The organism is Blastococcus jejuensis, from assembly GCF_039534705.1.
GTDB classification, from domain to species: Bacteria; Actinomycetota; Actinomycetes; order Mycobacteriales; family Geodermatophilaceae; genus Blastococcus_B; species Blastococcus_B jejuensis.
On record NZ_BAAAVV010000014.1, the window covers coordinates 1 to 89,616 of the forward strand.

Consider the following 89,616-nt stretch of genomic DNA (forward strand, 5'->3'; position numbering starts at 1 on the left):
GCTCTTGCGGGCCACCGCGATCACGTCACGACGGAACTCCGCCGGATACGGCTTGGGCACGATGCTGATCCTTCCAGCGAGGCCGCAGCCTCACAGGCAAGGAGTCAACTGAACTGGGGGCAGTCCCGTCAAACCGGGCTTAACGCCGCGGAAGCGTCTAAGCCGTCCTTCTGGGCAGCCGTGGCCGACACCGGCAGCGTGGGCCTGCAGCTCACCCCTGATCCCGATGCTGACGGCACCGTGTTTATGACGCTGGCTGGTGAGCAGTTCGCCGGACTGTTCCCCGAGGCACTGGATGCCAGCCGCTGGGACAGCATCGACGAGGACGACCTCCGCGCCCAGATCGGGAAGATCGATCAGGACATCGCTTTCCTTCGCGGTGCGGACTTCAGCGCTCTAACTGCGGCCGGCGAGTTCGAACTCACAGTGAAGATCCCGATCAAACCCGCACCCGTCGGCGAGACCACTACGGGGGCCGACGCCACTGATGTCTTCGAGACGGTCGATCAGACATTTCGTCAACTGGTCGACCGCACGATGAAGTCAGATCTGGCGCGAGATCTGGTCAGACGTGGTTATCTCGACCGGAACTTCGCGCTCTACGCCGCGCAGTTCTACGGCGACTTCACCGGGGTGGACGTGGCGACGTTCATCGTGCAGAGCGTGCAGACAAACACGATGGACATCGACTACAGATTCGAGAGTTCGGGCGCGATCGAGAATCTCCTGTCCGAGACGAGCGAAGACTTCACTCACTCGGTCAGCGCGTACAACGTTGCTGTCGTCGACTTCCTCCTCGAGCACCGGCGCGACCTGGCAGACAACGTCGTTGCCCGGATGGTTTCAAGCTTCGACGACCAGGCACGCGAGTTCCTTGCGGCGTACCTCTCCGCCGGAAAACAGCGATCGCTTCTGGCGGCGCAGCTGAGCGCTCGCGGGTGGCGCAAGATCTTCACCTATCTGGCCCAAGACGAGGACGTTCCTGACGACGCTCGCGTGGGTCTTTTTGATGCTGCGCTGAGCGGTGCGGGGACGCAGGGCTACGACCTCGGGTCGGATGCGGCCGAGTTCATCAGCGAGCACTACAAGGAGATGCCTACGTTCACGTCAGCGCAGGACGACGCACGGGTTCAAACGGTCGTCGCTCTCGTCGAGCGCGCTGACATCCTCGTCGCGGATCTCTCAACAGTTCACGAGACCCTCCGCGCGCAGCTAGTGGCCCAAAGCCTCTACCAGCTGACCGCACCCAACCTGTACGCGGCGCTGGGTGCGCCGCGCACGATTAGCCTCGACCAGGTCCGTGAAAATGATGTGGTCTACGAGTACTGCCTCGCCAACCCGGGTCGATACCTAGCCGCGGTCACGGGCGACGGCAACACCGAGCACACAGTCGAGACGGCCGACACGCTGCGAGCAGTGCTGGCGGACGTCGCCGGCACGTGGTCCGACGAACACATGGACGAGCTCGTCTCTGCCGCCGCACCTGGCAGTGCCCTGGACAGGATCGCGGCTGTCCCGTCGTCGACTTGGTCGGCTCTGGCCGCCGCACGGCTTTTCCGCGCGTCGATCTTCAACATGGAGGCGTATCGGGCTGAGGTTGGCGCAATCGACGAACAACTTGCCCAACTGCTGCTCGCTGCCGGCGCGATCGAAGTTGAACCGGACAATGAAGTCCTCGAGGGCGACGAAGCTGTACCGGACCACAAGGTCGCTGCTGCTGTCGCCATCCTGAATGCCAGCGACACGATCCCGGCTGCGCGGGACCGGGTCTCGCTCGTCCGTTCCCTCGACATCGACGGCCCGCTTCCGGCTGCGCAGCTGCAGCCCGAGGGCGGAGAGCTCCTCACCCTCCTCATCACAAACGGGATCGTCGAGGACGACGCTGAAACGTTCAGTCAGTTTCACGCCGCTGGCTGGAGCGCCTTGGAGCCGGCCATCGTCGCGTCCGAGTACTTCAAAGGCTCAGTCGCCCCAGAGTTGGTCGACGGGATGGTCGCGCAGATTTTCGACAGCCCGAGGGTTCGCGACAAGGTCGGCGCCCAGATCGTCGGCCGGCTGGGCGAGTTCGTGCCAGGCGACGACGCTGCCGCCCTTACTGCGGCGGCCAGTTTCGCGGTCGCCCAAGGAGTCACACTGCCTGTCCACGAGATCCTCCGCGTGGCGGCAACGGGTCCCGAGGCGCGCGACGTCACGCTCCGCTTGCTTCAAATGGCGTCGCCGACGCCGGCGGACATTGTTGCCACGCTAGTTGAGCTCGGCGAGCCATATAGGAATCTGTCGACGCGTGAACAGACGGAGTTTGAGGTGCCATTTGACGACGCTCACCGTGCGGTCTTCGAACAATTAGAACAGGCAGGGCTGTGCAAAACGTCGAAGAAGCGGTTGCAGGACCGACTCCTTGTGAAGTTGTTGTGACTGGCGTCATCAACGTTAGCTGATCGGTCCGGGCCTGGGCGCGGGTCGGGTGCCTCGCGATTATGCTGCCGCCAACAGCAGGCATGACGATCTCCGACGCGGATCAGAGAGACGTCGCCCCATGTAGAAAATTTGATGTCAGCCTGGCCGGTATTCCCAGGCGGCGAAGAGAGGGCTGTCCGAGCCAATTTCGGCGTCCTGAGGGAATTCCAGTCGAGTCCGGCACTCCTCATGGACTGGCACCGGCCCCCATTCCCACGTCTTGGGCGCGGCGTCCTTCCGGGCGGTGCCTTCGTAGCGAACACCCTTACGGCCTGGACGGATCGGCTGCTGACATACGTGGCAGGTGACGGCCATGAGGACGGTCTACACCCCGACGGCCCTGCGGACGAAGCCCTGTCCGCGGCGCCTTGATGGAGAGACGCGCGTGTCCTCAAGCGGCCCACTAAGGGACACGAGGAAGCCCGATACGTCCGAGGCTACTTCCCGGCCGGTCAAAGAGTTCGACTGTCGCTGGCCCGACACCGTTCCAGGCGACGACGAAGGAACCGAGGGGCGCCTCGAGCGGCTGCCGGACAGGCCCGTCCACGTCGGTCACCTCGACCCAGGCCGCCGCGTCGCCGGCTACTCCGATCGCCCAGTGCGCCTCCAGGCCATCATGCGAGCTGACGTGGAAGTGGTGGAGCGTCCAGGCACGGGCGTGCATCTCAGGACGCCGGAGTAGCGGCGTCTCGGTGGTCCACCAGTTGGTGCCTCCGCTGCTGAGGCTCTCCCGCCAGCCACCGGGGACACGTCGGTAGCCGGTCGCGTCCAAGTGGACCGTGAGCTCGCCGTCGTCTTCGTCCGGACCTGAATTGATGACGGACAACAGCGCGCCCCACTGCGGCCCGATCCAACGCGCGATGACGACCGCCTCGCCCTCGGCAAGGTTACGCGGCGGCGGGGACAGGAGCGGTTGGTCCAACAGCCGGAAGCTCAGCGTCTCGAACAACTCCTCCACAACTTGATCATGGGCGTGGCCGACGCGGATAGCGAGCAGTTCCTCGACCGAAACCGCTCGCAGTCAGGGGGGCCGGGGATTGTCGGTACCTGCGCCTAACGTGCATCCCGGTCCTTTTCAACGAGCGAATCGAGGTGCGCGCGTGTCCCGAGTCATCCAGGGCTCTGTCAAGGAGGCCCTTAACGTCGAGACATCCCTCACGGTCCAGGGCTCCGTTGAGGCTGGCGGTACCGTCCGCGGCACGCTCGTCGTCCAGGGCGCCACTGGAGGAGACTTCGCCATCGAGGCTGGCGGCTCTATCACTGTGCAGGGAGCCGCCTCCGGGAGGTTTGCGATCGCCGAGGGCGGTTTTCTGCTCATCGCTGGTGTTTGGGCCGGAGAGGTGACCCAGCACGACGGTCGCGTCTTCATGGCAGTCGGGACGGTAGTGGCCGATGAGGCCGGAGTGCTCGAGCCCGACGGCTCGCTGCGACGGCATCCGCACGGCGGCGACGTGCACGTCAATACGGACGCAAGCAGCTACCTGGAATTCGGCGACGATGGGCTCTTCTACGCTCTCGACAGGCCCGAAAAATAGATCGCTGGACGTTGAGCTGCGGCGGGATGGCTCATGACGTCGGACGCTTGAGCTGTCCAAACGCCGACCAGGGCAGACATTGGGACGCCTCGATCTGTCTGTGAGCGGTTGGCTAGGAAAGCCTTCACTCTGACGGCATGTGGGCAGGTGTCAGAGCTATTCGGTAAGCAAGAGCCATGACCACTGGGGAAGTCGTCCAGATCATCGCAGTCAGCGTCACCGCCATTGGCGTCTTGGCGGCTCTGGCGATCGCGGTCTACGGCAACAGAGCTGCAGATCGGCGTGCAGCGGCGGACCGCGCGGCAGCGGATCGACGCGCCGAGGCCGACCGGGCGTCGGGGCAGCAGGCAGACCAGCACCGCCTCGAAATCGAGCTGCTCTTGCGCCTCGCGGCCAACCTGACTCGCGGCGGTGCGCAGGATCCGCAGGAGGTAGCACGTCTAGGTGCTGAGGCGCGGGCCTTGATTGCGGCGCTGGGTCCCGATCGGGTGCCGATGTCTTACGCGGAGTACGCCGAGTCGACTGACGAATTGCTAACCGCAATGGCGGACACATCGAAGCCGCTTTGGCTCCGGCAGTCCATCGAAGCCCTCCTGCAACTACAGCGTCTAGCCACCGAACACCGCGCTACGACCTGAAGTCCGGCGCGCGAGACTCCTGGAGCGCGAGACGTGGTGATCAAGGCACGTCCCACGCGCGGCCTGCGGCGACCGCTGGTTGTGCGCTCATCGAGCCCGGGACTATGGGCGGATCTAGCTTCCGAGGACCAATGCCCCTAAGCGACCAACCATGGGGCGACCTGCCGCAATGGTCCGGTCCATGCGTCGCCGTCTTCGAGCCGTGTCATTCGGCGATGAGACGCGACAGGCGGCGCAGGCGTTCCCGACCAGTGTCCGTAATCCAGCGATTGCCATCCTCCCCTGTGATCAATAGGGGAGGATCCATGGAGTAGTAGCCCGCAGTGCCTCGGGGATCCATGCCTGCCTTCTTCGCGATCTGACGCGCCTCATCCCGCGTAACTCCCCGGCCGGCACGATCATTTACTCCAGCGAATTCTGAGAGCACCACGTACATGCTCTCGGGACTGCCTGCCGTCGGTACCTCGTACGATTCCATCCCCTCGACTAAGTCGTCGCTGAGCCTTTCGACCTGCGCCTCTCTAACTGCTTCCTCCGACACCGGTGCAGAGAGAACCCTCGGAGCTAGGTGCAGCAATCCGCTGACATCCGTGAGATAGAAGTCGACCCCCGCTTCCTCGCGCATTTCCCGCATCATGGCAGGGAGCGCGCCGACGGTGATGTTCTTGACCTTGTACAGCCAGTCCTCTTTTCGTTCCTCGGACACGAGAAGGACGGCCAGTCCTCGGCGCTTCGCCTCGTCCATAACCTGCCGCCAAAGTAGGAAGTCGCCGGACGCGTCAGCCTTGTTCTCGAAGTCCGCCCAACCTGGCGGGACGAGTTTCCTCCCACGCTCTATTGCCTGCTTTCGAAGTCCCGCCTCGAGTTCTGCCGGGTAGCAGGGGCCCACTTTTCCGTTGAGCAGTGCCTCTACCAGGGGCAGGACTGGATCCGAGGAAGACGACGGATTGTCGGCCCAGGTACGGTCCGCCAGCGCTTCCGTCAGCATCTTCTCGACCTGCTCGCTAGCGGAGGCCAGTCCACTAAGCACCGCCTCGAACTGCTCGGTTGGGACTCCCGTGCGGCGCATAAGCCCGAGCAGGTTGTCACTGAGTTCTTTGAGTCGCTTCTTGGCTTGGCTCGCGCCGGTGTTGAGTTCCTCCCGCGTGTCGAGCGCGACCTTGAGGCGATTGCGGGCGAACTCCAGGGCCGCCTGATGAGGCACGAAGAGGCGCTCGCCGATCCTTTGGAGCACGCCGATCAAATCTCCCCGCGCCACCGCGCCGAAGCGGTAGAGGTTCAGCAGGACATTCGCGTCGAGTGCCACGAGCCCTTGGGCCAACGCTTCGCTCTTGCCGTCCGCTGGCGGCGGCCTCCATGCGCCCAGGTCGTCGAACAACCCCCCGAGGCTGCGGCCAGGCTTTTCCGACTCATGCACAGTCAGTGTGTATCGCACATCGCGTGGCCGAGCGTGCCGGTTGGTCAACACGTTGACCGCAATGGCTGCAGACATCTGCTCTATGCGCGTGTTGGCGTCCTGCTCCGCACTGGCTGCGCCTCCCCGGGCCCGTCGCCGGAGCCCGCCACAGAGCCCGGGAGACGTGCGCAGCTGCGTCATGCCCGTCCCTGAAGCCGCCCTCAGGGACAGTCGTCGTCTCACGGCGGGGCGTCGTCGGCACGCCGTCCAGTCCGCACAGAGTCCGCAACTTGTCCGCAAACGGTCAACAGCAACCAATGCGGACCAATTGAAAAAGTGCAGGTCAGCCCGCCAATTCGAAGTCGACCAACGACTGCCGACACCCCCTCGACAATCCCCGGCGTACAGGCCGACTCGTCCGTCGCCCGCCGCTGAACTCCGCTATGGGTCGGCGGACGGCGTCAGTCCGCACGGAGTCCGCAGCTCCGACAACCATCGAGTCGGACGGCGGCCTTCCGGTCGTCGTCTGAGAGCGCACGCCCGGTCGGGGCTCTCTGGTCTCGTCCGTCGGACTCTCACCACAGCGGAGACACTCACCGCCTGCTCCGGCCACACTGGCCGCATGGAGCACGACGTCCTGCTGCGGATCGCGGAGCTGCTGAAGGAGCGGAATGAGATCGACCTCCAGATCGCCGAGGTCATCGACCGACCCATGACCTCGGGCCACCTGGGGGAGTGGGTCGCCGCCCAGATCTTCGACATCAAGCTCGAGTCGTCAGCGTCCGAGACTGCCATCGACGGTCGGTTCTGTTCTGCCCCTCTGAAGGGGCGAACAGTGAACGTGAAGTGGTACCTGCAGCGGGAAGGCCTGCTGGACATGACGGCGTCCGAGGATCTGGACGACTACCTCGTGATGACCGGCCCAGTCGGCGCGGCTGCGAGCTCTCGTGGTCGGACGCGGCCTTGGCGCATCGACGCTGTCTACCTGTTCGACGCTCGGACGTTGCGGGACGACCTACTCGCACGCGGAAGGCTGGTTGGCACGGCGTCGAGCGTTCGGAACCGGCATTGGACCGAGGCCGAGATCTATCCGGAGCCCACGAACCGGCGGCTGCTCCTGACCGACGAGCAGGTGGAAGCGCTGAGTTTGTTCAGCGCCGGCTGATTTCGACCCTCGCAGCGGGAGCTACGCCGCTCCAGACCACAAGAGGACAAACGACCGTCGGCCGGCCATGCCGTGGGCCACGCCAGCGCCGGAGCCAGTGCACGACGACCGAGCCCCCAACGTGCCACCCCTTGGGGCGGTGCGTCGCGTCTGGACCGGCGCGGCGCGCTAAAGACCGCGCTCCCCGGTGCGAGGCTGCGACCGTGCGAAGAGTCACCGCTCGGTCACTGCTCGCTGTCACCGCCGTGCTCGCCGGCTGCAGCGGCTCGCATCGGTACCGGAAGGAGCGCGAGCAATGAATCGCCTGCGCTCGTGGCTGCTGCCGGTGGCCACCCTGGTTGCTGGACTCCTGATCGGGTGGCTCGTCGCCGTCGCCCTCCAGGACCCGACGGCGTCAGACGAGTACCGCGCTGTACAGATCCGCGCCGAGGACGCCGAAGCGCGCGCTGGTGAGTACCAGCGGGCCAGGGACGTCTACGCCCAGAGGGCCGGGGATCTTGCCGAGCGCGAAGCCGAGATTGCCGCTCGCGAGCAGGCTGTCACCGCCGAAGAACAACGGATTGCAGTGTCCACCATCGGCGTAGGCATCTGGACGGTCGGAGTCGATGTGGAGCCGGGGACCTACCGGACCGACGAGCCGGTCGCGGCCCGGTGCTACTGGGGCATCTACCGGTCCGGCACCAACGGCAGCGACATCGAGGCGAACGACAACGTCGAAGGCGGGTTCCCGACCGTCACCCTCTCCGAGGGGCAGGACTTCGAGAACCGTGGGTGCCCCGACTTCGTCAAGCAGTAGCCAAGACCGGGGATCGGGGGCACAGGATGGCGACAAGCACGGGGAGCCGACGGGAATCGTTGGGTAGCGCCTTCCCGGCTCGAGCCGCCAGCCAGGGGCGGTTGCGCTGGTCAGCCGCCCCCTGCTGGACAGAACCCGGCATACAGGCCGACTCGTCCGTCGTCCGCCGCTGACCCGCGGTCATGGGGTCCGCGGGCCCCTACGATCCGGGCGGTGGGTTCCTCGCCGACTGTTCGCCCGGCTCGGGTCGGGGACGTCGCGCAGATGGCGCGGGTGAACGTGCGGTGCTGGCAGGAGACCTATCGGGGACTCGTGTCGGACGCGGTACTCGACGCCCCGGGCTTCCTGGCTGCCCGGGAGCGGTTCTGGACCGCCGCGCTGACCGACGAGCGGTATCGCGAGAACCGCTCGGCTGTCGCCGAGCGGGATGGCGAGCTCGTGGGGATCGCCATGTCAGGCCCGCCCCTGGACGCCGGGGTGGCGTGGGCGCGGCAGCTGTACGTGCTCTACGTCCATGCGGCCGACCACGGCACGGGTGCTGGGCCGGCGCTGCTGGACGCGGTCGTCGATCCGGCGGAGTCGGTGGCGTTGTGGGTGGCCGACCCGAACCCACGTGCGCAGGCGTTCTACCGCAAGCACGGCTTCGTCGCCGACGGGACGGCCCAGGTCGAGGGCGGGGTGCGGGAGATCCGCATGGTCCGCGGCGTGCGGACCACTCGGTGATCCGCTCGGTTGGCCACGCCAGCGCGGCCGCCGCTCAATCGCGCAGGTGCGCGTTGAGCCGTGCGGCCTGCCGCGTGAGGTGGTCGCGTTCCGGGAGGTTGGGCGCCGAGCGGGCGGCCTCGGCGTAGAGCCGGGCCGCGGTCCGCGGGTTCCCGTCGCGCTCGTGCAGGTACGCCGCGACGGCGGTGTGGCGGGGCAGGCTGGCGTCGAGCCCCGCCAGGGCGGCCAGGCCGGCCCGCGGACCGTCGGCCTCGCCGACCGCGACGGCCCGGTTCAGGCGGGCCACCGGGCTGTCGGTGAGGCGCACCAGCTCGTCGTACCACTCGACGATCTGCACCCAGTCGGTCTCCTCGGCCGTCCGGGCGTCGGCGTGGAGGGCGGCGATGGCGGCCTGGGCCTGGAACTCGCCCAGGCGGTCGCGGGCCAGAGCGGTCTGGAGCACGTCGACGCCCTCGGCGATCAGCCGGGTGTCCCACAGGGTGCGGTCCTGCTCGGCGAGCGGCACGAGGCTGCCGTCGGCGCGGGTCCGGGCGGGACGCCGCGCGTGGTGCAGCAGCATGAGGGCGAGCAGGCCCGCCACCTCCTCGTGATCGATCCGCGCCGCAAGCTGGCGAGCGAGCCGGATCGCCTCGGCGGCGAGGTCGACGTCGCCGGAGTAGCCCTCGTTGAAGACGAGGTAGAGCACGCGCAGCACCGTGGCGACGTCGCCGGGCTGGTCGAACCGGACGCCCGACACGGTCCGCTTGGCCCGGCTGATGCGCTGGGCCATGGTCGCCTCGGGCACGAGGTAGGCCTGGGCGATCTGCCGGGTGGTCAGGCCGCCGACCGCGCGCAGGGTGAGAGCGACCGCCGACGCCGGGGTCAGGGACGGGTGCGCGCACAGGAAGTACAGCTGGAGCGTGTCGTCCACTTCCACGCCTGCCCCCGGCGTCGGCTCGTCGTCGACGCGCACCTCGCGCCGCCGTCGGGAGGTGTCGGCACGGGCCGCGTCGAGGAACCGGCGCCAAGCGACGGCGACCAGCCAGCCCTTCGGGTCCCGCGGAGGGTCCTCCGGCCACACGCGCACGGCCTCGACCAGTGCGTCCTGCACGGCGTCCTCGGCCGCCGCGAAGTCGACTCCGCGGCGGCCGAGGACCCCGATCACGGTGGGGATGAGGGTCCGCAGCTGGGCCTCATCCACCGTGACACTCGGAGATGGTCGGCGCCTCGCCCAGGAACGGACGGACCTCGAGCCACTCGTGGATCGGCTTCCCGCCCGCTCCCGGTGCGGCGGACAGCTCGCCGGCCAGCTCGACCGCCCGCTCCCGGCTGTCGACGTCGATGACCATCCAGCCGGCGATCAGGTCCTTGGTCTCGGCGAACGGGCCGTCGGTGACCGGCGGGCGCCCCTCGCCGTCGGAGCGGACCCACATCCCGTCGGGGGACAGCGCCTGCCCGTCGACGAACTCACCGGTCTCCCCGAGCCGCGTGGCGAAGTCGTTCATGTACTGGATGTGGTCGGAGATCTCCTCCGGCGTCCACCGGTCCATCGGCACGTCGTTGACCGCCGCCGGGGCGCCCCGGTAGTGCTTGAGCAGCAGGTACTTGGCCATCGTGTTCTCCCTGGTGAGGTACGGCCCTCGGTGGCCGTGTTCACGTCGGGGACGGAGCCGCGCGCGGGTTCTCGACATCCCGACCGCGACATCTTCCGACGAATCTGTCAGTCGACCAGCAGTGAGCACCAGGAATCGGTCAGCAGCCCCAGCGCCTGCTCGCGGTCGACGTCCCATCCGTGCCGGAACCACGCGGAGACGGCGTCCCTGACGGGCGGCTCCTCGGGACCTGGTCAGGTGACGACGGCGACCGGCCGAGTCCAGCGCCTGCCTGACGGGCGCCGGGGCCGACAGCGATACGCTCGCCGGCCGGCGGTGATGGCCGCCCTGTTGGTTCGCTCACACCCCGTCAGGGAGTGAGCTCCGGGGAGGCCCGCCCGCTGTGACCTACACCTTCACCTACCAGGCGCTGCCGATGCGCGTCGTGGTCGGCCCCGGCACGATCGCGCAGCTCCCCGACGAGGTCGCCGCGCTGGGGCTGTCGCGCGTTCTGGTGCTCTGCTCCCCGGAGCAGCGGGACACCGGCGAACTCGTCGCCGCGGCGCTGGGGGAGCGGGCGGTCGGGGTGCTCGCGGAGGCGCGGATGCACGTGCCGGTCGAGGTGGCCGCCCGCGCCCGCGACCTCGCGCTGGAACTGGGCGCCGACGGTTGCGTCGCCGTCGGCGGCGGCTCGGCCGTGGGCCTGGGCAAGGCGATCGCCCTCGAGCACGGGCTGCCGGTGATCGCCGTCCCCACGACCTACGCGGGCTCGGAGATGACGCCGGTGTGGGGGCTGACCGAGGGCGGCCAGAAGCGCACCGGGCGCGACCCGCGGGTGCTGCCGCGCAGTGTCGTCTACGACCCGGAGCTGACGCTCAGCCTGCCGCCGGACCTCTCGGCCACCAGCGGCATGAACGCGATCGCGCACGCCGTCGAGGGCCTCTACGCCCCCGACGCGACGCCGATCGTCTCGCTGATGGCGGAGGAGGGCGCCCGGGCCCTTGCGGCGTCGCTCCCGCGCGTGGTCGCCGACGGCACCGATCTCGACGCGCGCAGCGAGGCGCAGTACGGCGCCTGGCTGTGCGGGGCGGTGCTCGGTGCGACGACGATGTCGCTGCACCACAAGCTCTGCCACACGCTCGGAGGCACGCTGGACCTCCCGCACGCCGCGACGCACACCGTCGTCCTGCCGCATGCGCTGGCCTACAACGCCCCCGCCGTCCCGGCGGCCGTCGCGGCGCTCTCGCGGGCACTCGGCGGTGCGGCCGATCCGGCCCGGGCCCTGTGGGAGCTGGCCGGGCGGCTCGGTGCCCCGCGCTCGCTGCGCGAGCTCGGCATGGCCGAGCAGGACGTCCCCCGGATCGCCGGCCTCGCGGTCGCGAACCCGTACGCCAACCCCGCGCCGGTCACGCGGGACGGGGTCGAGCGGTTGCTGCGGACCGCGTGGGCCGGGCAGCCGCCGGGCGGGACGTGACCCTCCCGCCCGCGGGAATGGGCCAGGATGGCCGCATGACCGATCCCTCCCAGCACGGACCCGCGGCCGCGATGGTCGTGCCCGCCTTCTACGTGAAGCAGCGCATCACGGTGATGGTGAACCGGTACGAGATCCGGGCCGTCGCCCCCGACGGCAGCGAGGGGCACCTGCTGGCCTTCGCCGAGCAGAAGCGGATGAAGCTCAAGGAGGAGATCATCTTCTTCGCCGACGAGTCCAAGAGCCGCCCGGTGTTCTCGTTCAAGGCCCGGCAGCGCCTCGACGTCCACGCGGAGCACGACGTCTACGACGAGCAGGGCCGCGTCCTCGGCACGTTCAGCAAGCAGTTCGGGGCCAGCCTGCTGCGCTCCACCTGGAACCTGTCGGCGCCGGGGCTGAACGCGGTCGGGAAGGAACGGCGGCCGGTCATCGCGATCCTGCGCCGGATCTGGGACTTCATCCCCTACATCGGCGATGTCTGGGTGCCGTTCGTCTTCCACTTCGACTTCGTCGACGACGTCTCGGGCCAGGTCGTGCTGGTCAGCGAGCGGCAGAAGGCGATCCGCGACCGGTACACGGTGACCGTTCCCGACCCCCGCCTGGACTTCCGCGTCGCCGCCAGCATGGCCGTCGCCCTGGACGCCCTGCAGAGCCGCTGACCGGCTCCCGAGCCAGAGAGCCTCAGGGCGCGAAGATCAGGCCCCACTCGCCGGGGCCGGCATTGTTGGCGTTGCGCAGGTACCAGGTGGTGTCTCGGACGACGCCGGGGGTGGTGTTCCCGTTGAGGCCGTCCCAGTCGCCGGTGACGACGTCATCGCTGGCCCGCCCGTAGCCGAACCCGATCTCGCCGGGCCCGGTGGTGTTGCTGTTGCGCAGGTACCAGGTGCTCTCGCGGACGATGCCGGGCGTGGTGTCGCCGTCGCCGTCCCAGTCGCCGGTGATGACCCGGTCGCTGGCCCTCCCGTAGGCGAAGCCGATCTCGCCGGGCCCGGTGGTGTTGCTGTTGCGCAGGTACCAGACGTTGCCGCGCACGAGCCCGGGGGTGGTGTCGCCGTCGCCGTCCCAGTCGCCGGTGACGACCCGGTCGCTGGACCAGCCGTAGCCGAACCCGATCTCGCCCGGCCCCGAAGTGTTGCTGTTGCGCAGGTACCAGACGTTGCCACGCACGATGCCCGGCGTGGTGGTGCCGTTGCCGTCCCAGTCGCCGGTGACGACCCGGTCACCGGCCCGGCCGTAGCCCAGCACGATGTCGGCCGGCCCGGTCGAGTTGCTGTTGCGCAGGTACCAGACGTTGCCGCGCACGAGCCCGGGCGTGGTGGTGCCGTTGCCGTCCCAGTCGCCGGTGATCCGCCGCTCGACCGGGGCGGGCGGGGCGGCCGTCCGGCCGGCCAGATCGACGAAGGTGTACCCGCGGTCGCGGTAGAACTCGATGATCGTCGGCAGCGCGGCCACCGTGGCGGGCATGGCGCGCGGCTGGTTGTGCAGCAGCACGACCGGGTGCGTCTGGCTGCCGCCGCCCTGGGCGAGCGAGATGATCCGGTTCACCCAGTACGCGTCGCCGGACCCCGCGGCCTTCCAGTCCTCGGTGTCGACCGACCAGTTGAAGACGGCCATGTTGCGCGCCTGGGCCAGGTTGAGGGTCGTGGCGTTGGTCGTCCCGTAGGGCGGTCGGAAGAAGCACGGGTACCGGCCGGTGACGCTGGCCTGCTGGGCGCTCGCGTTGTCCATCTCGGCGGCCTGCGTCGCGGCCGTCTCCCGCGACATGTCCGGGTGCGACCAGGTGTGGTTGGCCAGGAGCACGCCCTGGTCGTAGGCCGCCCGGACCAGCGCGGGACGCACCGTCTCGTTGACCCCGATGTTGAAGAACGTCGCCGTGACGTTGTACTGGCGCAGGATCGCCAGGATCGCCTCGGTGCTCGCCCCCGGGCCGTCGTCGAAGGTGAGCGCGACCGTCCGGCCCGATCCGGGCGCAGTGCGCTGCACGCCGTAGGGGGCGGCGGGGCAGTCGGAGATCGCGGCGGCCGCGGACAGCGGTGGGTCGACCGTCGCGGGATCCACGGCGAGCACCTCCGACGGGGGCCAGGGTCCCTCCTCCAACGGGTTCGGGGGCGGGCCCGGGTCCGGCGCGGCCTGGGCCGGGGTGCCGAGCAGGGACGTCGCGACGACGACCAGTCCGACGAGCAGGATCCGCCCCGCGTGCGGTCGCCTCATGTCCCCACCCTCTCGGTCGCGCGCGATGCGATTGCCCTCACGGTCGGCGCCGGAAGCGAGAGCGGACAGGGCCGTTCGTCATGCCGGCCGAGCCGACCGGCCCCGAGCCGGCGTCCGCCGAGTGGGTGCTCGGCACGGCGTGACGGCGGCACCTACGAGGCCAGGTCGAGCGACAGGCCGGCGTTGATCAGGCTGCCCGGGATCGGGCCGAAGCCCAGCAGGTCGGCGGCGAGGTTGCCCGCCTCGGCGTTGCGCACCGGTGGGACGGCGACGTAGGCCGGGCGCCCCGAGCCGGGGTCCGCGCGGTCGGGGTTCAGCGCGTAGAGGTCGGCGCCGTCGCTCACGCCCGCCCCCCACGCGAAGAACGGCACCGTGTAGTTGACCTCGGCGGTGGCGTCGGCATGGCTCGTGCCGAGGCCGCCGTGGTCGCTGGTCACGATCACCACGGTGTGCGCGGCCAGGTCCGGGTCGGCGGCGATGGTGTCCAGCAGATCGCCGATGAACCCGTCGGTCCGGGCCACCTCGGCGACGTACTGGTCCGACATGTACCCGTACTGGTGGCCGACCCCGTCCGGCCCGGCGTAGTGGATCATGCTGAAGTCCGCCGGGGCGGTGCGCAGCGCGGCCTGCAGCGCCGCCGTGATGGTGGCCGCGGCGGCCCGCTGGTAGATGTCGATCTTGTCGCGGCCGTCGTCGGCGCCGGTGGTGTCCACCGCGCCGTTCGTGGCGTTCCAGCTCCGGTCGAGGAAGTCCAGCTTCGCCTTCGACGTGTAGAGCGCCGTCGTCCCGCCGGCGTCGTGCACGAGGTCGAAGATGCTCGCGCAGTAGAACCCTGCGGCGGCGTGCACGGTGGATCCGTTGTCCTCGTTGAACGTCACCCGGTGCCCGCCGGTGACCGTCACCGGGCGGCTGGTGACCATCGAGGTGTGGTTCGGCAGGGTCTGGGTCGCCTCGAAGACCGTCCGGGCGTCGAGGGTCCAGGCACCGTCGGCCATCAGCCGGTAGAACGTCGGGGCGCCGGTGGCGCCGAGTTGGGTGATGGCGTCGGGGTTGAGTCCGTCGACGGACACCAGGACGACGTGCTCGATCGCGCCGGGCTCGGGGTCCGGCGGGGGCGGGCCGGCGGCGCAGTCGCCCGCGGTCCAGCGTGCCGCCGCGTCGAACAGGGCCCAGGCGTCGGCGGTGAACGTCGTCGGGCCGGTGGCCCACAGCGGGAACGTGACCCGGCAGGCGGGGGCCGCCCGGCCGTCGGCCTGCGGCTGGCCGGGGGAGAGCGTGAAGATCGTGGCGTCGGTGCCCGACCGCGCGACGACCGTCGCGGCCGCCGTCGGGCGGCCGTAGGTGAGCCGGCCACCCGACTGGAACGTCACCGTGCCGGTGCGCCCGGCCGCCATGGCGTGGTCGGGCGCGGCGATGGTCAGCGGGGTGACCGGCTTGTCGGCGTAGTCGGTGCCGGCGACGGGCCCGGTCAGCCCGAAGTCGTCGAACAGCCACGGCTTGGCCACCCAGGCGGGCACCGACAGCTCCGCCAGCGCCCGGACGTTGGCGAGGTTCGAGCTGACGGAGTGGCTGACCAGGACGAAGGCCGCACCGGTGGCCTGCGCGGAGCCGACCGTGTTGTCGTCGGCGACGACGACGGTGAAGCCGAGCCCGAGCAGCCGGGTGCGGACGGCGGTCTCACCCGCGGTCAGCGTGCCGGGAGCGGCGACGACGAAGAGCACCTCGCCGGTCGGCGTCGTGGCCGCCTCGACGGTGACCGCGACCGGGTCGGAGGTCGTGGTCTGCCCGGCCGAGTCCTGCGCCGTCGCGGTGACCGAGTGATCGCCCGCGGCCACGCTGCCGGAGTTCCACGCGACCGAGTAGGGCGCCGTGGTGTCGGTGCCGACGGTGGCGCCGTCGACGGCGAACTGCACCGAGGCGACGCCGACGTCGTCGGAGGCCGACGCGGCCAGCTCGACGGTGCCCGACACGGTCGAACCGGCGGTCGGTGCCGTGACGGCCACCGCCGGCGGGTCGTCGGCCGGCGGCGGCCCGGCGGTGCAGTTCGCGCTGCCCCAGGCGACGGCGGCGTCGAAGAGCGCCCATCCGGTGGCGGTGAAGGTGGTGGGCGCGGAGCCGACCAGGGGGAAGGTCAGCCGGCAGGCGGGGGCGGCCGCCCCGGAGAACAGCGGTGCACCCGGCGCGATCACGAACACCGAGGGATCGGTCCCGGCCGTGGCCACGACGGTCGCGGACGCGGCCGGGCGGCCCCACGACAGGCGGCCACCGGACTGGATCGTCACCGTGCCGGTGCGGCCGGCGGCCATCGGGTGCGCGGGGTCGGCGATGGTCAGCTGGGCCCCGGACTTGTCGCCGTAGTCGGTGCCGCCGGTCCGCCCGGTCAGCCCGTAGTCGTCGAGCAGGTAGGGCTTGGCCACCCAGACCGGCACCGTGACCGAGGCCAGCGACTTCACCGCGGCCGCGTTCGAGTTGACCGACTGGCCGATGATCACCAGGACCTTCCCGGCCGCGGCACCCGGTGTGACGGTGTCGTCGTCGGCCAGGGTGACCGTGTTGCCGCCGTCGATCAGCCGGGTGCGGACGGCGCTCTCGCCGGTGGTCGGCGCCGTGGGAGCGGCGACGACGAGCAGCACGTCCCCGGTGGCCGCCGTCGCGGCGGCGGGGGCGACGAGCGCCGGTGCCAGCATCGTGACCGCCACCATCAGCATGCGCAGCAGACGTCCGCCCACAGCTGTCTCCTCCGCCCGCCGCCGTGGACTGCTCGCCGGCAGGGTTGCCGCAGGCCGACGGGGCGCGCCGTGCGGCGTGTGTACCACCGCCGGGCGGGCGAGCCAACCGCTTCGGGCGCAGTCGGTGCCCGCTGCACCAGGGGAGATGCGCCGGTCAGCCGCTCACCGCACGACGAGGACCCCGGTGAAGGACGACGAGTGGCGGCTGGTGAAGCGGTAGGCCCCCGGCTGGTCGGGTGCCGGGAAGGTCATCAGGGCATGGCCGGGGACCACGACGTCGAAGGAACCGTCCTGCGCCGTGATCGTGACCTCGGTGGCGGTCGCGTTGTGCACGGTGACGCGGGAGCCGGCGTCGACCGGCGCGGAGACGTGGAAGCGGGTCTCGTCGACGAGGACGGTCACCGAGAGGTCCCCGTGGTCGTGGCCGGACATGTCCTCGACGCCCGGGGAGGCCGGGGCCGGTGCCGTCGCGGCCGCCGGGGGAGCGGACCCGCTCCCATCCGCGGGCGGCGGCGATGCCGACAGGGCCACCGCGAGGGCCACGGTCGCGAGCATCACCCCGGCCTCCACGGCGGCGAACCGACGGAAGCTGCCGGGCCGCCCGGCGCGCAGTCGCGGCAGGGTGCGGCGGCGGTGCCACCAGCCGATGACCCCGAGCAGCGTCAGCGCCGCCGTCTTCGCGGCGAGCAGCCACCCGTAGCCGCTGGCGAGCACCGCCGACGGCCCGAGGTCGTCGAGGATCAGCCAGGCCGCCAGCACGCCTGACGTCCCGGTGGCCACGAAGCAGGCCAGGGCCACCGCGCTGAAGCGGGTGGCCGCGGGCGCGAGGTCGTCGCGGCCCCGGCCGTGCACGAGCAGGGCCAGCAGGCCACCGACCCAGAGACTCGCGGCGAGGACGTGCAGGCCGAGGCCGGTCACGGCGAGCAGGTGGTGGTCGGCCTCGGCCGAGTGCCCGGTCAGGACCGCGGGCACGACCACACCGGCCGCCGCCAGCACCAGCAGCGCGCCGGCCCCGACCGGGCTCCGGCTCCGGCGGGCCAGGGCGGCGACCAGCACCGACACAGCCAGCACCACGAGGGCCGCCCGGCCGGCGGGCAGCCCGCTCACGAAGGTCCACAGCACGGCGGGCGTGATCGCACCGGGGCCGACGAGCTGGCTCAGCGTCAGCAGGGCGGCGACCGCCGTCGCCGCGGCCCAGGCCGTCGCCCACACCGACGCCGCCCGGAGGGCGCCGCGGGAGCCGGCGGGGAGCGGTGCGGCGGAGGGGCGGAGGACGGCGGCGAACAGGAGGGCGCCCACGGTGCCCAGCGCGGCGATCCTCCCGACCAGCCGGGAGACCGGCAGGACCCGGTCGACGAGCGCCCCGCCCGAGGCCGGTCCGCCGGCGCCCACGGCGAGCGCGACGGAGAGGACGACGAGGAGGCCGGCGAGCGACAGCGCGACGGTGACGCCCGGGATCGGACGGCGGACGTCGTCGGCGTCCTCCCGGTCCGGCGCGATCGGCGGCCGGTCGAGGACGGTCACGCCGCCCGGCGCAGCTGGCGCACGACCAGCGCCCCGCCGACGGCGACGACGACGCCCACCGCGATCCAGACCGACGGGAACGGTGTGCCGCCGGGGTCGGCCCCCGCGCTGGGGAGGTCGCCGGCGCCGGCCGCGACCGGCGGAGCGCCGCCGGTCGCGGTGAAGGAGAACGTGCCGGAGATCGGATGCCCGTCGGCCGAGGTCACCCGCCACTGGACCGTGTAGCCCCCCGCGGGGAGGGCCTCGGCCAGCGGCTGGACGACGGTCGCGCCGCGCACGTCCGGTTCCCCCTCGGATGCCGAGGTGCCGTCGGGGCCCGTCACCCGCACCTGGGTGCCCAGCGGCTGGGGTGGCGCGGCGAACTCGAGCGTCACGTCCGCGGGCGGGGTCGGCAGCACGGCGCCCGCGGCGGGGCTGGAGCCGGCCAGGGAGTCGTGCGCCCGGGCTGCGGTGGCGCCGGGGCCGACCAGGAGCAGGGCCGCGGCGACGAGCCCGGCGAGGACCCGGGGGAGGCCAGGGCCCACGACGTGCGGGGTTCGGCGCATGAGAGGTGTTCGGGCGTCGACCCGGTCCCGGTTGTGTGCGGCCACCGAGCACTCCTGCCCGATATGGATGTCACACAACCGTTATGTACACGATCGAGTTGTGTGGTGTGGAAATGAACCGCACGGGGCACGGCAGGCGAACGTCCTTCGAAGCGTGCGGGAGCCAGCGTCCAAGAACGGCTGGGGGACCTGCTCGCTCCACGGGTCTTCGGCCCAGGCGACGGCGGACGCATCGGAGCGTCCGCCGGCTCCATCCCGGGAGCGGTTCCGAACCGCTGTCGATGTCGTCGCCCTCGGGCGCCGGCAGAACCTCTCGACCACGAGGAGCACACCTTGCGCAAGGCACTCGCACTCCCCACGATCGCGCTCGCTGCGGCTGCGTTCCCCCTGCTGGGCATGAGCGCGGCCTCCGCCGCCGACGGCGGCAGCTACCAGGCCGACCTCGGCGCGCTGAACGCCTCCGGCGTGACCGGCACCGGCATGGTGACCCTCGACGGCAACACCGCCACGGTGACCGTCGAGGCCTCCGGCCTGCTGGACGGCTCGCCGCACGCCCAGCACTTCCACATCGGCGCCGAGGGCACCTGCCCGACCGACGCCGACGACGCCGATGACGACGGCTTCGTGAGCGTCACCGAGGGTGCCCCCTACTACGGCGCCATCGGCTCGTCGCTGACGACCGAGGGCGACACCAGCCCGGACAGCGGTCTGGCGATCGACCGGTTCCCGACGACCGGCACGATCACCTACGAGCGCACCTTCGAGGTCACCGAGGACGTGCACGAGGCCTTCGACAACGGCACCGCGGTGCTCGTCCTGCACGGCGTCGACAAGGACGGCAGTGGCGCCTACGACGGTGACGTCATGAGCGACCTCGACCCGTCGCTGCCGATGGAGGCCACGGCTCCCGCCGCGTGCGGCTCCTTCGCGGCGGCCCAGATGGGCACCACGCCCGCCGGTGGCGCCGAGACCGGTGGTGGCAGCACCGCCGGCATGGAGCAGGAGGCCGCCTTCGGCATCGGCGCCGTCGCCCTGGTGGGCGCCGCGGCCGCCGGTGCGGTGGCGTACCGCCGTCGCCAGGCCGACCAGGCCTGATCGACCGACCGCGCCGCGCGGGGGGCAGACCCCCGCGCGGCGCGGTCCCGCTCGTCGACCCGCTGACCGGAGGGAACCGATCCCGTGACCGAACCGACCCGCCACCCGAGCCGGCGCACGTGGCTGGTGCTCGCGCTCGTCCTCGTCGTCGTGGGTGCCACGGCACTGGTCGTCGGCATCACCGGGCAGCGGACCGCCCCGCAGCCGGCCGCGGGCACCCGGTCCGCGCCGACGCAGACCTCCGACCGGCCCGCCGACAGCATCCCGGGCAGCGGCTCCGACACCGCCGAGGCACCGCCGGCGGCCGACGTCGCGGCGCCGGTGCGGGTCGACATCCCGGCGATCGGGGTCTCCAGCGACCTGATGCGCCTGGGCCTCAACGCCGACGGCACCGTCGCGGTGCCTCCGCTGGAGGCCGACGACCGCGCCGGCTGGTACGAGCGCGGCCCCGCGCCCGGCGCGGTGGGCCCCGCCGTCCTCCTCGGCCACGTCGACTCCGCCGAGTACGGTCCCGGCGTCTTCTTCGACCTCGGCGCGGTGGCGCCCGGCGACGAGATCCAGGTCAGCCGGGCCGACGGGTCGGTGGCGGTGTTCACCGTCGACCGGGTCGAGCGCCACCCCAAGGACGAGTTCCCGACGATCGACGTCTACGGCAACACCGACGACGCCCAGCTGCGGCTGATCACCTGCGGGGGCGACTTCGACGCCGGCGCCGGCAGCTACGAGGACAACGTCATCGTCTTCGCGACCCTCACCGGCACCTCGCCGGCCTGATCCTCGGGCCGGTCAGGCGTCCCGCACGAGGCCGCGGATCTGCCCGGCCATCTCCGGGGTGACGTCGACGCCGTGGGCCTCTTTCGCGTGTGGCCCCGCCTGCGCCATGACGTCGTCCACCGTCTCCCCGTGGACGACGGCGTCGCAGTCGAATCCGGCGTCGCGGCACTTCAGTTCCTTCATGGTCTCCTCCAGGCTCACCGAGCAGCAGGACGTCCTGCGCGGTGCACAGCCTGGCGCGCGGTTCCGGAAATGACCAGGCGGTGGTGAACGGGACCGCGAATGGGACATCCGCACCATGTGCGGGCGACGTCCCTGCGGCGAGCATCGGCGGGACCGAACGCCCGAGCACCCGCGAGGACATCCCATGACGACCGTCGACGCTCACCCCGCCCCCACGCCGGTCACGGCCGTGCCCCCGCCGTTCTCCCGCGCGCTGCGCATCGTCGCCGGCCTGGCACTGATCGCCGCGGGCTTGCTCAACGGGCTGCCGCAGGCGGTGATCGCGGCGGTCACCGGGGACATCGGCTTCGACGAGCAGATCGCGTGGGGAGCCGAGCACGCCACCGCGCACACCCTCGAGCAGACGGCGCTCGTGCTGAGCTCGCTGGTGATGCCGATCGGCCTGCTCGGCCTCGCCCACGTCTGCCGGTTCCGTGCCCCGGTGCTGACCGCCGTGGCCACGCCGCTGGTCCTCTGGGGCATGTGGGGCTTCGCGAACGTCCTGGCGATGGGGTACGTCTCGGGCACCGTCGCGCCCTCGGTGCTGTCCGTGGACGACGCCGTCGCGCTCAACGACGGGCTCGTCGACCACCCCGGTGTCGTGGCCACGGCGCTGGTGCCGCACCTGATCGGCAGCTTCCTCGGGCTGGTCCTGCTGGGCGTCGCCGCCTGGCGCGCCCGCGCCGTCCCGCGCACCGCCGTCGTCCTGATGATCGCGTTCCTCGTCTGGGACTTCCTGCTGCCGTCGCTGGGCCCGGTCGACCCCCACGTGCTGCTCGTCGTCGCCTGGGTCTGGATGGGGGTGCACCTGCTCCGGATGCCCGACGCCGCCTGGCGCGGCGCGCCGGCCGCAGCGGCCTGACGAGCGAAGACCTGGTCAGGCCGCCGGACGACCGCATACTCCCCAACCATGCAGCCGAGCACCGTGCAGCCGAGCAGCGGGCGCACGACCGCGGTGGTGGCGACGGCCGCCGCCGCGGTCGCTCTGGCCGCGGCCGCGGCCGCTGCCTGGCTCGCACTCTCCGGCGGCGGGCAGCCCTTCCCGGTCAAGCCGGTCCTGCTCACCGCCGTGTGGGTGGTCCCCGGGGTGCTCCTGGTCCGGGCTCGCCCGGCCCTGGTGCTCGGATGGCTGGTGCTGGGGGAGGCCCTGCTGTTCGCGGCCGCCGCCGTGAGCGAGCAGTGGGTCCGCCAGGCGGTCGACGGCGGGGCCGACGTCGCCTGGGCCGCGTGGGTGACCGACCGCTTCTCCGCCTTCCTCGCCGTGGGCGTGTGGCTGGTGCTCGTGCTGCTCCCCGACGGGCGGCTGCCGTCCCGCCGGTGGCGGCCGCTCGTCGGCGCGATCCTCGCCGTGCAGTGCCTGGCGCTCGCCGCGTTCGCCGCGGTGCGCGGGCCCGCGACGGGGCCGGACACGGCGCTGCCGGAGGCGGCCCGCGGGGTGGCCAATCCCGTGGGGGTGCTCCCCCCGGAGGTGGGGTCGTGGCTGGCGGGCCTGGACACCGTGCTGCTGCAGGTGCCGCTGGTGCTCTGCCTGGCCGCCTACGTCGTGCGCCTGCGCCGGGCCGGCCCCGACGAGCGCGTCCGGGTCGTGGGCGTGCTCCTGGCCGCGTCGACCTTCGTGCTGCTGGTGGTCGTCGGTCACGCCTGGCTGCCCCAGGTCAGCGACGTCCTCGACGTGCTGGCGGGGGCACTGCTCGCCGCCGAGCTGACCGCCACGGTGCTCGGCCGGCGCCCGCAGGTCGTGGCGATGCTGGTCCGGCAGGCCTTCGTCGGGACCGTCCTGACCGCAGCGGTCGGCGGGCTCGCCGTGCTCGTCGCAGGTCTCCTCGGGTTGCTCGGGCAGGACCTGCCGGTCTTCGGGGTCGCCGTCGTCGCCGGCGGTGCCGCCCTGGCCGTGCACCCGCTGCGGAACGCGCTCGCGCGGCTGGTGGACCGGCTGCTGTTCGGCGATCTGCGCGACCCGTACCTGGCCCTGCAGCGGCTGGCGGAGCGGACGCACCGGGCACCGACCGCCGACGCCGTCCTCGAGGGGCTGGCCGGGGCGGTCGCGGCCTCGCTGCGCGTGCCCTGGGCGTGCGCCCGCGCCGGCGGCCACACCGGCGAGTGGGGTGCCCGCCCGCCGGCCGGCGACGAGGTCGCCGCGGACCTGGTGTCGGGGACGACGACGGTCGGCACGCTCGCCGTCGCGCCCGGTCCCGGTCGGCGGCTGCACGCCGACGAGCACCGGCTGCTGGCCGACCTCGGCCGCCACGGGGGCGTCGCGGTGCAGGCGGTGCTGCTCACCGACGCGCTGCGGTCCGGCCGTGCCCGGCTGGTGCTCGCGCGCGAGGAGGAACGCCGGCGGCTGCGCCGCGACCTGCACGACGACGTCGGCCCGACCCTCGCGGGGATGACGATGCAGCTGGGCACCGTGCGGTCGCTGCTGCACACCGATCCGGCCGCCGCCGCCGACCGGCTCGCCCGGCTGCAGGACGCCGCCCGGGACGCGCTGGACACCGTCCGGCGCGTCGCCCACGGCCTGCGCCCCCCGGCGCTCGACGAGCTCGGCCTGACCGGGGCGCTGCGGCAGCTCGCCGACTCGCTGGGCCTGCGTGCCCGGTTCCCCGACGCCGAGACCGGCCGGCTGCCGGCCGCCGTCGAGGTCGCCGCCTACCGGATCGGTGCCGAGGCCCTGCACAACGTGGCCCGCCACGCCGGCACCGACGAGGTCGAGGTGTCGGTCCGCACCCTCGACGGGGACCTCGTCCTCCGGATCCGCGACGCCGGCACCGGCACGGCCCCCGGCCGCCCGGCCGGGGTGGGCACGGTGGCGATGAAGGAGCGCGTCGACGAGCTCGGCGGCACCCTCGCCGTCGACTCCGTGCCGGGCGGCGGGACGACGGTGGAGGCGCGGCTGCCGGCGCAGGTCGGCGAGACCGAGGTGCTCGCGTGAGCGCGCCGGTCACCGTGCTGCTCGCCGACGACCACCCGATGTTCCGGGAGGGCGTCCGGTTCACGCTGAGCCGGGAACCGGACCTCGAGGTCGTGGGGGAGGCGGCCACCGGCACCGAGGCGCTGCGGCTGGCCGAGGAGCTCGACCCGGACGTCGTCGTCATGGACCTGGCCATGCCGGACATGGGCGGCCTGGTCGCCACCCGCCGGCTGACCGAGCGCGGCGCCCGCGCGCGGGTCCTGGTCCTGACGATGAGCGAGGACGACGAGAGCGTCTTCGCGGCGCTGCGCGCGGGGGCCGGGGGCTACCTGGTGAAGGGCGCCGACCCCGACCAGGTCGTCAGCGCCGTGCGCGCCGTGGCGCGGGGCCACGCCGTCTTCGGGCCGCACCTGGCCGCCCGCATGCTCACGTTCTTCACCGCGCCGGCGCCCGGGCCGGGCCTGCCCGACGGGCTCTCCGCCCGCGAGCGGGAGGTGCTGACCCTGCTCGCCCAGGGGCTGTCCAACGCCGAGATCGGCCGGGCGCTGTTCATCTCGCCGATCACCGTCCGCAACCACGTGAGCAGCATCTTCGCGAAGCTGCAGGTGACCAACCGCCGGCAGGCGATGCTGCGGGTCCGGCAGAACGGTGCGGGCTGACCGGCCGCGTCACGCCCGGGCGCGGCGCAGCCGGCCGGCCCGGTACAGCACGCCCACCGCGAACACCGCGGTCCCGGCGGCGACCGCCGGCCACGGCAGGGTCGCCACCAGCACCAGGCAGCCGACAGCTCCGACCACCTGCAGCGCCCGTGGCCAGCGCCGGTGATCGGCCGGCTGGGTGTACGCGGCCACGTTGGCGACGAGGTAGTACAGCAGCACCCCGAAGGACGAGAACCCGATCGCACCGCGCAGGTCGACGGTGAGCACCAGCCCGCAGACCAGGGCGGCCAGGACGAGCTCGGCCCGGTGCGGCACGCGGTACCGCGGGTGGACGGCGGCCAGCCACCGGGGGAGGTCGGCCTCGCGGGCCATCGCCAGGGTGGTCCGGCCGATGCCGGCGACGAGCGCGAGCAGCGCACCGAGGGCGGCCGCCGCGGCGCCGACGCGCACGACCGGCTCGGCCCAGTGCCAGCTGCCCGCGGCGACGGCGTCGGCCAGCGGGGCCCGGGAGCGGCCGATCCCCTCGGCGCCCAGGGTCAGCAGCAGGGTGACCGCCACGAGGGCGTACACCGCCACGGCCAGCCCGAGTGCCAGCGGGATGGCGCGCGGGATGGTCCGAGCCGGGTCGCGCACCTCCTCGCCCATCGTCGCGATCCGGGCGTAGCCGGCGAACGCGAAGAACAGCAGGCCGGCCGACTGCAGCACCCCGTACCAGCCCTCCCCGCCGGTACCGGCGGTCAGGAGCCCGGCGTCCGGGGCGCCGCCGACGAGGCTCGCGGCCACGGCGACGGCGAGGCACACGAGGACGACCGTCACGATCGCCCGCGTCGCGCCGGCCGTGCGGGTGACCCCGCGGTAGTTGACGGCGGTCAGCGCGAGCACCGCGGCGACGGCGACCGGCCGCTGCCAGTCCGGCGGCACGGTGTAGGCCGCGAAGGTCAGCGCCATCGCCGCACAGCTGGCGGTCTTGCCGATGACGAAGCCCCAGCCGGCGAGGAACCCCCACCACGGTCCGAGCCGCTCCCGGCCGTAGACGTAGGTACCGCCCGACGCCGGGTACTGGGCGGCCAGCTGGGCCGACGCGGTGGCGTTGCAGTAGGCGACGACGGCGGCCACGGCCAGTCCGACGAGCAGGGCGGCCCCGGCCGCGCGGGCCGCCGGGGCGAAGGCGGCGAAGAGGCCGGCACCGATCATCGAGCCCAGCCCGATCACGACGGCGTCGCCGGTGCCCAGTCGACGGGCCAGTTCCGGGCCTGTGCTCACCGGCGAACCGTACGAGACCGCAGGTTCCCGGGGCGCACGCGGTCGCTGTGCGAAGGTGACCGGCGTGCCTGCCGCCGTCCCCGTGCTCCCGGTGTGACCGGTGCCGGAGTGACCGCGCTGGGCGTCGGCGCGGCGGCGGTGCTCGGGGTGCTCGTCGGCGCCCTGGTCGCCCGCCTCGCGGCCCGCTTCCCGTGGCCCCCGCGGCGATCACGGCGTGCGGGAGGCGACACAGCGGCGGCGGACGGCGAGTCGCGTCCCGGACCCCGTGATCGCGGGGGAGCGGGCCGGGCCGGATCCGTCGCCGTGCTCACCGGCGTCCTGTTCGCGCTGACCGCCTGGCGGATCGGCCTGTCCTGGGAGCTGCCGGCCTTCCTGTTCCTGGCCGGTGCCGCGGTGCTGCTGACCGTGGTCGACGTGCAGCACCGGGTGCTGCCCAACCGCGTCGTCCTGCCCTCGATCGCCGTCGGCGCGGTGTTGCTGACGGTCGCCGCGGCCGGTACGGGGGAGTGGTCGGCGCTGTTGCGCGCCGGCGTGGCGGCCGGCGTCCTGTTCGTCGTCTTCCTGTTCCTGGCCCTGATCTCGCCGCGCAGCCTGGGCATGGGCGACGTCAAGCTCGCCGCGCTGCTCGGTCTGTACCTGGGCTGGGTGGGCTGGGGCGCCGTCGTGCTCGGGGCCGCCGCGGGCTTCATCGTGCAGGCGCTGCTGGCGTTGGCCCTCCTCGCCGGACGGCGGATCGGCCTGCGGGCGGAGCTGCCCTTCGGCCCGGCGATGCTGATCGGGGCCGCGGTCGCGATCGGCTGGCCGGACCTGCTCCTGCGCTGAGGGTCATTTCTGCTCACTGTGAGTGAGCAGAGGCCCGGATCGTCACCCTTTTGGCGTGCCGGCGTCCGCCGAACGGGTGGAGATCGCTCAAGTCGCCGCGTGGCGGTCCCGATCTGGCTCCCACAGCCGCGAGGCCGGATCACCCGATCCCGGACCGGACCGGCGACACCCCCCAGGGAGCACCAGTGATCAACCTCTACGCCTCGCTCGTCAGCCTCGTGGCCGTCGCTCAGGACCGCATCAAGCGCGAGGAGAAGGGCGCCACCGCCGTCGAGTACGGCCTCATGGTGGGCCTGATCGCCGTCGCGATCATCGCGACCGTCGTGCTGCTCGGCGACAAGCTCGACGCCCTGTTCGCGACCATCACCGCCGCCCTCCCGTAAGGAACGGCGACTCAGGTCCACCCAGTCGCGGCTGTCCGGCGCAGCGACCCCCGACCCGGGGGTCGCTGCGCCGCTGCACACCAGGACGAGCCGCGCGACAGATCCCCACGACACGAGCCGGACGACAGGAAGGCGGTGAGAAGCATGAGGAAGCGACTGCGGGACGAGCGCGGCGCCACGGCAGTGGAGTTCGCGATGATCCTGCCGCTGCTGCTGGTCCTCGTGCTCGGCATCGCCGAGTTCGGCCGGGCCTTCCAGGTCTCCGGCACCCTGTCGGCGGCCGCCCGCGAGGGCGTGCGCGTCATGGCGCTGCAGAACGACCCGGCCGCCGCCCGCGCCGCCGTCCGCAACGCCGCCACGTCGCTGGACCCCGGCGTGACCGACGCGCAGATCACCATCACGCCGGCGTCCTGCCCGGAGACCAACGGCGGCAGCACCGCCGTCCGGCTGACCATCGACTACCCGATGCCGTTCATCACCGACTTCTTCGGCGCGAGCGTCGACCTGACCGGGACGGGGGTCATGCGATGCAACGGCTGACCTCCCGGCTGACCTCCCGCGCCCGGCGCCGGCTCACCGGCGAGCGCGGGGCGACCTCCGTGGTGTTCGCGCTGCTGCTGGTGCCGATCCTCGGCTTCGCCGCGATCGCCGTCGACGTCGGCTCGCTCTACGCCGAGCGGGCCCGCCTGCAGGTCGCGGCCGACGCCGCGGCGATCGCCGTCGCCCAGGACTGCGCCCGCGGCAACTGCGGGGACATGCTGGCCACGGCGACCGGGATGGTCCGCGCCAACGACGGCGAGGCCACCACCCTGCAGCCGGTGCTGAGCAGCTCCCCGCTCAGCGTGACGGTCACCGGGAACACCCCCCAGGAGCACTGGTTCGCCCCGGTCATCGGGCACGACTCGACCACGGTCTCCGCGACGGCGACCGTCGGGTGGGGCGGGCCCAGCGAGGGCACGGCGGTGCTGCCGCTGACCTTCTCCTGGTGCTCGTTCGCGGCCCAGACCGGCGGCGGCATCCCGTCGACGACGACGGTGCAGACCATCTACCTCACCAAGTCGGCCGGCGATGCCAGCTGCGCCGGGCCCTCGGGGAACGTCGTCCCGGGTGGCTTCGGCTACCTGGTCGCCGACGCCGGCACCTGCAAGGCCACCAGCGCCATCGACCGCCGCATGGACTCCTCGACCGGCAACACGCCGCCCTCGTCGTGCAGCCCGGGCAACTTCGACGCGTGGCTCGGCAAGACCGTGCTGCTGCCGCTGTTCGACGAGTTCGGCGAGTCCGGCAGCAACGCCTGGTACCGGGTCTACGGCTACGCCGCCTTCAAGCTGACCGGCTACTTCTTCGGCGGCCAGTACAGCAGCAGCCCGAAGCCGTGCAACGGCAGCGACCGCTGCGTCACCGGCTACTTCACCCGCTTCGTCGAGCTGTCCGACGCCTGGAACTACAGCCCGGACGCCCCGCAGCTGGGGTCCTCGATCCTCCGACTGATCCGATAGGGGCGACGAAGAAGTGAAGCGTCGATTCCTCGCCGCGCTCGCGGCGATCATCCTGCTCGTCGCCGGCACGGCGGTCCTGGTGGCCTATGTGCGCGGCGCCGACAGTCGCGCGCTGGCCGGTGTGCGCACCGTCCAGGTGCTCGTCGCCGACGAGCTGATCCCCGAGGGGACGCCGGCGGCCGAGCTCACCACCCTGGTGCGCACCGAGCTGGTGCCCGCCAAGGCCGCTCTCGACGGCCGGGTCACCGACCTGGACGCGCTGGACGGGCAGGTCGCGACCGTCGACCTGCTCCCCGGCGAGCAGCTGCTGGCCGGCCGGTTCGCCCAGCCCGACGACCTGCAGGCCGCCGGCACCGTCGCGGTGCCCGCGGGCCTCGAGGAGATCAGCGTGCTGCTCGAGCCGCAGCGCGCGGTCGGCGGTCGGCTCGCGGCCGGCGACGAGGTCGCGGTCTTCGTGTCCCTGGTGTTCCAGGACGGCACCTCCACCACCCACGCTCTCCTGCACCACGTGCTCGTCACGCAGGTGCAGGGCGCGCCCACCCCGGTGCAGCCGGCCGAGGGCGACACCTCGACGGCGTCGTCGGGCAGCCCCCTGCCGGCGAGCAGCCTGCTGGTCACGCTGGCGCTGACCGCGCAGCAGGCCGAGCCGGTCGTGTTCGGCGCTGAGCACGGCACCCTCTGGCTCTCCCTCGAGCCCGAGGACGCCGACACCGACGGGACCGATGTCATCACCCAGGGCAACGTCTACGGAAAGAGCTACTCATGAGCCGCGTGGTTCTGGCCGGCGCCGACGAGGACCTGATCCTCCGGGTCAAGCAGGCCGCCGACGGCGACGTCACCGTCCTGCCCCCGGGCCGGCTCCCCGGCGACCCGGCGCGGCTGTTCGAGCAGTTGCACGACGGCGAGCTGCCCGACGTGCTCGTCATCGGGCCCAGCGCCTCGCCGGACGCCGTCCTCACCCTCGCCGCGCGGCTGGACATCCAGACGCCGGGCATCAGCGTCGTCCTCATCACCGAGGCGTCGCAGCAGATGTGGCAGGCGGCGATGCGCTCGGGCATCCGCGACCTGTTGCCGCCCTCGGCGAACGTGCCCGAGATCCGCGACGCGGTCGACCGCGCCTCGCAGGCCGCCACCGGACGGCGGCGGGTGCTGCGGCCGGTCACCGAGACCGAGCGCTACACCGGGCGGGTCATCACCATCGCCTCGCCCAAGGGTGGCGTCGGCAAGACCACGGTGTCGACCAACCTCGCGATCGGCCTGACCGCAGCCGCGCCGCAGTCGACCGTCCTGGTCGACCTCGACGTCCAGTTCGGCGACTGCGCCTCGGCGCTGGGCCTGGTGCCCGAGTACACGCTGCCCGACGCCGTCCGCGGCCCGGCCAGCGAGGACACGATGGTCCTCAAGACCTTCCTCACCCAGCACCCCAGCGGCCTGTACGCCGTCTGCGGCGCCGAGTCCCCGGCCGCCGGCGACACCGTCCGGGGCGAGGACGTCACGCGGCTGCTCGCCTCGCTCGCCCGCGAGTTCCGCTACGTGGTCGTGGACACCGCGCCCGGGCTGTCGGAGCAGACGCTGGCCGCCCTCGACCGGGCCACCGACGTCGTGATGCTCAGCAGCATGGACGTGCCCGGCGTGCGCGGGCTGCGCAAGGAGCTCGACGTCCTGCGGGAGCTGTGCATGATCCCGGCCGGCCGGCACGTGGTCATGAACTTCGCCGACCCCAAGGGCGGGCTGTCGGTGCGCGACGTCGAGACGACGATCGGCACCGGCGTCGACGTCGTCCTCCCGCGGTCCTCCGGCGTGCCGGCGTCGACCAACCAGGGCGTGCCGCTGCTGCAGAGCGGCAGCAAGCGCGACCCCATGGTCAAGGAGCTGCGGCGGCTGGTGTCGCGGTTCGCGGCCACCCCGCTGATGCAGCCGGGCCGGTACCGGGCCAAGCACCGGGCGGCGTCCTGATGAACCTCGCCGACCGCCTGGCCGCAGCCCAGGGCCTGCCCGTTCCGGAGTCCTCGACGCAGGCGTCCGCCGTCCCGGTGCCGCGCCCGGCCGTGGCCGTCGCGGCGGCTCCGCCGACCGACGCCCTCGCCCGCCTGAAGGACCGGGTGGGCAAGGCGCTGTTCGAGCGCATGGGCAGCCGGATGAACGACCCGTCACTGAGTGCGGAGCAGCTGCGCACCATCGTGCTGGGCGAGCTCGACGAGGTGGTCGAGGAGGAGAACGTCCCGCTCAGCGCCGAGGAGCGGGCCCGCCTCACCGCCGAACTCGCCGACGACGTGCTCGGCTACGGCCCGCTGCAGCGCCTGCTCGACGACGTGTCGGTGAGCGAGATCATGGTCAACGGGCCGGAGAACATCTACGTCGAGCAGCACGGCAAGCTGACGCGCACCGGCGTCTGCTTCACCTCCGAGGAGCACCTGCGCCGGGTCATCGACCGGATCGTGTCCCGGGTGGGACGGCGGATCGACGAGTCCTCCCCGCTGGTCGACGCGCGCCTGGCCGACGGCTCCCGCGTCAACGCGATCATCCCGCCGCTGGCCTTCAGCGGGTCGACGCTGACCATCCGCAAGTTCTCCAAGGACCCGTTCACCGTCGACGACCTGATCGGCTTCGGCACCCTCTCCCCGGAGATGGCCGAGCTGCTCAACGCCTGCGTCGAGGCGCGGCTCAACGTGATCGTCTCCGGCGGTACCGGCACCGGGAAGACGACGCTGCTCAACGTGCTGTCCTCGTTCATCCCCGAGGGCGAGCGGATCGTCACCATCGAGGACGCCGTCGAGCTGCAACTTCAGCAGGACCACGTCGTCCGGCTGGAGTCCCGGCCGCCCAACATCGAGGGCAAGGGCGCGATCACCATCCGCGACCTGGTGCGGAACTCGCTGCGCATGCGGCCCGACCGCATCGTGGTCGGGGAGTGCCGTGGCGGCGAGTCGCTGGACATGCTGCAGGCGATGAACACCGGCCACGACGGCTCGCTGTCGACGGTGCACGCCAACTCGCCGCGCGACGCGATCGCCCGCCTCGAGACGCTGGTGCTCATGGCCGGCATGGACCTGCCGCTGCGGGCCATCCGCGAGCAGATTGCCTCCGCCGTCGACGTCGTCGTCCAGCTCACCCGCCTGCGCGACGGCACCCGCCGGGTCACCCACGTCACCGAGGTGCAGGGCATGGAGGGCGAGACGGTCACCCTCCAGGACGCCTTCCTCTTCGACTACTCCGCGGGCGTCGACACGTCCGGGAAGTTCCTCGGCAAGCCCGTGCCGACCGGCGTCCGGCCGCGGTTCACCGAGAAGTTCGAGGAGATGGGCATCCGCCTCTCGCCGCGCGTCTTCGGCGCCCCCGAGCCCGCCGGCCTGCGGAGCTGGGGCTGATGTCGGACCTCCTGCTCCCGGTCGGCGTCGCGGCGGTCGCGGCCGCGCTGCTCGTGCTCGCCCTCGTCGTCCTGCCCGCGGGGCCGGCGCGGGTGCCGCTGTCGCGGCTGGACCCCACCGTCGCGCCGCCGTCGTCGGCGCTGGCCGGTGCCGGTGCCGTCGCCGGGGCCGCGGTCGAGAAGGTGCTGGTCAAGCGCGGCCGGCTGGCCGGCGGCGAGGCCGCGCTCGAGCGTGCCGGCATGTCCATGACGCTGCCGGACTTCGTGCTGACCGTGGCGCTGAGCACGATCGCCGGTTCTGCCGCGGGCTACCTGCTCGGCGGCGTGGTGCTGGCGCTGGTCGTCCTGGCCCTCGTGCCGCTGGGCGCGAAGCTGCTGCTGTCGTTCAAGGCGGGTCGCCGCCAGGCGGCCTTCGCCGACCAGCTCGACGACTCCCTGCAGCTCATGGCCAGCAGCCTCCGCGCGGGCCACAGCCTGCTGCGGGCGGTGGACGCCGTCTCCCAGGAGGCTGCGGCGCCCACCTCGGAGGAGTTCGCGCGGATCGTCAACGAGACCCGCGTGGGCCGCGACCTCAACGACGCCCTCGACGAGGTCGCCGCGCGCATGGGCAGCGACGACTTCACCTGGGTCGCGCAGGCGATCGCCATCCACCGCGAGGTGGGCGGCAACCTGGCCGAGGTGCTCGACGCGGTGGGCAACACCATCCGGGAGCGCAACGCGATCCGTCGCCAGGTCAAGGCGCTGTCGGCCGAGGGGAAGCTCTCGGCGATCGTGCTGATGGCGCTGCCGTTCGGCATCCTCGGCTTCATCTCGATGACCAACCCCGGCTACCTGGCGAAGTTCACGCAGAGCGCCGTCGGCTACGGGATGCTCGCCGCGTCCGCGGCCATGATCGTCATCGGTGGCCTCTGGCTCAAGAAGACGGTGGCGATCAAGTTCTGATGACGACTCTCCCGCTCCCCGTGCTCGCGGCCGCCGTGGCGGTCGTGGGCGCCGTCGTGCTGATCGGCTGGGCCCTGCTCGCCCACCCGGCCAGCGTCGCCGACCGGGCCCGCGACAACCTGCTGCGGGGCATCGACCTGCACGACGCCGGGGTCCCCGGCCGCACCGGGCCGGGCCTGGGCAGCCGCCTGGTCGGCGGGCTGACGCCCAGCGGCACGGTGGCGCGGCTGAACCGGCTGGCGACCACGGCCGGCCGGCCGGTCGACTGGCCGGTGCCCAAGCTCGTCGCCGCGAAGCTGGTCCTGGCGGTGATCGCCGGGGGGCTCGGGCTGCTGGTCGTCAGCGCGCAGCCGACCGGCCTGCTGATCGCGGTGGCCGTCGCCATGACCGTGGTCGCCTACTTCGTGCCGGAACTGCTGCTCTACAGCCGCGGGCAGGAGCGGCAGCAGGCCATCGGCCTGGAACTGGCCGACACGCTCGACCAGATGACGATCGCGGTGGAGGCCGGGCTCGGCTTCGAGTCGGCCATGGCCCGCGCCGGGAAGAACGGCAAGGGCCCGCTGGCCGAGGAGCTGGTGCGGACGCTGCAGGACATCGCCGTCGGCCAGCCCCGCCGCGAGGCCTACCTGGCGCTGGCCGACCGGACCGGCGTGACCGATCTGCGCCGCTTCATCCGCGCCGTCGTCCAGGCCGACGCCTACGGCGTCTCGATCGCCGACGTGCTGCGCACCCAGGCCCAGGAGATGCGGCTCAAGCGGCGTCAGCGGGCCGAGGAGAAGGCGATGCAGATCCCGGTGAAGGTGATCTTCCCGCTGATCCTGTGCATCCTGCCGACGCTGTTCATCGTGCTGCTCGGCCCCGCGGCGATGGACATCATGGACGCGTTCAGCGGTCAGTGACCCCCGGGCCGCCCGCAGCCAGATCTGCACACTGGCCCACTTCAGCGCTCTGAACCGGGCCAGTGTGCAGATCTCGCCCGGAGCTGTGGACGACGGCAGCGCGTTCCGGGCTCTTTCGGCGACCCTTCCGCAGTGCCGAACCGACGTCGTCCGTCCCGTCTGACCGGGCCCGCCACCAGGGCCATGGCGTTCGAGGCGGGCATCTCGCCCAAGCAACTGCGCAGTCCGGACGTCGTCCGCAGCTCGCGGGACACCTACCTGCCGCGCGCGCTCGCGGCAGACCTCCGGGTCCGGATCGCGGCGGTCCTGCTGAACGCCCCGCAGCGCGCGGTCATCAGCCACCGCACCGCCGGCGCGCTCTGGGACCTCGAGATCCCGATGCAGCGGCCCGACGATCGCGTCCACCTGACCGTGTCCACCGGCTCGGCCGTGCGTGGGCGAGCGGACCGGTGCGCCCACCGCGTCCCGTTCTCCGACGAGGACGTCGTCCGGCTCGACGGCTTCCCGGTGACGACGCCCGCGCGCACCTGGAGGGACCTCGCCATGGAGCTGCAGCCGCCGGCGCTCCTCGCCGTCACCGATCAGCTGCTCCTGCGCCGGTGCACGAGGGACGACCTGCTGGCGGAGCTCGTCCGCCGGCCCACCGGTCGGGGCGCGGCCCGGGCGAGGGCCGTGCTGCCCGTCGCCGACCCGCGGGCCGAATCGCCGATGGAGTCGGTGCTCCGCTGGCTGCTGCACGAGGCCCGGCTCCCCACGCCCGACCTGCAGCACGTGATCACGTCGCCGGGCGGTCGCTTTCTCGGCAAGGCCGACCTCGCGTGGGTCGAGGAGAAGGTGCTGGTCGAGTTCGACGGCGACCTCCACCGCGACCGCGAGGTCTTCGTCCGCGACCTCCGGCGGCAGAACCGGCTGGTCGGCGAGGGGTGGGTCATCCTGCGTTTCTCGTCGGCCGACGTCCTCGGGCGGCCCGAGGAGGTGGTCGCGGAGATCCGCCGCGCCCTGCGCCGGGCGAGATCTGCACACTCGCCCGCTTCAGCGCTCTGAACCGGGCCAGTGTGCAGATCTCGCCGAGGGACCCGCCAAATGGTGTGAGCTGCCCACCGGTGGGTAGGCGGGCCGCATGCCGTCGATGAAGGAGCCCAGCCCCGAGGCGCACGACAACGTGACCGAGGAGAACGTCGAGACCCGGGCGCAGCTCCTGCCCGAGGAGGATGCGGCCGGCGGCAGCGACGACCCCGAGCTGCAGGCCGAGATGATCCTGGCCGAGTCGGAGGAGCGCACCCTGCACCCCGATTCCGACGACGCGTCGGGCGGGCACCGGCAGTCCGAGGACACGGTCTGACGTGCGCCACGAACACGCGGTCCAGCTGCGCTGGTCGGACCCCGACTCCTACGGCCACGTCAACCACGCCCGCGCCCTGAGCCTGCTCGAGGACGCCCGGCTGTCGCTGGCCGGCACCGCGCCCGGCGTCGTCCCCGGCCGTCAGCCGGACATCATCCTGGCCCGGCTCGAGGTCGACTACCTCCGGCAGCTGTACTACCGGCCCGGCGAGATGCTGACCGTGCACAGCTGGGTGGCGCGGATCGGGACGAAGTCGGTCACCGTGCGCCAGGAGCTGGTGCAGGACGGCCAGGTCGCGATCCGCGCCGACGGGATCTGCGTCATGTTCGACATCACGACCGACACCAGCCGCGCGCTCACCGACGACGAGCGCGCGTTCTGGGCCCGGTACCTGGAGGACTAGGAGCGGATCTCCAGCGTGCAGCACTTCACGCTGCCGCCGGCCTTGAGCAGCTCGGAGAGGTCGACGCCGACCGGGTTCCAGCCGCGCGCCCGCAGCTGCTCGGCGAGGTCGGTCGCGGCCGCCGGGAGGACGACGTTGCGCCCGTCGGAGACCGCGTTGAGCCCCAGGACGACGGCGTCGGCCTCGCTGGCCAGGATCGCGTCGGGGAACAGCCGCTGCAGCACCGCCCGGCTGCCCGGGCTGAACGCCTCCGGGTAGTAGGCGACGTCGGAGTCGCCGAGCACGGCCAGCGCCGTGTCGAGGTGGTAGAAGCGCGGGTCGACCAGCTGCAGCGAGATCACCGGGATGCCGAAGAGTTCCTGCACCTCGGTGTGCGCGCCGGGGTCGGTGCGGAAGCCGGTACCGGCCAGCACCAGGTCGCCGACGACGAGGAAGTCGCCCTCGCCCTCGTTGACGTGCACCGGCTCGGTGACCGCCTTCAGGTCCAGGGTGCCCAGCCGGCGCAGGTAGGCCGGGCCCTCGGCGCGCCGCTCGGCGTGGGTGAACCGCGCGCCCAGCGCCTGCCCCTCGACCACCAGGCCGCCGTTGGCGGCGAACACCATGTCCGGGAGGCCCGGCTCGGCGTCGATCAGCTCCACCTCGTGGCCGAGGGCGAGGTAGGTCTGGCGCAGCGTCTCCCACTGGCGGACGGCGAGGTCGCGGTCGGTGCCCGAGGTGACGTCCATCCACGGGTTGATCGCGTACTCCACGGCGAAGTGCTCCGGGCGGCACATGAGGTAGCGGCGCGGGGTCGCGACGCGCTCGGCGTGCTCGGCGGCGCGCGGGCGGGGGAGGACAGCGGTCACCAGGGGACTCCTCGGCGGGGAAGGGCCGGCGCCTCTGCCGGCGGCCCCCGAACGCTAGGTGGGGTGATCGTGCAAGGCAACGCCGTTCCGTTGCGTGTTTGCGCCCCGTATGTTGCGTGAGAGCCGCCTCAGCGGCGATCTGTTGCGTACGGAGGCATCATGGACCCGCTCGACGGCAAGGTGATCGGCTGCCTGCTGCACAACGCCCGGGCGACGTTCGCCGAGATCGGGGCCGAGGTGGGGCTCTCGGCTCCGGCGGTGAAGCGGCGGGTCGACCGGCTGGTGGCCTCCGGCGCGATCCGCGGCTTCACCGCGCTCATCGATCCCGACGTGCTGGGCTGGCAGACCGAGGCCTACGTCGAGCTCTACTGCAAGGGCACCGTGGCGCCCGAGGAGTTGCGGCGCAGCCTCGAACGGGTGCCGGAGGTGGTCGGCGCGGCCACCGTCTCGGGGACGGCGGACGCGCTGGTGCACATGCTGGCCTCCGACGTGAAGCAACTGGAGCGGGCCCTCGAGCGCATCCGCGACGAGCCCAACGTCGACCACACCCGCAGCGTCATCGTGCTGTCCCGGCTGATCGACCGCCCGCGCACCTGACCGGCGTCGATGTGATCATCTCGCCGTCCTGGGGTAGGGGCGGGTCCAGGTCTCGAGAGGGAGAGGTCATGCCCAAGACGACGAAGTCCGGCACGCCCAAGCAGGACGAGCTGCCCAGCACGCTGCAGCGCTCGGCGAAGAAGGCGCAGCGCACCTTCGCCAAGGCCTACGACGCCGCCGCCGACCAGTACGGCAGTGCCAAGCGCGCCAACCAGGTGGCCTGGGCCGCGGTGAAGCACGCCTACGAGAAGGTCGGCGACCACTGGGAGAAGAAGGACTCGATGGGCCCCAGCGACACGCGGGCCGCACAGGGGCGCAACAGCAAGGCCAAGCCCAAGGGCGGCGTGGACGCCAACGCGACCAAGGGCCACCTGCTCAAGGTCGCCAAGCGGCTGGACATCACCGGGCGCAGCACGATGAAGAAGAAGCAGCTCGTCGACGCGATCCAGCGGGCGAACAACACCAAGACGGCGAACGCCCGCAAGAAGTGAGGGCACTACGGGTCAGATGAGGATCAACTCCGTCTGGCGGGCGTCGAGGTACTCCACGCCGTCAGCGGTCAGCGCGATGCCCTGCTCGAGGGCCATCCGGACGCGCTGACCGCCCCACTCGGGCACCGGGTGGCGGACGGCGAGCTCCAGGGCGTAGGCGGTGTCGACGTGCACGGGGTAGTCGCCGGCCCCGGCCACGCCGTCCTGCGCGTCCCACTGGCCGATGGCCGGGCCCGCGCCGTGGCCGTGCACGCCGATGGGGTGCGAGTACACGTCGCCGTCGACGCCCTCGCGCGCCGCGGCTGCCCGGGCCGCGGCCAGCACCTGGTTGCCCGTCCGCCCGGGGATCAGCGCGGCGACGGTGAGGTCCTGCAGCCGGTTGCCCGCGCGCAGCGCCGCGCGCAGCCCCTCCGGCGCGGCCGTCTCGCCGCGGCCGAGCACGTAGGCGTTGCGCTGGACGTCGGTCCGCAGACCCAGGCTGCTCAGCCCGACGTCGCAGTGCAGGAGGTCCCCCCGCTCGACGACCGCGTCGAACGCCACCGACGGGAGCCTGTCCCCGGTGAGCGGCCTGCCGGCCCGCTGCAGGGTGACGCTGGGCTGGAACCACGGGTCGACGCCGAGATCGGCGAAGCGCTGCCGGATCCACCAGGCCACGTCCAGCGCCGTCGTCGTCCCCGGCGTGACGACGGCGGGGGAGAAGGCTTCGGCGACGACGTCGTGGGTGAGCCGGTTGAGCGTGTGCAGCGCGGCGATCTCCTCCGGCAGCCGGGTCTCCAGCCAGCCGACGGCGAGGTCCTCGGCGGGCACCAGCCGATCGGCCCACGGTCCGAGGGCCTCGGTGAGCAGCCGGTGCTCGGTGTGCGAGAGCCCGTCGGCGAGGGCGAAGGCCTCGGAGACGTCGATGCCGATGCGGCGCGGGTCGGCCTGCTCCACGAACCGGCGGACCGCCGACCACTGCGAGCGTTCCGGCGACAGGCCGGGGGCGTCGTCGGGTGACCACGCCGGCAGGAACTGGCCCACCGGGTAGCGGGAGGCGGCGACGGGCGTGACGCCGTCGTCGCTGCGGTGCAGCGCGAGGATCGTGCGCCGGCGGGCCGACAGCCAGGTCGCCGGCAGCAGCGAGGCGAGCACGGGGTCCTCGTTGTACTCCCGGCCGATGACCAGCCACAGGTCGATCCCGGCCCGGTCCATCAGCCCGGGCAGCACGTCGAGCAGGCGCTGCGTCAGCCACCGGTCGCGGATGTCGGCCTGCTCCCGCAGCGGCAGCGGGACCGCGCGGAGAGCGACCGACGTCATGCGGACAGCGAAACAGAAGAGGGGCCTCGCTGCCCCCGCAGGCCCGGCCGGGCGAGCGGCTCAGCCGATGTCGCGCACGGCGGGCTGCTCGTCGGTGTGCGGCGACCGGGCGCGCGGCACCCGGAAGGCGGCGACCCGGTCGCGCCCCTGCTTCTTGGCGTCGTACATGGCGGCGTCGGCGCGGTCGACCAGCCGCCACAGGGCGTCGGTGGCGTTCTCGCCGTCCACCGGACGGGCGAGCGCGATGCCGACGGAGGCGGTCACCGTGTGGCCGTCGTCGGTGTACGTGCGGGCCACGGCGGACCGCAGGCGCTCGGCCAGCCGGGTGGCCTCGTGCGAGTCGCTGACCATGCCGAGGACGACGAGTTCCTCCCCGCCGGTGCGGGCCAGGACATCGGCCGGGCGGACGGTGGCGCCCAGGGACCCGGCCACCGCGAGGAGGACCGCGTCGCCGGCGGCGTGACCGTGGGCGTCGTTGAGCCGCTTGAAGTGGTCGAGGTCGAGGACCATGGCGGCCACGCGGGTGCCGTCACGGCGGGCCTGCCGCCACAGCCGCGGGGCCTGCTCGACGAGGTAGCGGCGGTTGTAGAGGCCGGTGAGCGGGTCGAGGTTGGAGAGCATCTGGGTCGCGACGAGCAGTCGCTGAACCCGCCGGCGGAGCACGAACACCCCGAACGAGCCCGCGTTGAGCATCCCGGCGCTGACCCCGACCTGGACGCCGAGCGCCATCGGGCTGTCGTAGCTCGGCCAGAGCGCGACCAGGCACACCAGGACCGTGACCACCATGTTGACGCCGAGCTCCCACGGCCCGAGGAACCAGGCGGCGACGAACGAGGCGAACAGCAGCATGAGCGGCGTCGCGTAGCGCACCGGGTCCTCGATGCACATCGCGACGACGAGGTAGATGAGGTCGCCGAGCAGCACCAGCCCGAACGTGCCCCACCGCCCGGCGCGCTGCCGGATGATCAACGGCACGGCCGCGAGCACGCACAGCGCCATCGTCGCGGCGTACACCCCGCGCGGGGCGCCCTCGCGCAGCACGCCGTCGACGAACAGGTTCACCGTGCCCATGGCACCGCCGATGAGCAGCAGCGCCGCCAGCGTGAGCGCGGCGACCCGGTGCTCGGGCCCACGCGCGGCGACGGTGACGCCAGTGTTCCCGGCGTCACCGTGGGACTGTCCCCGGCCGATCACGGCGACAGGATGCCTCACGGACGTGGATGTGCGGACGATCCCCTGCATGGTTACCGAATCGTGTGCAACCGGATGATCATGGTCGCAGGTGTCCCGTGACCGGCGGTCCGGTGCCAGGCTGGCCGGCATGACGCACCTGGACCCGTCGCTGGTCGTCGCCCGGCCGCTGGCCGACAACCCGCTCGTCTCCAACGGCCCCACCAGTTCGCTGCGGATGATCGCGCCCGGGAAGCTGACCGCCGGCCGTTTCGGGCTGCTCGAGTACCGCTGCGCGCCGCACACGCCCGGCGCCGCGCCGCACTACCACTCGACGTTCTCCGAGTCGTTCTACGTGCTCTCCGGTGAGCTGACCGTCTACCACTCCGGCCGGTGGGAGCCCTTCGGGCCCGGGGACTTCGCCCTCGTGCACGAGGGCGGCGCGCACGGCTTCCGCAACGACGGCGACGCGGAGGCCGCGTTCCTCATCCTCTTCGCGCCCGGCATCGCGCGGGAGAACTTCTTCCTGGAGATGGCCGAGATCCGGCGCAGCGGGCGGGTGCTGACGCCGGAGGAGCTGACCGCCTTCTACGCCCGGCACGACCAGGTGATGGTCGACTCCTGAGCAGGTCCGCGGCCGCGGTGGAAGGCTGGGCCTCCAGCGCAGCGACGAGGAGGAGGCAGCCGATGGCCGGAGGGCCCTGGTTCTTCTGCATGAAGCACAACACCGTCGAGCCCAAGGACGGCTGTGCCGAGCGGCACCGCCTCGGCCCCTACGCCACCCGCGAGGAGGCCGAGCACGCGGTGCAGTCGGTGCACGAGCGCGAGGAGAAGCTCTCCGCCGAGGACCGGGCGTGGGAGGGCGACTGACGCCGGTCCCGCCCGAGTGGGCACCCCGTCGGACCGGCGGGGCATGATCGGAGCTGCCGGGCGGTCCGGCGTGGGTGGAGGGGGAGACGTGACGGAGCGCGCGGTCGAGGAACTGGTCGTCGGGGTGCTCGGCGGGACAGGGCCGCAGGGGCGCGGGCTCGCCGTGCGCCTCGCCGCCGCGGGCCAGCGCATCCTGCTCGGCTCGCGCGACGCCGACCGTGCGGCCGAGGTGGCCGTCGAGGTCGCGGCCCGTGCCTCGACGGCGGCCGGCGGTGTCGAGACCTCGGTGCAGGGCGGCTCCAACGTCGACGTCGCCGGCGCCGCCGACCTGGTGATCGTCGCGGTGCCCTTCGCCGGGCACGCGGCCACGCTGGCCGAGCTCGCGGCCCCGCTCGCCGGCAAGATCGTCGTCGACTGCGTCGTCCCGATGGGCTTCGACGAGCTCGGCGCCTACGTGCTCGACGTCGAGGAGGGCAGCGTCACCCAGCAGGCGGCCGCGCTGCTGCCCGACAGCCACGTCGTCGGCGCGTTCCACCACCTGTCGGCGGTGCTGCTCGAGGACCTGTCCCGGCCCACGCTCGACGGCGACGTGATGGTCGTCGGCGACGTGCGCGAGGCCACCGACACCGTGCAGGCGCTGGCCGGCCGGCTGCCCGGGATGCGCGGCATCTACGCCGGCCGGCTCCGCAACGCCCGGCAGGTCGAGGCGCTGACCATCAACCTCGTCTCGTGCAACCGCCGGTACAAGGTGCATGCGGGCATCCGGATCACCGACGTCTGAACCGGTCGACGACCTCGGGACGCCGTTCGCGGGTTCGGCGCCGCGGCGGGTCGTGTCGCTCGTCCCGTCGCTGACCGAGGCGATCGCCGCCACCGACGCCGAGCTGCTCGTCGGCGCGACCGACTGGTGCACCCACCCCGCGGGGCTCGACGTCCCCCGCGTCGGCGGCACCAAGTGGCCCGACGTCGCCCGCGTGCGGGCGCTCGAGCCGGACCTGGTGGTCGCCAACGCCGAGGAGAACCGGCCCGAGGACGTCGCGGCGCTGCGGGACGCCGGGCTTTTCGTCTGGGTCACCGCCCCGGCGACGGTGGCCCAGGCGCTGGGCTCGCTCGGCCGGCTCTGCGCGGTGCTCGGCGATCCCGACCCGGGCTGGTTGGGCCAGGCGCGGGCCGCGTGGGTCTCGCCGCCGGCGCTGCCCGCCGTGCGGGGCGTCGTCCCCATCTGGCGCCGTCCGTGGATGGTGCTCGGCCGGGACACCTTCGCCGGCGACGTGCTGGCCCGCCTCGGCGTGGTCAACGTCTTCGCCGGGTCCACCGACCGCTATCCCAAGCTGGCGCCGGGCGACCTCGGTGGGATCGAGGCCGACCTCGTGGTCTTCCCCGACGAGCCCTACGCCTTCACCCCGGACGACGGGCCGGAGGCGTGGCCGCAGGCCAGGCCGGTGTTCGTCAGCGGCCGCCACCTGACCTGGTACGGCCCGTCGCTGGCCGAGGCACCCGCGGTGCTGACCCGGCAACTGGGCGGCTGATCGCTGCGACACTCGGGCCGTGCTGCCCGCCGTCCTCGTCGCGACCCTGCACGGGGCCGCGGTCGCCTTCATGCTCGTCGGGTCGCTGCTGGCCCTGCGGTGGCCGCGGCTGCTGTGGGCGCACGTGCCGGTGAGCCTGGCGATCCTGGCCCTGTACCTGACCGGCTCGGACTGCCCGCTGACGACGTGGGAGCTCGCGCTGCGCGACGCGGCGGGCGAACCGGGCTACCGGGGCGGGTTCATCGGGCACTACCTCACCGAACCGCTGGGCTTCCCGATCGAGGCGACGTCCACGCAGGTCGGCATCTACGTCGTCGCGTTCCTGCCCAACGTCGTCGGCTACGGCCTGCTCGTCGCCCGGCACGTGCGCCGGTCGGTCAGAGCACGCGGCGGCTGAGCCGGCGGAGCAGCCCGGCGAAGTCGTCGTTGCGCCACCACTCGGCGATGCGCCCGTCCTCGATGCGGTAGATGTCGGTGCCGCCCCAGCGCAGCTGCTGCCCGGTGGGCTCGAGCCCGGCGACCTCGTTCGCGTGGGTGCCGGTCGCCGTCCAGCGCGCGACGACGTACGGGCCTTCGCCGACCAGCAGGTCGTGCGTGACGTGCAGGTCGGGGAAGAGGATGCGGAACCGCCGGAAGGCCTGGCGGAGCTCGTCGATCCCCTGGGTGGCCTCGGCCGAGTCCGGCGTCCCCGGGTGAAGGGTCACGTCCGGTGCGGCGAACCGGTCCAGCAGGTCCTCGCGGTGCACGTTCACGCACTCGGAGACGAACCGGCGGACGACGTCCTTGTTCTCCTCGGTGGCCATGGAGGAAGGGTGGCACCGCGACCCCGCGCGCGGGCGGGAAGACGACCTACTCGAACGAATGCTCCGGGCCGGGGAATGTGCCGCTGCGGACGTCGTCGGCGTACTCCTTGGCCGCGCGCAGCAGTTCGGCGCGCAGGTCGGCGTACTTCTTCACGAACTTGGGCACCCGGCCGCCGGTGAACCCCGCCATGTCGGGCCACACGAGCACCTGGGCGTCGCAGTCGACTCCGGCGCCGATGCCGATGGTGGGGATGGCCAGCTCCTTGGTCACCTGAGCGGCGAGCTCGGCCGGCACCATCTCCATGACCACGGCGAACGCACCGGCCTCCTGCACCGCGTGCGCGTCGGCGAGCAGCTTCTCCGCCCCGGCGCCGCGCCCCTGCACCCGGAAGCCGCCCAGGCCGTGCTCGCTCTGCGGCGTGAACCCGATGTGCGCCATCACGGGGATGCCGGCCTCGGTGATCAGCCTGATCTGCGGCGCGACCCGGACCCCGCCCTCGAGCTTGACCGCCTGCGCGCCGCCCTCCTTCATCAGCCGGACGGCGGTGGCCAGCGCCTGCTCGGGGGAGGACTCGTAGCTGCCGAAGGGCATGTCGGCGACGATCAGCGACCGCTTCGTCGAGCGGGTGACCGCCCTGGTCATCAGCAGGATGTCGTCGACGGTCACCGGCACGGTGCTCGACAGCCCGAGGACGACGTTGCCGGCGGAGTCGCCGACGAGCATCACCGGAATGCCGGCCTCCTCGAAGACCGACGCGCTCACCGTGTCGTACGCGGTGAGCATCGCCCACTTCTCGCCGCGCTCCTTGGCCTGCTGCAGGTGGTGCACGCGCACCCGGGCGGACGACGTCCCGCCGTACAGCACCGACTCACTCATGTGATGCTCCTTCGCGGACGGTGGGCAGGGTCTCCCGCCACCGGTTGGTGACGGGTAGCCGCCGATCACGTCCGAACGCCTTGAGGCTGATCTTCGTTCCGGGGGCCGACTGGCGGCGCTTGAACTCCGCGGCGTCGACCAGCCGGAGCACCCGGGCGACGGTCTCCGCGCCGTGCCCGCGCTCGAGCAGCTCGGCCATGCCGAGGTCGCCGTCGACGTAGTCGGCGATGATCGCGTCGAGCTCGTCGTAGGAGGGCAGCGAGTCGGTGTCCACCTGGCCGGGTGCGAGCTCGGCCGACGGGGGCTTGTCGATGCAGTGCTGCGGGATCGGCTCGACCTCCCCGCGCGTGCGGGCGTGCTCGTTGCGCCAGCGCGCCAGCTCCCACACCAGCGTCTTGGGCACGTCCTTGATCGGCGCGAACCCGCCGGCGGAGTCGCCGTAGAGGGTGGAGTAGCCGACGGCGACCTCGCTCTTGTTGCCCGTGGTCAGCAGCAGGTGGCCGTGCTGGTTGGACAGGCCCATCAGCAGCGTGCCGCGCACCCGCGCCTGCAGGTTCTCCGCCGCCACCCCGGTCAGCTCGACCGACGAGTGGTACGCGTCGACCATCGGGGCGATCGGCACCACCGAGTAGTGCAGCCCGACTCGGGTGGCGAGGTCCTGGGCGTCGGTGAGCGAGTGCTCGCTGGAGTACCTCGACGGCAGGCCGACCCCGTGCACGCGGTCGGGGCCGAGCGCGTCAGCGGCGAGCACGGCGACGACGGCCGAGTCGATGCCGCCGGACAGGCCCAGCACCACCGAGGGCATGCCGTTCTTGTCGATGAAGTCGCGCAGCCCCAGGACGAGCGCCCGCCAGACCTCCTCGCAGTCGGTCAGCGGCTCGGCCACCGTGCCCGGCCGCGCGTCGAACGCGGGCACCGGCTCCTCGGACACCACGTGCCGGGTGACCGTCATCGGGCCGATCCGGCCCTCGGTCCGCGCCGGCACCGCCGTCGGGTCGACGGTCAGGTCGACGGTCAGCAGGTGCTCGACGAACTGCGGTGCCCGGGCCAGCAGTGTTCCGTCGGCGGAGACGACCATCGAGTCGCCGTCGAACACGAGCTCGTCCTGCCCGCCGACCTGGTTGCAGTACACGATCGGCGCCTTCGCCTCGGCCGCCCGGCGGCGGACCAGCGGCAGCCGCAGGTCGTCCTTGGCGCGCTCGTAGGGCGAGGCGTTGGGGGAGACCACGAGGTCCACGCCGGCCTGGCCGGCGACCCCGCACGGCCCGCCCTCGACCCAGAGGTCCTCGCAGATGGTCAGCGCGACGTCGACGCCGTGCAGCCGCACCACCGGCAGCTCGGTGCCGGGCACGAAGTAGCGCGCCTCGTCGAAGACCCCGTAGTTGGGCAGGTGCCGCTTGTAGTAGCGGACCACGACCTCGCCGCCGTGCAGCAGGGCGGCCGCGTTGCGCGGGGCGCCGCGGCGGGGGTTGGCGTCCGACGGGCGGTCGTCGTCGTGCGGCATCGACTCCGCGGGCGCCGGCCCCGCGCCCGCGGTGTGCGCGAGGTACCCGACGACGACGGCGACGTCCCCGAGCCCCTGCTTCTCCAGCGCCGCGGCGAGCTCGACCACGGCCCGCTCGCTGGCGTGCGCGAACGACTCGCGCAGCACGAGGTCCTCGGGCGGGTAGCCGGTCAGCGTCATCTCCGGGAAGACGACGAGGTGGACACCGGCGTCGGCTGCTCTCGCCGTCCACCGGGTCACCAGCTCGGCGTTGCCGGTGAGGTCACCGACGCGGGTGTCGACCTGGGCCAGCCCCACCCGCACCTGCCTGCGCTGATCGTCCACGCACTCCAGTCTGGTCGCCGTCCCGGGGGAACGGCCAGGCGGGGGGAGAGGTCAGGACGGTCCGGCCGGCGCAGCCCGCGGCACCGGCAGACCGTTCGGTGTCGCGGCGGACGACGTCGCGGCGGGCGCTGACCCGGTCGGCTCGGGGGGCGTGGCCCGCTCGAGGAAGCGGAGCAGCTCCACCGGGAACGGCAGGACGAGCGTCGAGTTCTTCTCCGCGGCCACCTCGACGACGGTCTGCAGGAGGCGGAGCTGGAGGGCGGCGGGGTGCGCGGCCATCACCTCGGCGGCCTGGGCCAGTTTCTCCGAGGCCTGCAGCTCGCCCTCGGCCGTGATGATCCGGGACCTCCGCTCGCGCTCGGCCTCCGCCTGCCGCGACATCGACCGCTTCATCGACTCCGGCAGTGCGACGTCCTTGATGTCGACGCGGTCGATGTGGATGCCCCAGTCGACGGCGGGGCTGTCCATCATCAGCTCCAGGCCCTGGTTGAGCCGCTCCCGGTTGGACAGCAGGTCGTCCAGGTCGCTCTTGCCGATGATCGACCGCAGCGAGGCCTGGGCGACCTGGGCGATCGCGGCCTGGTAGTTCTGCACGTCGACCACGACGCGGACGGGGTCGAACACCCGGAAGTAGACGACGGCGTCGACCTTGACGGTGACGTTGTCGCGGGTGATGCCCTCCTGTGCCGGCACCGGCATGGTCACGATCTGCATGGTGACCTTGTGCAGCCGGTCGGCTCCCGGGGCGATCGCGATGAGGCCGGGGGACCGGACCTCCCCGCGCAGTCGTCCGAACCGCAGGACGACGCCGCGCTCGTACTGGGCGATGATCCGGACGCTCGCGCCGAGGACCACCAGCAGCCCGAGAAGGACGATCGCGAGGACAACGAGGAGGGTGCTCATCTCGGCCTCCCGCCCGACGCCGCTCCGCTCGGAGCGGCCGACCGCCCCGGGTCCAGGCGTCTGTGACGAGGACTCCAGCGTAGTCCCGCACCTGGACCCGGGGGCCGGGCTCAGCCGCCGGTGACGGCGCCCTGCGCCTCGGGCTTCCAGAAGGCCATCACCTTCGTGCGCAGCGTCGCGCCGAGCCGGCGGTAGAAGCGCTGCGCGGCGTCGTTGTCCTCGCGCATCTCCCACCGGATCGCGAGCCGCTCGGGTGCGGCCAGAGCCGCGAGCTCGGTCATGAGCAGCCGGCCGACGCCCGCGTCGCGGTACCCGTCGCGGACGAAGAGGTCGTCGAGCGCGAGGATGTCGCGGCCGAGCCAGAGGTGCAGCCGGCGGACGGCGGAGACGTAGCCCGCCGGCACCCCGTCGCGCTCGGCGACCAGGACGACCACGTCGGGGCGGGCGAGCATCGCCGTCCACGTGTCGAGGTCGCTGGCGACGTCGGAGACCTCGCCCTCGTGGGCGGCGATCTCCCGCACCATCATCAGCACGGACGCGGCGTCGTCCGGCCCCGCCCGGCGGACCGTGACGATGCTCGCGGCGGTCTCCATCGGTGTTCTCTCCTCGCTCGTCGGTGCTCAGCAGTGGGCGTACTCGTCCGGGCGGATCGCCATGGCGCCGGCCATCGCGAACAGCATCAGGACGTGCCCCCACAGGAGCATGCCTCCCGAGCTGATCAGCCCGGCCCACATCGGCACGAACAGCACGAGGAACGGCAGGTACATCGCCGCGCCCATCTCGACGCAGGGCCGCCAGCCGTGGCCGCGGAACCGCATCCAGGCGGTCATCGCGATGGTCATGTCCGTCGCCATCACCATGGCCATCGCCTCCGGCGAGTCGAGGAAGGCGGACCAGCCGAGGGCATCGAGGGTGACGGTCCAGACCGGGTGCAGCGCGACCATGCCGACGGCCATCGCGATGACCATCTCGACGTAGTGGACGGTGAGCTTGCGCCACCGGTGACGGCGGGCGGCCGCCCGGTCGGCGGGGACGGCGAGGTCGGCGGGCTGGGGTGGGGCGGTGTGCATGGCGGTTCTCCTCGAGAGGTCAGGGTGTTCAGGCAGCGGGGTGATCAGGGGACGAGGGCGTAGCCGGCCTCGTCGACGGCCGCGGCGATCTCGGCGCGGTCGACGGGGCGGTCGACGGAGACGGTGACCGTGCCGGCGGCGAGGTCGACGCGGACGTCGCAGACGCCCTCGACGCGGCCCACCTCCTCGGTGATGGCGCGCTCGCAGTGGCCGCAGGTCATGCCGCGGACCGCGACGGTGGTGCTGCCGACGAAGGTGCGGGGGGTGCTGCTCAACATGGCGGGATCTCCCGGGTGGTCGTTGCTGGGACGGCACGAATCTCGCCGCAGGGACCACCTGCTCGCGCCGGGAAGATCACCGGGTTCAGCGGAGTGCGGGCGCTGCGTCGACCCCGCCCGTGGCACGCCCGGAACGGCACGCCCTGGCGACACATCCGGCGCACACCCGGCGATCACCCCGGTGGTTTCCCCGGCGCGAGGGCCGGTGCCCGGCCCCGACGATCGGTGGCACCGATCCGCCGAACCAGGAGACCGCCATGACGACGACGCTGCCGGCCCCGAGGGCCGCCACCGACACCTGCGCCCTCGACATCGGGGGCATGACCTGTGCCTCGTGCGTGGGGCGGGTGGAGAAGGCGCTGACGAGGCTCGACGGCGTCGCCGACGCCCGGGTGAACCTCGCGACCGAGACGGCGGCCGTCGACTTCGACCCGCGGCTCGTCGGGCCGGCCGAGTTCGCCGCCGCCGTCGCGAAGGCCGGCTACACGGCCACGCCCCGCCACGAGGCGAGGACCGCGCCCGAGCCGGCCGCGGCCGAGCCGGTCGACGACCGGGACGCCGAACTCGGCTCGATCAAGCGCCGGTGGCAGGTCGCGCTCACCGCCGGCCTGGGCCTGATGGTGCTGATGTACATCCCGCTGCCGCTGGACGCGATGGACTGGCTGATGCCGGCGATCCTCGTCGTCGCCACGTTCGTGCAGTTCTGGGCCGGGAAGACGATCTACGCCGCAGCCTGGGCGGCCGCCCGCCACGGCGCCACGAACATGAACACCCTGGTGGCCCTGGGGACGGCGGTGGCCTACGGGGACAGCGCGTTCGTCACCCTGTGGCCGGCCGCCGCCGAGCAGTGGGGCCTACCGCTGCACGTCTACTACGAGACGTCGCTGGTGATCATCGCGCTGGTGCTGATGGGCCGGTGGATGGAGTCGAAGGCCAAGAAGCGCACCACCGCCGCGATCTCCGCGCTGGTCGGCCTCGCACCGAAGACCGCCCGCGTGCTGCGCGGGGACACCGAGACCGACGTCCCGCTCGAGCAGGTCGTCGTCGGCGACCTGGTGCGGGTGCGGCCGGGCGAGAAGGTTCCCGTCGACGGCGTCGTCACCGCCGGGAGCTCCTCGGTCGAGGAGAGCATGCTGACCGGCGAGCCGCTGCCGGTCGCCAAGTCCGCCGGCGACCAGGTGATCGGCGCGACGCTCAACCGCACCGGGTCGATGGTCGTCCGCGCCACCGCGGTCGGCGAGGACACCACGCTGGCCCAGATCGTCCGCCTGGTGGGCGAGGCACAGGGCTCGAAGGCGCCGATGCAGCGCCTGGCCGACCGGGTCTCGGCCTGGTTCGTCCCCGCCGTGCTGGTGGCGGCCGTCGTTACCTTCGCGGCCTGGGCGCTGCTCGGCCCGGACACGGGCCGGCTGACCATGGCCATCGGCACGACGATCGCCGTGCTGATCATCGCCTGCCCCTGCGCCCTGGGGCTGGCCACGCCGACCGCCGTGATGGTGGGCACCGGCAAGGCCGCCGAGCTCGGCATCCTGATCGGTGACGGCGAGGCGCTCGAGCAGGCCAAGCGGCTGACCGCCGTCGTCCTGGACAAGACCGGCACGATCACCCGCGGGCGACCCGGCGTCGCCGGCGTCACCACCGCCCCGGGGTGGGCCGGGGACGAGGTGCTGGGCCTGGCCGCGGCCGCTGAACTGGGCAGCGAGCACCCGCTGGGCGAGGCGATCGTCGCCGCCGCCCGGGACCGCGGCCTGGCGCTGGCGCCCGCCGCGTCCTTCGAGGCCCTGGCCGGCAGCGGGATCGACGCCACCGTCGGGACCCACCGCGTCCTGGTCGGCAACCGCGCCCTGATGACGGCGTCCGGCGTCGACACCGCCCCCGTGGACGGTGCCGCCGCGGAGGCGGCACGGACCGGGGCGACCCCCGTGCTGGTCGCGGTCGACGGCGGGCTGGCCGGGTTGATCGCGGTCGCCGACACCGTCCGGCCGGAGTCGGCCGAGGCGGTCGCGCAGCTGAAGGCCCTGGGCCTGCAGGTGTGGATGCTCACCGGCGACAACGAGGTCACCGCCCGGGCGATCGCGGCCCAGGTCGGCATCGAGCACGTGCTGGCGGACGTGCTTCCCGCGCAGAAGTCGGAGAAGGTCGCCGCGCTGCAGGCCGACGGCCACGTCGTGGCGATGTGCGGTGACGGCATCAACGACGCGCCGGCGCTGGCGCAGGCCGACCTCGGCATCGCCGTCGGCACCGGCACCGACGTCGCCATCGCCGCCTCCGACATCACCCTCGTGGGCGGCGACCTGCGCGGCATCGTCTCGGCGATCGCCCTGTCCCGCCGCACCGTGACCACGATCAAGCAGGGGCTGGCCTGGGCCTTCGCCTACAACGTGCTGCTGATCCCGGTCGCCGCCGGCGCGCTCTACGCCTTCGACGGGCTGCTGCTGGACCCGGTGCTCGCCGCCGCGGCGATGGCGATGAGCTCGGTCAGCGTCGTCACCAACGCCCTGCGGCTGCGGCGGTTCCGCCGTCCGGAGAGCGCGGAGGAGATCCTGCACCCCTCGCTGGGCAGCCGGGTCGGCCAGTACGCATTCCTCGCCACGGTCGCCGTCGTCGCCCTCTCGATCGGCGCGGGCCTCACCGCGCTGAGCCGGACCGACACCGCGCAGCGCGGCATGAACGGGATCCTGGCCTGGACCCAGACCACGGGCATGCCGATGCGGCCGGCGATGAGCACCATGATGACGGCGGAGGTCGAGCCCACGGCGGCCGAGCAGGCGCACGTCGACGTCGCGCTCGACCTGCCGGCCGACGCGCGGCCCGGCGAGCCGACGCGGGTCGTCGTCCGGCTGACCGACACCGAGACCGGGCAGCCGCTGGACGACCTGACCCGCAGCCACGAGGTGTGGGCGCACCTGATCGCCACCCGCGCCGACCTCGGCACCTTCGCCCACGTGCACCCGGAGCCGACCGGCCGCCCCGGTGAGCTCGCCGTCGACCTGACGTTCCCGACCGCGGGCACGTACCTGGTCAACACCGAGTTCCGCCGCCAGGGCGAGATGGGCGACGTGCACGACGCGCAGTCGGTCACCGTCGCGGGCACCGTGCCGGCCCCGGTCGCGCTGCAGCCGTCGCCGCGGACCGTCGTCGTCGACGGCGTGCGCGTCGAGCTGGAGGGGGAGGCGGTCGCGGGGGAGACCAGCGAGCTGGCCTTCACCTTCACCGACGCCGAGACCGGCCGCCCCGTCGACGACCTGCAGCCCTACCTGGCCGCCGCCGGCCACGTGGTGGTCATGCGCGCCGACGGCGAGACCTTCGCCCACGAGCACGCCGACGTCGAGGACGCCGACGGCGACCCCGTCTTCGCCCTACCCGGCCAGGAGTTCGGCCCCGAGCTCGACGTGCACGCCGAGTTCGCGACCCCCGGCGTCTACCAGCTGTGGGGCCAGTTCCGCACCGCCGACGGCGACGTGCTCACCGTTCCGTTCACCGTCACCGCCCGCTGAGAGGATCCCTCCTGATGACCACCGAACTCGACGTCCCGCTCGACGTGCTCGTCGTCGGCGCCGGCCAGGCCGGTCTCGCGATCGGCCGGCAGCTGCAGCAGCAGGGCACCCGTGTCCTGCTCGTCGATGCCGGCGACCGCGTCGGCCACGTGTGGCGCTCCCGCTGGGACTCCCTGCGGCTGTTCACCCCGGCCGAGCACGACGGCCTCCCGGGGCTGCCGTTCCCCGCCCCGGCGGGCGACTACCCCGGCAAGGACGCCGTGGCCGACTACCTGGAGGGCTACGCCCGCACCTTCGGACTGCCGGTGCGGCTCGCCACCCGGGTGACCCGGCTGACCCGGACCGGGGACATCTTCGCCGCCGAGACGACGACCGGCCCGGTGGCCGCCCGCCAGGTCGTCGTCGCGACCGGGCCGTTCTCGGCTCCGCACGTCCCAGCCCTGGCCGGCGGCCTGGCGAGCGGGATCGTCTCGCTGCACAGCTCCGGGTACCGGCGGCCCGGTGACCTGCCGGAGGGGCCGGTCGCCGTCGTCGGCGCCGGCAACTCCGGGGTGCAGATCGCGGCGGAGCTGGCCGCGGCCGGCCGCCCGGTCACCGTGGCCGTCGGCAGCCGGCCCCGGACCGTGCCGCAGCGACCGCTGGGCCGCGACCTGTTCTGGTGGCTGACGCGCACCCGCCTGATCCGGGCGTCGGTGGACTCCCGGCTGGGCCGCCGGTTCCGCGACCGGGAACTGGTCATCGGCACCACCTGGGCCGAGCTGCGCGACCAGGGCGTGGCACTGCGCCCGCGGGTGGTCGGAGCGGCGGGCCACACGCTCACCCTTGCCGACGGGAGCTCCACCGACGTCGCTGCGGTGGTGTGGGCGACCGGCTTCCGGCCCGACGTCGGGTGGCTCGACGTCGAGGGCGCGGTCGTCGACGGGCGGCCGGAGCACAGCCGGGGGGTGAGTCCCGTCCCCGGGCTGTTCTTCCTCGGCCAGCCGTGGCAGCACACGCGCGGCTCGGCGCTGCTGGGCTTCGTCGGGGAGGACGCCGCATGGCTGGCCGGACGGATGGCGAGCGAGCGGTCGGCCGCACCGCTCCCGGTCTGACACCCGGACCACGTCGGTGGTCCGGCGGGCGACGGCGGTTCCGGTTCTAGGCTGCTCCGGTGCTGCAGGGCCGGGACGTCGAGCAGGCGCGGGTGCGTGCCCTGCTCGACGACGCCCGGGTGGGCCGCGGCGGCGCGCTGGTGCTGCGCGGTCAGCCCGGCGTCGGGAAGTCCGCGCTGCTGGCCGACGCCGAGGCCGGTGCCCGGGCGGCGGGTCTGACGGTCCTGCTCACCCGGGGCGTTGAGTCCGAGTCGCCGCTGCCGTTCGCCGCTCTGCAGCGGTTGCTGCGCCCGGTCATGGACTGCGCGGAGGGCCTGCCCTCATTGCAGGCGCGGGCGCTGCGCACCGCGTTCGGGGAGGGGGAGCCCGAGGGCGGGGCGGGGGACCGGTTCCTGGTCTACCTGGCAGCGCTGAGCCTCCTGGCGGAGGCGGGCGAGCGGACGCCGGTCCTGGCCGTCGTCGACGACGCCCACTGGCTGGACGACGCGTCGGCGGCGGCGCTGCTCTTCGTGGCACGTCGCCTGCAGGCCGAGGACGTCGGCCTGGTGTTCGCCGCCCGCACGGGAGACGTCCGCACGTTCGACAGCGGCGATCTCCCCGTCCTCGACGTCGGCGCGATCGACCGGGACGCGGCTGGGGCCCTGCTCAGCGAGCGCGCCGGCGTGCCGGTGCCCGCGGCCGTGCGCGACGCGCTGCTGGCCGGCACCGGCGGCAACCCGCTGGCGCTGGTGGAGCTGGCGGGGGCGCTCACCGTCGAGCAGCTCGCCGGAACCCGGCCCCTGCCCGACCGGCTGCCCCTGACCGAAGGGGTCGAGCGGGCCTTCCTGGACCGCTACCGCCGGCTGCCCCCCGAGGCGCGGACCGTGCTGCTCGTCGCCGCCGCGGACGACTCCGGGCGGACCACCACGGTCCGGTCGGGGGCCGACGCGCTCGGTGCGGGGGAAGCCGGCTTCGAGGACGCCGAACGGTCGGGACTGCTGAGCGTGCGCGGTGGCACCTGCGAGCTTCGCCACCCGCTCGTGCGCTCGGCGGTGTACGACGCCGCGACCAGCACGGAGCGGCGGAGGGTGCACCGCGCGCTCGCCGCCGTGCTGACCGACGTCGACCCGGACCGGCGGGCGTGGCACCTGGCCGCCTCCGTGGACACCCCGGACGCCGACATCGTCGACGAGCTCGAGCGTGCGGCGGAACGGGCGCTGATGCGGGGCGGCCGCGAGGCGGCGTCGGCGGCCTTCGAGCGGGCCGCGGAGCTGGCATCGGACGCGGCCGTGCGGGCTGCGCTGCTGCACCGCGCGGCGACCTCGGCCTGGCTGGGCGCGCGGCCGCCGCGGGCGCGGGCGCTCGCCGACGCCGCCCTCGCGCTGGATCCCGAGCCGCTGCTGCGGGCGGATGTCCGGCTGCTGCTCGCGCACCTGGAGTTCCACCAGGGGTCCCTGGACGTGGCGCACGGGATGCTGCTGGAGGCCGCGGCCGAGGTGGCGCCGCACGACCGGGGCCGGACCACCGAGCTGGCCATGCTCGCCGCGGCCCTGGCCGCCTTCGGGGCGCGCTCGACCGGGCCCGTCGGCCCGATCGACCTGCTGCCGGCGGCCGGCCCGGGTGCGTCGGTCCGCGAGCTCGTCCTGGGCGACCTGATCCGGGGCCTCGACGCGGTGTCCCGAGCGGACTGGATCGGGGCCGCACCACCTCTTCGGCGCGCCGTCGGCCTGGCCGACGAGCTGGTGGTCGGCAGGGACGAGGACCTGCTGCTGAACCTCGGCATCGCCGCGTGGCCGCTGGGCGATTCCGAGTCCGCGCTGCGCCTGCAGGACCGGCTGCTCGCGCACGCCCGCGACACCGGGGCCGTCGTCATGATCGTCCACGCTCTGACGCGGCGGAGCCTGCCCGAGCTCGCGACCGGTCGGTGGGCCACGGCGGCGAGCGGGGCGGAGGAGGCGCTGGCCCTCGCCGACAACTCGGGGCAGCCGGTCCTGGCCGCGTGGCCCGCGGCCGTCCTGGCACTCCTCGCGGTCTTCGCCGGAGACGGGAGCGCGGCGGACGAGCACCTGGCGAGGGTCGAGCGGATCGCCGGGACCCACAGCCTCGGCATCGTCACCGAGCTGGTCCTCGACCTGAGCCGGTGGGCCCGCGGCGTCCGCGAGATCGGCGAACCGTCCGGCGGCATGCACCACTTCGAGCGGATGTCGTCGGCCTCCGTGAGCCATCTCGCCGCCCTGGACCGCATCGAGGCCGCCGTCCACGCGGGCCGGCCCGAGACCGCACGGGCCTGGGTGGCCGAACTCGAGTCCTACGCCGCGGGCACGGGAGCGCCGTGGGCGGCGGCGATCGTGGAGCACGGCCGGGCCCTGCTCGCCAACGGACCGGCCGTCGAGGAGCACTTCGAGCGGGCACTCGAGGCCCACGGCCGGTCGCTGTGGCGACCCGCCCGCGGCCGCACCGAGCTCGCCTACGGGTCGCACCTGCGCCGGTCGCGCCGTCGCGTCGACGCGCGGGCGCACCTGCGCGCCGCCCTCGAGGTGTTCGAGGACATCGGGGCCGGGGTGTGGACCGAGCGGGCCCGGCAGGAGCTGCGGGCCTCGGGTGAGACCGCCCGCCGTCGAGAGGCCACCGACGCACCCGCGCTGACGCCGTCGGAGCGGCAGATCGCCGGCCTGGTGCGCGAGGGGCTGTCCAACCGGGACATCGCCGCCCGGCTGTTCGTCAGCCCCCGGACGGTGGACTTCCACCTGCGCAACGTCTTCGCGAAGGTCGGCGTCACCAGCCGCACCGAGCTCGCCGCGCAGCTGACGGACTGAGATCTCACCCGCGCTGATCTGTTTCGACAAGAAAAGTTGCTTCTAGACTGGCCGCATGGACGACGTTCGCCGGGACCAGGTGGCCGCGGTCGCGGCGCTGGCCGAGCCCACCCGACGGCGGCTCTACGACCATGTCGTGCGGCAGCCGGTGCCGGTGACCCGCGACGAGGCCGCCGCGGCGCTGGACCTGCCCCGCGCGACGGCCGCCTTCCACCTCGACCGCATGGTGGAGGACGGGCTGCTCGACGTGCACTACGAGCGGCGCACCGGGCGCACGGGCCCGGGGGCCGGCCGCCCGGCCAAGCTCTACCGCCGCGCGGACTGCTCCGTGGAGGTCTCGCTCCCGGAGCGGCACTACGACCTCGCCGGTGACCTGCTCGCCGCGGCACTGGTCGAGGCCCAGCGGTCCGGGGAGCGACCCGCGTCGGTCCTCGACCGGCAGGCGTTCGCCCGCGGCCGGGAGCTGGCGGCCGGGGCCGAAAGCGGCGGCCGGGACGGCGTGCTCCGCGTGCTGGAGGGGCACGGCTTCGAGCCGAGGGTCGAGGACGGCGGGATCGCGCTCGCCAACTGCCCCTTCCACGTGCTGGCCCGCGAGCACACCGAGCTCGTCTGCGGCATGAACCTGCGGCTGCTCGAGGGCGTCGTCTCCGGCGTGGCCGGTACCGACCTCGTCGCGCGGCTGCGCCCGGAGCAGGGGCGCTGCTGTGTCCGCCTGGAGCCCGACGGCGACACCTGACCGGGTTCGACCCGGACCCATTGACAGCCGGGGCGGACAGGACTCTACTTCTAACTCCTGTTGGTTTTAGAAGGAGTCGTCATGACCCTGCTCAACCGCTCCCGTCCCGCCGTGACCACCGACCCGGCGCGCCAGGCCTTCCTGCTGCTGCGCACCGTCTTCACGGTGGCCCCGATCGTCTTCGGGCTGGACAAGTTCACGAACCTGCTCGCCGACTGGCCGGCCTACCTCGCGCCGTGGATCGACGACATCGTCCCGGGCACCGCCCAGCAGGCGATGTACGCCGTCGGGGTCGTCGAGGTGCTCGCCGGCGTCGTCGTCGCCGTCCTGCCGCGGTTCGGCGGGTGGCTGGTGGCGGCCTGGCTGGGCGGCATCATCGTCAACCTGCTGACGATCCCCGGCTTCTACGACGTCGCGCTGCGGGACTTCGGCCTGCTGGTCGGCGCCGTCGCCCTGGCGCGCCTGGCGGTCGCGTACGCACCCGGCCGCGCGCACGACACCGCGGAGACGGGGGCGTGAGCGCCCCGATCCCGCTCCGGGTGGTCCGCGACCGCGCCGCGCTCGACCTGCCCGCCGCCGAGGACGCCGTGGCCGCGCTGCTGCGAGCCCTCGGCCGCGATCCGGACTCCCCGCACCTCGCCGAGACCCCGCGCCGCGTGGCGGCGTCGCTGGCCGAGATGCTCTCCGGCCCGCACTTCGACCTCACCACCTTCCCCAACGACGAGGGGTACAACGAGCTCGTCCTGGCCACCGCGCTGCCGGTCCGGTCGCTGTGCGAGCACCACCTGCTGCCGTTCGCCGGCGTCGCGCACATCGGCTACCTGCCGGGCGACCGCATCCTCGGGCTGTCCAAGCTGGCCCGGGTGCTGGAGCTCTTCGCCCGCGACCTGCAGGTGCAGGAGCGGCTCACCCAGCAGGTCGCCGACTGGCTGCAGGAGCACCTCGCCCCGCGCGGGGTGGGTGTGGTCATCGAGGCCGAGCACCTCTGCATGTCGATGCGCGGTGTCCGGGCCACCGGCGCGCGCACCATCACCTCGGCGCTGCACGGCGTCCTGCGCGAGGACGCCCGGTCCCGGCAGGAGTTCTTCTCCCTGGCCCGGACGGCGGCCTAGCGTGGACCATCGGGCGTCCGGAGGAGTGGGTTCCATGGCGACACACGTGATCGTCGGTGGGGGGCTGGCCGGCGCGAAGGCGGCGGAGACCCTGCGCGCGGAGGGCTTCGACGGCCGCGTCGTCCTGATCGCGGCCGAGGCGGAGCTGCCCTACGAGCGGCCGCCGCTGTCGAAGGGCTACCTGCTCGGCAGCGCCGAGCGCGAGAAGGCGCGCGTGCACGACGCCGGCTGGTACGAGGAGCACGACGTCGAGCTGCGGGCCGGGGTGCGCGCCACCGGGCTGGACGCCGCCGGCCACACCGTGGCGCTCGACACGGGGGAGGAGCTCGGTTACGACCGGCTGCTGCTGGCCACCGGGTCCTCGGCGCGGCGGCTGACGCTGCCCGGGGCCGACCTCGACGGCGTCCGCTACCTGCGCACGCTGCCCGACTCCGACCGGCTGCTGGCCGACCTCGCCGGTGGCGGCCGCCGGGTGGTCGTCGTCGGCGGCGGCTGGATCGGGCTGGAGGTGGGCGCGGCCGCCCGCGGCTACGGCAACGAGGTCACCGTGGTCGAGCCGCAGCCCACGCCGCTGCACGCGGCCCTCGGCGCGGAGATGGGGGAGGTTTTCGCCGGGCTGCACCGGGAGCACGGGGTCGACGTGCGCACCGGCACCGGCGTCCGCGAGCTGCGCGGGGCCGGCGGCCGGGTGACCTCGGTCCTGGTCGACGGCGACGCCGAGGTGCCGGCCGACCTCGTGGTGGTCGGCATCGGCGCCGTGCCGAACACCGAGCTCGCCGAGGCGGCCGGGCTCGAGGTGGACCGCGGGATCGTCACCGACGCGGCCCTGCGGACGTCGGCGCCCGACGTGTTCGCCGCCGGCGACGTGGCCAGCTCGTTCCACCCCCTCTACGGGCGGCACGTGCGGGTCGAGCACTGGGCCAACGCGCTCAACGGCGGCCCGGCGGCGGCCCGCTCGATGCTGGGCCAGGCGGTCTCCTACGACCGGGTGCCGTACTTCTTCACCGACCAGTACGACCTCGGCATGGAGTACTCCGGGCTGGGCGGCCCGGACGACGCCGTCGTCTGCCGGGGGGACGTCGGCGCGCGGGAGTTCATCGCGTTCTGGCTCTCCGAGGGGCGGGTGGTCGCCGGCATGAACGTGAACGTGTGGGACGTGACCGACCCGATCCAGGCGCTGATCCGGTCGGGGGCGCAGGTGCCCGTCGAGCGGCTCACCGATCCCGCCGTCCCGCTGGAGGACCTCGCCGGCTGACGACGCCCGCCGGGCGAGATCTGCACACTGGCCCCTTTCCGTGCCCTGGGGCGGGCCAGTGTGCAGATCTCGCCGGGGCCGCCCGTGTGCTGATCGCCCGTTAGGGGCAGGCTGGAGGGGACGTCACATCCCGGAAACGAGCGGACGCGATCATGCCGAACATGGACCGACAGCAGGAGTTCGTCCTGCGGACCCTCGAAGAGCGCGACATCCGCTTCGTGCGGCTGTGGTTCACCGACGTCTCGGGCTACCTCAAGGCCGTCGCCGTCGCCCCCGCCGAGATCGAGGCGGCGTTCGCCGAGGGCATCGGCTTCGACGGCTCGGCGATCGAGGGCTTCGCCCGGGTCTACGAGTCGGACATGCTCGCCAAGCCCGACCCGGGCACCTTCCAGGTGATGCCCGCGACCAAGGGGCAGAAGAGCGACACCGCCCGCATGTTCTGCGACCTCACGCTGCCCGACGGCACGCCGTCGTGGGCCGACCCCCGGCACGTGCTGCGGCGGACGCTGGCCAAGGCGGCCGAGATGGGCTTCACCTTCTACACCCACCCCGAGGTCGAGTTCTTCCTGCTCCGCGACCTCCCCGACGACGGCACGCCGCCCCAGCCGGCCGACAACGGCGGCTACTTCGACCTGTCCACGCACAACGTGGCCCACGACTTCCGCCGCGAGGCGGTCTTCGCCCTGGAGGCCATGGGCATCTCGGTGGAGTTCAGCCACCACGAGGTCGCGCCCGGCCAGCAGGAGATCGACCTGCGCTACGCCGACGCCCTGTCGATGGCCGACAACGTGATGACGCTGCGGCACGTCGTCCGCGAGGTCGCCCTGGCCCAGGGGGTGCACGCGACGTTCATGCCCAAGCCGTTCACCGAGCTCGCCGGCTCGGCGATGCACACCCACCTGTCGCTGTTCGAGGGCGACCGCAACGCCTTCCACGACGCCGCCGACCCGATGCGGCTGTCGACCACGGCCAAGCAGTTCATCGCCGGCCTGCTCACCCACGCCCGCGAGTACACCGCCGTCACCAACCAGACGGTGAACTCCTACCGGCGGCTGCTGGCGGGCACCGAGGCGCCGACGGCGGCGACCTGGGGCCGGGCGAACCGCTCCGCGCTGGTACGGGTGCCCTCGTACAAGCCGAGCAAGGCCAACTCCGCGCGCGTCGAGGTGCGCTCGCCCGACTCCGCCTGCAACCCGTACCTGACCTTCGCGATCCTGCTCGCCGCCGGGCTGCGCGGCATCGAGAAGGGCTACGAGCTGCCGCCGGAGGCCGAGGACGACGTCTGGGCGCTCACCGACACCGAGCGGCGCGCGGCCGGGTACGAGGACCTGCCGGTGTCCCTCGGCGAGGCGCTGACCGCGATGCAGGGCAGCGAGCTGGTCGCCGAGACGCTGGGCGAGCACGTCTTCGAGTTCTTCCTGCGCAACAAGTGGGAGGAGTTCAACTCCTACCGGCAGAACGTGACCCCGTTCGAGCTGCGCCGGTACCTCCCGAGCCTGTAAGGGCGCCCCACCCTCGCTCTTGCGCGGTTGCGTGCGGTCTTGTCCCGGTGCAACGGCGCGAGAGCGACGGCAACCGCGCAAGACTCGCTCGGTAGCCGCGCAGGAGCGGTGACCTGGGCGGGAACTAACCTCGTCGGCGTGAACCGCCTGCTCGTCGCCGTCGTCCACGAGACCGACCCGCTCGCCCGCCTTGGCCCGTGGCTGCGGGATGCGGGGATGGACCTCGAGGAACGACACCTCGGCACCGGCGACGAGCTGCCGGCCACCCTCGACGGCTTCGACGGGCTGGTCGTGCTCGGCGGCCCGCAGTCGGCGATGGACCCGCCCGAGGTGAGCCCGGAGCTCGTCGGGGTCCGGGCGCTGCTGGCCCAGGCCGTGGCCGCCGACGTCCCGACGCTGGCCATCTGCCTGGGCGCGCAGCTGCTCGCCGAGGTGGGCGGGGGAAAGGTCCGCACGGGCATCGACGGCCCGGAGGTCGGGGCGACCCTGGTGGCCAAGCGGGACGCGGCCGACAAGGACCCGGTGTTCGGCCCCCTGCCGCTCTCGCCCGACGTGATCCAGTTCCACCACGACGAGATCGCCCAGCTGCCTCCCGGCGCCACGCTGCTGGCCAGCAACCCGTTCTACGCCAACCAGGCCTTCCGCGTGGGCCGGCACGTCTACGGGCTGCAGTTCCACATCGAGACGACGCCGGAGATCGTCCGCGAGTGGGCGGAGCGGGACACCGTCGGTGTGGCGGCCAGCCCGCACGACCGCGAGACCCTCTGCCTGCTCACCGACGCCGTGCACCCCGACCTCGAGGCGGTGTGGGCCCCGTTCGCCGCGAGGTTCGCCGACCTCGTCCGGACCCGCGCCCGCCAGGCCGCCTGAGCCGGCGACCCGGACGACATGACGAGCGAGATGGTGGAGATCCCGCGGCGGGCCGTCGTCCGGCTGGTCCGCTTCGGCTTCGAGGACGGCGAACGAGCGGCCCGGCTGCTCTCCGATCCCGCCCTCGGGCTGTGGGACCTCGAGCGCAACGAGCCCGCCGACCCCGAGGCCGGTCCGGTCGTGGCGGCGCTGGCCCGCGCGGGCGACCCCGACCTCGCGGTCCGCTCGCTGCACCGGCTGGTCGAGGCGCTGGACGCCTCCGACACCACCGGCGGTGCGGCCGCGGCCATGCTGGCGGGTCTGCGCGGCTCGGCCCTCCTGCGCAGCCGGCTGCTGGCGGTGCTCGGCGCGAGCTCCGGCCTGGCCGACCACCTGGCCGCCCACCCCGCCGACTGGACGGTGCTCGACGACGAGGGCGACGGCGTCCCGCGGGGCTCCGATCGCCCCTCGGCCGGGCAGCTGGAGGCCGACCTGCTGGCCGCCGTCGGAGCCGACCCGGACGACCCGCCGTGGGGGGTGCGCCTGGGCAAGGCCGCGCCGGACGCCTCGCCGCAGCGGATCGCCGCGCTCCGCGTGGCCTACCGGCGGGCGATCCTGTCGCTGGCCGGCCGCGACCTCGGGGACGGCCTCCCGGCCGAGGACGTGGCGTCCGAGCTGGCCGACATCGCCGGCGCCGTCCTGGTCGCGGGGCTGGCGCTGGCCGTCGCCGAGCAGCCGGCCGACGCCGCGGCGTGCCGGCTGGCCGTCATCGCGCTGGGCAAGACCGGGGGCCGCGAGCTCAACTACGTCAGCGACGTCGACGTCGTGTTCGTCGCCGAGCCGGTCGAGCCCGGCGCCGCGGACGGCCCGGCCCTGAGCAGCGCCACCAAGGTCGCGGCCGCGCTCATGCGGATCTGCCACGCCGCTGCCTGGGAGGTCGACGCCGCGCTCCGGCCGGAGGGCAAGGCGGGCGCCCTGGTGCGGACCGTCGCCGGGTTCGAGGCCTACTACGAGAAGTGGGCCAGCACCTGGGAGTTCCAGGCGCTGCTCAAGATGCGCCCGGTCGCCGGGGACCCCGACCTCGGCCGCAGCTACGTCGAGGCGCTCTGGCCGCTGGTCTGGAAGGCCGGGGACCGTCCCGGGTTCGTCGGCGAGGTGCAGGCGATGCGGCGCCGGGTCGAGGAGAACATCCCGCCCGCGCAGGTCGAGCGGGAGCTCAAGCTGGGCCGCGGGGGGCTCCGCGACGTCGAGTTCGCCGTCCAGCTGCTGCAGCTGGTGCACGGCCGCGCCGACCCGTCGCTGCGCAGCGGGGGCACCCTGCCCGCGCTGATCGCGCTGTCGGCCGGCGGCTACGTCGGCCGGGAGGACGCCGCGACGCTGATCGCGTCCTACCGGTTCCTGCGCACCGTCGAGCACCGGCTGCAGCTGCTGCGGCTCCGGCGCACCCATCTGCTGCCCACCGACGAGCAGCAGCTGCGCTGGCTGGCCCGGTCGCTGGGCTACAAGCCCGACCACCGCGGCGACGCCGTCGACGTGCTCCGCGCCGAGCTCGCGCTGCACACCCGCGAGGTGCGCCGGCTGCACGAGAAGCTGTTCTACCGGCCGCTGCTCTCGGCGGTGGCCCGCGTGCCCGGGGAGCGCCTCCAGCTGGGCAGCAAGGCGGCGGGGGACTGGCTGCGGGCGCTCGGCTTCGGTGACCCGGAGGCCGCGCTGCGGCACCTGGCCGCGCTGACCGGCGGGGTGTCGCGGTCGGCGTCGATGCAGAAGCTGCTGCTCCCGGTGCTGCTCCAGGCGTTCGCCTCCTGCCCCAACCCCGATGCGGGACTGCTGGCCTACCGCCAGGTCAGCGAGGCGCTCGGCGGCAACCAGTGGTACCTGCGGCTGCTGCGCGACGAGGGCCAGGTCGCCGAGCGGCTGGCGCAGCTGCTCGGCTCCAGCCAGTACGTGGCCGCGCTGCTGACCCGCACGCCCGAGGCGCTGCGCATCCTGGCCGACGACGCCGAGCTGGAGCCCCGCAGCGCAGCCGCGCTCGCGAGCGCCTGGAGGCAGGCCGCTGGGCGCGCAGCCGACCCGAAGGCAGGGATCGGGGTGCTGCGGTCGCTGCGCCGGCACGAGCTCTTGCGGGTGGCCTGCGCCGACCTGCTCGGCCGGCTCGACGTCGGTGCGGTGGGCCGGTCGCTCACCGACATCGCCGTCGCCACCCTGCAGGTCGGGCTCGACGTCGCGCTGCGCGCGCACGCGCAGGAGACCGGCACCGAGCCGGCCGACGTCCCGATGGACCTGGCGGTCATCGGCATGGGACGGCTCGGCGGCGGCGAGATGGGCTACGGCTCGGACGCCGACGTGATGTTCGTGCACCGGCCCCGCGCGGGTGCCGACGAGTCGGCGGCGACGGCGGCCGCGAACGCGGTGGCCCACACGCTGCGCCGGCTGCTGGCGGAGCCCGCGCCCGACCCGGCGTTCGACATCGACGCCGACCTGCGTCCCGAGGGCCGGCAGGGCGCGCTGGTGCGCAGCATCGCGTCGTTCCGCGAGTACTACGAGCGGTGGGTCTCGGTGTGGGAGGTGCAGGCGCTGCTGCGCGCGGTTCCGGTGGCCGGCGACGACGACCTGGGCGCGGAGTTCGTCGCCATGGTGGACCCGATCCGCTACCCGGCCGACGGGCTCACCGCCGAGCAGATCGCCGAGATCCGGCGGATCAAGGCCCGGGTGGAGCGGGAGCGGTTGCCCCGGGGGGCTGACCCGGCCACGCACACCAAGCTGGGCCGCGGCGGCCTGTCCGACGTGGAGTGGACGGTGCAGCTGCTCCAGTTGCTGCACGCCGCCGAGATGCCGGAGCTGCGCACGCCGTCGACGGTCGACGGCCTGGCCGTGCTCGGCGAGCGCGGGCTGCTCAGCGCCGAGCAGGCCGAGGCGCTGCGCACGGCCTGGGAGACCGCGAGCCGCGCCCGCAACGCGATCTTCCTGGTCCGGGGCCGGCCCAGCGACCAGCTGCCCCGGCCGGGCACGGAGCTGGCGGGGGTCGCGCGGGCCTGCGGGTACGGACCCGACCGCGACCCCGGGCAGTTCGTCGACGACTACCGGCGGATCACCCGGCACGCGCGCGGCGTCGTCGACCAGATCTTCTACGGGCAGCCGCCGGCAGGCTGAGGGACGGCGGACTTTCGGTACCGAAAGTCCCTGGCGGGTCGCCTCCGCCCCCGATCAACCTGGGGCGGTCCGTACCGCAGTCACCGGAGGTGCGTCGTGTCTCCCACCCTCACCCGTTCCCTCGTCGCCGAGTTCATCGGGACGGCGCTGCTCGTGATCATCGCCGTCGGGTCCGCGGTGGTCGGCATCGAGTCCGTCGGCCCGGTCGGGGTCGCGCTCGCCTTCGGGCTGACGCTGCTGGCCCTCGCCTACGCCATCGGTCCGATCTCCGGCTGCCACATCAACCCGGCGGTCACCCTCGGCGTGCTGCTCTCCCGCGGGATGACCGCGACCGAGGCGGCCTACTACTGGGTCGCCCAGCTGGCCGGCGGCATCGCCGGAGCGGCGGTCCTGAAGCTGCTGACCAGCGGTTTCGGGGACGTGACCGACCAGACCGGCGCGCTCGGGGCCAACGACTACGGCGGGGCGATCAGCGCGGGCGGCGCGTTCGTCGTCGAGGCGCTGCTGACCTTCGCGTTCGTCGCGGTCATCCTGCTGGTCACGGGCAAGGCGGCGGCGCCCGGGTTCGCGGGGCTGGCGATCGGCCTGACCCTGACCGCGGTGCACCTGATCGGCATCCCGCTCACCGGCACGTCGGTGAACCCCGCCCGGTCGCTCGGCCCGGCGCTGTTCGCCGGGGGTGACCAGCTCGCGCACGTCTGGCTGTTCCTGATCGCACCGCTGGTGGGTGCGGTGATCGCGGTCCTCGTCGTCCGGGCGATCTCGGTCCCGCTGGGTGCCGCCGGGGAGGCCGCGGTGGCGGTCGACGAGACCGGGGCGCAGCTCCCGGAGGAGACCCGCGTGCCCGAGGCCCGGCAGCCGGCAGCGGCGGAGACCAGCCGGTCGCGGCGGCGCAGCCGCACCTGACCCACCCGATCGGGTCCGCCGCACCCCTGGGCGTGTGCCGGCCGGGGGTGGCGGGCACTGTGGAGGGGTGACGCACGCACCGACCGCCGAGCCGGACCTGCCGGAGGACGACGACCCGCGCGCCGGGGCCACGATCACGCCGTACCGCGACGGTCCGCTGATCGTCCGCGGCGACTTCCGGCTGGTCGACCAGGACGGCGTCGAGATCGACCCGGGCCGCGACACGATCGCGCTCTGCCGGTGCGGCAAGTCGGGCATCAAGCCGTTCTGCGACGGCACCCACAAGCGGTCGGGTTTCTCCGCGCCCAGCGCGCCGAGCCGGCCCCGTCCGGCTGCCCGCATCCTGCGCGAGGCCCGTCGCACCGACGGCTGAACCGGACGCCCTCTCCGGCCCCCGAGCCCGGCAGGACCTGTTCCCGGAGTGCTTGTGCTCTGCCCACCCTGCTGGGCAGAGCACAAGCATCGTGCAAGGAATTCTTTGCATCGAACGCTTGTGCTCTGCCCACGGTGGTGGGCAGAGCACAAGCGTCGGGGACACAGGTGGGGGAGGCCACCGGCACCACCGGCACCACCGACGCCACCGGCGCCACTGCCCCCCGGGCGGAGTGGGTGCCACCGACGGGTGATCACCGTGTGGCGCGCTGCACAAAGCGGCCGTGATGCTCCACGATGCGGGTACACGACGCCGGACTGACCCGCGGGGCAGCGCCGGCCTGATCGGAGGGCCGCATGGGTTCCGCGCTGACCACCGTCCTGCTCCCGCTCGCCCTGGCCCTGGTGATGTTCGGGCTGGGCCTGTCGCTGACGGTGGGCGATTTCGCCCGGGTCGGCCGGCAGCCGAAGGCGGTCGTGATCGCGCTGGTGCTGCAGCTGCTCGTCCTGCCGGCGATCTGCTTCGGGCTCGTCGTGGCATTCGATCTGCCCCCGCTGCTCGCCGTCGGCCTGCTGCTGCTCGCGGCCTCGCCGGGCGGCACGACCGCGAACCTGTTCAGCCACCTGTTCCGCGGCGACGTCGCGCTGAACATCACGCTGACGGCGGTCAACTCGCTCATCGCCGTCGTCACGCTGCCGGTCATCACGAACCTGGCGATCGACTGGTTCGAACCGGAGGACGGCGGCAGCCTCGGCCTGCAGTTCGGCAAGACGCTGCAGGTGTTCGCCATCGTGCTCGTGCCGGTCGTCATCGGCATGGTCGTGCGGCAGCGGGCCACCGCGTTCGCCGACCGGATGGACAAGCCGGTCCGGATCGCCTCCGCGGTCGTGCTGGCGCTGGTGATCGTGGGCACGATCGTGGCCGAGCGGGACAACATCGCCGGGTACATCAGCGACGTCGGCCTGCCCGCCCTGCTCTTCTGCCTGGCCAGCCTGACCGTCGGGTTCGTGGTGCCGCGGCTGCTCGGGGTGGTGCGGAGGCAGGCGATCGCCAGTGCGTTCGAGATCGGCGTGCACAACGGCACCCTGGCCATCGCGATCGCGATCAGCGTCCTGGACAGCGTCGAGCTCGCCGTCCCGGCCGCCGTCTACAGCGTGATCATGTTCCCGGCCGCGGCGCTGTTCGGCTGGGCGATCACGCGGTCGTCGGCGCGCAGCGAGGCCGAGGCGATGACCGGCCGCTGATCAGGCGGCGAGGGGTCGTTCGCCCCGGAGTCCCGAGCGGCCGGCCTCCCACGCGCCGAGCAGGTGGTGGGCGGTGACGCCGTCCATCGCCAGCGCGGCGGCCGCGCCGAAGAGGACGTCGGCGGCCAGCTCGGGCTGCTCGGCGACCAGCGAGCCGCACATGTCGACCGCGGCGATCTGCTCGTGGACGGCGTCGGCCTCCACGTGCTCGTCGTAGAACACCGTCGTCCGCTCGTCGAAGCCCAGCCGTCGCAGGCCGGCCGAGTAGCGCCGGCTCGGCTCGCTGGACGTCATCTCCACCGCCGTCAGGTGCCCGACCGCGGCGCCCCGCCACCGCCGGTGCAACGCGAACAGCGACATCGTGTTGACCGAGGCGAACGCCGCCGCGGGTGCGTCGTCCCACAGCGCGCCGTAACCGGCGTCCAGGTCGAGGTCCCGCATCAGCCCGGCGAACAGCTCGCTGTGCATCCGCTCGGGCGTGCCCCCGCCGTACTCGTCGGCCTGGATCTCGACCATCGCCGCCTTCGCCCGGCCCGACAGCCGGGGGACGGCGAACGTGTGCGGGTCGCCCTCCTTGAGGTGGTACACCGAGCGCACCGTCAGGTACTCCCGCCACTGCTCGAGCGTGCCCTGCTTGGCCATGTACGCCGACAGCGAGGGGCCGTCGTCGGCGGCGATCAGCGCGGCCAGCTGCCGGTCGATCGGCTCGTCGGTGACCGGCAGCGGCCCGACCAGCTCGCGCAGCGCGGCGAGGTGGCGGCGCTCGAGGACGCCCCGCAGCCCGAGGAGCGCCGGCTCCCACTCCCAGTGGTCGGGCACGTCGTCGAAGCCGCGGTAGTGCAGCTCGTAGCAGACGGCGAGGGAGATCTGGAGGTCGTCGTCGGTCATCGCCCCGGCGACCTGGGCGGCGACCTGCTCGGCGGTGGCGGTCGTCGTCGAGGACAGGGTGGGCCGGCCGACGAGGTCGGAGAACAGTGCCGCGCTCAACGGCCCCCGGGGTTCGGGCAGGTGCATGGAACCCAGCATGCCCACCCCCGGTGGGTTCGATGCGCCCCGCCACGTGATGTCGCTCGCCCGGACGACCACCCCGGGCGTGCGCGGCATCAGGTCGTCGGCGGTCTGGTCGCGGCCTTCCTCGGCGTCGGCCGCCGAGAACACCACGAAACCTGGCCGGAGCCGACGGTGACGATCATCGGTCCGGTCACGGAGCACGTGGCGGCCTTGCCACGCCGTGCACGGGGAGGTTTCCTCCAGGAACGCAACGTGGCGTGAGCGAGGAGCGTGGATGGACTTCCTGCAACCGACGAGCTGGTCAGAGGCCCTGGCCATGCGGGCGGAGCGGCCCGACGCGCTGGCCATCGCCGGTGGCACCGACGTGATGGTCGAGCTGAACTTCGACCGCCGCCGTCCCGGTGCCCTGCTCGACCTCGGCCGCGTCGTGGAGCTGCGGGAATGGTCCGTGGACGGCGGTCGCGTGCGGCTGGGCGCCGGTGTCCCGTACGCGCGGGTGATCGACGAGCTCGGCACGCAGCTGCCGGGCCTGGCGATGGCCTCGCGCACGGTCGGCTCGCCGCAGATCCGCATGCGCGGCACGGTCGGCGGCAACCTCGGCTCGGCGTCCCCGGCCGGCGACGCCCATCCGCCGCTGCTCGCCGCCGACGCCGTCGTCGAGGTGGGGTCCGCGGCCCGGGGAACCCGGCTGATCCCGGCGGCGGAGTTCTTCACCGGCGTCAAGCGGAACGCGCTGGAGGTCGACGAGCTCATCGCCGCCGTCCTCGTCCCCGTGGCGACCGGGCCGCAGCAGTTCTCCAAGGTCGGCACCCGCAACGCGATGGTCATCGCGGTGTCGGCCTTCGCGTGCGCGCTGCACCCCGACCGGCAGGCCGTCGGCACGGGCATCGGCTCGGCCGCGCCCACCCCGCGTCGCGCGCTCGAAGCCGAGGAGTTCCTCGCCGGCGAGCTCGCCGACGCCGGGCTCTGGGACTCGCGGGCCGAGCTGCCCGACTCGCTGGCCCGCGCGTTCGGCGAGCGGGTCGCGGCCGCCGCCGCACCCATCGACGACGTCCGGGGGAGCGCGGCCTATCGCCGGCACTCCCTCTCGGTGATGGCGCGGCGCGCGGTCACCTGGGCCTGGGACGACTACCGGCACGACCTCGGGAAGGCTGCCTGAGCATGCGCATCACCACCACGGTCAACGGCACCGAGCACGAGGTCGACGACGTCTGGCCGGGCGAGAGCCTGCTCTACGTCCTGCGCGAGCGCATGGGCCTGCCCGGGTCGAAGAACGCCTGCGAGCAGGGGGAGTGCGGCTCCTGCACGGTCTACCTGGACGGCGAGCCGGTCTGCGCCTGCCTGGTGGCGGCCGGGCAGGCGATCGGTCGCGAGGTCAGCACGGTCGAGGGGCTGGCCGACGGCGAGCGGTTGCACCCGGTGCAGGAGGCGTTCGTCGAGTGCGGGGCGGTGCAGTGCGGTTTCTGCACCCCGGGCCTCGTCGTCGCCGCGCACGACCTGCTGAACCGGGTGCCCGCACCCAGCGACCCGGAGATCCGCGAGGCGCTGGCCGGCAACCTGTGCCGGTGCACCGGCTACGAGAAGATCCTCGACGCGGTGCGCCTGGCCGCGCAGCGGCAGGCGCGGTCGTGAGCACCGAGGCAGGTACCCGCGTCACGACCCAGGCACCCCCGGCCGGCCGGATCGGCGACAGCCCGCTGCGCCCCGACGGCACGCTCAAGGTCACCGGCGAGTTCGCCTACGCCAGCGACCTGTGGCACGACGACATGGTCTGGGGCGTGACCGTGCGCTCGCCGCACCCGCACGCCCGGATCCGCGGCATCGACATCACCGCGGCGCTGACGGTGCCCGGGGTCAGCGCCGTCCTCACCGCCGACGACGTCCCCGGTGAGAACGCCTACGGCCTCGAGCACGCCGACCAGCCGGTGCTGGCGTCGGAGTTCGTGCGCTACGAGGGCGAGCCGGTCGCGCTCGTCGCCGCCGACCACCCCGAGACCGCGCGCCGCGCGGCGGCGCGGATCGTCGTCGACTACGAGGTGCTGCCCGCGGTCACCGACCCGCGCCGCGCCATGGACGCCGACGCGCCTGCCGTGCACCACCCGGGCAACCTGGTCCGCCACCTGCACCTCGAGCGCGGGGAGCAGGCCCCGACCGCGCCGGTCGTGGTCTCCCTCGACTTCGAGGTCGGCATGCAGGACCAGGCCTTCCTCGGTCCGGAGTCGGGCCTCGCGGTGCCGGCCGAGGACGGCGGCGTCGACCTGTACGTGGCCACCCAGTGGCTGCACGTCGACCAGCGGCAGATCTGCCTGGCGCTGGGCATGCCGCCCGAGAAGGTGCGGCTGACCCTCGCCGGGGTCGGCGGCGCGTTCGGTGGGCGGGAGGACCTCTCGGTGCACGTGCACGCCTGCCTGCTGGCGCTGCGCACCGGCAAGCCGGTGAAGATGAGCTACAGCCGCGAGGAGTCCTTCTTCGGGCACGTGCACCGGCACCCGGCGTGGATGACCTACGAGTTCGGAGCCGAGCGCGACGGCACGCTGGTCTACGCGAAGGCCCGCGTGCTCCTCGACGGCGGGGCGTACGCCTCGTCGACGGCGGCCGTCGTGGGCAACGCCGGCACCCTGGGGCTGGGCCCGTACCGCTTCCCGTCGGTGACCGTCGACGCGTACGGCGTCTACACGAACAACCCGCCGTGCGGGGCGATGCGCGGGTTCGGCTGCGTGCAGGCGGCCTTCGCGCACGAGGCGCTGATGGACGAGCTGGCCGACGCCGTGGGGCTGGACCGGGTGGCGATCCGGCAGAAGAACGGCATGCGCGAGGGCGACCTCAACATCACCGGGCAGGTCATCGACTCCGCGGCCCCGGTCGCCGAGCTGCTGCAGATCGTGCGGGACATGCCGATGCCGCCGGAGGCGGACACCTCCGACATCCGCGCGATGCCCGGCGCCGTCGGCAACACCACCCACGGCGAGGGCGTGCGGCGCGGCGTCGGCTACTCGGTGACCTACAAGAACGTGGGCTTCTCCGAGGGCTTCGACGACTACTCGACCGCGCGCGTGCGGCTGGAGATGACCGGCGGCGAGGCGGTCGCGACCGTGCACACCGCGGCCGCCGAGGTCGGCCAGGGGCTGATCACCGTCGAGCAGCAGATCTGCCGCACCGAGCTCGGCGTCGAGCGGGTCGTCGTCCACCCGAAGGACACCGCCGTCGGCTCCGGCGGGTCGACGTCGGCGTCGCGGCAGACCTACGTCACCGGCGGCGCGGTGAAGGCGGCCTGCGAGGCGGTGCGCGCGACCGTGCTCGACCGGGCGTCGATGTCCCTCGGCCGTCCGGCCGGTGAGTTGCGGCTGGACGGCGAGAAGATCGTCGGAGCTTCCGGTGAGGTGCTCACCGGGCTGGCCGACGTGCTCGGCGACGGCGCCGTCGAGGAGACCGCCGAGTACCGGCACCGGCCCACCCACGCCATCGACCCGGCGACCGGGCAGGGCGACGCGCACGTGCAGTTCGCGTTCTCCGCGCACCGGGCGGTCGTCGACGTCGACGTGGAACTCGGGCTGGTGAAGGTGGTCGCGCTCGACACGGCACAGGACGTCGGCAAGGCGATCAACCCCGACGCCGTCGTCGGCCAGATCCACGGCGGCTCGGCGCAGGGCATGGGCCTGGCGCTGATGGAGGAGATCGTCGTGACCGACGGGCATGTGCGGAACCCGTCGTTCACCGACTACCTGATCCCGACGATCCTCGACATGCCACCGATGAAGGTCGAGGTGCTCGAGTACGCCGACCCGCACGCGCCCTACGGCGTGCGCGGGGTGGGGGAGCCGCCGACGATCTCGTCCGGTCCGGCCGTGGCCGCCGCGGTGCGCGACGCCTGCGGGGCGCCGCTGCGCCGGGTGCCGATCCGCCCGGAGCACATCACCGGCACCTGAGGCGCGGACCGCAGTTGATCATCGTCTGCTTGCACGTGACACGGCCGGACACGCCGTCCCGGCGGCCACGCAGACGATGATCAACTCGGGGAGACCTCAGAGCTCGGCGATGCGCGGGATCACGTGCTCGCCGAGGTTGGCGACGTAGCCGACGGGGTCGCCGTCCCTCGGCATGACGTGCACCTCGGAGACGCCGAGGGCGGCGTAGGCGGCCATCTCCTCGGCGAACCTGTCCGCCGCGTCCTCGCCGGCGGCGAGCGGGGCGGTCCAGAGGATCGTCTTCTGGACGTCGTCGAAGTCCCTCCCCTCCTCCACGCAGTGCCAGCGGAGGACGTCGAGCTTGGCGTCGACCTGGGCGAGGGCGTCGGCCCCCGGGGAGGCGAACAGGTTGCAGGCATCGGCGTAGCGGGCCACGAACAGCAGCGTCTTCTTCTCCCCGCCGCCACCGATCATGATCGGGGGCCGGCGGATCGGGCGGGGCTCGTTGATCGTCTCGGCCAGCCGGTAGTGCCGGCCCTCGAAGGGCCCGTCGTCGTCGCTCCACATCTGCCGGACGATCTGCAGGGTCTCCTCGAGGCGCTCGAACCGCTCGGCCAGCGGCGGGTACGGGACGCCGAGGGCGAGGTGCTCCCGCTCGTACCAGGCGGCCCCGATGCCGAGCACCGCCCGGCCGCCGGAGAGCACGTCGAGCGTGGAGACGATCTTCGCCAGCAGCCCGGGGTGCCGGTACGTGACCCCGGTGCAGAGCAGCTGCAGGTCCACGGTCGAGGTGTGTGCCGCGAGGAAGCCCAGCGCCGTGTAGCCCTCGAGCATCGGCTGGTGGGCGCCGCCGATCATCTCCAGCTGGAGGTAGTGGTCCATCAGCGAGAGGTTCGCGACGCCGGCCTCCTCGGCCGCGCGACCCACGTCGGCCAAAGCCGGGCCGATCGCCGCCGGACCCCCGGGCAGGTCCCACGCCACCAGGTGCACGCCGACTCTCATGACGCGTTCCTCCCGTCGTCCGCGCACATCACGCTGGCCAGTGTGGACCGGTTGGCGGCCTGCAGGGCCGTCCACGAGCGCTCGCCCCGCCCGGGCACCCCGGGCTCAGCGGGCGATCTTGACGTTGAAGTAGGGAGTGCCCAGCGCACCCATGAGCCGCAGCCAGATCGGCAGCAGCATCTCGGTGCCGCGGGCGGTGGACAGGTCGCCGAGGTCGATCACGTCGGTGTGCCCGAAGCTCTTCAGCAGCTCGATCACCGTCTGCTTGGCGGCCTCGTCGTTGCCGGACACGAACACGGAGTGGTCGCCACCGGCGACACGTGCGGGGTCGACCATCACCGCGGCGGTCATCGTGTTGAGCGACTTGACCACTCGGGCCTCGGGGAAGGCGCGCTGGATCTGCTCGGCCAGGGAGTCGGTGTCCTTGACGAACAGGGTGGGCGGGAAGCCCTGGGAGAAGTCCAGCGGGTTGGAGATGTCGAGCAGCACCTTGCCCGCGAGATTGTCGGCCCCGGCGAGCGCCAGCATCTCGAGGGAGGCGCCTCCGCCGGTGGCGTTGACGACGAGGTCGGCCTGCTCCGCGGCCTCGGCGAAGCGGGCCAGCGCGACGGCGGGGTGCTCGGCCTGCCAGGTGGAGTAGGGAGGATTGCCCATGCCATCGCGCTCGGACCGCGCGAGCGTGGCCTCGGGGTCCCGCGTCCCGACGGTCACCTCGTGGCCGAGGTCGAGGAGCTTGGCGGCGATGGTCCGGCCGACTGTTCCGGTACCGAGCACGGCGATCTTCATGGTGTTCTCCGACTGTCGCCAGTGGGCAGACAGGTCTGTCTGCTCGGGTGCTCGCACCGTAGCAGACAGACCTGTCTGTGTAGGCTGTTCCCGCACCCCCGTCTGGAGGACCGATGACCGCACCGAACGGGACGCCGATCGCCGCCCGGGACCGCATCCTCGACACGGCCTTCCGGCTGTTCTACGCGCGCGGGCTGCGCGCGGTCGGCGTCGACGCGATCATCGCCGAGTCGGGGGTGGCGAAGGCGACGTTCTACAAGCACTTCCCGGCCAAGGACGACCTGGTCGTGGCCTACCTGGAGAAGGTGGACGGCGTCTGGACCGGCCAACTGCACGCCGCGGCCGAGGCCGCCGGGCCGGACCCCGCCGACCAGTTGGTGGGTCTGTTCGATGCGCTCGCCACCGCCTGCCGGCGGGACGGCTACCGCGGCTGCGCCTTCATCAACGCCGCGGCCGAGTCGACGCCGGGCAGTGGCCCGCACGAGCGCACCGTCGCGCACAAGCAGCAGGTGCTCGCGTGGCTGCGCGAGCTCGCCGGGGAGGCCGGGGCTGAGCAGCCCGAGCGGCTGGCCCGCGCGCTCGCGCTCCTGCTGGACGGCGCACTGTCCAGCGGGGCGCTGGACGCCGACCCCGAGGCGATGGAGGTCGCCCGCGACACCGCGCGGGCCCTGGTGCGGCAGGCGCTGCCCTCCTGAGCAGCTCCCGCGCCCGACCGGACGGCGCGCCGCTCCGGGAAATGGCGCGACGGCGAGTCAGTTCCGGGCTACATTTCGCCGGCCCGTGAACAGCAGCCGGGCGGCATCGCCGCCGCAGGTCCTGCGCGTTGGTCACGAGCACTGCCAGGTGGGCAAGCGTCTCAGGAACGCGCGGGTTCGACTCCCGTTCGCCGTTCGGCGCGCGGTCATCCCGGTTCCCGCGGTCTGCGGCGCTTCGTGCGCTCCCCGCGGGCGCCCGACCGCGCGCCGGACGGTCCGCGCGCACATCGGACGGAGGGAAGGAGGCACGCGTGCAGATCGTCGTCCAGGAATGGGAACGGGCACTGGCCTACCGGGACGGGCGGTTCGAGGAGATCCTCGGACCGGGTCGCCACCGGCGCCGGCGCCGGCGCCGCCGGGTCGTGCGCGTCCTGATCCGTCCGAGGCTCCTCGTCGTCCCCGGCCAGGAGGTGCTGACCGCCGACGGGGTCGCGGTCCGGGTCAGCCTGACCGTCGCCGTCCGCACGGTGGACCCGCGGCGCTGGTTCGAGGCCGTGGAGGACGCCGACGGCTTCGTCTACGCCGCGCTCCAGATCGGACTGCGGGAGGCGGTGGCCGGACGGACCCTCGACGAGCTGCTGGCCGCGCGCGGTCCGCTGGCCGACGCCGTCCGCGAGAGCGTTGTCGCCGGCGCCGAGGCCGTCGGCGTCGCGATCGACAGCCTGGCGCTGCGGGACGTCATGGTGCCTCCCGACATCCGGCGGGCGACGTCGGAGGTGGCGGTGGCGCGTGCGCAGGGGCAGGCGGTCCTGGAACGGGCGCGGTCGGAGGTCGCGGCCACCCGGGCCCTGGCCAATGCCGCCCGGCTGATCGCCGAGCAGCCGGCCCTGCTGCAGCTGCGGACGCTGCAGGCGGTCGAGGCCGGCGGCGCGACCGTCGTTCTCACCCAGGGCCCTGCCGGCGACCTGGGCACCGGGATCCGGCCCGCGTGACGGCCGTGCGCTTCTCCACCTGTCCACCGGGAACAGGTGGGGAAGCGCACGCCCAGGTCCTGCGCGAATCGGCGTTCTGGACCAAGCTCGGGGCATGACCGATAGCTCCGGCCCGCCGTTCCGCGCCGACCACGTCGGCAGCCTGCTCCGCCCGAAGAACCTGCTCGACGCCCGTGCGAAGCATGCCGCCGGCGAGATCGACGACGCCGAGCTGCGCGGCATCGAGGACGAGGCGATCCGTGACGTCGTCCGGATGCAGGCCGACGTCGGGCTGCGCACCGCCACCGACGGCGAGTTCCGCCGCGCCTCGTGGCACATGGACTTCATCTACGCGATCGACGGCATCACGAAGGTGACCGACCAGAACATCGTCGTCCACTTCAAGAACGCCGACGGGACGATCGACTTCACGCCGGCCGGGCTGCACGTCGACGGGCCGCTGTCGATCGACGAGCCGATCTTCGGGCCGGACTTCGCCTTCCTGCAGTCGGTCGTGTCGCCGGAGCAGACGGCGAAGCTCACGATCCCCTCGCCGTCGATGGTCCACTACCGCGGCGGGGCCGCGGCCATCGATCCGAAGGTCTACCCCGACGAGGACGCCTTCTGGGACGCGCTCTCGGCGGCCTACAGCCAGCAGGTCCAGGGCATCGCCGCGCAGGGCTGCACGTACCTGCAGTTCGACGACACCAGCCTGGCCTACCTCAACGACCCCGCCCAGCGCGCCGAGCTCGCCGCCCAGGGCCGCGACGCCGAGCACCTGCACGAGCGCTACATCCGGCAGATCAACAAGGCGCTCGCCGGCCGGCCCGACGGGCTGACGGTCACCACTCACATGTGCCGCGGCAACTTCCGCTCCTCGTGGGTCGCCGAGGGCGGGTACGACTTCGTCGCCGAGGCGCTGTTCGGCGGCCTCGAGGTCGACGGGTTCTTCCTGGAGTACGACGACGCCCGGTCCGGTGGGTTCGAGCCGCTGCGCTTCGTGCCCCCGGGCAAGCGCGTCGTCCTCGGCCTGGTGACGACGAAGCGCCCGGAGCTGGAGAAGAAGGACGACCTCAAGCGCCGGATCGAGGAGGCCTCGAAGTTCGTCCCGCTCGACCAGCTGGCGCTCTCGGGCCAGTGCGGCTTCTCCTCGACCGTCGAGGGCAACGCGCTCACCCGCGACGAGCAGATCGCCAAGCTCGCGCTGATCGTCGAGACGGCCGCGGAGGTCTGGGGCTGATCAGCCGGCCTACGGTCAGCAGGGGAGTACGGCGACGACGGTCCCGGTGCCGGCGTGCCCGGGGGCGCCCGCGTAGCCCGGGTCGGTCCGGATGACCACCAGCGACGTCGACGTCCCGGAGAAGACCGGACCCGACCGGCTGACCGCGCTCGTCACCAGCACCGTCATGTACTCCGGGACGGTCGCGGGCGGCCGGGCACTGTTGCCCGGACGGGACGTCCACGGGGCTCCGCACGACGCGGTGCCGCTCGGCGTGCTCGCGAACCCCTTGAAGGCGGCGGGGGCCGGACCGCCGGTCAGGCCGTTCCGGGCTGCCCACTGCGAGCCCCAGAACGTGACCGTGCTGCCCGGCGACGCGTTCTGGTCGCCGATGAGGAAGTTACCCACGTCCGGCGGCCCGTAGGGCGACGCGAACTGGTGCCCGGGGTACTCGACGACGGAGTTCTCCTCGATCGCCACGGACCAGTCCGCGACCTCGCCCGGGCCCACGGTGAAGCCGACCGTGCCGGAGCCCGGGGTGGGGCCGTCGAGGCTGGGGACGGCCACCTGTGTGCTCGTGCCGGCGAGCGGGACGGGCGTCGTCGTCTGCCTGGTCGCGGCGACCTGCGCGGCGGGAACGAGGTCCACCGGCGTCGGGCCGTCGTTGGTGAACGTCGCCGAGAACAGGTACTCGGTGCCGGGGACCGGGTGGTTGATGGTCACCGCCGCCCCCTGGGCGGACTGGCCGACGACGAGCAGGCACGTCGTGGTGCCCGGATCCGGTGGGCAGGGCGGGAGGCCGGCCGGCAGGGTGATCGACGTGACCGTCTCCGGCGTCATCAGCACGAAGAACCGGAACTGCGCCTGCGTGTACGAGGGGTCCCGGACGGTGATCCCGGCGGTCATCTGCTGCGTGCCGCCCGGAGCGACCGTCGTCGTGTCCAGGCTCCGGAACGAGTCGAAGCCCGGCTGGAAGGCCAGCGGCGGGTTGCCCTCACCGGTCGGGGAGAAGAAGGCGTCGAGCGAGAGGTCCTCGACCCGCATCTGGTTTGGGTCGCAGACGACCGGCGGCCCGGGCTGGCCGGGCAGCGCGAGGGTGTCGGTCCAGGTGACCGGGAACGTCGTCCCGGACCGCGTCACGTCGCCGTCGGGGCAGGCGACGGTGTCCTGGGCCAGCCCCGGGAAGTCGGCCGGCGCCCAGCCGCTGCCGACGGTGATCGCCGGGGCGGTCACGGGCACGCCGTCAGTGGTGTTGGTCAGGCTGAACGCCCATCCCTGGTGACCCGCCTGGGTGTCGGTGGCGGACACGGACTGGGAGAGGTCCACCCCGGGCGCGGCCGGCGCCGGCAGGATCTCGAACTGGGTGTGCGACACCCCCGCGACCAGGGACAGCTCTGACTCCGCCGACGCCGGTCCCGCGGAGGCGAGCGCGCTGCCGGCCAGCACGCCGGACAGGACGGCGACCCGGAGGCGTCGGCCGGCGACGGATCGTCGGACTCCCATGGCGGTACCCCTGTCGTGGCGGTTCGAGCGGCCTGCCACCGAGGTTGCCAACTCGCGGCCGCGCCGCTCAGGGCCGAGCGGCAGCCGGTGACGGGACCTTCGTCGGGCGGGCGCGGCGCGTCAGCGGGTGCGGACGAGGGTGAACTCGACCTTGTCCTCGACGAAGAACGCCTGCGACCAGCTGACCGGGCGGCCGTCGCTCAGGTACTGCACCTGGTCGAGGCAGACGTACAGCGGCCGCTGCGGGCGGCGCTCGCCCCAGCCGACCGACTCGTCGTACACGGCGTGGACGTGTGCCACGGCCTGCACCGGCAGCAGGCCGAGGGGCTCCATGAACTCGAAGACCGACCCGGTGATGCCGGCCGGGTCCACGCCCTCGGGGAGGATCGCGGCGTCGATGAGGTCGTGCTCGAAGGCCACCACGTCGTCGTCGGCGAGGAAGCAGCGCTCGATCGCGATCACCGGCATGCCCGGTGCGCCCTCGAACCGCTCGGCCTCCTCGGCCGTCGCCGGGCGCACCTCGCGGGAGCGGTAGACGACCTCGCAGCTGTAGCCCTGCTCGGCGATGATCCGGGTGGTCGAGCGCAGCTCCTGCAGCCCTGCCTGGATGCCGCCCTGGTGCGAGGTGACGAAGGTGCCCGCGCCGTGCCGCACCCGCAGCATGCCGCCGTCGACCAGCCGGGCCACCGCGCTGCGCACGGTCGGGCGGCTGACGCCGTACTCGGCGGCCAGCTCCTGCTCCGACGGGATCCGGTGACCGGGCTCCCAGTGGCCCTCGGCGATGCGCTGCCGCAGTCTGTCGGCGAGCTGCGCGGGGAGGGGACGCGCGTCCCGCAACGGAGTGTTCACACCCATCCCTCCCGCGTCGCTCTTGACGTGCGGGCGACCCCGCCGAGATAGTCGGAGCCTACTGGACGACAGACGTCAGACGACTTACAGGAGCCCCCCATGCTCGGACGACGCCCCTCCCTCTTCACGGCGCTCTCGGCGGGGGCGTTGAGCCTCACGGTGCTCGCCGGCTGCAACGCCAGCTCCAGCGGAGGCGGCGACGACGAGGGGAGCAGCGAGAGCGGTCCCAGCCTCATCCTGATCACCCCCGAGCCGGTCGGCGTGAACCCGTTCCTGCAGCTCGCGGTCGACGGCGTGAACCAGGCGGCCGACGACGCCGGCGGCGAGGCGCGGATCTTCGAGAGCCAGGACCCGACCAACATCCAGCAGCAGATGGACGCCGCCATCGCCGACGCCCCCGACGTCCTCGCGGTCGTCGGCTTCGAGTTCGCCGACTCCGTGGCGGCGGCCGCGCAGGCCAACCCCGAGCAGCAGTTCCTCTTCGTCGACGCCTGCACCGCGGAGTCGTTCGACAACGTCACCTGCGCGGTGTTCCGCGAGCACGAGGGCGTGTACCTCGCCGGCGTCGAGGCCGGGCTGCTCAGCGAGTCCGGCCAGGTCGGCGCCGTCGTCGCGCTGGACACCCCCCAGATCCGCCGCTTCTCCGACCCGTTCGGCGCCGGCGCGCAGTCGGTGGACCCGGCGATCGGGTTCACCCCGCTCTACGTCGGCGGGAACAGCCCGTTCAACGACCCGGCCCGCGCCAAGGAGCAGGCGCTCGCCCTGGTCGCGCGCGGCGCCGACTACGTCATGGCCGCCGCTGCGGCGGGCAACCTCGGCGTCTTCGACGCGGCCGAGGACGGCGCGTTCCAGGCCTTCGGCGTCGACGTGAACCAGTGCCCCGACGCGCCGGGTCACGTCGTCGACAACGTCATCAAGGAGGTCGACGTCGTCACCGCCGACAGCATCGCGAAGATCCTCGACGGCGAGGGCGGAGGCCTGGTCTCCTACGGCCTCGAGGAGGGCGGCGTGACGCTCACCGGCCTGGAGGACGGCGTCGACGAGTCCGAGTGCCTCATCGCCGACCACCCCGACGTCATCGCCGAGGTCGAGGCGGTCCGCGACCAGATCGTCTCCGGCGAGGTGACCGTGGATGACCCGGCCGAAGGCTGAGCCGGCCGGCCCCACCGGGCCCGCCGGGCAACCGGCGGGCCCGCCCCGGGTGGCGATGGCCGGGATCGCCAAGCGCTTCGGCGACGTCGTCGCCAACGACGCGGCCGACCTCGAACTGGCCGCGGGGGAGATCCACGCGCTCGTCGGCGAGAACGGGGCCGGCAAGTCCACCCTGATGTCGGTGCTCTACGGCCTGCTCGCCCCCGACGAGGGCGAGATCCGGGTCGACGGGCAGCCGGTCCGCTTCCGGTCGCCGGTGGACGCCGTCGAGGCCGGCATGGGCATGGTCCACCAGGCGTTCCGGCTGTTCCCCTCGATGACGGTCGCCGAGAACGTCGTGTACCGGGCCGAGACCCGCGGCACGGCCGGGCTGCTCGACCGCCGCGCCGCGGTCCGGGCGGTTCAGGACCTCTCCGAGCGCTACGGCCTGCGGGTCGACCCGCAGGCGCGGGTGCGCTCCCTGTCGGTGGGGGTCCTGCAGCGGGTGGAGATCCTCAAGGCGCTGCACCGCGACGCGCAGGTGCTCATCCTCGACGAGCCGACCGCGGTGCTCACCCCGCAGGAAACCCGCCTGCTCTTCGACGTGCTGCGCGGCCTGCGCGACGCCGGCCGCACGGTCGTCATCGTCACGCACAAGCTCGGCGAGGTCCTCGAGCTCAGCGACCGGGTGACCGTGCTCCGCGACGGGCGCACGGTCGCCCGCCTGGTGACCGCCGAGACCACCGGCGCCGAGATCGCCCGGCACATGACCGGCCGCGCCGTCGACCTCGACGGCCACCACGTGCCCGGCACACCCGGGGCGCCGGTGCTGCACGTGGAGGGGCTCACGGTCGGCCCCCCGAGCGGCCGTCCGGTCGTCGACGACGTCAGCCTCTCGGTCCGCGCAGGGGAGATCGTCGGCATCGCCGGCGTCGCAGGCAACGGGCAGGTCGAACTGCTGGAGGCCATCGCCGGGCTGCGGCCGGCCCGCGACGGGTCGGTCCGGGTCGGCGCCACGCTGCTCGACGGGTACTCGGCCGGCCGGCGCCGCGAGGCCGGCATCGCCTACATCCCGGAGGACCGGGCCGCCACCGGATCGGCCGTCGCCGCCTCGGTGGCCGACAACCTGGCCATCGGGTTCCACCGCCGGCAGCCGCTGCGCAAGGGCTGGCGGCTGGACCGCGGCGCGGTGCGCGAGCACGCCCGCCGCATCATCGAGCACTTCGACATCAAGGTGAGCAGCCCGTCGGTGCCCGCCGGCACGCTCTCGGGCGGCAACCTGCAGAAGCTGGTCGTCGGCCGGGAGATGGCGCACGACGCGCCGGTGCTCCTGGTCGACCAGCCCACGCGCGGGGTCGACATCGGTGCCATCGAGAACATCCACGCCCGGCTGCGCGCCTACCGGGACGCCGGGCACGCCGTGCTCCTGGCGTCGGCGGAGCTCAGCGAGCTCATGGCCCTGGCCGACCGGCTGCTGGTCATGTTCGGCGGGCGGGTGGTGGCCGACCTCGCCCGCGCGGACGCGACGGAGGAGAACGTGGGTCTGGCCATGGCCGGCCTGGCGACGCGGGAGGTCGCCTCGTGACGACGACACCGACCGCCCCCGCCACGACGCCGGCCGGCCGCGTGCGCGCCGTGCTGCGTTCCCCGATCCTGCTCTCGGTGCTGGGCGCGCTGCTGATCGGCGCGGTCATGCTGCTCGGCGCCGGCGGCAACCCGTTCGAGGCCTACGCCGCGATGGTGGAGGGCGCCTTCGGGCCGACCCAGTGGCGCAACACCCTGATCGTCGCCGTCCCCGTGGTCGGCATGGCGCTCGCCGTCGCCGTCCCCCTGCGGGCCGGTGTGGTCAACCTCGGCGGCGAGGGGCAGATCGTGCTCGGCGGCATCACCGCCGCCGTCGTGGCGGCGGGCGTCGACCTGCCGGCGCCGCTGTCGCTGGTCGTCGCGCTGGGCGCCGGGACGCTGGCCGGTGCGCTGCTGGGCGCGCTGCCCGCCGTCCTGGAGAACCGCCTCGGGGTGCCGCTGCTGGTCAGCTCGCTGCTGATCTCCTACCCGGTGGTCGCCCTGGCGTCCTACCTCGTGCGCTTCCCGCTGCGCGACCCCGGCACCGGCCTGCCGCAGAGCCGGGTGTTCGACGAGGCGTACCGGATGCCGGTGTTCGCCGGCATCGGGCTGTCCGCGCTGATCCTCGTGGTCGTCATCGCGCTGGTCGTGCAGGTCGACTCGCGGACCCCCTTCGGCTACGAGGTGCGGCTGACCGGGCACAACCGGCGGTTCACCGAGTACGCCGGCGTCGCGGTGCCCCGGATGGTGACCCGGCTGATGGCCACCGGCGGGGGGATCGCCGGGCTGATCGGGGCGATGGTGGTCACCTCGGTGCCCTACCGGTTCATCGACGGCGCCCTCGTGGTCCCGGCCTACACGTGGACCGGGCTGCTCGCCGCCCTGCTCGCCCGCGCCAACCCGCTGGGGGCCGTGGCCGCGGGGGTCTTCTTCGCTGCGCTCCAGGTCGGCGGGTTCGGCATGGAGCGGGAGACCGAGGTGCCGCGCGAGCTCAGCTCGATCCTGCAGGCGACCGTGATCGTCATCCTCGCCGCGACGGTGGCGGCCACCGCCCGCCGGGCCCGCACCCGGAAGGACGCCGCATGAGTGTTCTGGCCGAGCTGCTCGACGCCTCGATCGTCCCGTCGATCCTGCGCGCGCTCACCCCGGTGCTGCTGGCCGCGCTGGGCGGTGCGATCTGCGCGAAGGCCGGCGTCTTCAACGTCGGGCTCGAGGGCTTCATGCTCGTCGGTGCGTTCGCTGCCGTCGCCGGCAGCTGGTTCACCGGCTCGGCGTGGGTCGGCGTGCTGGCCGGGATGCTCGCCGGCGCCGCCATGGCGGCCCTGCTGGCCATCGCGTCGGTCAAGTACGGCGGCGACGAGATCATCGTGGGCATCGCGCTGAACCTGCTGGCGGTCGGGTTGACCGCGTTCCTGCTGCGGACCGTGTTCGGCAAGCAGGGCACGTTCACCGACCCCGACCTGCAGGGCCTGCCCACGATCCTCGGGCAGACCCCGCTCACCTACCTGGCCTGGCTGCTCGTGCCGGTGCTCGCGGTGTTCCTGCGCCGGCACGTCTGGGGCTTCCGGCTGCAGGGCGTCGGCGAGGCGCCCGAGGCCGCCCGCAGCCTCGGTGTCGACACCGCGCGCTACCGCTACGGCGCGGTGCTGGTCAGCGGCCTGCTGTGCGGGCTGGGCGGCGCCCAGCTGTCGCTGGGCAACGTGGTGCTCTTCTCGCACAACATGACCGCCGGCCGCGGGTGGGTCGCCGTCGTCGCCGTGCTGCTCGCCCAGGCGGCGCCCGTCGGGGTGCTGTTCGCGGCGCTGCTGTTCGCGACGGCGGAGGCGCTCGGCTTCCGGCTGCAGGGCGTCGGCCTGCCCTCCCAGATCGCGCAGGCCACCCCGTACGTGCTCACCCTGGTCGCGCTGATCGTGGCCAGCATGCGCGCCCGCCGGGCCCTCGGGCGGGCCCCGACTGCGCCGCCGCCGTCCGAGGACCGACCACCCGTGGCCGATCCGGCCGCCAGCACCCACCTGTCCCGGGAGTGACGGGGCCCGCCCCCGTCGTCCCCGTCCCGTCGCACAGCTCGGAGAACCCCACATGACCGTCGACGTACCCGTGCCCACGATCATCAGCCAGAACGTGCTGATCGAGCCGGACGCGGTGCGCATCCTCGACCGACGGGTCTTCCCGTTCGAGAAGAGCTGGGTGACCTGCCGGAACCACGAGGACGTCGCGAAGGCGATCGAGGACATGGTGACCCAGAGCAGCGGCCCGCTGTTCGCCGCGGCCGGCGGGATGACCCTCGCCGCGCGCGACGCCGACCGGCTGTCCACCCTCGAGCAGCGGCGCGAGTTCATGGCCGCCGCCGGGCACCGGCTGGTGAACACCCGGAAGACCAACAACCAGATTCGCGACGTCGTCGCCGAACTGCTGGCGGTCGCCACGGCCACCCTCGACGCCGGGGAGCCGCTGGCCGAGACGGTCGAGCGGGCCGCGCTGGCCGCCGGCGACCGGTACCTCGACCGCAGCCGGAAGCTGGGGGAGCACGCCGCCGAGCTGATCCCCGACGGTGCCACGGTGCTCACCCACTGCTGGGCGGAGTCCTACATCACCCAGACCATGGCCGCGGTGCTGCGCTCCGGCAAGCGGGTCGACGCCATCTGCACGGAGACCCGGCCCTACCTGCAGGGCGCCCGGCTCACCTCGGAGAGCCTGGCCGAGATGGGTGTGCCCACCCGGCTGATCACCGACGGCATGGCCGCGCACCTGATGAGCCGCGGGGAGATCACCCGCTTCGTCACCGCCGCCGACCGCATCACCATGGACGGCCACGTCGTCAACAAGATCGGCACGCTGCAGATCGCCATCTCCGCGCACGCCTTCGACGTCCCCTTCGTCGCTCTCGTGCACGCCCCGGACGCGCAGGCGCCGTCGGCGGACGACGTCGAGATGGAGGACCGCGACGGCGACGAGGTGCTGCACTGCCTCGGCCGCCGCACCGCGTCGCACCGGGTGACCGGCATCTACCCGGCGTTCGACATCACCCCGCCGCGGTACGTGCGCACCGTCGTCACCGACCGCGGCCGGTTCTCCCCGCAGGACCTGCACTCCTACTACGCGGGGGAGCAGGCATGAGCGACCTCCTGCCGGTGACGCAGATCCCGCGCACCGGCCTGCCGCCGCGCGCCGTCGTCGTCGGCGACCCGTTCCGGGCGGAACGCATGGCGAAGCGCCTCGACGACGCCGTCGAGGTGGCCTGGGCCCGCGAGTACCGCACGTTCCGCGGCACGTGGCAGGGCGCCGAGGTGCTCGTCTCCTCGCACGGCGTGGGCGGGCCGGGCGCGATCTGCCTGTTCCAGGAACTGACCGACGCCGGGGTGCGCACGGTCCTGCGGCTGGGCACGGCCGGCGCGATGCAGCCGGGCATCGGCGACGGCGACCTGGTCATCGCCGAGGCGTGCGTCCGCGACGACGGCGTCACCCAGCAGCTCGTGCCGCCGGAGTACCCCGCCGTCAGCAGCCCGGAGGCGGTGCTCGCGCTGGCCGCCGCCGCCCGCGAGCGGCACGCGCCGCACCACCGCGGGCTGGTGTGGACCCGCGCGGCCTTCTACCCGGGCCTGCTGCCGGTGCCGATGCCCGCGTACGTGCAGGCCGGCGTGCTCGCCATCGAGATGGAGCTCTCGGCGCTGCTGGTGCACGGCTCGCTGCACGGGCTGACGACCGGCGGCGTCCTGGTCATCGACGGCGTCGCGGCCGACGAGCTGCGGGAGACCACCGGCTACGACCCGCACCGCGAGGTCGTCGCCGCCGGCGTCGAGCGCGGTATGGACGTCGCGCTGGACGCGCTGGTCCGACTCGGATGAGGCCGGCCGACCTGCTGGTCACCGGCGGGACGGTGCTCACCGTCGACGGTCCGGGCACGGTCGTCGTCGACGGTGCGGTGGCCGTGCGGGACGGCGAGATCGTGGCGGTCGGCCCGGCCGCGGAGGTGGCGCGGGAGTTCGAGCCGGCGCAGACGCTGGACGCCACCGGCTGCCTGGTGCTGCCGGGCCTGGTCAACACCCACGCGCACCTCGCGATGAACCTCTTCCGCGGCGAGGCCGACGACGTCTCGCTCGAGCAGTTCCTGGAGCGGCTGCTGGCCGCCGAGCTGGCGCAGCTCGACGCCACGTCGGTGGCGGTCGGGGTCGAGGCGGCGCTGGCCGAGAGCCTGCGGGGCGGCGTCACGACGGCGCTGGACATGTACTGGTACCCGGAGGCGGCCAGCGAGGTCGCCGACCGGGTCGGCTTCCGGCTGCTCAACGGCCCCTCGTTCATGGACGTGATCGACCCGGACGGCCGCGACTTCGACGCGAGGATGGCCTGGGCCGAGGAGCTGCTGACCGCCCGCCGCGACGCCGACCCGGCCGCGCCGGCCTGGGTCATGCCGCACTCGGCCTACATGCTCTCGCGCGACCAGCTCGAGCGGGTCATGGACCTGGCGGTCCGGTTCGACGCCCGCGTGCACGTGCACGCGGCGGAGAGCCCGGGGGAGGACGACGCCGTCCGCGCCCGCCACCGTGGCCGGCCGCTGCCCGTCCTCGGCCTCGCCGGGGTGCTCGGCCCGGGCACCGTCGTCGCGCACGCCGTGCAGCTCGACGACACCGACATCGAGCTCCTGGCCGCCTCCGGCACCGCGGTCGCGCACTGCCCGGTGTCCAACCTCAACCTCGGCTGCGGCATCGCGCCGCTGCCCGAGCTGCTGGCGGCCGGCGTCCCGGTGGGGATCGGCACCGACGGCGCGGCCTCGGCCGGTGCGCTGGACATGTTCGCCGGCATCCGGCTGGCGGCGCTGCTGCACAAGGGCGTGACGCGGGATCCGCGCACCGTCGGCGCCGAGCGGGCGGTCCGGATGGCCACCGCCGGGGGCGCCGCCGTGCTCGGGCTGGGCGACCGGATCGGGTCGCTCACCGTCGGACGGCGCGCCGACCTGGTGGTCTGCGACGCCGACCGGCCGCACGTCGCGCCCAACACCGACCCGTGGTCGGCCGTCGCCTATGGCCTGACCGCCGCCGACGTGCGGCACACCGTCGTCGACGGCCGGGTGCTGCTGCGCGACCGCGTGCTCACCACCATCGACGAGCGGGCCGTGCTGGACGAGATCACCGCCCTGCGCCGCCGGCGCACGGCGGGGGAGGAGACGCCGTGAAGGCACCGCGGACGACCGACGACCTGCTCGACCAGCTCGCCGAGGTGGGGCGGATGGCTGTGGGTGGTGGCCTGGCGCTGGCCAGCGGCGGGAACCTCTCGGCCCGCCTGCCGGGCAGCAGCGAGTTCGTCGTCACCGGTGCGGGCACCTGGCTGGACCGGCTGACCCCCGCCGATTTCACGGTCATGTCCCTGGACGGCGAGGTGCGCGGCGGCGCGGTGCAGGACGGCGTGACGCGGCCCTCGAGCGAGTGGAAGCTGCACCAGCGGACCTACCGGGTGCGCCCCGACGTCAACGCCGTCGTGCACCTGCACCCGCAGCACGCTGTGCTCGTCGACGCGCTGGGGCACCGGATCCGGCTGATCACGCTCGACCACGCCTACTACGTGCGGTCGGTCGGCACCGTGCCCTACTTCCCGAACGGTTCCGACGAGCTGGCCGACGGGGCCGCGGAGCAGGCGCGCGACCACGACTGCGTGGTGCTGTCGCACCACGGCTGCTCGGCGCTGGGGGCCGACATCGGGATGGCCTACCGGCGGGCCCTGAACCTGGAGGAGGCCGCCACGGCCACCTACCGGTGCCTCGCGGTCGGCGACACGGTCACCGAGTTCCCCGCGGATGCCTTCGCGGACCTCCACCACGCCTGACCGGGGTCACGCCTCGCCGGGCCGGACCAGACCCGACTCGTAGGCCAGCACCACGGCCTGGACCCGGTCGCGGAGCGCCAGCTTCGCGAGCACGTGGGTGACGTGGGTGCGCACCGTCGTGCCGCTGATGAACAGCTCGGCGGCGATCTCGTCGTTGCTCCGCCCGCGCCCCATGAGGGTGAGCACCTCGCGCTCCCGTTCGGTGAGGACGTCGAGCGCCGCGGGCGGCTGCGCGCCCGGCGGCGGCCGGCGGGCGAAGTCCTCCATCATCCGGCGCAGGACGCCGGGGGCGAGCAGGGCGTCGCCGCCCGCGACGGTGCGGACGCCGGCGGCCAGGTCCGCCGGGGCGATGTCCTTGACGAGGAACCCGCTGGCCCCGGCGCGGATCGCCTCGTACACGTACTCGTCGAGGTCGAACGTCGTGAGCACCAGCACGCGGACGCCGACCGGCGCCGTGGCGAGCAACCGGCGCGTGGCCTCCAGCCCGTCCATGCCCGGCATCCGGATGTCCATCAGGACCACGTCGGGGACCAGCTGCACGGCCAGCGCCACGGCGGAGGCACCGTCGGCGGCCTCGCCGACGACGGTCATGTCGGGCTGGGCGTCGATCATCAGTCGGAAGCCACCGCGCACCAGCGCCTGGTCGTCGGCCACCAGGACGCGGATCACGCCTCCACCGCCGTCAACGGGAGCCGGGCGTGCACGCGGTAGCCGCCCTCGGGACGTCGCCCGTGCTCGAGCTCGCCTCCGTAGAGCGCCGCGCGCTCTCGCATCCCGCCCAGCCCGAAGCCGCCTCCGCCGTCGCCCCCGGGGCCCGGGCCGCCGTCGTCGAGCACCTCGACGTCGAGGTCGTCCCGGCCGTAGCGGATCCGCACGGTCACGCGCGCGCCAGCCGCGTGCTTGAGCGCGTTGGTCACGGCCTCCTGGGCGATCCGGTACGCCGTGAGATCGACCCCCGCGGGCAGGGGCCGCGGCGGGCCCTCCACGTCCACGGCGAGGTCGACGCCGGAGCTGCGGAGCTGGTCGGCGAGCTGCGCGAGCTGGGCCAGCCCGGGCTGCGGCCCGTACTCCGGACGCTCGCCGTCCCCGGTGCGCAGCACGCCGAGCAGCCGTCGCAGCTCGAGTCGGGCATCCCGGCCGGTGCGCTGGATGGCCTGGAGGGACTCGCGCACCTGGTCGGGATCCCGGTCGAGGACCTGCTCGGCGGCCCCGGCCTGGACGACCATGACGCTGACGCTGTGGCTGATGATGTCGTGCAGCTCGCGGGCGATCCGGCCGCGCTCCTCGGCCACGGCGGCCCGCGCCTTCTCCTCGCGGTCCACCTCGGCCCGCACCGCTCGGGCGAAGTGCGCGTCCGCGCGCTGCTGGCGGACGCGCATGCCGCGGCCGGCCAGCCACGCGCCGACCAGGAAGGCGAGGATGAACGCGTAGTCGGCCAGGTCGTTCGTCGTCCGGGCCACGAACAGCACCTCGGCGGCGACGCCGAGGCCGAGCCCCGCCCAGGAGGACCGAGCCGAGCCGTGGGCAGCCGCGGAGTACACCGCCACGAGGACGACGAGATACGGCGCGAGCGAGCCGCGCGGCGGGGTCAGCAGGGTCCAGGTGACGTACACCGCGGCGACGGCGGTCAAGGCCGGGAGGGGACGGCGGCGGCGCCACACCATCGGGACGGTCATCGCCAGACCCAGGACGGCCGCGAGCGAGCGGGTGCCCTGCTCGTCCTCCACCCACCAGATCCAGACCTCGGCCTGCACCGCGAGCGCCAGGGCCAGCGCGACGAGGACGTCCTCGCCCGCTGCACCCCGGAGGCGTTCGGGCACCACGGCGCGAAAGTAGCGCCGGCGCCGTCCCCGCACATCGTCGCCGGCGACGAGGGCGCTCCACGCGAGTGACGATCGGCTGACCTGCGGGGACGCGGACGCGACGAGATGAAGACCGTCTCCCGCGACGACGCGACGGGAGTGCCGGGATTCCTAGCGTTCGTCGCGTCCCGCACCGACCCCGAGGAGCCCCCGATGCGACGCCTCACCGTCCTGAGCCTGATCGCCGCCCCCGCCCTGCTGCTGACCTCCGAGCTGGTCTCCCCGGACCTCTCCGACAACGGCACCGAGTCCCTCGCCGTCGTCGCCGCCCAGCCCGGCCGGCTGAGCGCCTGGATCTGGCTGGGCATCGCCTCGGCCGTCCTGTTCGTCCCGGCCGTCACCGGCGTCGCCCGTCTGCTGCGCCGCCGTGGCGGCGTCGCCGGGGGCGTGGGCGCCGCCCTCGCCGTCGTCGGCGCGTTCGGCTACGCCGTCCACCAGGGGCTGTTCCTGCAGTTGCCCGCCCTGGTCGAGGGTGACCCCGCCGAGATGGCCGCGCTGTACGAGCGGCAGGGAGAGAGCGCCGCGGTCGCCGTCGTCACGTTCCTGCTCTTCCTGGGACCGCTGATGATCGGGCTGCTGCTGCTCGGCATCGGGCTGCACCGGTCCGGCGTGGCGCCGCTGTGGCCGGCCGTCGCGATCGCGCTGGCCGTCCTGCCCAGCGCCGTCCCGCTGCCCGTCGACGTCGCCTTCGCGCCGTTCGTGCTGCTCATCGCGGGGATGGCGGGGTGGGCGGCAGCGGTGCTCCGGGGGCCGCGGGCGGGGGAGCTCGTCGCCGCCTAATGGGGCTTACCGGGCCCGCCGGTCTCTGGCAGGTTCGGCGCCGGTAGCGGCCGGTGGGTCAGCACTCTCGCCGCCTGGAACGGGTTGGATTCCTAGGGTCAGATCGTGCGCCCACC

Annotated in this window: 86 protein-coding genes and 1 pseudogene; 60 read left to right on the top strand and 27 right to left on the bottom strand. The window is 73.4% G+C overall.

Features of this window, described 5'->3' with window-relative positions; genetic code table 11:
* A pseudogene (locus tag ABD644_RS19720) lies at positions 1-2,415 on the top strand (P-loop NTPase fold protein); the annotation flags it as partial.
* Positions 2,416-2,860: 445 nt separating this feature from the next.
* On the opposite strand, the gene ABD644_RS19725 reads toward ABD644_RS19720, so the two are convergent.
* On the bottom strand, positions 2,861-3,415 hold the full coding sequence (locus ABD644_RS19725) for a hypothetical protein (protein ID WP_344690759.1): 555 nt from the start codon (positions 3,413-3,415) through the stop codon (positions 2,861-2,863).
* Positions 3,416-3,557: 142 nt separating this feature from the next.
* Here ABD644_RS19725 and ABD644_RS19730 point away from each other — a divergent pair, with 142 nt between their 5' ends.
* Both ABD644_RS19730 and ABD644_RS19735 read left to right on the top strand, forming a co-directional pair.
* Entirely contained in the window at positions 3,558-3,992 is a 435-nt protein-coding gene (locus tag ABD644_RS19730) for a hypothetical protein (protein WP_344690760.1), read from the top strand.
* A 176-nt stretch (positions 3,993-4,168) separates the two neighbouring features.
* A complete protein-coding gene (locus tag ABD644_RS19735; RefSeq protein ID WP_344690762.1) occupies positions 4,169-4,630 on the top strand; it encodes a hypothetical protein in 462 nt (153 codons plus the stop codon).
* Between the two features lie 205 nt (positions 4,631-4,835).
* Here the strand turns inward: ABD644_RS19735 and ABD644_RS19740 are convergent, their stop codons facing one another.
* Complete coding sequence (locus tag ABD644_RS19740; RefSeq protein ID WP_344690763.1) at positions 4,836-6,008, bottom strand: PIN-like domain-containing protein; 1,173 nt, start codon at positions 6,006-6,008, stop codon at positions 4,836-4,838.
* A gap of 640 nt (positions 6,009-6,648) precedes the next feature.
* On the opposite strand from ABD644_RS19740, the gene ABD644_RS19745 reads away from it, so the two are divergent.
* The 3 genes from ABD644_RS19745 to ABD644_RS19755 all read left to right on the top strand — a co-directional run bounded on the left by ABD644_RS19745 (position 6,649) and on the right by ABD644_RS19755 (position 8,710).
* A complete protein-coding gene (locus ABD644_RS19745) occupies positions 6,649-7,191 on the top strand; it encodes a hypothetical protein (RefSeq protein WP_344690764.1) in 543 nt (180 codons plus the stop codon).
* A 295-nt stretch (positions 7,192-7,486) separates the two neighbouring features.
* Positions 7,487-7,987, top strand: a complete 501-nt coding sequence (locus tag ABD644_RS19750) for an Rv1352/Rv1906c domain-containing protein (RefSeq protein WP_344690765.1) — start codon at positions 7,487-7,489, stop codon at positions 7,985-7,987.
* Positions 7,988-8,200: 213 nt separating this feature from the next.
* On the top strand, positions 8,201-8,710 hold the full coding sequence (locus tag ABD644_RS19755) for a GNAT family N-acetyltransferase (RefSeq protein ID WP_344690766.1): 510 nt from the start codon (positions 8,201-8,203) through the stop codon (positions 8,708-8,710).
* 34 nt (positions 8,711-8,744) lie between these two features.
* On the opposite strand, the gene ABD644_RS19760 is transcribed toward ABD644_RS19755, so the two are convergent.
* Both ABD644_RS19760 and ABD644_RS19765 read right to left on the bottom strand, forming a co-directional pair.
* Positions 8,745-9,890: an RNA polymerase sigma factor gene (locus ABD644_RS19760; protein ID WP_344690767.1), complete on the bottom strand. Its 1,146-nt coding sequence runs from the start codon at positions 9,888-9,890 to the stop codon at positions 8,745-8,747.
* Positions 9,883-10,302: a YciI family protein gene (locus tag ABD644_RS19765; protein WP_344690768.1), complete on the bottom strand. Its 420-nt coding sequence runs from the start codon at positions 10,300-10,302 to the stop codon at positions 9,883-9,885. Before ABD644_RS19765 ends, ABD644_RS19760 begins: the two co-directional genes overlap by 8 nt.
* Before the next feature lie 382 nt (positions 10,303-10,684).
* Here ABD644_RS19765 and ABD644_RS19770 point away from each other — a divergent pair, with 382 nt between their 5' ends.
* Both ABD644_RS19770 and ABD644_RS19775 read left to right on the top strand, forming a co-directional pair.
* Complete coding sequence (locus ABD644_RS19770) at positions 10,685-11,755, top strand: maleylacetate reductase (RefSeq protein WP_344690769.1); 1,071 nt, start codon at positions 10,685-10,687, stop codon at positions 11,753-11,755.
* A 35-nt stretch (positions 11,756-11,790) separates the two neighbouring features.
* Positions 11,791-12,411 carry an LURP-one-related family protein gene (locus ABD644_RS19775; protein WP_344690771.1) on the top strand — a complete coding sequence of 207 codons (621 nt, stop codon included), beginning with the start codon at positions 11,791-11,793 and terminating at the stop codon, positions 12,409-12,411.
* A gap of 22 nt (positions 12,412-12,433) precedes the next feature.
* Here ABD644_RS19775 and ABD644_RS19780 read toward each other — a convergent pair whose 3' ends face one another.
* From ABD644_RS19780 to ABD644_RS19795, 4 genes are all read right to left on the bottom strand, one after another.
* The gene (locus ABD644_RS19780; RefSeq protein ID WP_344690772.1) at positions 12,434-13,963 is read right to left on the bottom strand and encodes a polysaccharide deacetylase family protein; all 1,530 of its coding nucleotides are present in this window, start codon (positions 13,961-13,963) and stop codon (positions 12,434-12,436) included.
* 152 nt (positions 13,964-14,115) lie between these two features.
* Positions 14,116-16,692, bottom strand: coding sequence for an alkaline phosphatase family protein (locus ABD644_RS19785; protein WP_344690773.1), 2,577 nt, complete (start codon positions 16,690-16,692; stop codon positions 14,116-14,118).
* A 162-nt stretch (positions 16,693-16,854) separates the two neighbouring features.
* Positions 16,855-18,216, bottom strand: a complete 1,362-nt coding sequence (locus ABD644_RS19790) for a CopD family protein (protein ID WP_344690774.1) — start codon at positions 18,214-18,216, stop codon at positions 16,855-16,857.
* Positions 18,213-18,761, bottom strand: coding sequence for a copper resistance CopC family protein (locus tag ABD644_RS19795; protein WP_344690775.1), 549 nt, complete (start codon positions 18,759-18,761; stop codon positions 18,213-18,215). The genes ABD644_RS19790 and ABD644_RS19795 overlap by 4 nt, the downstream gene beginning before the upstream one ends.
* A gap of 333 nt (positions 18,762-19,094) precedes the next feature.
* Here ABD644_RS19795 and ABD644_RS19800 point away from each other — a divergent pair, with 333 nt between their 5' ends.
* A complete protein-coding gene (locus tag ABD644_RS19800; RefSeq protein ID WP_344690776.1) occupies positions 19,095-19,856 on the top strand; it encodes a hypothetical protein in 762 nt (253 codons plus the stop codon).
* A gap of 84 nt (positions 19,857-19,940) precedes the next feature.
* Entirely contained in the window at positions 19,941-20,630 is a 690-nt protein-coding gene (locus tag ABD644_RS19805) for a class F sortase (protein ID WP_344690777.1), read from the top strand.
* 12 nt (positions 20,631-20,642) lie between these two features.
* Here the strand turns inward: ABD644_RS19805 and ABD644_RS19810 are convergent, their stop codons facing one another.
* Positions 20,643-20,813 (bottom strand): DUF1059 domain-containing protein, encoded by a 171-nt coding sequence (locus ABD644_RS19810; protein WP_344690778.1) that lies wholly within the window; start codon positions 20,811-20,813, stop codon positions 20,643-20,645.
* Positions 20,814-20,997: 184 nt separating this feature from the next.
* Between ABD644_RS19810 and ABD644_RS19815 the strand changes: the two genes are divergently transcribed.
* From ABD644_RS19815 to ABD644_RS19825, 3 genes are read left to right on the top strand one after another with little or no spacing between them, the layout of a single operon-like run.
* On the top strand, positions 20,998-21,714 hold the full coding sequence (locus tag ABD644_RS19815; RefSeq protein WP_344690779.1) for a hypothetical protein: 717 nt from the start codon (positions 20,998-21,000) through the stop codon (positions 21,712-21,714).
* A 48-nt stretch (positions 21,715-21,762) separates the two neighbouring features.
* On the top strand, positions 21,763-23,781 hold the full coding sequence (locus tag ABD644_RS19820; RefSeq protein WP_344690780.1) for a sensor histidine kinase: 2,019 nt from the start codon (positions 21,763-21,765) through the stop codon (positions 23,779-23,781).
* On the top strand, positions 23,778-24,419 hold the full coding sequence (locus ABD644_RS19825; RefSeq protein ID WP_344690781.1) for a response regulator: 642 nt from the start codon (positions 23,778-23,780) through the stop codon (positions 24,417-24,419). The genes ABD644_RS19820 and ABD644_RS19825 overlap by 4 nt, the downstream gene beginning before the upstream one ends.
* A gap of 9 nt (positions 24,420-24,428) precedes the next feature.
* On the opposite strand, the gene ABD644_RS19830 is transcribed toward ABD644_RS19825, so the two are convergent.
* Positions 24,429-25,682: an APC family permease gene (locus tag ABD644_RS19830; RefSeq protein ID WP_344690782.1), complete on the bottom strand. Its 1,254-nt coding sequence runs from the start codon at positions 25,680-25,682 to the stop codon at positions 24,429-24,431.
* A gap of 93 nt (positions 25,683-25,775) precedes the next feature.
* On the opposite strand from ABD644_RS19830, the gene ABD644_RS19835 reads away from it, so the two are divergent.
* The 12 genes from ABD644_RS19835 (at position 25,776) to ABD644_RS19890 (ending at position 35,339) form a co-directional block, all read left to right on the top strand.
* The gene (locus ABD644_RS19835; protein WP_344690783.1) at positions 25,776-26,504 is read left to right on the top strand and encodes a prepilin peptidase; all 729 of its coding nucleotides are present in this window, start codon (positions 25,776-25,778) and stop codon (positions 26,502-26,504) included.
* 185 nt (positions 26,505-26,689) lie between these two features.
* Positions 26,690-26,887: a Flp family type IVb pilin gene (locus ABD644_RS19840; protein ID WP_344690784.1), complete on the top strand. Its 198-nt coding sequence runs from the start codon at positions 26,690-26,692 to the stop codon at positions 26,885-26,887.
* Positions 26,888-27,031: 144 nt separating this feature from the next.
* The gene (locus ABD644_RS19845) at positions 27,032-27,427 is read left to right on the top strand and encodes a TadE/TadG family type IV pilus assembly protein (RefSeq protein ID WP_344690785.1); all 396 of its coding nucleotides are present in this window, start codon (positions 27,032-27,034) and stop codon (positions 27,425-27,427) included.
* Positions 27,415-28,386 carry a pilus assembly protein TadG-related protein gene (locus ABD644_RS19850; protein ID WP_344690786.1) on the top strand — a complete coding sequence of 324 codons (972 nt, stop codon included), beginning with the start codon at positions 27,415-27,417 and terminating at the stop codon, positions 28,384-28,386. Before ABD644_RS19845 ends, ABD644_RS19850 begins: the two co-directional genes overlap by 13 nt.
* Before the next feature lie 13 nt (positions 28,387-28,399).
* Positions 28,400-29,152, top strand: a complete 753-nt coding sequence (gene cpaB / locus ABD644_RS19855; protein ID WP_344690787.1) for a Flp pilus assembly protein CpaB — start codon at positions 28,400-28,402, stop codon at positions 29,150-29,152.
* Entirely contained in the window at positions 29,149-30,342 is a 1,194-nt protein-coding gene (locus ABD644_RS19860) for a CpaE/TadZ family protein (RefSeq protein WP_344690788.1), read from the top strand. The genes cpaB and ABD644_RS19860 overlap by 4 nt, the downstream gene beginning before the upstream one ends.
* Complete coding sequence (locus tag ABD644_RS19865; protein WP_344690789.1) at positions 30,342-31,754, top strand: TadA family conjugal transfer-associated ATPase; 1,413 nt, start codon at positions 30,342-30,344, stop codon at positions 31,752-31,754. Before ABD644_RS19860 ends, ABD644_RS19865 begins: the two co-directional genes overlap by 1 nt.
* Positions 31,754-32,695 carry a type II secretion system F family protein gene (locus ABD644_RS19870; protein ID WP_344690790.1) on the top strand — a complete coding sequence of 314 codons (942 nt, stop codon included), beginning with the start codon at positions 31,754-31,756 and terminating at the stop codon, positions 32,693-32,695. The genes ABD644_RS19865 and ABD644_RS19870 overlap by 1 nt, the downstream gene beginning before the upstream one ends.
* On the top strand, positions 32,695-33,594 hold the full coding sequence (locus ABD644_RS19875) for a type II secretion system F family protein (RefSeq protein WP_344690792.1): 900 nt from the start codon (positions 32,695-32,697) through the stop codon (positions 33,592-33,594). Before ABD644_RS19870 ends, ABD644_RS19875 begins: the two co-directional genes overlap by 1 nt.
* A 183-nt stretch (positions 33,595-33,777) precedes the next feature.
* Positions 33,778-34,638 (top strand): DUF559 domain-containing protein, encoded by an 861-nt coding sequence (locus ABD644_RS19880; RefSeq protein ID WP_344690793.1) that lies wholly within the window; start codon positions 33,778-33,780, stop codon positions 34,636-34,638.
* Between the two features lie 76 nt (positions 34,639-34,714).
* The gene (locus tag ABD644_RS19885; RefSeq protein ID WP_344690794.1) at positions 34,715-34,936 is read left to right on the top strand and encodes a hypothetical protein; all 222 of its coding nucleotides are present in this window, start codon (positions 34,715-34,717) and stop codon (positions 34,934-34,936) included.
* A gap of 1 nt (position 34,937) precedes the next feature.
* A complete protein-coding gene (locus ABD644_RS19890) occupies positions 34,938-35,339 on the top strand; it encodes an acyl-CoA thioesterase (protein WP_344690795.1) in 402 nt (133 codons plus the stop codon).
* Here the strand turns inward: ABD644_RS19890 and ddaH are convergent.
* Positions 35,336-36,184 carry a dimethylargininase gene (gene ddaH, locus ABD644_RS19895; protein ID WP_344690796.1) on the bottom strand — a complete coding sequence of 283 codons (849 nt, stop codon included), beginning with the start codon at positions 36,182-36,184 and terminating at the stop codon, positions 35,336-35,338. The genes ABD644_RS19890 and ddaH overlap by 4 nt on opposite strands.
* 159 nt (positions 36,185-36,343) lie before the next feature.
* On the opposite strand from ddaH, the gene ABD644_RS19900 reads away from it, so the two are divergent.
* Positions 36,344-36,781 (top strand): Lrp/AsnC family transcriptional regulator, encoded by a 438-nt coding sequence (locus tag ABD644_RS19900; protein ID WP_344690797.1) that lies wholly within the window; start codon positions 36,344-36,346, stop codon positions 36,779-36,781.
* A gap of 68 nt (positions 36,782-36,849) precedes the next feature.
* Positions 36,850-37,272, top strand: coding sequence for a ChaB family protein (locus ABD644_RS19905; protein WP_344690798.1), 423 nt, complete (start codon positions 36,850-36,852; stop codon positions 37,270-37,272).
* A gap of 12 nt (positions 37,273-37,284) precedes the next feature.
* On the opposite strand, the gene ABD644_RS19910 is transcribed toward ABD644_RS19905, so the two are convergent.
* Together ABD644_RS19910 and ABD644_RS19915 are read right to left on the bottom strand one after the other, a co-directional pair.
* On the bottom strand, positions 37,285-38,568 hold the full coding sequence (locus ABD644_RS19910; RefSeq protein WP_344690799.1) for a M24 family metallopeptidase: 1,284 nt from the start codon (positions 38,566-38,568) through the stop codon (positions 37,285-37,287).
* Positions 38,569-38,628: 60 nt separating this feature from the next.
* Positions 38,629-39,762: a GGDEF domain-containing protein gene (locus ABD644_RS19915; RefSeq protein WP_344690800.1), complete on the bottom strand. Its 1,134-nt coding sequence runs from the start codon at positions 39,760-39,762 to the stop codon at positions 38,629-38,631.
* Positions 39,763-39,889: 127 nt separating this feature from the next.
* Here ABD644_RS19915 and ABD644_RS19920 point away from each other — a divergent pair, with 127 nt between their 5' ends.
* The 5 genes from ABD644_RS19920 (at position 39,890) to ABD644_RS19940 (ending at position 42,534) form a co-directional block, all read left to right on the top strand.
* Positions 39,890-40,363 carry a cupin domain-containing protein gene (locus ABD644_RS19920; protein WP_344690801.1) on the top strand — a complete coding sequence of 158 codons (474 nt, stop codon included), beginning with the start codon at positions 39,890-39,892 and terminating at the stop codon, positions 40,361-40,363.
* Positions 40,364-40,425: 62 nt separating this feature from the next.
* Entirely contained in the window at positions 40,426-40,608 is a 183-nt protein-coding gene (locus ABD644_RS19925; RefSeq protein WP_344690802.1) for a hypothetical protein, read from the top strand.
* Between the two features lie 88 nt (positions 40,609-40,696).
* Positions 40,697-41,389, top strand: coding sequence for an NADPH-dependent F420 reductase (npdG, locus tag ABD644_RS19930; protein ID WP_344690803.1), 693 nt, complete (start codon positions 40,697-40,699; stop codon positions 41,387-41,389).
* A gap of 52 nt (positions 41,390-41,441) precedes the next feature.
* The gene (locus ABD644_RS19935) at positions 41,442-42,137 is read left to right on the top strand and encodes a helical backbone metal receptor (RefSeq protein WP_344690804.1); all 696 of its coding nucleotides are present in this window, start codon (positions 41,442-41,444) and stop codon (positions 42,135-42,137) included.
* 19 nt (positions 42,138-42,156) lie between these two features.
* Positions 42,157-42,534, top strand: a complete 378-nt coding sequence (locus ABD644_RS19940; protein WP_344690805.1) for a DUF2784 domain-containing protein — start codon at positions 42,157-42,159, stop codon at positions 42,532-42,534.
* On the opposite strand, the gene ABD644_RS19945 is transcribed toward ABD644_RS19940, so the two are convergent.
* The 7 genes from ABD644_RS19945 to ABD644_RS19975 form a co-directional block, all read right to left on the bottom strand.
* Positions 42,515-42,940 (bottom strand): ester cyclase, encoded by a 426-nt coding sequence (locus ABD644_RS19945; RefSeq protein WP_344690806.1) that lies wholly within the window; start codon positions 42,938-42,940, stop codon positions 42,515-42,517. The genes ABD644_RS19940 and ABD644_RS19945 overlap by 20 nt on opposite strands.
* Before the next feature lie 46 nt (positions 42,941-42,986).
* Positions 42,987-43,817: a 3-methyl-2-oxobutanoate hydroxymethyltransferase gene (gene panB, locus ABD644_RS19950; RefSeq protein ID WP_344690807.1), complete on the bottom strand. Its 831-nt coding sequence runs from the start codon at positions 43,815-43,817 to the stop codon at positions 42,987-42,989.
* Positions 43,810-45,645: an NAD+ synthase gene (locus ABD644_RS19955; protein WP_344690808.1), complete on the bottom strand. Its 1,836-nt coding sequence runs from the start codon at positions 45,643-45,645 to the stop codon at positions 43,810-43,812. Before ABD644_RS19955 ends, panB begins: the two co-directional genes overlap by 8 nt.
* 51 nt (positions 45,646-45,696) lie before the next feature.
* Positions 45,697-46,548 (bottom strand): slipin family protein, encoded by an 852-nt coding sequence (locus tag ABD644_RS19960; protein ID WP_344690809.1) that lies wholly within the window; start codon positions 46,546-46,548, stop codon positions 45,697-45,699.
* Positions 46,549-46,658: 110 nt separating this feature from the next.
* Positions 46,659-47,141, bottom strand: a complete 483-nt coding sequence (locus ABD644_RS19965) for a GNAT family N-acetyltransferase (protein ID WP_344690810.1) — start codon at positions 47,139-47,141, stop codon at positions 46,659-46,661.
* A gap of 27 nt (positions 47,142-47,168) precedes the next feature.
* Positions 47,169-47,618 (bottom strand): hypothetical protein, encoded by a 450-nt coding sequence (locus tag ABD644_RS19970; RefSeq protein WP_344690811.1) that lies wholly within the window; start codon positions 47,616-47,618, stop codon positions 47,169-47,171.
* 44 nt (positions 47,619-47,662) lie between these two features.
* Complete coding sequence (locus tag ABD644_RS19975; RefSeq protein WP_344690812.1) at positions 47,663-47,896, bottom strand: heavy-metal-associated domain-containing protein; 234 nt, start codon at positions 47,894-47,896, stop codon at positions 47,663-47,665.
* Between the two features lie 257 nt (positions 47,897-48,153).
* Between ABD644_RS19975 and ABD644_RS19980 the strand changes: the two genes are divergently transcribed.
* The 13 genes from ABD644_RS19980 (at position 48,154) to ABD644_RS20040 (ending at position 66,406) form a co-directional block, all read left to right on the top strand.
* Positions 48,154-51,393: a heavy metal translocating P-type ATPase gene (locus tag ABD644_RS19980; RefSeq protein WP_344690813.1), complete on the top strand. Its 3,240-nt coding sequence runs from the start codon at positions 48,154-48,156 to the stop codon at positions 51,391-51,393.
* Between the two features lie 14 nt (positions 51,394-51,407).
* A complete protein-coding gene (locus ABD644_RS19985) occupies positions 51,408-52,484 on the top strand; it encodes a flavin-containing monooxygenase (protein ID WP_344690814.1) in 1,077 nt (358 codons plus the stop codon).
* Positions 52,485-52,543: 59 nt separating this feature from the next.
* Positions 52,544-55,279 carry an ATP-binding protein gene (locus ABD644_RS19990; protein WP_344690815.1) on the top strand — a complete coding sequence of 912 codons (2,736 nt, stop codon included), beginning with the start codon at positions 52,544-52,546 and terminating at the stop codon, positions 55,277-55,279.
* Positions 55,280-55,334: 55 nt separating this feature from the next.
* On the top strand, positions 55,335-56,015 hold the full coding sequence (locus tag ABD644_RS19995; protein WP_344690816.1) for a helix-turn-helix transcriptional regulator: 681 nt from the start codon (positions 55,335-55,337) through the stop codon (positions 56,013-56,015).
* 81 nt (positions 56,016-56,096) lie between these two features.
* The gene (locus ABD644_RS20000; RefSeq protein WP_344690817.1) at positions 56,097-56,534 is read left to right on the top strand and encodes a hypothetical protein; all 438 of its coding nucleotides are present in this window, start codon (positions 56,097-56,099) and stop codon (positions 56,532-56,534) included.
* Positions 56,531-57,127: a GTP cyclohydrolase I FolE gene (gene folE / locus ABD644_RS20005; RefSeq protein ID WP_344690818.1), complete on the top strand. Its 597-nt coding sequence runs from the start codon at positions 56,531-56,533 to the stop codon at positions 57,125-57,127. Before ABD644_RS20000 ends, folE begins: the two co-directional genes overlap by 4 nt.
* 34 nt (positions 57,128-57,161) lie before the next feature.
* Positions 57,162-58,382 carry an NAD(P)/FAD-dependent oxidoreductase gene (locus ABD644_RS20010; RefSeq protein WP_344690819.1) on the top strand — a complete coding sequence of 407 codons (1,221 nt, stop codon included), beginning with the start codon at positions 57,162-57,164 and terminating at the stop codon, positions 58,380-58,382.
* A 161-nt stretch (positions 58,383-58,543) separates the two neighbouring features.
* Positions 58,544-59,884, top strand: a complete 1,341-nt coding sequence (gene glnA, locus ABD644_RS20015; protein ID WP_344690820.1) for a type I glutamate--ammonia ligase — start codon at positions 58,544-58,546, stop codon at positions 59,882-59,884.
* Between the two features lie 138 nt (positions 59,885-60,022).
* Positions 60,023-60,754 (top strand): type 1 glutamine amidotransferase, encoded by a 732-nt coding sequence (locus ABD644_RS20020; protein ID WP_344690821.1) that lies wholly within the window; start codon positions 60,023-60,025, stop codon positions 60,752-60,754.
* Positions 60,755-60,772: 18 nt separating this feature from the next.
* Entirely contained in the window at positions 60,773-63,883 is a 3,111-nt protein-coding gene (locus ABD644_RS20025) for a bifunctional [glutamine synthetase] adenylyltransferase/[glutamine synthetase]-adenylyl-L-tyrosine phosphorylase (RefSeq protein ID WP_344690822.1), read from the top strand.
* A gap of 96 nt (positions 63,884-63,979) precedes the next feature.
* Entirely contained in the window at positions 63,980-64,789 is an 810-nt protein-coding gene (locus ABD644_RS20030) for an MIP family channel protein (RefSeq protein WP_344690823.1), read from the top strand.
* A 67-nt stretch (positions 64,790-64,856) separates the two neighbouring features.
* Positions 64,857-65,162 (top strand): CDGSH iron-sulfur domain-containing protein, encoded by a 306-nt coding sequence (locus ABD644_RS20035; RefSeq protein WP_344690824.1) that lies wholly within the window; start codon positions 64,857-64,859, stop codon positions 65,160-65,162.
* A 356-nt stretch (positions 65,163-65,518) separates the two neighbouring features.
* Complete coding sequence (locus ABD644_RS20040) at positions 65,519-66,406, top strand: bile acid:sodium symporter family protein (protein ID WP_344690825.1); 888 nt, start codon at positions 65,519-65,521, stop codon at positions 66,404-66,406.
* Here the strand turns inward: ABD644_RS20040 and ABD644_RS20045 are convergent, their stop codons facing one another.
* Positions 66,407-67,567, bottom strand: a complete 1,161-nt coding sequence (locus tag ABD644_RS20045; protein WP_344690826.1) for an iron-containing redox enzyme family protein — start codon at positions 67,565-67,567, stop codon at positions 66,407-66,409. It abuts the gene before it with no gap.
* Between the two features lie 124 nt (positions 67,568-67,691).
* On the opposite strand from ABD644_RS20045, the gene ABD644_RS20050 reads away from it, so the two are divergent.
* From ABD644_RS20050 to pucD, 3 genes are read left to right on the top strand one after another with little or no spacing between them, the layout of a single operon-like run.
* The gene (locus ABD644_RS20050; protein ID WP_344690827.1) at positions 67,692-68,576 is read left to right on the top strand and encodes an FAD binding domain-containing protein; all 885 of its coding nucleotides are present in this window, start codon (positions 67,692-67,694) and stop codon (positions 68,574-68,576) included.
* Between the two features lie 2 nt (positions 68,577-68,578).
* Positions 68,579-69,049: a (2Fe-2S)-binding protein gene (locus ABD644_RS20055; protein WP_344690828.1), complete on the top strand. Its 471-nt coding sequence runs from the start codon at positions 68,579-68,581 to the stop codon at positions 69,047-69,049.
* Entirely contained in the window at positions 69,046-71,343 is a 2,298-nt protein-coding gene (gene pucD / locus ABD644_RS20060) for a xanthine dehydrogenase subunit D (protein WP_344690829.1), read from the top strand. The genes ABD644_RS20055 and pucD overlap by 4 nt, the downstream gene beginning before the upstream one ends.
* Positions 71,344-71,439: 96 nt before the next feature.
* Here the strand turns inward: pucD and ABD644_RS20065 are convergent, their stop codons facing one another.
* Complete coding sequence (locus tag ABD644_RS20065; RefSeq protein ID WP_344690830.1) at positions 71,440-72,324, bottom strand: LLM class F420-dependent oxidoreductase; 885 nt, start codon at positions 72,322-72,324, stop codon at positions 71,440-71,442.
* A 105-nt stretch (positions 72,325-72,429) separates the two neighbouring features.
* A complete protein-coding gene (locus tag ABD644_RS20070; RefSeq protein WP_344690831.1) occupies positions 72,430-73,110 on the bottom strand; it encodes an NADPH-dependent F420 reductase in 681 nt (226 codons plus the stop codon).
* A 113-nt stretch (positions 73,111-73,223) separates the two neighbouring features.
* Here ABD644_RS20070 and ABD644_RS20075 point away from each other — a divergent pair, with 113 nt between their 5' ends.
* From ABD644_RS20075 to ABD644_RS20085, 3 genes are all read left to right on the top strand, one after another.
* Positions 73,224-73,805, top strand: a complete 582-nt coding sequence (locus ABD644_RS20075; RefSeq protein ID WP_344690832.1) for a TetR/AcrR family transcriptional regulator — start codon at positions 73,224-73,226, stop codon at positions 73,803-73,805.
* Between the two features lie 311 nt (positions 73,806-74,116).
* Positions 74,117-74,797, top strand: a complete 681-nt coding sequence (locus ABD644_RS20080; RefSeq protein ID WP_344690833.1) for a slipin family protein — start codon at positions 74,117-74,119, stop codon at positions 74,795-74,797.
* A 94-nt stretch (positions 74,798-74,891) separates the two neighbouring features.
* A complete protein-coding gene (locus ABD644_RS20085) occupies positions 74,892-76,016 on the top strand; it encodes a 5-methyltetrahydropteroyltriglutamate--homocysteine S-methyltransferase (RefSeq protein ID WP_344690834.1) in 1,125 nt (374 codons plus the stop codon).
* Positions 76,017-76,031: 15 nt separating this feature from the next.
* On the opposite strand, the gene ABD644_RS20090 is transcribed toward ABD644_RS20085, so the two are convergent.
* Together ABD644_RS20090 and ABD644_RS20095 are read right to left on the bottom strand one after the other, a co-directional pair.
* Positions 76,032-77,498: a hypothetical protein gene (locus tag ABD644_RS20090; protein ID WP_344690835.1), complete on the bottom strand. Its 1,467-nt coding sequence runs from the start codon at positions 77,496-77,498 to the stop codon at positions 76,032-76,034.
* 120 nt (positions 77,499-77,618) lie between these two features.
* Positions 77,619-78,347 (bottom strand): GntR family transcriptional regulator, encoded by a 729-nt coding sequence (locus ABD644_RS20095; RefSeq protein WP_344690836.1) that lies wholly within the window; start codon positions 78,345-78,347, stop codon positions 77,619-77,621.
* Positions 78,348-78,446: 99 nt separating this feature from the next.
* On the opposite strand from ABD644_RS20095, the gene ABD644_RS20100 reads away from it, so the two are divergent.
* Genes ABD644_RS20100 through ABD644_RS20135 form a run of 8 tightly spaced genes read left to right on the top strand, consistent with a single transcriptional unit; the run spans position 78,447 to position 86,858 of the window.
* On the top strand, positions 78,447-79,499 hold the full coding sequence (locus ABD644_RS20100; RefSeq protein ID WP_344690837.1) for a BMP family lipoprotein: 1,053 nt from the start codon (positions 78,447-78,449) through the stop codon (positions 79,497-79,499).
* Positions 79,480-81,063 (top strand): ABC transporter ATP-binding protein, encoded by a 1,584-nt coding sequence (locus ABD644_RS20105; protein ID WP_344690838.1) that lies wholly within the window; start codon positions 79,480-79,482, stop codon positions 81,061-81,063. Before ABD644_RS20100 ends, ABD644_RS20105 begins: the two co-directional genes overlap by 20 nt.
* Positions 81,060-82,127: an ABC transporter permease gene (locus ABD644_RS20110; RefSeq protein WP_344690839.1), complete on the top strand. Its 1,068-nt coding sequence runs from the start codon at positions 81,060-81,062 to the stop codon at positions 82,125-82,127. Before ABD644_RS20105 ends, ABD644_RS20110 begins: the two co-directional genes overlap by 4 nt.
* Positions 82,124-83,068, top strand: a complete 945-nt coding sequence (locus ABD644_RS20115; protein WP_344690840.1) for an ABC transporter permease — start codon at positions 82,124-82,126, stop codon at positions 83,066-83,068. The genes ABD644_RS20110 and ABD644_RS20115 overlap by 4 nt, the downstream gene beginning before the upstream one ends.
* A 52-nt stretch (positions 83,069-83,120) precedes the next feature.
* Positions 83,121-84,158, top strand: coding sequence for a s-methyl-5-thioribose-1-phosphate isomerase (locus tag ABD644_RS20120; RefSeq protein ID WP_344690841.1), 1,038 nt, complete (start codon positions 83,121-83,123; stop codon positions 84,156-84,158).
* A complete protein-coding gene (locus ABD644_RS20125; RefSeq protein WP_344690842.1) occupies positions 84,155-84,886 on the top strand; it encodes a nucleoside phosphorylase in 732 nt (243 codons plus the stop codon). The genes ABD644_RS20120 and ABD644_RS20125 overlap by 4 nt, the downstream gene beginning before the upstream one ends.
* A complete protein-coding gene (locus ABD644_RS20130; protein ID WP_344690843.1) occupies positions 84,883-86,211 on the top strand; it encodes an amidohydrolase family protein in 1,329 nt (442 codons plus the stop codon). Before ABD644_RS20125 ends, ABD644_RS20130 begins: the two co-directional genes overlap by 4 nt.
* The gene (locus ABD644_RS20135) at positions 86,208-86,858 is read left to right on the top strand and encodes a class II aldolase/adducin family protein (RefSeq protein ID WP_344690844.1); all 651 of its coding nucleotides are present in this window, start codon (positions 86,208-86,210) and stop codon (positions 86,856-86,858) included. The genes ABD644_RS20130 and ABD644_RS20135 overlap by 4 nt, the downstream gene beginning before the upstream one ends.
* Before the next feature lie 6 nt (positions 86,859-86,864).
* Here the strand turns inward: ABD644_RS20135 and ABD644_RS20140 are convergent, their stop codons facing one another.
* Both ABD644_RS20140 and ABD644_RS20145 read right to left on the bottom strand, forming a co-directional pair.
* Positions 86,865-87,527: a response regulator gene (locus ABD644_RS20140; protein ID WP_344690845.1), complete on the bottom strand. Its 663-nt coding sequence runs from the start codon at positions 87,525-87,527 to the stop codon at positions 86,865-86,867.
* Complete coding sequence (locus ABD644_RS20145; protein ID WP_344690846.1) at positions 87,524-88,681, bottom strand: sensor histidine kinase; 1,158 nt, start codon at positions 88,679-88,681, stop codon at positions 87,524-87,526. The genes ABD644_RS20140 and ABD644_RS20145 overlap by 4 nt, the downstream gene beginning before the upstream one ends.
* Before the next feature lie 105 nt (positions 88,682-88,786).
* Between ABD644_RS20145 and ABD644_RS20150 the strand changes: the two genes are divergently transcribed.
* On the top strand, positions 88,787-89,500 hold the full coding sequence (locus tag ABD644_RS20150) for a hypothetical protein (protein ID WP_344690847.1): 714 nt from the start codon (positions 88,787-88,789) through the stop codon (positions 89,498-89,500).
* The last annotated feature ends 116 nt before the right edge of the window (positions 89,501-89,616 follow it).

Coding starts and splice junctions, on each gene's coding strand:
- ABD644_RS20085 (WP_344690834.1), top strand. CDS start 74,892: ATGACCGATAGCTCCGGCCCGCCGTTCCGCGCCGACCACGTCGGCAGC.
- ABD644_RS19910 (WP_344690799.1), bottom strand. CDS start 38,568: ATGACGTCGGTCGCTCTCCGCGCGGTCCCGCTGCCGCTGCGGGAGCAG.
- ABD644_RS19875 (WP_344690792.1), top strand. CDS start 32,695: ATGACGACTCTCCCGCTCCCCGTGCTCGCGGCCGCCGTGGCGGTCGTG.
- ABD644_RS20150 (WP_344690847.1), top strand. CDS start 88,787: ATGAAGACCGTCTCCCGCGACGACGCGACGGGAGTGCCGGGATTCCTA.
- ABD644_RS19765 (WP_344690768.1), bottom strand. CDS start 10,302: ATGGCCAAGTACCTGCTGCTCAAGCACTACCGGGGCGCCCCGGCGGCG.
- ABD644_RS20090 (WP_344690835.1), bottom strand. CDS start 77,498: ATGGGAGTCCGACGATCCGTCGCCGGCCGACGCCTCCGGGTCGCCGTC.
- ABD644_RS19970 (WP_344690811.1), bottom strand. CDS start 47,618: ATGCACACCGCCCCACCCCAGCCCGCCGACCTCGCCGTCCCCGCCGAC.
- ABD644_RS19860 (WP_344690788.1), top strand. CDS start 29,149: ATGAGCCGCGTGGTTCTGGCCGGCGCCGACGAGGACCTGATCCTCCGG.
- ABD644_RS20025 (WP_344690822.1), top strand. CDS start 60,773: ATGACGAGCGAGATGGTGGAGATCCCGCGGCGGGCCGTCGTCCGGCTG.
- ABD644_RS19745 (WP_344690764.1), top strand. CDS start 6,649: ATGGAGCACGACGTCCTGCTGCGGATCGCGGAGCTGCTGAAGGAGCGG.
- ABD644_RS20040 (WP_344690825.1), top strand. CDS start 65,519: ATGGGTTCCGCGCTGACCACCGTCCTGCTCCCGCTCGCCCTGGCCCTG.
- ABD644_RS19815 (WP_344690779.1), top strand. CDS start 20,998: ATGACGACCGTCGACGCTCACCCCGCCCCCACGCCGGTCACGGCCGTG.
- ABD644_RS19865 (WP_344690789.1), top strand. CDS start 30,342: ATGAACCTCGCCGACCGCCTGGCCGCAGCCCAGGGCCTGCCCGTTCCG.
- ABD644_RS19960 (WP_344690809.1), bottom strand. CDS start 46,548: ATGAGCACCCTCCTCGTTGTCCTCGCGATCGTCCTTCTCGGGCTGCTG.
- ABD644_RS19780 (WP_344690772.1), bottom strand. CDS start 13,963: ATGAGGCGACCGCACGCGGGGCGGATCCTGCTCGTCGGACTGGTCGTC.
- glnA (WP_344690820.1), top strand. CDS start 58,544: ATGGACCGACAGCAGGAGTTCGTCCTGCGGACCCTCGAAGAGCGCGAC.
- ABD644_RS19795 (WP_344690775.1), bottom strand. CDS start 18,761: ATGCGCCGAACCCCGCACGTCGTGGGCCCTGGCCTCCCCCGGGTCCTC.
- ABD644_RS20055 (WP_344690828.1), top strand. CDS start 68,579: ATGCGCATCACCACCACGGTCAACGGCACCGAGCACGAGGTCGACGAC.
- ABD644_RS19900 (WP_344690797.1), top strand. CDS start 36,344: ATGGACCCGCTCGACGGCAAGGTGATCGGCTGCCTGCTGCACAACGCC.
- ABD644_RS19975 (WP_344690812.1), bottom strand. CDS start 47,896: ATGTTGAGCAGCACCCCCCGCACCTTCGTCGGCAGCACCACCGTCGCG.
- ABD644_RS19925 (WP_344690802.1), top strand. CDS start 40,426: ATGGCCGGAGGGCCCTGGTTCTTCTGCATGAAGCACAACACCGTCGAG.
- ABD644_RS20120 (WP_344690841.1), top strand. CDS start 83,121: ATGACCGTCGACGTACCCGTGCCCACGATCATCAGCCAGAACGTGCTG.
- ABD644_RS19885 (WP_344690794.1), top strand. CDS start 34,715: ATGCCGTCGATGAAGGAGCCCAGCCCCGAGGCGCACGACAACGTGACC.
- ABD644_RS19945 (WP_344690806.1), bottom strand. CDS start 42,940: ATGGCCACCGAGGAGAACAAGGACGTCGTCCGCCGGTTCGTCTCCGAG.
- ABD644_RS20000 (WP_344690817.1), top strand. CDS start 56,097: ATGACCCTGCTCAACCGCTCCCGTCCCGCCGTGACCACCGACCCGGCG.
- ABD644_RS19775 (WP_344690771.1), top strand. CDS start 11,791: ATGACCGATCCCTCCCAGCACGGACCCGCGGCCGCGATGGTCGTGCCC.
- ABD644_RS19965 (WP_344690810.1), bottom strand. CDS start 47,141: ATGGAGACCGCCGCGAGCATCGTCACGGTCCGCCGGGCGGGGCCGGAC.
- ABD644_RS20115 (WP_344690840.1), top strand. CDS start 82,124: ATGAGTGTTCTGGCCGAGCTGCTCGACGCCTCGATCGTCCCGTCGATC.
- ABD644_RS19985 (WP_344690814.1), top strand. CDS start 51,408: ATGACCACCGAACTCGACGTCCCGCTCGACGTGCTCGTCGTCGGCGCC.
- ABD644_RS20105 (WP_344690838.1), top strand. CDS start 79,480: ATGACCCGGCCGAAGGCTGAGCCGGCCGGCCCCACCGGGCCCGCCGGG.
- ABD644_RS19870 (WP_344690790.1), top strand. CDS start 31,754: ATGTCGGACCTCCTGCTCCCGGTCGGCGTCGCGGCGGTCGCGGCCGCG.
- ABD644_RS19810 (WP_344690778.1), bottom strand. CDS start 20,813: ATGAAGGAACTGAAGTGCCGCGACGCCGGATTCGACTGCGACGCCGTC.
- ABD644_RS19735 (WP_344690762.1), top strand. CDS start 4,169: ATGACCACTGGGGAAGTCGTCCAGATCATCGCAGTCAGCGTCACCGCC.
- ABD644_RS20010 (WP_344690819.1), top strand. CDS start 57,162: ATGGCGACACACGTGATCGTCGGTGGGGGGCTGGCCGGCGCGAAGGCG.
- ABD644_RS19750 (WP_344690765.1), top strand. CDS start 7,487: ATGAATCGCCTGCGCTCGTGGCTGCTGCCGGTGGCCACCCTGGTTGCT.
- ABD644_RS19920 (WP_344690801.1), top strand. CDS start 39,890: ATGACGCACCTGGACCCGTCGCTGGTCGTCGCCCGGCCGCTGGCCGAC.
- ABD644_RS19845 (WP_344690785.1), top strand. CDS start 27,032: ATGAGGAAGCGACTGCGGGACGAGCGCGGCGCCACGGCAGTGGAGTTC.
- ABD644_RS19995 (WP_344690816.1), top strand. CDS start 55,335: ATGGACGACGTTCGCCGGGACCAGGTGGCCGCGGTCGCGGCGCTGGCC.
- ABD644_RS19850 (WP_344690786.1), top strand. CDS start 27,415: ATGCAACGGCTGACCTCCCGGCTGACCTCCCGCGCCCGGCGCCGGCTC.
- ABD644_RS20065 (WP_344690830.1), bottom strand. CDS start 72,324: ATGAGAGTCGGCGTGCACCTGGTGGCGTGGGACCTGCCCGGGGGTCCG.
- ABD644_RS20125 (WP_344690842.1), top strand. CDS start 84,155: ATGAGCGACCTCCTGCCGGTGACGCAGATCCCGCGCACCGGCCTGCCG.
- ABD644_RS19880 (WP_344690793.1), top strand. CDS start 33,778: ATGGCGTTCGAGGCGGGCATCTCGCCCAAGCAACTGCGCAGTCCGGAC.
- ABD644_RS20070 (WP_344690831.1), bottom strand. CDS start 73,110: ATGAAGATCGCCGTGCTCGGTACCGGAACAGTCGGCCGGACCATCGCC.
- panB (WP_344690807.1), bottom strand. CDS start 43,817: ATGAGTGAGTCGGTGCTGTACGGCGGGACGTCGTCCGCCCGGGTGCGC.
- ABD644_RS19820 (WP_344690780.1), top strand. CDS start 21,763: ATGCAGCCGAGCACCGTGCAGCCGAGCAGCGGGCGCACGACCGCGGTG.
- ABD644_RS20100 (WP_344690837.1), top strand. CDS start 78,447: ATGCTCGGACGACGCCCCTCCCTCTTCACGGCGCTCTCGGCGGGGGCG.
- ABD644_RS20130 (WP_344690843.1), top strand. CDS start 84,883: ATGAGGCCGGCCGACCTGCTGGTCACCGGCGGGACGGTGCTCACCGTC.
- ABD644_RS19980 (WP_344690813.1), top strand. CDS start 48,154: ATGACGACGACGCTGCCGGCCCCGAGGGCCGCCACCGACACCTGCGCC.
- ABD644_RS20075 (WP_344690832.1), top strand. CDS start 73,224: ATGACCGCACCGAACGGGACGCCGATCGCCGCCCGGGACCGCATCCTC.
- ABD644_RS19905 (WP_344690798.1), top strand. CDS start 36,850: ATGCCCAAGACGACGAAGTCCGGCACGCCCAAGCAGGACGAGCTGCCC.
- ABD644_RS20050 (WP_344690827.1), top strand. CDS start 67,692: ATGGACTTCCTGCAACCGACGAGCTGGTCAGAGGCCCTGGCCATGCGG.